The organism is Bradyrhizobium sp. UBA2491 (assembly GCF_002341725.1).
Classification (GTDB): domain Bacteria; phylum Pseudomonadota; class Alphaproteobacteria; order Rhizobiales; family Xanthobacteraceae; genus Bradyrhizobium.
Window position 1 is genome coordinate 1 of record NZ_DDOP01000076.1, and the last position, 94,063, is coordinate 94,063.

General features: G+C 64.1%; 97 protein-coding genes and 1 tRNA gene. 45 read left to right on the forward strand and 53 right to left on the reverse strand.

From position 1 onward, the window contains the following. The 3 genes from B2W55_RS24570 to B2W55_RS24580 all read left to right on the forward strand — a co-directional run. On the forward strand, positions 1-1,510 hold a 1,510-nt coding region (locus B2W55_RS24570), incomplete at its 5' end, for an efflux RND transporter permease subunit (RefSeq protein WP_291532301.1). A gap of 117 nt (positions 1,511-1,627) precedes the next feature. Then, positions 1,628-2,596, forward strand: coding sequence for a glycosyltransferase family 2 protein (locus B2W55_RS24575; RefSeq protein ID WP_024580972.1), 969 nt, complete (start codon positions 1,628-1,630; stop codon positions 2,594-2,596). A gap of 235 nt (positions 2,597-2,831) precedes the next feature. Next, on the forward strand, positions 2,832-2,999 hold the full coding sequence (locus B2W55_RS24580; RefSeq protein WP_157817332.1) for a hypothetical protein: 168 nt from the start codon (positions 2,832-2,834) through the stop codon (positions 2,997-2,999). A 19-nt stretch (positions 3,000-3,018) separates the two neighbouring features. Here B2W55_RS24580 and B2W55_RS24585 read toward each other — a convergent pair whose 3' ends face one another. Further along, entirely contained in the window at positions 3,019-3,318 is a 300-nt protein-coding gene (locus B2W55_RS24585) for a hypothetical protein (RefSeq protein WP_100955784.1), read from the reverse strand. Between the two features lie 225 nt (positions 3,319-3,543). On the opposite strand from B2W55_RS24585, the gene B2W55_RS24590 reads away from it, so the two are divergent. Continuing rightward, positions 3,544-4,065 (forward strand): VanZ family protein, encoded by a 522-nt coding sequence (locus tag B2W55_RS24590; protein ID WP_244442198.1) that lies wholly within the window; start codon positions 3,544-3,546, stop codon positions 4,063-4,065. Positions 4,066-4,070: 5 nt separating this feature from the next. Here B2W55_RS24590 and B2W55_RS24595 read toward each other — a convergent pair whose 3' ends face one another. From B2W55_RS24595 to B2W55_RS24635, 9 genes are all read right to left on the reverse strand, one after another. Further along, on the reverse strand, positions 4,071-4,691 hold the full coding sequence (locus tag B2W55_RS24595; RefSeq protein WP_024580975.1) for a prepilin peptidase: 621 nt from the start codon (positions 4,689-4,691) through the stop codon (positions 4,071-4,073). Beyond that, positions 4,688-5,302, reverse strand: a complete 615-nt coding sequence (locus B2W55_RS24600) for a hypothetical protein (protein WP_024580976.1) — start codon at positions 5,300-5,302, stop codon at positions 4,688-4,690. Before B2W55_RS24600 ends, B2W55_RS24595 begins: the two co-directional genes overlap by 4 nt. A 46-nt stretch (positions 5,303-5,348) precedes the next feature. After that, positions 5,349-5,921, reverse strand: a complete 573-nt coding sequence (gene gspM, locus B2W55_RS24605; RefSeq protein ID WP_024580977.1) for a type II secretion system protein GspM — start codon at positions 5,919-5,921, stop codon at positions 5,349-5,351. Further along, positions 5,918-7,036, reverse strand: a complete 1,119-nt coding sequence (locus B2W55_RS24610) for a PilN domain-containing protein (RefSeq protein WP_024580978.1) — start codon at positions 7,034-7,036, stop codon at positions 5,918-5,920. Before B2W55_RS24610 ends, gspM begins: the two co-directional genes overlap by 4 nt. Before the next feature lie 84 nt (positions 7,037-7,120). Continuing rightward, positions 7,121-7,777 carry a prepilin-type N-terminal cleavage/methylation domain-containing protein gene (locus B2W55_RS24615; RefSeq protein WP_024580979.1) on the reverse strand — a complete coding sequence of 219 codons (657 nt, stop codon included), beginning with the start codon at positions 7,775-7,777 and terminating at the stop codon, positions 7,121-7,123. Beyond that, a complete protein-coding gene (locus tag B2W55_RS24620) occupies positions 7,774-8,235 on the reverse strand; it encodes a type IV pilus modification PilV family protein (RefSeq protein WP_024580980.1) in 462 nt (153 codons plus the stop codon). The genes B2W55_RS24615 and B2W55_RS24620 overlap by 4 nt, the downstream gene beginning before the upstream one ends. Next, on the reverse strand, positions 8,232-8,672 hold the full coding sequence (locus tag B2W55_RS24625; RefSeq protein ID WP_029879072.1) for a GspH/FimT family pseudopilin: 441 nt from the start codon (positions 8,670-8,672) through the stop codon (positions 8,232-8,234). The genes B2W55_RS24620 and B2W55_RS24625 overlap by 4 nt, the downstream gene beginning before the upstream one ends. Continuing rightward, on the reverse strand, positions 8,669-9,931 hold the full coding sequence (locus B2W55_RS24630) for a type II secretion system F family protein (protein WP_024580982.1): 1,263 nt from the start codon (positions 9,929-9,931) through the stop codon (positions 8,669-8,671). The genes B2W55_RS24625 and B2W55_RS24630 overlap by 4 nt, the downstream gene beginning before the upstream one ends. A gap of 11 nt (positions 9,932-9,942) precedes the next feature. Continuing rightward, the gene (locus tag B2W55_RS24635; protein WP_024580983.1) at positions 9,943-11,724 is read right to left on the reverse strand and encodes a GspE/PulE family protein; all 1,782 of its coding nucleotides are present in this window, start codon (positions 11,722-11,724) and stop codon (positions 9,943-9,945) included. Between the two features lie 144 nt (positions 11,725-11,868). Here B2W55_RS24635 and B2W55_RS24640 point away from each other — a divergent pair, with 144 nt between their 5' ends. Then, positions 11,869-12,783: a type II secretion system protein GspK gene (locus B2W55_RS24640; RefSeq protein WP_024580984.1), complete on the forward strand. Its 915-nt coding sequence runs from the start codon at positions 11,869-11,871 to the stop codon at positions 12,781-12,783. Positions 12,784-12,798: 15 nt separating this feature from the next. Here the strand turns inward: B2W55_RS24640 and B2W55_RS24645 are convergent, their stop codons facing one another. The 4 genes from B2W55_RS24645 to B2W55_RS24660 form a co-directional block, all read right to left on the reverse strand. Then, on the reverse strand, positions 12,799-13,197 hold the full coding sequence (locus B2W55_RS24645; protein ID WP_024580985.1) for a hypothetical protein: 399 nt from the start codon (positions 13,195-13,197) through the stop codon (positions 12,799-12,801). Between the two features lie 26 nt (positions 13,198-13,223). Continuing rightward, positions 13,224-15,356, reverse strand: coding sequence for a type II secretion system secretin GspD (gspD, locus tag B2W55_RS24650; protein ID WP_291532302.1), 2,133 nt, complete (start codon positions 15,354-15,356; stop codon positions 13,224-13,226). Positions 15,357-16,115: 759 nt separating this feature from the next. After that, the gene (locus tag B2W55_RS24655) at positions 16,116-16,502 is read right to left on the reverse strand and encodes an H-NS family nucleoid-associated regulatory protein (protein ID WP_029879074.1); all 387 of its coding nucleotides are present in this window, start codon (positions 16,500-16,502) and stop codon (positions 16,116-16,118) included. A 443-nt stretch (positions 16,503-16,945) separates the two neighbouring features. Next, the gene (locus B2W55_RS24660) at positions 16,946-18,409 is read right to left on the reverse strand and encodes an undecaprenyl-phosphate glucose phosphotransferase (RefSeq protein WP_024580989.1); all 1,464 of its coding nucleotides are present in this window, start codon (positions 18,407-18,409) and stop codon (positions 16,946-16,948) included. Between the two features lie 221 nt (positions 18,410-18,630). Between B2W55_RS24660 and B2W55_RS24665 the strand changes: the two genes are divergently transcribed. The 5 genes from B2W55_RS24665 to B2W55_RS24685 all read left to right on the forward strand — a co-directional run bounded on the left by B2W55_RS24665 (position 18,631) and on the right by B2W55_RS24685 (position 24,164). Next, a complete protein-coding gene (locus B2W55_RS24665; RefSeq protein WP_024580990.1) occupies positions 18,631-18,852 on the forward strand; it encodes a hypothetical protein in 222 nt (73 codons plus the stop codon). A gap of 143 nt (positions 18,853-18,995) precedes the next feature. Continuing rightward, on the forward strand, positions 18,996-20,096 hold the full coding sequence (locus tag B2W55_RS24670; protein ID WP_145987241.1) for a hypothetical protein: 1,101 nt from the start codon (positions 18,996-18,998) through the stop codon (positions 20,094-20,096). A gap of 654 nt (positions 20,097-20,750) precedes the next feature. Continuing rightward, positions 20,751-20,954, forward strand: a complete 204-nt coding sequence (locus tag B2W55_RS24675; RefSeq protein WP_100955797.1) for a hypothetical protein — start codon at positions 20,751-20,753, stop codon at positions 20,952-20,954. A gap of 504 nt (positions 20,955-21,458) precedes the next feature. Then, a complete protein-coding gene (gene wecB / locus B2W55_RS24680) occupies positions 21,459-22,646 on the forward strand; it encodes a non-hydrolyzing UDP-N-acetylglucosamine 2-epimerase (RefSeq protein WP_043855144.1) in 1,188 nt (395 codons plus the stop codon). Between the two features lie 3 nt (positions 22,647-22,649). Further along, a complete protein-coding gene (locus B2W55_RS24685) occupies positions 22,650-24,164 on the forward strand; it encodes a glycosyl transferase family protein (protein WP_024580993.1) in 1,515 nt (504 codons plus the stop codon). 16 nt (positions 24,165-24,180) lie between these two features. Here the strand turns inward: B2W55_RS24685 and B2W55_RS24690 are convergent, their stop codons facing one another. Continuing rightward, entirely contained in the window at positions 24,181-24,507 is a 327-nt protein-coding gene (locus tag B2W55_RS24690; protein WP_024580994.1) for a hypothetical protein, read from the reverse strand. Between the two features lie 289 nt (positions 24,508-24,796). Between B2W55_RS24690 and B2W55_RS24695 the strand changes: the two genes are divergently transcribed. Next, complete coding sequence (locus B2W55_RS24695) at positions 24,797-25,060, forward strand: hypothetical protein (RefSeq protein ID WP_024580995.1); 264 nt, start codon at positions 24,797-24,799, stop codon at positions 25,058-25,060. Between the two features lie 633 nt (positions 25,061-25,693). Here the strand turns inward: B2W55_RS24695 and B2W55_RS24700 are convergent. After that, a complete protein-coding gene (locus B2W55_RS24700; protein ID WP_143668662.1) occupies positions 25,694-25,924 on the reverse strand; it encodes a hypothetical protein in 231 nt (76 codons plus the stop codon). Between the two features lie 276 nt (positions 25,925-26,200). Here B2W55_RS24700 and B2W55_RS24705 point away from each other — a divergent pair, with 276 nt between their 5' ends. From B2W55_RS24705 to B2W55_RS24735, 7 genes are all read left to right on the forward strand, one after another. Beyond that, on the forward strand, positions 26,201-26,737 hold the full coding sequence (locus tag B2W55_RS24705; RefSeq protein ID WP_080890855.1) for an NYN domain-containing protein: 537 nt from the start codon (positions 26,201-26,203) through the stop codon (positions 26,735-26,737). Between the two features lie 185 nt (positions 26,738-26,922). Then, complete coding sequence (locus B2W55_RS24710; protein WP_024580997.1) at positions 26,923-27,150, forward strand: hypothetical protein; 228 nt, start codon at positions 26,923-26,925, stop codon at positions 27,148-27,150. A gap of 414 nt (positions 27,151-27,564) precedes the next feature. After that, positions 27,565-28,224: a hypothetical protein gene (locus tag B2W55_RS24715; protein ID WP_024580998.1), complete on the forward strand. Its 660-nt coding sequence runs from the start codon at positions 27,565-27,567 to the stop codon at positions 28,222-28,224. Continuing rightward, complete coding sequence (locus B2W55_RS24720; RefSeq protein WP_024580999.1) at positions 28,221-28,487, forward strand: HGGxSTG domain-containing protein; 267 nt, start codon at positions 28,221-28,223, stop codon at positions 28,485-28,487. Before B2W55_RS24715 ends, B2W55_RS24720 begins: the two co-directional genes overlap by 4 nt. A gap of 174 nt (positions 28,488-28,661) precedes the next feature. Further along, on the forward strand, positions 28,662-28,790 hold the full coding sequence (locus B2W55_RS24725; RefSeq protein WP_256372058.1) for a hypothetical protein: 129 nt from the start codon (positions 28,662-28,664) through the stop codon (positions 28,788-28,790). A gap of 181 nt (positions 28,791-28,971) precedes the next feature. After that, complete coding sequence (locus B2W55_RS24730) at positions 28,972-29,895, forward strand: PEP-CTERM sorting domain-containing protein (RefSeq protein ID WP_024581000.1); 924 nt, start codon at positions 28,972-28,974, stop codon at positions 29,893-29,895. A gap of 144 nt (positions 29,896-30,039) precedes the next feature. Further along, on the forward strand, positions 30,040-30,459 hold the full coding sequence (locus B2W55_RS24735; protein WP_024581001.1) for a hypothetical protein: 420 nt from the start codon (positions 30,040-30,042) through the stop codon (positions 30,457-30,459). A gap of 108 nt (positions 30,460-30,567) precedes the next feature. On the opposite strand, the gene B2W55_RS24740 is transcribed toward B2W55_RS24735, so the two are convergent. Beyond that, positions 30,568-31,647, reverse strand: a complete 1,080-nt coding sequence (locus B2W55_RS24740; protein WP_160306644.1) for a trypsin-like peptidase domain-containing protein — start codon at positions 31,645-31,647, stop codon at positions 30,568-30,570. 755 nt (positions 31,648-32,402) lie between these two features. On the opposite strand from B2W55_RS24740, the gene B2W55_RS24745 reads away from it, so the two are divergent. The 3 genes from B2W55_RS24745 (at position 32,403) to fabF (ending at position 34,975) form a co-directional block, all read left to right on the forward strand. Continuing rightward, positions 32,403-32,762, forward strand: a complete 360-nt coding sequence (locus B2W55_RS24745; RefSeq protein WP_145987240.1) for a hypothetical protein — start codon at positions 32,403-32,405, stop codon at positions 32,760-32,762. A gap of 2 nt (positions 32,763-32,764) precedes the next feature. Further along, complete coding sequence (locus B2W55_RS24750; protein WP_152537195.1) at positions 32,765-33,331, forward strand: hypothetical protein; 567 nt, start codon at positions 32,765-32,767, stop codon at positions 33,329-33,331. Positions 33,332-33,712: 381 nt separating this feature from the next. After that, a complete protein-coding gene (gene fabF / locus B2W55_RS24755; protein WP_024581004.1) occupies positions 33,713-34,975 on the forward strand; it encodes a beta-ketoacyl-ACP synthase II in 1,263 nt (420 codons plus the stop codon). A gap of 126 nt (positions 34,976-35,101) precedes the next feature. On the opposite strand, the gene B2W55_RS24760 is transcribed toward fabF, so the two are convergent. The 4 genes from B2W55_RS24760 to B2W55_RS24775 form a co-directional block, all read right to left on the reverse strand. Then, positions 35,102-35,521: a TspO/MBR family protein gene (locus B2W55_RS24760; protein ID WP_343206178.1), complete on the reverse strand. Its 420-nt coding sequence runs from the start codon at positions 35,519-35,521 to the stop codon at positions 35,102-35,104. 196 nt (positions 35,522-35,717) lie between these two features. Beyond that, entirely contained in the window at positions 35,718-35,954 is a 237-nt protein-coding gene (locus tag B2W55_RS24765; RefSeq protein WP_035635752.1) for a hypothetical protein, read from the reverse strand. A 23-nt stretch (positions 35,955-35,977) separates the two neighbouring features. Beyond that, complete coding sequence (locus tag B2W55_RS24770; protein WP_024581006.1) at positions 35,978-36,967, reverse strand: helix-turn-helix domain-containing protein; 990 nt, start codon at positions 36,965-36,967, stop codon at positions 35,978-35,980. A 94-nt stretch (positions 36,968-37,061) separates the two neighbouring features. Next, a complete protein-coding gene (locus B2W55_RS24775) occupies positions 37,062-37,718 on the reverse strand; it encodes a TetR/AcrR family transcriptional regulator (protein WP_024581007.1) in 657 nt (218 codons plus the stop codon). 93 nt (positions 37,719-37,811) lie between these two features. Here B2W55_RS24775 and B2W55_RS24780 point away from each other — a divergent pair, with 93 nt between their 5' ends. After that, positions 37,812-39,107, forward strand: coding sequence for an MFS transporter (locus B2W55_RS24780; RefSeq protein WP_024581008.1), 1,296 nt, complete (start codon positions 37,812-37,814; stop codon positions 39,105-39,107). A 19-nt stretch (positions 39,108-39,126) separates the two neighbouring features. Here the strand turns inward: B2W55_RS24780 and B2W55_RS24785 are convergent, their stop codons facing one another. From B2W55_RS24785 to B2W55_RS24795, 3 genes are all read right to left on the reverse strand, one after another. Next, positions 39,127-39,840, reverse strand: a complete 714-nt coding sequence (locus B2W55_RS24785) for a pYEATS domain-containing protein (RefSeq protein ID WP_024581009.1) — start codon at positions 39,838-39,840, stop codon at positions 39,127-39,129. Continuing rightward, positions 39,837-40,562 (reverse strand): hypothetical protein, encoded by a 726-nt coding sequence (locus tag B2W55_RS24790; RefSeq protein ID WP_024581010.1) that lies wholly within the window; start codon positions 40,560-40,562, stop codon positions 39,837-39,839. The genes B2W55_RS24785 and B2W55_RS24790 overlap by 4 nt, the downstream gene beginning before the upstream one ends. A gap of 192 nt (positions 40,563-40,754) precedes the next feature. Continuing rightward, a tRNA-Glu gene (locus B2W55_RS24795) sits at positions 40,755-40,829 on the reverse strand. 528 nt (positions 40,830-41,357) lie between these two features. Between B2W55_RS24795 and B2W55_RS24800 the strand changes: the two genes are divergently transcribed. Genes B2W55_RS24800 through B2W55_RS24810 form a run of 3 tightly spaced genes read left to right on the forward strand, consistent with a single transcriptional unit; the run spans position 41,358 to position 44,452 of the window. Beyond that, entirely contained in the window at positions 41,358-41,810 is a 453-nt protein-coding gene (locus B2W55_RS24800) for a (2Fe-2S)-binding protein (RefSeq protein ID WP_024581012.1), read from the forward strand. Between the two features lies 1 nt (position 41,811). Beyond that, positions 41,812-44,127: a xanthine dehydrogenase family protein molybdopterin-binding subunit gene (locus B2W55_RS24805; protein ID WP_024581013.1), complete on the forward strand. Its 2,316-nt coding sequence runs from the start codon at positions 41,812-41,814 to the stop codon at positions 44,125-44,127. A 55-nt stretch (positions 44,128-44,182) separates the two neighbouring features. Then, positions 44,183-44,452 carry a hypothetical protein gene (locus B2W55_RS24810; protein ID WP_024581014.1) on the forward strand — a complete coding sequence of 90 codons (270 nt, stop codon included), beginning with the start codon at positions 44,183-44,185 and terminating at the stop codon, positions 44,450-44,452. A gap of 306 nt (positions 44,453-44,758) precedes the next feature. On the opposite strand, the gene B2W55_RS24815 is transcribed toward B2W55_RS24810, so the two are convergent. The 3 genes from B2W55_RS24815 to B2W55_RS24825 form a co-directional block, all read right to left on the reverse strand. Further along, on the reverse strand, positions 44,759-46,489 hold the full coding sequence (locus tag B2W55_RS24815) for a methanol/ethanol family PQQ-dependent dehydrogenase (protein ID WP_024581015.1): 1,731 nt from the start codon (positions 46,487-46,489) through the stop codon (positions 44,759-44,761). Positions 46,490-46,665: 176 nt separating this feature from the next. Then, positions 46,666-47,313, reverse strand: a complete 648-nt coding sequence (locus B2W55_RS24820) for a ubiquinol-cytochrome c reductase iron-sulfur subunit (RefSeq protein WP_024581016.1) — start codon at positions 47,311-47,313, stop codon at positions 46,666-46,668. A 140-nt stretch (positions 47,314-47,453) separates the two neighbouring features. Continuing rightward, positions 47,454-47,789: a hypothetical protein gene (locus tag B2W55_RS24825; RefSeq protein ID WP_024581017.1), complete on the reverse strand. Its 336-nt coding sequence runs from the start codon at positions 47,787-47,789 to the stop codon at positions 47,454-47,456. 50 nt (positions 47,790-47,839) lie between these two features. Here B2W55_RS24825 and B2W55_RS24830 point away from each other — a divergent pair, with 50 nt between their 5' ends. The 3 genes from B2W55_RS24830 to B2W55_RS24840 all read left to right on the forward strand — a co-directional run bounded on the left by B2W55_RS24830 (position 47,840) and on the right by B2W55_RS24840 (position 50,692). Beyond that, positions 47,840-48,820 carry an RluA family pseudouridine synthase gene (locus B2W55_RS24830; RefSeq protein WP_024581018.1) on the forward strand — a complete coding sequence of 327 codons (981 nt, stop codon included), beginning with the start codon at positions 47,840-47,842 and terminating at the stop codon, positions 48,818-48,820. Between the two features lie 216 nt (positions 48,821-49,036). After that, on the forward strand, positions 49,037-49,933 hold the full coding sequence (rpoH, locus tag B2W55_RS24835) for an RNA polymerase sigma factor RpoH (RefSeq protein WP_024581019.1): 897 nt from the start codon (positions 49,037-49,039) through the stop codon (positions 49,931-49,933). A gap of 411 nt (positions 49,934-50,344) precedes the next feature. Continuing rightward, the gene (locus B2W55_RS24840) at positions 50,345-50,692 is read left to right on the forward strand and encodes a hypothetical protein (RefSeq protein ID WP_244442199.1); all 348 of its coding nucleotides are present in this window, start codon (positions 50,345-50,347) and stop codon (positions 50,690-50,692) included. A gap of 337 nt (positions 50,693-51,029) precedes the next feature. Here B2W55_RS24840 and B2W55_RS24845 read toward each other — a convergent pair whose 3' ends face one another. The 5 genes from B2W55_RS24845 to B2W55_RS24865 all read right to left on the reverse strand — a co-directional run bounded on the left by B2W55_RS24845 (position 51,030) and on the right by B2W55_RS24865 (position 55,741). Beyond that, a complete protein-coding gene (locus tag B2W55_RS24845; RefSeq protein ID WP_024581021.1) occupies positions 51,030-51,650 on the reverse strand; it encodes a peptidoglycan recognition protein family protein in 621 nt (206 codons plus the stop codon). A 119-nt stretch (positions 51,651-51,769) separates the two neighbouring features. After that, the gene (locus tag B2W55_RS24850) at positions 51,770-52,981 is read right to left on the reverse strand and encodes a GGDEF domain-containing protein (protein ID WP_024581022.1); all 1,212 of its coding nucleotides are present in this window, start codon (positions 52,979-52,981) and stop codon (positions 51,770-51,772) included. Between the two features lie 745 nt (positions 52,982-53,726). Next, positions 53,727-54,338 carry a LysE family translocator gene (locus B2W55_RS24855; protein WP_024581023.1) on the reverse strand — a complete coding sequence of 204 codons (612 nt, stop codon included), beginning with the start codon at positions 54,336-54,338 and terminating at the stop codon, positions 53,727-53,729. A 47-nt stretch (positions 54,339-54,385) separates the two neighbouring features. Next, positions 54,386-55,261, reverse strand: coding sequence for a dienelactone hydrolase family protein (locus B2W55_RS24860; RefSeq protein ID WP_024581024.1), 876 nt, complete (start codon positions 55,259-55,261; stop codon positions 54,386-54,388). A gap of 78 nt (positions 55,262-55,339) precedes the next feature. Then, positions 55,340-55,741, reverse strand: coding sequence for a response regulator (locus B2W55_RS24865; protein WP_024581025.1), 402 nt, complete (start codon positions 55,739-55,741; stop codon positions 55,340-55,342). Positions 55,742-55,908: 167 nt separating this feature from the next. On the opposite strand from B2W55_RS24865, the gene B2W55_RS24870 reads away from it, so the two are divergent. After that, positions 55,909-56,766 (forward strand): SDR family NAD(P)-dependent oxidoreductase, encoded by an 858-nt coding sequence (locus B2W55_RS24870; protein ID WP_024581026.1) that lies wholly within the window; start codon positions 55,909-55,911, stop codon positions 56,764-56,766. A gap of 237 nt (positions 56,767-57,003) precedes the next feature. On the opposite strand, the gene B2W55_RS24875 is transcribed toward B2W55_RS24870, so the two are convergent. From B2W55_RS24875 to B2W55_RS24890, 4 genes are all read right to left on the reverse strand, one after another. Beyond that, positions 57,004-57,849: an FRG domain-containing protein gene (locus tag B2W55_RS24875; protein ID WP_024581027.1), complete on the reverse strand. Its 846-nt coding sequence runs from the start codon at positions 57,847-57,849 to the stop codon at positions 57,004-57,006. Positions 57,850-57,992: 143 nt separating this feature from the next. Beyond that, positions 57,993-58,799, reverse strand: a complete 807-nt coding sequence (locus B2W55_RS24880; protein ID WP_024581028.1) for a lytic murein transglycosylase — start codon at positions 58,797-58,799, stop codon at positions 57,993-57,995. 55 nt (positions 58,800-58,854) lie between these two features. Next, positions 58,855-59,814 carry a DUF817 domain-containing protein gene (locus tag B2W55_RS24885; protein WP_244442200.1) on the reverse strand — a complete coding sequence of 320 codons (960 nt, stop codon included), beginning with the start codon at positions 59,812-59,814 and terminating at the stop codon, positions 58,855-58,857. A 58-nt stretch (positions 59,815-59,872) separates the two neighbouring features. Further along, complete coding sequence (locus B2W55_RS24890; protein WP_024581030.1) at positions 59,873-60,283, reverse strand: ester cyclase; 411 nt, start codon at positions 60,281-60,283, stop codon at positions 59,873-59,875. Between the two features lie 438 nt (positions 60,284-60,721). On the opposite strand from B2W55_RS24890, the gene B2W55_RS24895 reads away from it, so the two are divergent. Together B2W55_RS24895 and B2W55_RS24900 are read left to right on the forward strand one after the other, a co-directional pair. After that, positions 60,722-63,517 carry a CHAT domain-containing tetratricopeptide repeat protein gene (locus tag B2W55_RS24895; RefSeq protein ID WP_024581031.1) on the forward strand — a complete coding sequence of 932 codons (2,796 nt, stop codon included), beginning with the start codon at positions 60,722-60,724 and terminating at the stop codon, positions 63,515-63,517. A 156-nt stretch (positions 63,518-63,673) separates the two neighbouring features. Then, a complete protein-coding gene (locus B2W55_RS24900) occupies positions 63,674-63,910 on the forward strand; it encodes a hypothetical protein (RefSeq protein WP_024581032.1) in 237 nt (78 codons plus the stop codon). Positions 63,911-64,128: 218 nt separating this feature from the next. On the opposite strand, the gene rpoD is transcribed toward B2W55_RS24900, so the two are convergent. Continuing rightward, positions 64,129-66,258, reverse strand: a complete 2,130-nt coding sequence (rpoD, locus tag B2W55_RS24905; protein WP_024581033.1) for an RNA polymerase sigma factor RpoD — start codon at positions 66,256-66,258, stop codon at positions 64,129-64,131. Between the two features lie 254 nt (positions 66,259-66,512). Further along, positions 66,513-68,543, reverse strand: a complete 2,031-nt coding sequence (dnaG, locus tag B2W55_RS24910) for a DNA primase (RefSeq protein WP_024581034.1) — start codon at positions 68,541-68,543, stop codon at positions 66,513-66,515. Positions 68,544-68,819: 276 nt separating this feature from the next. On the opposite strand from dnaG, the gene B2W55_RS24915 reads away from it, so the two are divergent. Together B2W55_RS24915 and B2W55_RS24920 are read left to right on the forward strand one after the other, a co-directional pair. Further along, positions 68,820-69,374, forward strand: a complete 555-nt coding sequence (locus tag B2W55_RS24915; protein ID WP_024581035.1) for a chlorite dismutase family protein — start codon at positions 68,820-68,822, stop codon at positions 69,372-69,374. A 73-nt stretch (positions 69,375-69,447) separates the two neighbouring features. Continuing rightward, positions 69,448-69,651, forward strand: a complete 204-nt coding sequence (locus tag B2W55_RS24920) for a hypothetical protein (protein WP_024581036.1) — start codon at positions 69,448-69,450, stop codon at positions 69,649-69,651. Between the two features lie 114 nt (positions 69,652-69,765). Here the strand turns inward: B2W55_RS24920 and B2W55_RS24925 are convergent, their stop codons facing one another. The 3 genes from B2W55_RS24925 to B2W55_RS24935 all read right to left on the reverse strand — a co-directional run bounded on the left by B2W55_RS24925 (position 69,766) and on the right by B2W55_RS24935 (position 72,009). Next, positions 69,766-70,164, reverse strand: a complete 399-nt coding sequence (locus tag B2W55_RS24925; protein WP_024581037.1) for a gamma-glutamylcyclotransferase family protein — start codon at positions 70,162-70,164, stop codon at positions 69,766-69,768. Between the two features lie 130 nt (positions 70,165-70,294). Next, positions 70,295-71,107, reverse strand: a complete 813-nt coding sequence (locus B2W55_RS24930; RefSeq protein WP_024581038.1) for a transglutaminase-like domain-containing protein — start codon at positions 71,105-71,107, stop codon at positions 70,295-70,297. 2 nt (positions 71,108-71,109) lie between these two features. Then, the gene (locus B2W55_RS24935) at positions 71,110-72,009 is read right to left on the reverse strand and encodes a transglutaminase family protein (protein WP_024581039.1); all 900 of its coding nucleotides are present in this window, start codon (positions 72,007-72,009) and stop codon (positions 71,110-71,112) included. A gap of 102 nt (positions 72,010-72,111) precedes the next feature. Here B2W55_RS24935 and B2W55_RS24940 point away from each other — a divergent pair, with 102 nt between their 5' ends. Next, on the forward strand, positions 72,112-72,909 hold the full coding sequence (locus B2W55_RS24940) for an N-formylglutamate amidohydrolase (RefSeq protein ID WP_024581040.1): 798 nt from the start codon (positions 72,112-72,114) through the stop codon (positions 72,907-72,909). 12 nt (positions 72,910-72,921) lie between these two features. Here B2W55_RS24940 and B2W55_RS24945 read toward each other — a convergent pair whose 3' ends face one another. The 4 genes from B2W55_RS24945 to B2W55_RS24960 form a co-directional block, all read right to left on the reverse strand. Next, the gene (locus B2W55_RS24945; RefSeq protein ID WP_024581041.1) at positions 72,922-73,104 is read right to left on the reverse strand and encodes a hypothetical protein; all 183 of its coding nucleotides are present in this window, start codon (positions 73,102-73,104) and stop codon (positions 72,922-72,924) included. Between the two features lie 7 nt (positions 73,105-73,111). Then, positions 73,112-74,200 (reverse strand): PepSY-associated TM helix domain-containing protein, encoded by a 1,089-nt coding sequence (locus B2W55_RS24950; protein WP_024581042.1) that lies wholly within the window; start codon positions 74,198-74,200, stop codon positions 73,112-73,114. 84 nt (positions 74,201-74,284) lie between these two features. Beyond that, the gene (locus B2W55_RS24955; protein WP_029879087.1) at positions 74,285-76,552 is read right to left on the reverse strand and encodes a TonB-dependent siderophore receptor; all 2,268 of its coding nucleotides are present in this window, start codon (positions 76,550-76,552) and stop codon (positions 74,285-74,287) included. A 290-nt stretch (positions 76,553-76,842) separates the two neighbouring features. Then, on the reverse strand, positions 76,843-77,076 hold the full coding sequence (locus tag B2W55_RS24960) for a DUF6894 family protein (RefSeq protein WP_024581044.1): 234 nt from the start codon (positions 77,074-77,076) through the stop codon (positions 76,843-76,845). A 169-nt stretch (positions 77,077-77,245) separates the two neighbouring features. On the opposite strand from B2W55_RS24960, the gene B2W55_RS24965 reads away from it, so the two are divergent. From B2W55_RS24965 to B2W55_RS24975, 3 genes are read left to right on the forward strand one after another with little or no spacing between them, the layout of a single operon-like run. Beyond that, on the forward strand, positions 77,246-77,932 hold the full coding sequence (locus tag B2W55_RS24965; RefSeq protein ID WP_024581045.1) for a TetR/AcrR family transcriptional regulator: 687 nt from the start codon (positions 77,246-77,248) through the stop codon (positions 77,930-77,932). After that, entirely contained in the window at positions 77,929-80,610 is a 2,682-nt protein-coding gene (locus tag B2W55_RS24970) for a molybdopterin-dependent oxidoreductase (protein WP_024581046.1), read from the forward strand. The genes B2W55_RS24965 and B2W55_RS24970 overlap by 4 nt, the downstream gene beginning before the upstream one ends. After that, positions 80,607-81,530 (forward strand): FAD binding domain-containing protein, encoded by a 924-nt coding sequence (locus B2W55_RS24975; RefSeq protein ID WP_024581047.1) that lies wholly within the window; start codon positions 80,607-80,609, stop codon positions 81,528-81,530. The genes B2W55_RS24970 and B2W55_RS24975 overlap by 4 nt, the downstream gene beginning before the upstream one ends. Positions 81,531-81,558: 28 nt before the next feature. On the opposite strand, the gene B2W55_RS24980 is transcribed toward B2W55_RS24975, so the two are convergent. The 3 genes from B2W55_RS24980 to B2W55_RS24990 all read right to left on the reverse strand — a co-directional run bounded on the left by B2W55_RS24980 (position 81,559) and on the right by B2W55_RS24990 (position 84,282). Continuing rightward, entirely contained in the window at positions 81,559-82,176 is a 618-nt protein-coding gene (locus tag B2W55_RS24980) for a LysE family translocator (protein WP_024581048.1), read from the reverse strand. A gap of 122 nt (positions 82,177-82,298) precedes the next feature. Further along, positions 82,299-82,832 carry a hypothetical protein gene (locus B2W55_RS24985; RefSeq protein ID WP_024581049.1) on the reverse strand — a complete coding sequence of 178 codons (534 nt, stop codon included), beginning with the start codon at positions 82,830-82,832 and terminating at the stop codon, positions 82,299-82,301. A 7-nt stretch (positions 82,833-82,839) separates the two neighbouring features. Next, positions 82,840-84,282 carry an LVIVD repeat-containing protein gene (locus tag B2W55_RS24990; RefSeq protein WP_024581050.1) on the reverse strand — a complete coding sequence of 481 codons (1,443 nt, stop codon included), beginning with the start codon at positions 84,280-84,282 and terminating at the stop codon, positions 82,840-82,842. Between the two features lie 121 nt (positions 84,283-84,403). On the opposite strand from B2W55_RS24990, the gene B2W55_RS24995 reads away from it, so the two are divergent. From B2W55_RS24995 to B2W55_RS25010, 4 genes are read left to right on the forward strand one after another with little or no spacing between them, the layout of a single operon-like run. Beyond that, entirely contained in the window at positions 84,404-84,718 is a 315-nt protein-coding gene (locus tag B2W55_RS24995; protein ID WP_024581051.1) for an ArsR/SmtB family transcription factor, read from the forward strand. Further along, positions 84,711-85,175, forward strand: coding sequence for an SRPBCC family protein (locus B2W55_RS25000; protein ID WP_024581052.1), 465 nt, complete (start codon positions 84,711-84,713; stop codon positions 85,173-85,175). Before B2W55_RS24995 ends, B2W55_RS25000 begins: the two co-directional genes overlap by 8 nt. Beyond that, positions 85,168-85,632 carry an SRPBCC family protein gene (locus tag B2W55_RS25005; protein ID WP_024581053.1) on the forward strand — a complete coding sequence of 155 codons (465 nt, stop codon included), beginning with the start codon at positions 85,168-85,170 and terminating at the stop codon, positions 85,630-85,632. The genes B2W55_RS25000 and B2W55_RS25005 overlap by 8 nt, the downstream gene beginning before the upstream one ends. A 36-nt stretch (positions 85,633-85,668) precedes the next feature. Continuing rightward, positions 85,669-86,184, forward strand: a complete 516-nt coding sequence (locus B2W55_RS25010; RefSeq protein ID WP_024581054.1) for an SRPBCC family protein — start codon at positions 85,669-85,671, stop codon at positions 86,182-86,184. 165 nt (positions 86,185-86,349) lie between these two features. On the opposite strand, the gene B2W55_RS25015 is transcribed toward B2W55_RS25010, so the two are convergent. The 4 genes from B2W55_RS25015 to B2W55_RS25030 form a co-directional block, all read right to left on the reverse strand. Next, complete coding sequence (locus B2W55_RS25015) at positions 86,350-87,960, reverse strand: acyl-CoA synthetase (protein WP_024581055.1); 1,611 nt, start codon at positions 87,958-87,960, stop codon at positions 86,350-86,352. A 124-nt stretch (positions 87,961-88,084) separates the two neighbouring features. After that, positions 88,085-88,552 (reverse strand): hypothetical protein, encoded by a 468-nt coding sequence (locus B2W55_RS25020; protein WP_024581056.1) that lies wholly within the window; start codon positions 88,550-88,552, stop codon positions 88,085-88,087. A 15-nt stretch (positions 88,553-88,567) separates the two neighbouring features. Then, positions 88,568-89,023, reverse strand: coding sequence for a GatB/YqeY domain-containing protein (locus B2W55_RS25025; RefSeq protein WP_024581057.1), 456 nt, complete (start codon positions 89,021-89,023; stop codon positions 88,568-88,570). A gap of 58 nt (positions 89,024-89,081) precedes the next feature. Beyond that, complete coding sequence (locus B2W55_RS25030) at positions 89,082-89,783, reverse strand: alpha/beta fold hydrolase (protein ID WP_024581058.1); 702 nt, start codon at positions 89,781-89,783, stop codon at positions 89,082-89,084. Positions 89,784-89,943: 160 nt separating this feature from the next. Between B2W55_RS25030 and carA the strand changes: the two genes are divergently transcribed. The 3 genes from carA to B2W55_RS25045 all read left to right on the forward strand — a co-directional run bounded on the left by carA (position 89,944) and on the right by B2W55_RS25045 (position 92,363). Beyond that, entirely contained in the window at positions 89,944-91,137 is a 1,194-nt protein-coding gene (gene carA / locus B2W55_RS25035) for a glutamine-hydrolyzing carbamoyl-phosphate synthase small subunit (protein WP_024581059.1), read from the forward strand. A gap of 103 nt (positions 91,138-91,240) precedes the next feature. After that, positions 91,241-91,738: a PaaI family thioesterase gene (locus B2W55_RS25040; RefSeq protein ID WP_024581060.1), complete on the forward strand. Its 498-nt coding sequence runs from the start codon at positions 91,241-91,243 to the stop codon at positions 91,736-91,738. A gap of 73 nt (positions 91,739-91,811) precedes the next feature. Then, the gene (locus B2W55_RS25045) at positions 91,812-92,363 is read left to right on the forward strand and encodes a cupin domain-containing protein (protein ID WP_024581061.1); all 552 of its coding nucleotides are present in this window, start codon (positions 91,812-91,814) and stop codon (positions 92,361-92,363) included. A gap of 110 nt (positions 92,364-92,473) precedes the next feature. Here B2W55_RS25045 and B2W55_RS25050 read toward each other — a convergent pair whose 3' ends face one another. Further along, positions 92,474-93,058: a Dps family protein gene (locus B2W55_RS25050; protein ID WP_371412482.1), complete on the reverse strand. Its 585-nt coding sequence runs from the start codon at positions 93,056-93,058 to the stop codon at positions 92,474-92,476. 75 nt (positions 93,059-93,133) lie between these two features. Here B2W55_RS25050 and B2W55_RS25055 point away from each other — a divergent pair, with 75 nt between their 5' ends. Further along, the gene (locus B2W55_RS25055; protein ID WP_024581063.1) at positions 93,134-93,823 is read left to right on the forward strand and encodes a class I SAM-dependent methyltransferase; all 690 of its coding nucleotides are present in this window, start codon (positions 93,134-93,136) and stop codon (positions 93,821-93,823) included. The last annotated feature ends 240 nt before the right edge of the window (positions 93,824-94,063 follow it).

Genomic DNA, 94,063 nt, shown 5'->3' on the forward strand with positions numbered 1-94,063 from the left:
CCTGACGCTGATCGTGTTCTTTGCGACCGTCACGCTGACGGTCGTGCTCTACGTCAAGACGCCGAAGGGCTATTTCCCGACCGACGACAGCGGCCTGATTGTCGGCGCAACCGTGGCATCGGCCGATACATCGTTTGAGGCGATGGTCACCCTCCAGCAACAAGTTGCGGGCATCGTGGGAGCTGATCCGGCGGTTTCCGACGTTGGTTCGATTCTTGGCAGCATGACGGTCAACCGCGGGCTGATGTTCGTAAGCCTGAAGCCGTCGTCGGAGCGGGATTGGTTGTCAACTACGTCGGTTATTGATCGCCTGCGCAATCGTCTGAGTACGGTTGCCGGCATAAGATTCTACATGGTCGCGGCCCAGGATATCCGCGCCGGCGGCCGCCAAAGCAACTCCGACTATCAGTACACGCTGCAAAGCACCGATCTCGAGCTGTTGCAGAAATGGGCGCCGATCGTGGCCAAGCGCATGGAGACGGTGGAGGGCATCACCGATATTTCCTCCGACCGCGATCATGGTGGGTTGCAGCTCAATCTCGTGATCGACCGCAAGATCGCCTCGAGCCTTGGCGTCCGTGTGCAGGACATCGATAACGCGCTCAACAACGCCTTCGCGCAACGGCAGATCTCGATCGTCTACACCCAGCGCAACCAGTACATGGTGGTGCTCGAGACCGATCCTAAATTCCAGAACGACCCGTCGAACCTGGCACATGTCTACGTAGCGGGATCCAATGATGCCCAAGTTCCTCTCTCCGCCGTGGCGCATTACGAACGCAGCCTGCTGTCGCTTCAGGTGACTCATACGCAGTCGATGCCGTCGACCACCGTCTCGTTCAATCTGCTGCCAGACATCCCGCTCGAGGTCGCGACGACCAACATCCAGCAGGCGGTCAACGAGTTGCACATGCCCGAAGGCATTCGCGGCAGCTTCGACGGCAATGCCGGCGACTTCAACAAGACCAGCGGCCGGCAGCCTCTCCTGATCCTCGGCGCGCTGGTCGCGATGTATATCGTGCTCGGCGTGCTCTATGAGAGCCTGGCGCATCCGATCACGATCATCTCGACGCTGCCGTCGGCCGGCCTCGGCGCCTTGCTCGCGCTCCAGATCACCAACACGCCGCTGACGGTGATCGCCTTTGTCGGCATCATCCTGTTGATCGGCATCGTCAAGAAGAACGGCATCATGATGGTCGACTTCGCGCTCGAGGCCGAGCGGCATCAGGGCCTGGCGTCGTGCGATGCGATCTTCGAGGCCTGCCGGGCGCGCTTCCGCCCGATCCTGATGACGACGATGGCGGCCCTGTTCGCCGGCATCCCGCTGGTCATTGCCACCGGCCCCGGCACCGAGCTGCGCCGGCCGCTCGGCATCACCATCATCGGCGGCCTGTTCGTGTCGCAGATCCTCACCCTCTACACCACGCCGGTGATCTATCTCCTGATCGACCGGCTCCGGAAAGCAAGGCTTCGTCCTGGCCGTGGTGCCGCAACCCAAGAGTTAATTTAACTCTCGGTGAGGCCGCATGATTGACGACGGTCCGAAAATAGCCGAATAGGCCGTGAAGTATTTTCGACCAATGCGTTGGATCTGACCTTACTTTTGACCGCGGCGGGAGCCGTTGCATTGCTTGTAGCCATCGTCAACTACCGCGTCGCAGATCTGGTCATCGACTGCCTCCGCTCGGTCGCGCGCGAGATTTCGAGCGTTCCGGGAACGCAAGTCGTCGTTTGTGAGAACGGTACAGGGGACGATTCCGCCACACGAATTCAGCAGGCCATTACCGACAATGGCTGGGGTGACTGGTGCAGCCTGATCCCCCTTGCGGTGAATCTCGGATTTACAGGCGGCAACAACGTGATCATCAAACCGGCGATGAGCCGGTCCGATCCCCCGGAATACGTCCTGCTATTGAACCCGGATACCATCGTGCGACCGAACGCCTTCAAGGCACTGGTCGACTTCATGGACCGGAACCCGAAGGTCGGTATCGCCGGAAGCAGGCTGGAAGATCCGGACGGCACTCCTCAACGCTCCGCATTTCGGTTTCACTCGCCGTTTGGCGAGTTCGAGGCGAACCTGAAGCTTGGTCTGGTGAGCCGCCTCCTCGCTCGCTGGGTGGTGGCCCCGCCGGTACGCGACGACACATTCGAGACCGATTGGGTCTCCGGCGCGAGCATGATCATCCGGCGTCAGGTGATCGAGACGACCGGCTTGCTGGACGAAGGTTACTTCACCTATTTCGACGACATCGACTATTGCTTCAACGCGCGGCGAAAGGGATGGCCGACCTGGTACGTCCCGGCGAGCCGCGTGGTTCACCTCGTTGGCCAATCGACCGGTGTCAACGCACATGCCAAGCGGATTCCACCCTACCTGCTGGAAGCGAGGCGCCGCTATTTCCTGAAGAACCACGGCCCCCTCTACGCCGCCCTGGCGGACATTGGCATGATAGCAGGTCTGTCCTTGTGGCGCCTGCGCGTGCTGCTGACGGGCCGAGAAGACAAATCGCCTCCACACCTCCTCGCGGACTCGCTTCGTCATAGCGTTTTCTCGAAGGGATTCATGGTCTCGGACGTCAAGCTTCGCCCGTGATCCAGGCGCCCCACCCAGGCCGGCGCAGTCTTCGACCTTAACCATACAAGGCAGCATCAAGCTTAACGTCAAGGTTCGCTTGTCGACTTCAAGAAAGCAATTACCCTGACCATCGATCTCTCACGCCCACATTATTGCCGGAGCCGGGAGGATCAGACGGATGCCGTCGCGACAATTCATTCAAACGATATTGCACTCAATCCCTGACTTAATTCATTTCATGCGGAGACCGGGCGTGAACCAGAAGCGCACGAACAAGTCGAAAGCGCAGATCGCCGTCAAGACCGAGAAATCGCTCAACCTTCGCTACGCGGAGGTAATGAAGCTGCGTCGGGCGATCTTGCGAACTCAGGCGGAAATCGATGCAGCATCGAGCGACAATCGCCCGGCCGTGCTGAAATGACGTCTGCGCATCAGCGGATTCACCAGCATCGCCAAGTGGCGTAGTTGCGCCGTCCGGTCGATGTCTGCACCCTGCGTACGACCCGGCGGCATGATGCCCTGGCGGGCTCGGCCCACGGCCCGTACTCCGCGTATTCGCCGTAGCCGAACGGAGGGTCGAAACTGTCGTCCAGCGGATAGCCGAAATATCCGCGTGCGGTGAAGAGACCCGGATACACGATCGGCGGGTAGGGTCTGGCGTATCCCCAATAGCCGGCCTCCGCGACCTCAGGCAGCAGCGTCAAGGCGGCCCCCAGCAGTCCAAGCATTGCCTTGCGCACGATACTCTCCCCGGCTGGTCCCTACGGCAGCCCGGCATCGTCGAAGATACCGGAACTCGAACACGACCCGGGGCAGGTCTCCCTTGCCTCTCGCACAATGATCAACGGTCGCGATCCCTGCGCTAACCCTACGAGGAACTTGTTGGCTTCCGGCTAAGTCAACGCCCTGCAATCTATTGTATGTCTTGGGAGACTGTTTACCGAGTCTTGCCGGCATCAATGGTAATGAACGGCCTCGGCGTTGCCGTCAGCAGATCGTGCATTGCATCAGCAGAAAGCCGGCCGCAACATCGAGGCCGCCTCAACCCGGATCAGAAACTATCGATGATGGCACGTGACACGTCGAACATCGCAAGGCTGGCCGCCGCGTTCGCCTGGATTGTCATCGCGGTGATCGCGTTTGCCACGCTGACGAATATCGGTTTCGTCTATTCGCTCTATTACAAGCTCTCGCCGTGGCTGATGCATCCGGACGTCAAGACCTACGCGCATATCGAGCATGTGGTCGCGTTCGCCGTCCTCGGGGCTCTGTTCGCGCTGGCCTATCCCCGCAGGCCACTGCTGGTTTGCGCGATCGTGACAGGCGCCGCGGCAGTCCTGGAATTCATGCAGACGCTGACACCCGATCGTCACGGCACACTGGTCGATGCGCTGGAGAAGATGGCCGGCGGACTCATGGGAATCGTATTGATCAGATCGATTGTACTGGCCTGCGCCGCGGTGCGGTCCGGACGCTGCAACCAATAGGATCATCAGCCGACGGCAGTGACCCAGGTCCACCAGAGGCCGATCGCAAGATGCGGGCCGAACGAGATCGCCTGCTTGCCGTGAAGTTCGTGCCCCTCCAGCTTCAGGATGATCAGGCTGGTAAAGGCCGACAGCACCGCGACGACAAGAAGTTGCGGAACACTCTCGATTCCGACCCAGAACACGCTTGCGCCGAGGAACTTGACGTCGCCGAGACCGAGACCGTCATGGCCGCGGAGCCTCCGATAGCCGGCTTGCAGCACGTAGACGGTCAAAAGCACCAACGCAGCTCCAGCCCCGCGTTGCCAAAGCAGCTCGAGCGGCTCGATCGCGATGGTCTGAACGACACCTCCAGCGAGCAGCGCGACGACCATGCTGTCCGGGATGATCCCGTAGCGCGCGTCGATCGCGCAGATGGCGGCAAGCAGGCTGACCAGATAGAGGCTCGCAACCAGGATCGCCGCGACCGGGCCGCCTGCTGACCAGAGGCCAACGGCAATCCAGATACTGCCGGCAACGAGCCCCCAGGCGACCAGCGCATACTCGCGGTCTCCCGCCTTCCAGGTCAGGGCTGCTTCCAGGAAGTGCCCGGTACGGCCAGCGGTCTTCCGCAGCGCCTGGATCATCTCCCGGCCGTCATGTTCAATGGCACCGCGAGCCGCTGGTTGGCGCTGTCCAACACCACCTGATCGGGCTGGATGCCGACGACGCGCCAGCCGGCGATCTCGCCATCGGCCTCAACCCAGGTCCCGACCGGGTTCTGCGCGGTGAGAAGGAATGCCTTGGCGACGCCGTCGCTCATGAATACGCCCTTGAGGACGAAGCCGGGATCGACCGCCACCGGTGCGGGAGCTGCGGCAGCGACCGGGGCCGCAACGCTCGGCGCTTGCCGGCTGCGCGAGAACAACGGCCGCTGCACGATATTGTCGTAGCGCGCGATGGCCGCGGTTTGCGCCTTCCCGGCCGCGGTGCCCCGCATGTCGAGCCATGCCGGCGTGCTGAACCGGGAGAATTGCACCCCGCAGGCCGCAACCACGCCGACAACCAGCACGAGCCCGATCCAGGCGGCGAGACCGGCCATCAACACACGCGTCGCCGGCCGCAGCGCAAGGAAGTCCGCCTGCGCGGGCAGATCAGCCCGGCCAAGCAGCGCCGCGACCTTCGTAACCGCCGCCCGCCGCGGCCTCGCAGTGATCGAGTTCAAACGAAACCGAAGATCTTGCGTCAGGACGGTCACCTTACGCCCTCCGTCGCAATGCTGCCGCGGGACTTCTGTTGCGCCGTCATTGAGAATTGGCCTCTTCGCCCGCTCTCGGTCCGTCGCGCATCGCGCCCTGCACGGTGAGTTGGGCCCGGATCGCGCCGTCGTCGCCGTCAGTCACGCTTCTCAGCGTCGCCGAACTAAGCAGCAACATTGGCGTCTGGCTCTCGATGGCACGCATCATGTCGCGAATCGACGCCAGCGGCCCTTCCACCTCGATACCGACTGCAACCAGATGCATCTGTTGTACCCGACCGGCGGGGAGACCGCGTATCGCAAGCAGATTGACCCCCGCATTCTGCGCAAGCGATTTCAAGCTCGCCTGGATGTCGGCGCTGACGACGCGCTCCTCGCCAGCCGGATAGTACGGGTCACCAGTCCCGGAGGTCCTTGCGGAGTCGGCCTTCGCTTGATGCAGGATAGTCTCGAAACGCCGAAGCTGGGCTGAACTCTCCGCTATGTCTTCGCTCCGCTCGGAGAAATGCGTCAACACCGGCGCGACCACGAGCACGACGACGAGCATGACCGCCGCGATATTGAAGGCCACGAACAGTGCAACGTCCGGAATCCTGTTGCGCGTCAAGCCGGCGATCATGACGGGCTCCGAGCTCTTGCCGGCGATTTCGACACCCGAGCTCCTCGCGCCTGGAAGCTGATCGTAAAGCGATCCCTGTGCTCATTGGCGTCTGGCGTGATCGCCGCCATGAGGGCGGCGCCGGAGAATCTCGGCGACTTGTCGATGATCCGGACCAGCCGGGCCGCATCGGCCGAGAAGCCCGTTATGATGGTCTTCCCATTCTCAATGCGCACTTCGCTGAGAAAGGTCTGATCAGGCAAGATCCGCGACAGCTCATCGAGAGTCTCGAGGACGCCGAGCTCGGACCGCATTGCATAAAGCCTGGCTGCGGTGTCGATGTTCTGGCCGCCTTGAACGCCATCGCGAGCTTCGGCAAGTGCGGCTTCAACCGAGGCCGCAACGCTGGCCTGGCTCCACTCGAAGGCCATCAGCGCTAGGCCGACGGCAAGCACCGAGGCGACTGCCAGCAACCGGATCGTTCTGACCGCCCAAGCCGGATCGTCGATCTGTCTCGCCTGGAGCTCTATGACCGGGATGGCCACATCCGCGTCAACGGAACTTGCGGCTGACAGCCCGTCAACGTTATCCGACGTCAGGCCGAGTTGCCCGAGAGCCGACGCGGCGCGATCCCTGCGAATGATCCAGTGCCTGATCGAGGCGACATCGCCCGCGTCGATGCCGGCGACAGTCGCCGCATGCCAGACGTCGGAAGGCAGAAACGGCGTCCGATGCAGCAGTTCCTGATCCAGGATGCTCGGCAAGGCCGGCAGCGCCGCCTTCGGGACATTCATGTCGCGGACGAAGAACAGATCATGCGAAACGACCGCCTGGACGACGACCTGCTCGCGCGTCACATGCTGGTCCGCGAGCCAGGTTTCCAGCACCGCGATGTTGAAGCTTGCGGACAGAAATCGCGCTTCGACCGGCTCAGGCCCGGCCAAACGGCACACGATCGTCTCACCATCCCGCTGGACATTGACATGGCGCAGGGCCTCGCGCTCCGCCCAACTGAGCCACTGCGGAGGTGTGGACTGGCGCAGCCCCGAAAGCCACCAGTGCCCGAAGCGCCTGCCCCAATTCGCGGCGACCGCGAGGCCACCGGTTCGGGAGACCGATAGGTCGGCTACAGACATGGCGCCCCTTGCGCGAGGAGAAAAGCGAATCGGGCGGTAGCGTAATTTACTAAATCTTTACGAAAGGTAACGAAATGCGCCGGGTCAGGCCCCGCCGCCCTGCCGGAGCGCGACGATCATCGGCGGCTCGTTTCGTCGTTCGTCTTCGAACTCGACCTTGATCGACACCAGCTTCGGCAGTTGCTCCGCCCTGGCCCAGTTGTCGTGCCACTGGGACACCCCGCTGAGCGCGGGGCTCCCGAAATAGCTCAAGCGAATGCTCCGAACGCCGCTAAGCACGGCAACCTTGTTTGGCCGGACATCGCGATCCGGCGTGTCCGGCACCGCTGAAGCCCAAGCCAGAAAATCAACGATGAGGTCGTCGCCCTCCTGGCGCAGGCCGACCCGATAGGGGCCACCCGGCAGGCCGCGTCCTTCGCTCAGCCCGACGAACGCCATCGCATCCTGTCGTCCTTCGAACATCGTGAAGCCACTCTGGCTGGCTGTGTTGCCACGCACCGCCAGTGCCGAAGCGATGACGTCCGACAGCGTCTGGATCGCGGCATGAGCCTCACCATCGGCGGCGCTGGTCCGGTCGGCGGCAAAGGCCCGCCTCGCCATCGACAGGCCACCGGCAAGAAAGCCGGTCAAGAGCGCCAGCAAGGCGATCGAGATCAGCAGTTCAATGAGGGTGAGGCCCCGCTCCGTCTGGCGACGCCGCAGCCGGGCGGAACGGCGGGCAAGATCGCCCGGGCGGCTCACGACTTCCGCTCCGGCATCACCTTCAATGCGGCGAGCTCGACCCTCGTGCCATCGTCCGCGTCCACCACCATGGTGACCCAGAACGCCCGCAGCGATGCCGACGACTGCACCGGCTTGGCATCGGGCTTGGCGTCCGATGGCTGCGGCCGCAACGTCGAGGGCAAGACCTCGACCGTGGTCTGTCGCCATCGATATCTCTGGCCGATCATCCCCGTGCGCTGTCCCGGTTCGAGCGTCGCCGACAGGCCGGCCGCTTCGAGCTGCGACTGGGCCACGCGCAACGCGCCCTGGGTGGCGCGGGTCCGTGCGTCGGATCGCATCGCCAAAGCGACGCCCGTCGTCATCGTCCCAAGCGCGAGCGCCAAGACGACGAATGCAACCAGCACCTCGAGCAGGGAAAAGCCCTGGTCTCGGGATTTCCCGGCTGCGCCACGGCGTCTGGAGCGATCGCGCTTCATTTGACGATCCGCGGCTCGCCGGTGAGCCAATTGACGGCAACGTCGGCCGAACTGCCATCGAGCGTCAGCGCGATGACGCCACCCGACGATTGCCCGTCCGGATAGAAGCGGATGCCGCCGGTGTCCCCGGAACGTTCCGTCTCGGCGATCGTCAGCGCGATCTTCATGCCATGCGGCAGCGAATGCATCGACCTTGCCTGACCAAATCGCCCCGACTGGGTATCGATCTGAACCACGGTTTCCCGATTGGTCGCCCTCGCATCGGCCCGGGCCATGTTGAGGCTGGCGGCGACCGTGCGCGCAGCGACCGCGACCCGCGTTGCCACGGCCTTCGGCCGCGCGGCGATCACAGCCGCCAGGACGAGCCCGATAATGCCGATCACGACCAGCATCTCGGCCAGGGAAAAGCCGGCCGACGATTTCGCCAACCTCCTCATCGGAACGCGATATCGTTGATCGAGAGCACGGCGCTCATGACCTGCATGATCAGCGCGCCGATGCTGCCGCCGATGGCAAGCGTCAGCAATGGCGTCAGCAGGCCCACCATCCGCTCGATGTTTCGTTGCAGCTCCGCCTCGATCACGCCCGCCACCTGGAGCAGCATCGGACCAAGCCGGCCGGTCTCCTCACCCACCGCGATCATCCGCAGCGATGCAGGCGGCAGCAGCCCGACATTCTCAAACGCCCGGTGCAGCGGCGTGCCTTCCGGAACCCGCTCGATGGCCTTCTGGTAGAGCGCGTGGAGATGCCGGTTGGTGACGAGCGCACTCGCCGTGCGCATCGCCGACATCAACGGCACCTTCGCGACCAGCAACGTCCCGAGAGCACGCGAGAAACGGCCGGCTTCGCGGGCTTCGACGAGCTTGCCGACCACCGGGATCATCCGCTTGACCCGATCGAGACCGAGCATCAATTCGGAGCTTCGTTTGACGCGGCTCCAGATCAACACGCTTGCCAGCGAACCGACCACCAACGTCAAGAGCACGACCAGCCAATTGTCCTGCAAATCGGACAGACGGCCAAGGATGCCCGGGAGCGGCAGATCGGCATCGACAAAGATCGGTGCGATGCTCGGGATCAGGACGAATACGATGACGACGACGGAGACCATCGACATCAACACCAGCACCGCCGGATAGATCAGGGCGGTCAGGATCCGGTTGCGGATTTCGAGCCGCCGCGCCAGCAGCTCGGCGATTTGAGTGAGGACCTGCCCGGTCGCTCCGCCGGTCTCACCGGCCGCGAGGATCGCGCGATAGTCCGATGGAAAGATATCCGGATGCCGCGCCATCGCCTCGGACAGTTGCAGGCCCGCCATGACATCCTTCAGCAGCCGGTTCGCCAGCCGTGCGGTTCGCGGGCTGGCGCCGGGTCCGCCAAGAATTCGAAACGCCGCATCGAGGGTCAGGCCGGAATTGACCAGTGAACCAAGCTCCGTCGTGAACGCGGCAAGCTCCTTCAAGCCCAGGCGATCGGACTGGCCGAGCTCGCGCTGCCAGATCGATTTCTTCGGCCTGGCGCCGTTGGCCGCAGCCGGCGAGAGTTCGCCGCCGTCGCCGGCGAGCCGCTGGGTCTCGAATGGCGTCAGGCCCGCGCCGTAGAGAGCGTCGATCGCGGCATTGACGTCGTCGGCCGCGATGGTCCCGCTGCTGACCGTCCCGCCCGTCGTGTATGCCTTGTACAGGAAGTTCGCCAAGGTGCTGCTCCTCAAGCCGCGCGTGTGACGCGCAGGACTTCCTCGAGCGAGGTCTCGCCGGCCTCGACCTTGAGCAGGCCGTCCTCGTAGAGCGAGCGGAAACCGGCGTTCCGCGCCAGCTGCTCCATCATGCGTTGGTCGTCGCTGCGACGGCCGACCACGTGGCGCAATTCATCGTCGATGATCAGAAGCTCGGAAATCGTCGTCCGGCCGAGATAGCCGACATTGCCGCAGGCCGAGCAGCCGACGGCCACGCGCCTGTTTGAGAGCGCCGGTTGCAAGCGCTCCGATGGTACAGCCAGTTCGCGCGGATGCTGTGCCCGGTGGGAGTCGTCGAACGGCCGCGAGCAGGACGGACACAGCTTGCGCACGAGCCGTTGCGCCATCACCCCTGCGATGGTCGAAGCGAGAAGATAGCGCTCGAGCCCGATGTCGATCAGCCGGGTGATCGCCGCGATCGCGCTGTTGGTGTGCAGGGTGGAGAACACCAGGTGCCCGGTCAGCGCGGCCTGAATCGCGATCCGTGCCGTTTCCAGGTCGCGGATTTCGCCGATCATTACGATGTCCGGATCCTGCCGCAGGATCGACCGCAGGGCGACCGGAAAGTCGAAGCCGATCTGCGGCTGGACCTGGACCTGGTTGATGCCGGGAAGCTGATATTCGATCGGGTCCTCGACCGTGAAGAGCTTGAGCTCCGGCCGGTTCAGGTTCTTCAGCGCCGTGTAGAGCGTCGTGGTCTTGCCGCTGCCGGTCGGCCCGGTGACCAGCACAATTCCGTTGGGCAGCGACATCAGCCGGCGAAGGCCCGCCTCCGTCGTCCCGCCCAGGCCCAGCTTGGCAAAATCGAGTTCGACCCGGGTACGGTCGAGGATTCTCAGCACGACACTTTCGCCGAACGCGGTCGGTATCGTGGAGACACGGATATCGATCTCGACGCCGCGCACGACGGTCTTGATCCGGCCGTCCTGGGGCAGACGCCGTTCCGCGATGTCGAGCTTGGCCATGATCTTGACGCGGGTCGTCAACGCGGCCCGCGACGTGGTGGGGACGGTCCGCTCCTGCTGAAGGAAACCGTCGACACGGTAGCGGATCGCGACCGCGTCGCGCCCGGGCTCGATATGCACGTCGGAGGCGCCACGCTCGACCGCACGCGCGATGACCTGATTGACCAGCCGAATGATCGGCGCCTCGTTGGCAATGTCGCGCAGCCGCTCGATATCGTATTCGGAGCCGTCGCCGGCGGCCTGCACGGCGACCGCGGCCCCCTCGAGATTCCCCTCGGCAGTGGGATCGTCGTAGAGCGTGCGCAAGGCGCGCTCGATCTCGGCGGGCACGATCAGCGCGAGCTCGACCTCGAGGTCCAGCATGTAGCTGACCGCGCGGACGACATCGTCGATGAACGGATCCGCGCTCGCGATCAGGATCCGGCCATTGCCATGAGCGATCGGCAGGATGCGGTTGGTCCGGAGGAAAGCGTGACGCAAGCGGTCGGCAAGGACGGGGCGCGCCGGGATTTCCGCCTCGCCCATCACGCGGAGGCCGCAATACGCCGCGTAGACCTGGCAAAGATCGGCTTCGGAGATCAGGCCAAGCTTGACGAGAACGAGGTCGAAGCGCTCGCCCGCGACCTCGGCAGCTCGCCGCGCCCGGGCGATGGCGGCACCGTCGAGATACCCTTCGGCGTCCAGCAGACTGGAGAATGCCTCGGTAAAACCGGCATCCTTGGGGCCCAGGAATCCGACACGGCCGGCGCAGGCGACCGGCTGCACAAGTTGCTGAAATTCGATGGACATAAGCGCTCGGACAGGCTCGAGGACCGGTTTCCGCGCGATTCTAGGGCAGGTTGATTAACACAAGCTGTTTGACGGTTTGTTTGCCATTCTCGCTTAAAGGTTTCCGTGAACGGCCATTTAAAACATTCAGCAGGACTTTTCGGCATGGCGGGCGGGCCGCATCCCCAATCCCTGCGCTTGCCCTGGGAGCCGGTCTCCGCCGCCACGCCGCGCGCCCGTTCACGCGCGGGTTTTGCACTGATCGCGGTGGTCTGGAGCCTCGGGCTGATCTCCCTGCTCAGCGTCGCGCTGATCGTCGGCGCACGCTATCGCGCGCGGATCTCGTCGAACGATACGTCGGTCGCGGCAACCGAGCTCGCCGCCGAGAGCGCCGTCCATGTCGCCATCCTGACGCTGCTCGCACCGGGCGCGTCGAAAGCCGAATTTCCGCTGACCTGCCGGATGCCGGGCGGCGAACGCGCGACCATCGCCATGGAAGAGGAGACCGGCAAGGTCGACCTCAACACCGCGTCGCTTGCCGTCCTGACGCGCCTGTTCACTGCGCTGACCGGCGATCAGTCGCTCGGCGCCCGCATCGCCGTGCGGGTGGTCGAATTCCGCGACCAGGCGCGCGCAAAAACCACAAACGCTGCAACGGCGGCCCCCAACACGCCGGCTTTCACCACGATCATGCAACTGGACACCATCGAAGGCGTTTCGCCGTCGATGTTTCGGCGCGCAATCCGCTTCGTCACGGTTCGTTCCGGACGCCCGGAGCCGGATCCCGAGGCCGCCACGCCGGCGATGCTCCGCCTGCTCGGCGCCCAGCCACCGCAATCGCCGGCCGGCCGGGGCGTTCTGCTCGGCGGCAGCGTGACGATCCGCGCCGATGTCAGCGCCCCGAACGGAACGCGCTTCATCCGTGAGGCGCTGGTCTCGATCGGCCCGGACAACGGCCGTTCATACGTGATCCGCGAATGGCGGCACGGGGATATCGCGCCGGGTCAGCCGGAGCAAGTTGACGATCGGATGCTTGCTTCCAGGGACTGCCTGCAATCCGTCAAGCACCTGGGCAGCTGACGGAGCCGGCGGTCGTCAACCGCGCGAGTGCAGCACGACCGGTGGCGCGGCGGGGTGAACCGAACCTTCGAGCCGCAGGCGTTCTTCCACTACGGCAGGGCCCGGCTCCATCACGGTGCAGCCCTTGAAGCGCTGCAAATCGCTCAACGCATCCAGCCGTCGACGCTCGTCGACCAGTTGCTTCGGACCATCCAGCGGGAAGCGCTCGTTGCCGTAACCTTCCAGCGGCCCGCGCGCCAGCCAGTATTCAAGGCGCGCGGCGCGGCGGGCCGAGTAGCGGAATGACGCGGCGATCCCGCTGCACGTCATCGATTCGTCGACCGGCAGGATCGGATAGGGCGGCGGATCGGCGAGCGGATAGGTATCGGTCACGCAGCCGGCCAGCGGGCCCGCCAGGCTCGCCAGCAGCAACAACTTCTGGAGTTCGGCCGTGTACCTTCTCACTGGGAGATCATCCGCTGCACGGTGTTGGCCGTCGTGCGCTCACGCGTCGTCGCATGAGGCATGTAGATGTTCATCTTGCGGCGATATTCTTCCGTCACGAGACGGCTCTCGGCACCATCGCGAACGACACGAGGCGTGATCAGGATGACCAGCTCCGTCTTCTGGACGGTGTCGCTCCGGTTGGCGAACGCCGCGCCGATGCCGGGGATGTCGCCGAGCAGCGGAATCTGACCGCTGGTCTTGTTGCGCTGCTCCTGGATCATGCCGCCAAGCGCCAGCACCTCGCCGTCGTTCACGACCACTGTGGTCTTGACCCTGCGCTGCTGGATGGTCGGTGAATCGATGTTCGACGTGGTCGTCTTGGTGACGGCGCTGACCTCCTGCTCGATCTGGAGCTGGACGCGCCCGCTTTCGTTGATGCGCGGGGTCACCGACAGGATGACGCCGGTGTCCTGCATCGTGATCGAGTTGACGATGGCGGTGTTCGCCGTCACCGTGCTGGTCGCCGTCTGCGTGGTGATCGGCACCTGGTCGCCGATCTGCAGCCGAGCGGTCTTGTTGTCCAGAACCATCAAGGACGGCGTCGATATCACGTTGACATGCGTCAGGGAGTTCAGGGCGCTCAGCGTCGCCGCGATATTGGCGGCGTTGACCGCGTAATTGAACCCCGGGAAGGCCGCCGCCACGCCACCGGTGACGGCGTTGGAGAACGTCGCGGTCGGAGTGCCGCCCTTCGACAGCTGCCATTGCACGCCGTACTGAAGCTGATCGTTCAACGTGACCTCGGCGATGACGGCCTCGATCAAGACCTGGCTTGGCACCACGTCCAGGCCCTGGATGACCCGGACCACGCGCTGGTAGTCGCGGTCATTGGCCATGATGAGAAGCGAGTTCTTGGTCTCATCGGCGACGATCTTCAACTGCGGTTCGCCCGACGACGATCCGTTGCCCGACGACGCATTCGAGGAGGACTCGAGCGTCGGGGTGTCCGGCTCGTTGTTCAGCGCGCGCGCCAGACTGTTGAGATCGCCGCCCGCGTCGGCGCCGCGAATTGCGCCGGCCGGCGGGTTCTGGTTCGGATCGGCCGATGCACCGCCCGGTCCCGGCGCCGCAGGCGTGGTGTTGCTGAAGCTGGTTTCCTTCGCCTTCGGCGAGACGCTTCGGGTCGGCGGACGGATCACCTTCATCTCGTTCGCGAACATCGACTGCAGGACGCTGGCGAGTTCGCCGACCGGCCGGTTCTGCACCTGATAGACGTGGAGCTGCGGCTCGGTGCCGGCGGCTCGGGCATCGAGACGGCGGATCCAGGTCTGGGCACGAGGCAGATAGCTCGGCTGCGACGTCACGACGAGGATGGCGCCAAGGCGGCTGTTGGCGATGAACCTGACCCGCCCCTTCATCGGGCCTTCCTTGTCGGACGAGAACACGGCCTTCAGCTCGTCGACCATCTTGTCGGGCTGCGCCGTCTTGACGGGGACGACGGCGAACGACATCCCGCGCATCACATCGACGTCGAACACCGAGATGGTGTCGAGCATCGAGTCGATCTCGGACGGCGTGCCCTTGAGCGCGACGATATTGCGGGTGTCGTCGGACTGCACGATCGCACCCTTCGGCACCATCGGTTCGAGCACGCGCGCAAGCTCGCTGGCGGAAACGTATTTCAGCGACACCACGCGAACGCCGTTGCCCGTGGTGGCGCTCTCCACCGAATTGGTGCCGGTCGTGATGGCGCCGGTCGCGGCCTGGTCGGCCGGCGCGATCCGGTAGATGCCGCGGTTCTGGACCAGGACGGCGCCGATGGGCGCCAGTGCCGACTGGAAGAGCTCGAGGGCCTCGGCCTTGCCGACCGGCTGGGTGGTCTGCACCGAAATCACCCCGTCAACGCGGGGATCGACCACATAGTTGACCCCGATCATGTCGGCGAGGACGGTCTTGGCGGCCTGCTGCAACGGGACGTTGACGAGATTGAGAACGACGTTGCCGTTGCCGTCGCCGGACTTGCCCTTGGGAGCCGCGCCGCCAATCATGCTGCCGCTGCCGCCGTCGACCACCGCCACCGCGCGCGACGAAGGCGACGGCAGGGGCAGCGCGGAGGAGGCACCGCCCTCGTAGGCATATGCGTCCAACGATGCAGGCTGTCCGCTCGCCAGCTTCGGCTGCACGTTGGGCGTCGGCGCAACGGCGAGCGGAGTGCTGCATCCCGAAACGGCGACAAGGACCAGCCCGCAGGCTGAGACCCTCATCGCAAAGCTTCGAAAAAGCAACAAGGCCGGGCCCCCAACGACAACGCGCGCCACATCCCCGCGCGTAAACATTTGGTAAAACCATATGGTTAATCGACCGTAAATAAGTTCCCTGGCCGGGCCTGGAATTAAATGGACATAAATGTTCGGCTGAACGGCTTGGATGGATCGTGCACGGAATGACCGCGTGGTCGTGCCGTCTCGCGGCCGGCAGCGGCCCACGGGCGGGCGTCTGCCTGGCAACCGGATAGCACCGCGATCTCGTCGGCCTGCGAGTTCGTCCCTATGGGACGTCTAAAATGGTCCGGGATAAATATGCGGTGCAAGAAGCGCCTGCACCTCGCGCCAAACAGAGGCGCTATCTACTCTGGCTTTGGCAAGCTTGCCTGCAAGTCTGCGCCTGGCTCTCACAAGCGCTGACGCAGGGGCTCCGGAGCGTCGTTGGGCAGATGCGCTGGCAGGACGCGTCCTGGGTGGCGCAATTGGCGAGGCAAGCGTCCGAGGTCGCATCCGCGACCCGCAGCCTGGCGCGGCTGAAATTCTCACTGGCCAGGGCGGGAGCAAAGGCCATCGAGACGAGCAGAACGATACCGAGCGTCTGTTTCATCGTCGCCTCTGAAAATCGGTTATTCGTCCTGGTTCTCAAGCCCGGCGCCGGTGGGATGGCGTGCGATCGGCTTCGACATTGCGAATAACGAACTCATCGATCGTGTGTCCGGTCTTCAGCGCCGCCGTCAGCCAGCGTGGCTGCTTGCCGCGACCCGACCAGGTTTCCGACGGCTCGTTCGGATTCTGATATTTCGGAAAGACACGTGGATACTTGCGGCGCTCACGCGGCGCCGCATTAATGTCGGCGCTTTCCGAGACCCGCAGTTCCTTTTCACGGCGCAACTGCGCCAACCGCTTTTCCAGTTCACGTTTCTCCGACGTCAGGCGGATCGACAGAACCTGACTGAGCTTCTCGTAAAGCTGCCAAAGGTCGTCGACGCTCATCGCGTCAAAGTCAAACGTTCGGTTGGTCCCCACCATTACCCATCCTCGACGATTCGCGTCGATTATATAATCGTAACACGAAGCTACCAGCGCAAATTTAGCAATTTTGGATTGCGTAGCGTGTGCTCGCCCATTGCACTGACCAGCGAGACGCACCCCATAAGTCATTGAAAGAAGACGCCAATACACGCTCAGATAGCAGTATTGATCCGTCACTCCGCCCAACGTCCCCGGATCGCTTCCACTTCAACAATCCGACATTTTGATGGTGCGCTACAAGAGAAGTCTGTTGCGACGAATAGCCTCCGCTGGGTCACTGATTCGTTAGACGAATGCCGTTCCGAAACATACGCCCGCTAGCGTGCACAGCCTGTCACCACCGACATGGAGTACGTCGCATAATCAAGTATGTCGCATAATCAACCGCGGCGGCGTCAACGCGGCCGCGCCGATCGTAACGTCCGACCGGTTACGTGCATTCAATACGCGTTGCGCTTCCGCAGAACCTCGAAGAATGTCTTGATCAAGATCTGAACGTCCAGCCAAAGGCTCCAATTGTTGATGTACCAGAGGTCAAGCTTCACACGCTCGGCGATATGTTCGACCGTCGGCGTGGCTCCGCGCGCGCCGTTGATCTGAGCCCATCCGGTCATTCCGGGTTTCACGTGGTGGCGGTAGGCGTAGTCGCCCAGAACCTTCTCGAAGTAATTGTCGTGGGCCAGCGCGTGAGGGCGCGGTCCGATCAGGGACATCTCCCCCATCAGCACGTTCACCAGCTGAGGCAGTTCGTCGATGCTGGCCGCCCGCAGCAGGCTGCCGATCGAGGTGACCCTCGGATCGTCGCGCGTTGCCTGAACGACCGTGTCGCCGTTCTCCTGGACCGTCATGGTCCTGAACTTGAACATCACGAACTGCTTGCCGTTGAAGCCCTTGCGCTTCTGCTTGAAGATGATCGGCCCCGGGCTGTCGAGCTTGATCGCGATCGCCGTCAGCAACATGATCGATGCGAAGAAGATCAACGAGAGCGACGCGAACACGATGTCCATCGCGCGCTTGATGAAGCGTTCAAGACCGCTCAACGGCGCTCGCTGGATTTCGATCGCAAGGACCCGTTGCCGCCCGGACGAGGTGTAATTGGTCAATGAGCGGACCCTCGCATCGGGCAGCAACCGCGCGGCGACGGGCAGTGTCTTGATCTGGTCTCGCAAGAAGTCGAGCCGGGCCGTATCCGTCCACGGCACCGCCAGCACGACTTCCCTGCAATCATTGCGGCGGACAAAGCTGGTGATCGCGTTGAATACGCCGGCGTCGGAAACCGCACGGGCCGGCATATCCCGCTCGCCGCTCAGCGGAAAACACTTGATCTCGGTGGCACCGAAGAACGCGACGAGGTCCCGCGTCTCCAGCGCCTCGATCTCATCGACGTCGCCGACCAGCACGATGTCATTGCGGCCGACGGCGCCGCGCGAGACCGCCCTGGCCAGCACGACCTTCGTCACCTTGCGAACGCTGAGCAGGCCTATCGGGGTCACGAAGTAGAACAGCACGAACGCGCCGCGCGAATAGTCGACGCCGATCTTGAGCAGGAAGGCGAAGAAGGCGAGCATCAGGCCGGTCGAGAACCAGCAGATCAGGATCTCGCTGAACTCAACATTGGGCTTGGCGCTGGCGGGAAAATCGTAATACCCGCCGCCGCTCATCCGCAGGATATGGATAAAGCTCGCGAGCAGCCCGACCGCGCAGTGCGGAATCAGCTTCGGCGAGGGATTACCGACCACGCTCTGATAGACGATCCCGGCCACGACGCTGGCGAGCATGATGACAAAGGCATCGCTGGTCGACAGCACGTAGGGCACGACATTGCTTGAGAAGCGCGCCCGTTGTCCGACGGGCGACGTGTCGAGTTCATCCAGTTTTCCGCGAATATCCGATCCGATCGACATTCAATCCATCCCGCTTCGCGGATGCATCAGCTAATTATCTGATATCCCGGTAGAAACACGGATCGTGCCAATTCATCTGGATTAAAATAACTCATTTTTAACGGCCGGACGATATGCTGCTCTACGGCGCGGCGCAACATTAATTGCGGTGCACGTCGACCACCTGAGCCGGAGCCTCGATGTTAACCTTACTTGCCTGCGCTGCCGGCCTTTATGTGGGGTTGCATTTCAATATCCTGGCCCTGCTGCCGTTCTCGGTGTTTGGCGCGGGCGCGCTGATCGTCTCCTCGTGGTCGGCCGGTCAACCGGTGCTGGACAGCATCGGCCTGGTCATCCTGCCGCTGCTCGCCGTTCAGGTCGGATACTTCCTTGGCCTGACCGCACGCGAACCATACGCGAATCTCGTCGCCCGCCTGAAGGTCGGACTGTCCAAACAGGCTTGAGCGAGCTGGCGCCCAAACCGGCCCCGGCCAGCGACGAGCCTACCGGCGGTGCCACGATCTTTTGAAAAATACACCTCAATCCAGCCCCTTAGCCCGGCCAATATCGACAATAGTCGGCCCTCCTGATCGTGCCCGGACGTTGCGTGGATGGGCCGGCAGGCTATAAGTCGTCGGCGGCGGCACCGCCTTTTTTTGTTCATTTCCTGTCCGATTCGAGTGGGGACGATCACGTGGTTCATCGGGAAGCTCCGTCTTCAGCGCTTGTGCGCATCCTTTTCGCGATCCGGAGACTTCTCGGTCTTGGCACCCTCGCCCTGATCGTGCTGCTGCTGGGTTCGAAGGCGTTCGTTCTCTTCGACCACCCCAAGCAGGCGACGCTTCCCACCCTGCTCTCCGAGGGGAGAGAGTACATCCTGAAGAAGGCCTCGCCGCTTCTGGGCCATTACATCCCGACCAATATCGCCGGCAGCGACCGCTCCGACTTCATCCTCATCGCGCTCGCCATCCTCATCACCATCCTCTCCGGATCCCTCGCGCAGCGCGTGCAGACCGCGGAAAACAGGCGCGCGTTGAGAAAGGCCGCGATGGCCTGGCGCAAGAGGCAGGGCGTCCAGCCCGGTTCCAAACTCGATACCGATCTGGAAGCGACGTTGCGGATGGCCGAAAGCAGCAAGTCGGTCAATCGACAGGAACTGCTGCGGGTCTTCGCCGAGACCAAGAAGAAGCTCGATACTTTCGGCAAGGAAGTGGCCTTCCTCGCAGTCGATGTGGTTGAATCAGCCAAGATGAAAGCGGGCGAAGATCACGCGACCGTCCAGTACGATTTCGAAGAGTATCGAAAGCTGGTCGAACGCATCTTCCGCGCGAGAGGCGTGCTCAAGACCGCATGGACTCCGGATGGCGTGATGGCGTGCTTCGCGCATGTCGAAGACGCCTGTCAGGCCGGCAAGGATGTCATCAAGAGCCTCAGGGTTTTCAACCGGGACGTAAAGGTCTCGAAGATGGACTTTGCGGTACGTTGCGGCGTCAACGCCGGCCTCGTCTATTTCGACGACGCCACTCCGCTTGAAACGATCTCGGATCGGGTCATCGACGTTGCCGGACACATGCAGAAGCACGCCGATCCAAATACCGTCCTCGTCGCGCGCAAGATCATCGAGCCGCTGCGCCAGCTGGAAGAGTTTACCCACACCTCGCGCGTGATCGATGGCTACGAGGCGAGCGTCTGGAAAGAAACTGCCTGACGGGTTCCCGTGCCGAGAGCGGCGAGACAGTTGGTCGCAGCTTTCGAACCAGCCTTCCAAGCCTGCGTCGTTGTTCAGATTTGCACGCGCATTTCCTGCTGCAATGTTTCGAACCATCAGGGTCGTTCGCGCGACGAATGATCGATCGAGACAATCCAGCCACCCTTGAAATTAATGTCGTGATTTAAAACAAGGCGCACGCTGCTCCTATAAATAAACAGGATTCGGACGCATGGCGGCGAGAAATTCGCAATCCGCGCACCATCGCAAGTCGAAGCATTGCTGTTCATCGCCGCGCCGGCAGCAACGCGTTCATCTCTGCTTCATTTGGTTCAGCCGATCATCGAAACGCGCAAAATAATCGGCGCAAAAAAGGTTGATCGTAGCTCACTTGACGAAACGGCTTCAGGCCGTTTACGACCTGCGCATTAGCCTTTAATTGTTGATTGGGTTGGGGCGAACATGCGGTTTAGATTGAGATCATACCAACACGCCTCGGCAGCCAAACCGCGTTCATGGGTGGCAGAGAGACGGACGATAATTCATTCCGAATGTCGGGGCGATTTCTCAAGTTCCATCGTGACGTGCTCACAGAGATTAGTAGCGTAGTCAGATCGGCCGATCCTTTTTCAAAAATTCAATCGCGAGATTGCCATGCCCCTCGACATTGCTAAGAGCTACTTTGAGGTAAAGCGCCTTCGTCAACTGGTTCGCGATGCCGAACGCGAATCCATGCGCACATCACATGAGGTTGCCGCTTGGCAGCCCACGACACGAGATCGGCAAACCTTGCTGGCAACCCGTGCCGCGCTGGCCGATGCGTGGAACACCTCGCTGCAAAAGATCAGACCGAACTAGATCGCACGGCATCGAGCGAAGGAACCGGAACGGCCCCGCTCCGACGGCAATGGAAACGGGCGAAGCCTTGCGGCATATTTTCAGTACCGTCGTGCAGGACACGGCCTGGACGCAACCTCGAGACAAAGCCCGGAGCGCCGGTTCAATCGTTTCGGCCGGGGCCGGCACACCAGGTTTCACCCCATCGGTTCGGATATTTTCCGACCAGCTGCTGGTGGCGGATGGCGGCGGGGCTTTGATCGGTTCCGAGCCACTTCGTGCTCATCAAATAGCTGACCGGACTGGATAACCCGGAAAAATACGGGCCAGATCCAATTCAACTGATTCACCATTAAGGCAAAATCAGATGATTTCCCCGCCGATATCCGGGAAAATCAAGGACATTCAATTGTCTATTTTCGCTTGAAAACCTATTATATCGAAAAATTATCATCGAGTTCAAATCGAATACTACGCCGACAGGGGCGTCCGCATCGCCGCAAGTGATGCGCTTTGGAGCATTGAATGCATCACCAGGGTAAAAGGCATTTTGCACACGCCGTTGCCGTGCGTCGCTTTGTATTCGTTATTGGAACCCGTCCCGAGGTTATCAAGGTCGCGCCAATTATTCGACGGCTGTCCGAAACCAACTGGGCGAGCGTACGCATTGTCACCACCGGCCAGCAAAGCGATCTGCTGGAGCAGACACTGAGCGAGTTTGGCCTGCGGGCCGACCTTGCCATCCGCCATCGGCGCAGCTGCCACACGCCTGCGGGCCTCGTCAGCCATCTCCTGCCCCGGCTCGACAGGTTTCTGGAGCTGGCGAACCCGGACTGTGTTCTTGCCCAGGGTGACACCACGACCGCCTATGTCGCCTCGATCGCAGCCTTCTACCGCAAGATTGCCTTCGTCCACATCGAAGCAGGCCTGAGGACCGCGAGCCTCGACGCGCCGTTTCCCGAGGAGTTTCACCGCCGGTCGATCGCGGTGTCGACGACGCTGCACTGTGCGCCGACGTCGGCCGCCGCCGCGAACCTCGCCCGGGAAAACATCGACAAGGACAAGATCATCGTCTCCGGCAATACCGTCATCGACTCCCTGCTCGAGACTGCGGCCAGCAGGCCGGTCCCACCCGCCGATTATCCCAAGCTGAAGACCATTCTGCTGACAGCCCATCGGCGCGAGAATTTCGGCAGCCCGCTGCGGGATGCCTTTACCGCGATCAGGGCTTTCGTCGACCTGACGCCGGACGTTGCGGTCTATTTTCCGGTCCATCCAAATCCCAGCGCGCGCGAGGCGGCCATGGAGGTGCTCTCCAGCCATCCCCGCATCAAGCTGGTCGACCCACTCGGCTACCGCGACATCGTCGCCGCCATCCAGAACGCCTGGTGCGTGGTGACTGACAGTGGCGGCCTGCAGGAAGAGGCACCGGCCCTCGGCAAGCCCGTGCTCGTGCTTCGGGAGGTGACCGAACGGCCGGAAGCGGTGGCCTCAGGCGTCGTCGACCTGGTCGGAACGTCCCGGCAGCGGGTATTCGGCGCGTTGCACGAACTCTACAGCAATACAGCGAAATACACCCGGATGGCGCGTCCCGTATTTCCCTACGGCGACGGGCATGCCAGTAAGAGGATTGTCGAGGCGCTGCATCGCCACTTCATGGTGCGCGGAAGATCGCACTCGGCTGAGATCATCCAACTTCACATTGCATCATAGCCCATGACCGAGGCTCACTCGTTTCTCAGCAGCTACATCTACTTCGTCGAGATTGTGATGTTGATCGCGGCGGTCATCATCGCGATCTCCAGCTTCGATGATCTCTTCGTCGATCTGGCCTATTGGACCAGCCGCCTGCTCGGAACGGCGGACAGCAAGTCGAAGGAGTTGCCGGCCGTCGACGTCCTCGAGCAATTGCCGGAGCGCCCGATGGCGATCATGGTCCCGTGCTGGAAAGAGCACGAGGTGATCTTCTCGATGCTGTCGTCGAACTCCAGGCTGTTGCGCTACGAACAGGCCCACTACTTCGTCGGCGTCTACCTGAACGATCCGCTGACCCAGGACGAGGTGCGCAAGGCGCAGGCGCTCTACAAGAACATCCACATGGTGCTGGTCCCACATGACGGGCCGACCAGCAAGGCGGATTGCCTCAATCAGACGCTGTCGGAAATCTTCCTGTTCGAAGCCGAGCAAAAGCTGCAGTTCGCCGGGATCGTGATGCACGATTCGGAAGACCTGATTCATCCGCTCGAACTGAAGCTCTTCAACAAGCTGGTCGATCTGTACGAATTCATCCAGCTCCCGGTCTATTCGTTTTCCCGTTCGCTCACCTCGCTGATCTCCGGGCTGTACATGGACGAGTTTGCGGAGATGCACACCAAGGATCTGGAGGTCCGCCAGCGCCTCAGCGGTGTCATCCCATGCGCGGGCGTGTCGGCCTGTTTCAGCCGAGAGGCGATCCAGCACCTGATGGACAAGAACCAGGGCGAGGCCTTTCGTACCTCGTCGTTCACGGAAGACTACGACATCGCGTTCCGCGTGTCGGAGCTCGGCTTCAAGTCGGCGTTTATCGCCTATCCGGCGAACTACGCGATCGACATCAACATCACCAGCGGCGCACCCGGCATCCTCTACCGCTCGCTGCCGGTGGCGACGCGCGAATTCTTCCCGTCCGGCCTGGAAGCGGCCTATCGCCAGCGCGCGCGATGGCTGCTCGGCATCGTGTTCCAGGGTGCGCATGAGCACGGCTGGCGCGGCTCGCTCGGTACCAAATACTTCCTGGTGCGCGATCGAAAGGGCGTCATCACCAGCCCCGCGGTGATGCTCGGCTATTTTGCGCTGGCCAACCTGACGGCCTTCGAGCTTTACCGGCTGTTCTTCAATCCGGAGCAGCAGTTCACCTACCAGCTGCTATCGAAGGACTGGGCCGTCTGGCTGTTCTTCGTGAACTTCATCTTCCTGATCTGGCGCCTGGGCAACCGGATGATCTTCACCGGCATGATCTACAATCTCAGCCATGCCCTGATGTCCGCGCCTCGCCTCGTGGTCGGGAATTTCGTCAACTTCTTCGCGACCTGGCGCGCCGTGCGGGTCTATCTCGGCCACCGGATATCCGGTACGCCGCTGGTCTGGGACAAGACCTCGCACTCGTATCCGGTTCACATGGGCGAACTGACGCTGCCCCAGGCGCCTGGACCGGTCGGCGCCGGCTCGCGCAGCGAGGTCGCCGAGCGGTAGGGCCTGCCGCGCCGGATCAAGCTGCTCGCATGAAGTTGCTGCTGACTGGCGCGAACACCGCGAGCTCCCGCCCGCGGCGTGGCGATCCGAGTACGAGGCGGGCGAACGAGCGCATCGAGAAGAACGCGATGCCCACCACGATCGCGAGAAGCTGCAGGCCGGGGTAGAAGATCGCGGCCGCCAGCACACCCCAACCGAGCCCGATCGCCAGCACGTCGCTCAGTCGCGTGCCGCCGCAGGCGTCGAGCTCGACCCCCTGGTCAAGTGCGGCGGCGATGGCATCGAACCCGTCGATGGCATCCGCCCGCGCATCCCGTCCAAACCGGTCATCGTTGGAAAACATTCCGCGCTCCCACTGGGGCCGTTCTCGGCCTCTCCGTGGGGCATTTGATCGTTGAGCCGTTTCATGCGGCTCAAACGCCTCGCTACAATTTTAGCTACCGCCGCACTTGGTCCGGCATTGGGAATTCCGCGCTCGGCCACGCATAACGACGCCCTAACAACCCGGCTAAGATTTTAGGCATTTCCGGACCAGGGGCCGGCGATGGCTGGCACGCCGATTGCGATGGGGTCGATGCTTCCTGGTTGAACCTCTCAACCTTAACCATGCTTGTGCAAGAACAGGACACGACATGCGCTACCAGCCTCATTTCGGGAACGAAGTCGCCACCCTCAGCAAACTGATCACCGACCTCAACAATTCGGTCTCGATCATCACCGCCGACATCGAAGCCGAGGAAGCGAGGGCCAATATCGGCGACATCGCGGACCCGGCCTATCCGATGCTCGCGCGCCACCTGCGCACCCGCCGCAACAATCTTCAGGCCACCATCAACAACCTCGTCGATCGTCTTGGCGCGGCTTACCCGCGCGCAGCGGAGCCGGTGGCCGCCTGAGCTCCGCCCGCCAATCCGGACCGGCTGGATCGCCATTTTAGCGAGACGACGCGCCTGACCTCGTCGCCCGTTGTTCCCGGCGGGGCGTCTTGGGCGCGGAGCCAACCGGACAGGCAGTTCATCGGACGTCGCAGCATTCTCGTCGAATAACGGTATCCAATAACCATTAATCCGACCGACCCGCACCGTTCAAATCACCGAACCCATGACCAAAGACACATTGGAATGGGGACCGAAGGCTTGTTCGGGTCGGTTAAATCAAATTGTCCAGAGCCAGCGAAATTACCATGACAAATGACCCGTCCGAATTGTCCAAGCAACAGGACCACGACCGACGCAAACTGAATCGGGATTATCTGGAAGTGCAACGATTGCGAAAGCTGGTGGCTCGCCTCGAGCAGGCGCTTTCCTCGACCGAGACCGCAAGGACCGACCGACCATCATGACGGACGCCGCGGCTATTGCCGGTCGGTGCGCACTGCAACGGGCTTAGCGCGGCGTTGAGGACGGCGGCGCCGGCCTCGATGGCGTGCGCGGGATGAGATTTTCCCAGCCGAGCACCCGAGATCCCGCTCCGGCGCGCGCATGACAACGCCCCCGAAATCCGCAGCACTGGGACCGTTCGGTCGATTATCACCCCGCCTCCATTGTTTCATTCGCGGCGAAAGATAATATTGTGGGCGGGCCGCACCAGCCGGTGCAGACCACGACCATGACGATACATTCGACCATGACGATACATTCCAAGAGACCATTGAAGCCTTCGTCGAAACGATAATGAGCATCCATTGCCAGAGAACAGAAAAGCAGTTGCTGTGGTGAATTGACGTGCGCGACCTTGCGGCGATGCCTGGATTTTTTCACTGACCGAACGCCAAGATCGAAGGATTTGACGCAACGCGCGCCGCGCCATTCACCGCAATCGGGTGAGCCTTTCCGTCGATTTCAGATCAGCCCGGTGAAGGCCGTCGCCCCGATCAGTACACATTGCCGCGTCATCGTTGCGATGCGACCAGTGATCCTCCAGTCAGCGCCGCAACTGCGCGCGCATCGATAGATATCGATCGAACGAGCCCCGGACACACAGGCTGGAACGATCCATGCGGCAGCGGTTGACGAAGTGGACCAGGAATTTTTGAGATGACCGATCGAATTGCCCTTTTCATCGATGGCGCGAATAATCACACCGCGGCGAAGGCCCTGGGCTTCGAGGTCGACTACAGGCGCCTGCTGACCGAATTTCAGAAGCACGGCATCCTGCTACGCGCCTTCTACTACACCGCGATCAATGCGGATGAGGACTTCAGCGTCATCCGGCCATTGGTCGACTGGCTCGATTACAACGGCTTCACCGTGCGAACCAAGCTCGCCAAGGCGTTCGACGATGGCGAGGGCCGCAGGCGATTCAAGCGCAGCATGAGCGTCGAGCTTGCCGTCGATGCGCTGGAGGTCGCACGGCATGTCGATCACATGTTCTTGTTCTCCGGCGATGGCGACCTCAGGCGGCTTGTCGAGTCGGTGCAGCGGCTTGGTTGCCGCATCACCGTGGTATCGAGCATGCGCATGAAGCCGCCGATCGTCGCCGACGAGTTGCGCCGGCAGGCCGACACCTTCATGGAGCTCGACACGCTGCGGGCCTCGATCGAACGGCCGCCATTCCCGACCGCGCCGGAATAGCGGCGCGGCGCTCGAGATGCGGGAGCCGCCCTCCCGCGCATCAAGCTTAACGGAGGAGTTGAGTTGCGCATGTCGGGCGAGGGCTCATAGAGTCCCCTCGCCGGCACGGCATCGTCCGTGCCCGGCGGAACAAGCACGCCGCACATTGCGCGGCGGGTCGGGATTGGATTGCGGGTCTTTCTCAGATGGCGAAGCAAATTGAGCGCATTGATTTTCAGCTTGTCTGCCGCCGCTGCGATGGCTTCGGCATCGTGTTCGAGGGCGTCGAGGATGCATCGCCGTCGACCGTGATCCAGTGCCGCAAATGCGGCTCGCCCCGCGGCACGCTCGGGCAGCTGCGCGCGCTGTCGCTCTCGAGCAGTGTCGATCAGGCCAAGCCTGAAGGCAGCGACCACAGACCGCTGCGACCGTAACGGTGGTCCGCCGAGGCGGCGGACCGGCACCGCGTCCGTGACCCGGCCGACCGCGAGGTTGCCGTCATAGGCGATCACGACGCTGGTGGTCTTGCCATAGGCGTCGGGCGCCTGCGCGGAGATGTGGAACCAGGCGTGCCCCGCCGCCGCGCCGGCAAAACATCGAAAACAACCCCATGCAAGGCAACAGGCCGCCGCCCGCATGCGAAATGCAACTTGACTCGTCGGGCAAATCAGCGGCACACTTCCACTATTCCGAATTCGCGCCAACGCCCTCGCCCCGCCGCAGCGGGCGCCGCGTTTGCGATCGCAACTCCCACCCATCGTCCATTGCACCGGCGCACCGCAGCGAACGATCGCCGGCGCGTGGCCGGATCGCGCGGGCCTGCGGCGCGCCAGCCAGGAACTCCCGACATGAGCAACACCTCCGACCTCACGATGCCGACGCCAACCTGCGCGGCCGACACCGCCAAAGCCGCCGCGGTGCCGCGCATCAAGCTCTCAAAGCAAGGCTTCGCCATCGACCATCCCGATCGGGAACGCGGCGAGCAGCTGATGGCGAACGCATTGGGCGTCGCCGATCGCGACGCGATGCAAGGCATCTTGCGGCAATTGGTCCGCGCCAGCGCCAGCGGCGGCCGTCCCGACCAGGCCAACCTCGCCTTCATGATCGCGATGGTGAAGAGCATCGGCCCGCGGGATTCCGTCGAGGCCATGCTGGTGGCGCAGATGGTTTCGGTCCATGTGATGGCGATGCGATCTGCCAAGCACCTCGCGAACGCCGACGACCTCGCCCAGCATGACAGCGCCGCACGCGCGCTCGGTCGCCTCGCCCGCACCTTCCCCGCGCAGATCGAGGCGCTGAACCGCTACCGCAGCCATCGCGAGCCCGCCATCACGGTGCAGAACGTCAAGGTGGAGGACGGCGGCAACGCCATCGTCGGCAACGTCACCCAGCATGCGCGCATGATCGTCGCCGATACCGCGCCGGCCGCCGCGCCGCGGGCGCGGAAGGCCGCGCGTGCCGGGCCCGCGCCCGATGCCGCCGATGTCGCGCAGGCCGCACCGGCATGAGCGGCCACGACGGCACCACCGGCCCGATGCTGGCGAGCCCGCGTTGCGGCGCCCGGACCCGCAGCAGCAGTGCGTGCCGCGCGCCGGCGGTGCGCGGCAAGACGCGCTGCCGCATGCATGGCGGCGCAGCCGGATCCGGCGCGCCGCGGGCCAACCGAAACGCGCGCAAGCACGGCCTGTTCACCGCGGAGGCGATCGCGGAGCGACGGGAGATTCGCGCGTTGCTCGACGCGGCGCGGAAGCTGCTGGACGAGATGAGCTGATCGGTCGCAGCGACGATGCGCCAATTGCGCGTTTGCAAATCGAGCTGTACGAAAAGTTCCGAAACATATCCAAATGGGAACGGCGATGCTGGCGCGATCCCTTGTCGTGATTGTGACAGGCTTGCACCAAGTTCCGTAGAGCCGCCATCCGCGCGGCAGGCTATAGCGTGCCGAATGACGGACTTCATCGTTCTTGCCTCGCTGTTTGCTCTCACCTTTTTCGGCGGCGTGATCGTCGGCTACGCGCTGCGCGCCATCGTCTCGATCAGACGCCGCGAACGCGCCGCAGGCCGGCTGCGCTAGCGCTTGCGCGATCGTCTCCGCGGCGGCGACGCATCCGCAGGCCCGGCGCCGCGCACTGCACGCGAGCAACACAATTCAATCGTCAGCCACACTTCCTGACTTTTGATCTCGACCATCCCTCATTACCCTGACCGGGCGGTGGGTGAGCACGGACTGCATCTCGAGGCCAACGGAGGTCGTGATGGTGAAGGCTCTCGCAGCGATCGGCCTTGCATGCGCGGCAATAGCTTCGCTTGTCGCGGTACCCGCGGCGGCCAGCACGGTGCTGCCGAACTTGCCGGCGGCAGCCTATTCGCTGCTGGTGACCGCCAGCAACCCGGCCAATTTCTTGCAAACCAACACATCGACAACGCCCGGCACGCTGGGCACGTCGGTTGCCGGCGCCAGTGCCGGCGCGGAGGCGGTCGGCGCGGTGGACCAGATCCCGGCCTATGCGAGCAACGTGACGCCAGGGCTTGCCTTCGTCGGCGCGTCGGTCGGCGTCAACAATGGCAGCGGCAATGCGGTCGGCTACGCCACTTACTACATGGAGGTGCTTGGTCCGGTCGGGATGGTCAACGTGACGATGAACTACCACGGCGGCATCGTCGCCACCGGCAACGTCAACCCCGGCAACACCGTGGGATTTTTCCTGGCCGTCAATCCGGCGTCGCCGGGAGGCGCGCGCCCCGGAGACGACATCGACAATTCCGGCAACGCCATCTGGGCCGCGCAGCAGGTCAACCGGACCAGCACCGGACTTCAGCTTCTGAACGGATCGACCAGCGCGACGACGACCAGCACGATCAGCTCGCTCGGACAGATCTCCGCCGCCCCGACCTCGGAAAGCGCGGAGCTCGACACCAACACCATCTATCAGATCACGATGGAAGCCTATGTAAACGCCTTCAGCACCGGCGCCGGCACGCTGGACGCCTACCTCGATCCGACCTTCGTGATCGCCGCCGGCGTGTCCGACCCGCAGGACTACTCATTCGCATTCAGCCAGGGCATTGCCAATGGTGTGCCTGAGCCGGCGTCGTGGGCGATGATGATGATCGGGTTCTGTGGTCTGGGGGTGATGTCGTATCGGCGGAAACGGCGGATAGTGGCGGGCGTCGGCTAGCAGGCTCGACCGAATACCCGGATCGAGCCGAGCCGCAATTAGCCGGGCAGAGACTGTGACCGGGGCCTTCCCCCTGCTCGACGGACCACTACTACTGTGGCGCGATCTTGCGTGCGTATCGCGAGGGGGCTGCGGCGACTCGACGTGCTTGGCACCGAGGCCGACGCTGTCCACGCTGATGGTCGGCGCAGCCTCAGCCAGCCCGCAGACTGGCGGGAGAAGTACGCCACATCCAGCGCAACGACGTTGTTGCGCTTCGCCTGCTCAAAAACGCAGCCTTTGAGCGGCATCCGCGCGGTTGGCGGGGCGGCGCCGGCGGATTACCCGATCACGACCGGCCGCGCGGAGATTGCCGACACAAGCTTCAACCGAAGCACGAGGCGCGAAAATGACGGGCCGATCACCGAGAGACGATTGCTCGACGCGATCGCGCTCGCTTTCGAAGTGATCATCCTGCATCGTAGTGTGTGCCCCTGCTCGACCGGCTTGAGCAAGAACATGAGGCACTCAGATGCTATGACGATCCAACAAGTCGGGCGCGAAGCTACCTGTCATGGTAGGTAATCGACTCGCGGAATGTTGCAACCTAAGACGTATAGTGCTCGACCTTGGCGACGAAGACGCCGCAACGATGATAGCTCTCTAATCGTTCCGATTTTTAGTTTGGAACTGTTACGGCGTACTTTTCACGCTCGGCGCCGGCGTTGGAGTCACTTGAGGCGAAGAGCTTGCGGCCGGGGGTGTTACTTGAGGTGAAGGTGTCGCCTGTGGTGGAGGCATGGCCGGCGGCTCTTTCGGAGGATGCATTTTCTTGTCGAGCACGATTGCCGCGACAACGTAATCTGTCGGCAAAACAGTTGCGAGACCGGAGTTTTCTTCAAAGGTCACTCTTGGGCGCTGCGTCTGCTGGCTCACAGCAGTATCAGTATAGGGCTGATAGGAGACTACCATGCCTATCAAATAGCTCCTGGTCTGCGGAGGTGTGCCCTGAATCGAAGCGAGTTCGGGACGAAGCACGACCGGACCTCCGCTATTCCCTGGGAAAACCAGCGCATCTATCAGGAACGCATCTGACCGAGAGATCAGCAGGTCCTCAATTCTCGCGATCGTCCCGCCTTTCACGATAACGACATTGCGCCACTCCTCGATCAAACTCATTGGGAATCCGAGGACGAAAACTCCGTCTCCAGCTTCGACTTTTAATTGGCTCAACCTAGCTATGTCGGCAGCCATTTCGTCTCCCGCGAAGAAATTCACGCCAAAGGCCCTCTTACGCAGAATTTCGAAGTCGCATGAGATGACAGCAACGTCCTTTCCGTTTGGATTGGCAGTCCAGTCCGTGTCCTTATCCGCGAACTCTCGCACGGCAATGTCGGTAGCTGGCGTGGTTACATCGATGGGATTCACGCGAACCATCAGATCACTGACTAACATCCCATTAGCGGCGGCCGCGACGCGCTGCGCCTTCCAGCCGTCAAGGACGTGCTTCGCAGTAACCAAATAAACGTCGTAGAGCCTCTTGGTGAGGTCGGGATCAGGTTTCGAAAGATGGCCATAGAAGAAGCCAGTCCCTATTGCCACCCATTTGGAGTTACTGGGCTTGCCGTCACGAAACTCGGTGACCTGTACGCCGATTGCCACGACGCAGTACGTGAAGTGTGGCGGAATTAGCGAAGCCAGCGCGGGAGCGGCGCATGCTGCGGCGAGTGAAGCCCCATAGAAAGAAAGCTTGATAAAGTCGCGACGATCCATGGCATCTCCCATGGCGAAGGAGGGCATTGCCGATCGCAATAGCCAACTGCCGCCGGCAATTGACTCACGTTAAGGGAGAAGACATCGAAACAAGTTACCAGAAAATGGAATCGTCTTACGGTAGTTTAATACCGCAAAGCCATGTATACCTGACGTATCGAGAATCTAACCCTTCTTTGGTAGCACGTCACAGGGCACTGCCTTAATCTTGTCCCCCGATGCTTAGGGACAATATGTCCCGAGGACTCTTGTCGCGGGAATCCGACTGTGCGTAGTGTCTACTGAGAAATCGGTAGCTTTACCGGAACGATTCGGAGAGGTGCCGAAAGCACAAAGACCGCCCGGAGTGGAAACCGGACGGCCTTTGCTCAGATGGTCCCCTAGGTTCAGGGATCGCCAGCGGAGAGAGCCGGGTCGACTTGGCGGAAGAACGGCTCGCCTCCACGTTGCGAATCAGTGGAACGACTCGCACCCAGTTTTTACTGGGTGTTCGATCACGGAGTCTATGCGGATAAAGCGTCGTTCCCCACGCTTTCATGGTTTGAAGCGGTTTACCCATCCGATTGACAATTAGGGGCGCGGTCCGTGACCGAAGAGACGTAACCAAGGCCGGGACCGTTGACCCGTGATAAGGTCTTGAAGCGCGTGCTCAAGTGAAACCCAAGCCCCCTCGATAAAAAGACCAAGGAGCGATGATACTCGCTTCTATCGAGGTGCAACTGGTGGTATGCGTCGGGCGCTAGTGGGGGGCGATAATGGAAGTACAGATTGCCAAGGCTTCTGGCGAGATTGAATTTCATTTCGAAAAGTCTAGATATTTCAGAGTCATTCACGTCGATGGAGCAGCCGGAGGGTTTTCTCCAGGAAATCGGAATGTGCATCTGGCAATCTTCAGTGAACGCTCGCCGCTTCCACGTACCGTAGTCCACAACGTAGCTGACGGCGTATTAGGCGCCGAGATTGAATCACGCCGCGAGAGCAAAAAGGGGGTCTTTAGAGAGATCGAAGCTGATCTCGTAATGAGTATTGAAACGGCAATCGCCCTTCGTGAATGGCTCAACGAGCGCATCACTGAGAGCGAGCTCATCTCCTCAATGATCTCAGAGAAGAAGTAATGTTGGCCCGAGAGATCGCATTTTCACAAACTACGCAGATTTCCGTTCTGACTGAGCTGCCTTCGACCCAGATATCCAGTTCGACGAGCAAGTCGATATATCTTACACCGAAAGCTGAACTAACGCCTGTTGCGGCTCCTGCAACCAGCGTCGCAAGCCCATCTCATGATGTAGTGGCGACCACGGAAGAGGCCGAGTTTCTTGCCGCTAGACCATTAGATAGGTGGAAGCTGATTGCTAGAACCAGAACAACAGATTTCATGTTTGCTTTGATCAGTCTATTCGCGGCATTCGGTTCTCTAGTATTTTCGCTCAAGGATGTGATGCCTCATGTAAGAGCCGCTCTTGCAACGAGCGCGTTTGCGGCCACAGAAAGGGCGTCGGTAATTGACATGGCTGCGCCAGTGAGCGTCGACACGGCGTTCGTTGCTCTGTTTGCGATGATGCTGGTTTGGTCGGTTGCGGCAATGACGTTCTCGAAAACTCCGAGAGTCTACAAGGCTGCAACAGATACGAATAAGACCCTTCTTGGCGTGTTGCTTGGTTATTTCGGCGGAAAGGCTCGCTGAGACTTCCGCCGGCGCAAGAACTCTCGCGCCATCTGCTTAGCTGATGTGGGCTTTGATAGGTCTGCATTACATTAGGCGCCTGCCGCAATACCCGGCATCGCCTTCGCAGCGCGCACGCTGTCGTCCCAGCCGAGTGAAACGCGGGTGTTGTAGCGGAGATCAAACTCGCAAGGTAATCGCGCAATGGCGCTCTAGCAGAATCGAACCCAGCCTTAGCAGACCGCCCCATAACCGCCAGACGAGGGGCGTCGAGACGAGAGGCACACCTTGACGTTCTGCCGAACAATACAATAGATGACGATTATCATACAACCTGTCTCGGTGCGCGTACAGCTTCCAGCCCATCCCCGCCGGATCGCGAGAAAACCCAACAGGAGCACCATGCGTCGAATTGTCGTAACGGGCCTCGGGACAGTGTCCCCGCTGGGCTGTGGCACCGAGTTGGTCTGGTCACGGCTGCTGTCGGGGCAATCCGGGCTAAGGACATTGCCGGACTGGGCGATGAGCCTTCCGGCTCGCGTTGCCGGGATGGTGTCTGACAAGGCCGACGACGCTGAAGGCGGGTTCGATCCTGATCTGGCGGCGCCGCGCAAGGACCACAAGAAGATGGACCGTTTCATCCTGTTCGCGCTGCTGGCCGCGGCGGAGGCTGTCGCGCAGGCAGGCTGGACGCCGGCCGAGGCGCGGGCGCAGGAGCGTACCGCGACGGTGATCGCAACCGGGATCGGCGGGTTTCCCGCGATCGCGGATGCCGTGCGCACGGTGGAGACAAGCGGCACGCGCCGGCTGTCGCCGTTCACGGTGCCGGCCTTCCTGGCCAATCTCGCGGCCGGGCACATCAGCATCCGCTATGGCACCAAGGGCGCGATCGGCGCGCCGGTGACCGCGTGTGCTGCGAGCGTTCAGGCGATCGGCGATGCCGCGCGGCTGATCAGGTCCGATGAGGCCGATGTTGCGATCTGCGGCGGTGCGGAGGCCTGCATCGATCCGGTGAGCCTCGGCGGCTTTGCCGCGGCGCGGGCGCTGTCGACGTCGTTCAACGCGGAGCCCGCCCGCGCGTCGCGGCCGTTCGACTGCGACCGGGACGGGTTCGTGATGGGCGAAGGCGCGGGCGTGCTGGTGATCGAGGAGCTCGACCATGCGTTGCGGCGCGGCGCGCAGCCGATCGCCGAGATCATCGGCTATGGCACGACGGCGGACGCCTATCACATCACCGCAGGTCCCGAGGACGGCGACGGCGCCCGCCGCGCGATGGAGATCGCGCTGGCACAGGCCGGCTTGCGCGCGGGCGAGATCCAGCATCTCAACGCCCATTCGACATCGACGCCGCTCGGCGATCTCGGCGAGATCGCGGCGATCAAGCGCGTGTTCGGGCGCGATGGCGGGATTGCCGTCAGCGCGACCAAGTCGGCGACCGGGCATCTGCTGGGCGCCGCCGGCGGCATCGAGGCGATTTTCACGATCCTGGCGCTGCGCGACCAGGTTGCGCCGCCGACGCTCAACCTGGAGAACGCCGATCCGGCCGCCGAGGGCATCGATCTCGTCGCAAAGGCCGCGCGGCGGATGACGATCGAGCACGCGATCTCGAACGGCTTCGGATTTGGCGGCGTCAACGCCAGCCTGGTGTTTCGGCGTTGGGCCTGAAACGGCTGGCTGCGCCGACATCCGGCAGAGCCTTTCCCGTTCCGATGGAATCGGAACGGAGCTCCAGGTTCTCGTCTTGACGCGTTTTCTTCACGCGAACCGGTATCCACTTCGCGCGAAAGCGCGCTAGTTCAAGCGAACAATCTCGAAGTTCAGCAGCGCGGCAAACGCCACCCACACGGCGTAAGGCGCGAACAGGATGGCGCTGATCCTGTCGGCCTTCCAGATCGCGATTTGGAAGGCGACGATCGCCAACAGCAGCGCAACGATGACGGCAAGCGCAACGCCGGGCTGACGCAAGCCGAAGAATATCGGCGACCATGCGAAGTTCAGGGCCATTTGCGCCAACCAAAGGCGCCAGCCGGAAGACGAGCCCTGCTCCCGAACACGCCAGCCTGCAACGGCGACCAACAGATAGACGATCGACCAGACCGGAGCGAACACCCAGTTCGGCGGGTTGAACGCGGGCTTGCTCAAGGCTGCGTACCAGGCACCGGGCCTGTTCAGATATCCGATCGCAAATCCGGCGCCGAGCACCGCGATCACGAACAGGACCAGTCGACCATACCTCATCATCGCTCCATTGCGCTGCCGCCGGCAGCGCGGATGTCGATGCAGAAATCGCGCAAGCTTCCTGGCAGTTCCAATGCAATGAAACGACGCGTCGAAGGGCCTGGATCACCAGTCCGGATCTTATCCGGAATGGCCGATGCGGCGGGGCAAGGTGGACCTTCGCTCGATGTCAGGACTTCGCCACGCTCGCATCAATCAGCAGCTTCGCCACCGTCGCTGCCGACTGCGCCGGGCTGTCTTCGGACTGCTGGCCTGTGCCGTAGATGCCTTCGATCAGGAGCAACGGGCGCGTCGCCGGGCACAACGGAGTAGCGCCCATGCTGCTTGCGAGCTCGTGCAGGCGCTTGCGGAAGACGTTCTTGTGAGCTTCGGCGACCAGCCGGGCAGGATTGTCGCGCGCTTCCATGGTGGCGCTGCTGAGACCGCGGCCTACGGACGCCGAACCTCGCGCCGTGCCGCAGCGCGTATCTCCGAGGGCGTGGCGCCGAAGTGCCTGCGGAAGGTGCGGTTGAAGTAGGACAGATCGCCGAACCCGGCTTCAAACGCAACGGCACTGATGCTGCGATCGCTGCGGCGCGGATCGGTCAGCAGGCGATGGCTGTGCGCCAGCCGTTGGCCAAGTACGAAATGCGAAAACGTCGACTGCTCGCCCGCGAACAGCCGCTGGATGCGCCGCGGCGTGATCTCCAGACGCTTTGCCACAGCGGTCAGGCTGAGGCCCGGCTCCCCAATCCTGCGACGGATGTCGGCCTTGACGGCGTCGAGCCGCGCCGCTGCCAGTCCACCGTGTTCCGCCACAACCATCCCGTCTCCGGTCGCGCCGATCACCAGCGCCACGAGATCGACCACATGGGCAACGACGAGATGTCGCAATCCGGGGCTCGCCAATCGACAGGAGCAATCGAGTCCCCTGGCATAGTGCATGAGCAGCCGCAGTGTCTCGCTGGCGCGCGGCAGCGGGCGCATCAGCAAGTCTTCGGGATTGCGCACCAACGCCGCGAGCGCCTTGCGCGGCACCCGCAACGTGATGATGCGCGTCAGTTCGGGATAGGTGATGCTCCCCACCTCCGCGCTCGAGGTCAGAAGCGCATCACCGGCGCCGAGCGCAATCTCTCGACCCACTTGCGACACCCGAAGATTGCCGCTGATACCGAGCACCAGTCCGAGATCATCGACCCCATCCAGCAGTTCGAGCGGTCTGCCGATGCGCAGCCCGGCGAACGCTGAGTGCCCGATCGAGAGTCCGGGCCACGCGCGCAAGGTCGTCTCGCAGTGATACGAATCCTCGGTGAGCGGCTCCGGATCAAGCTTCACCAGTTGGCGCCCGAACTCCTCCCGGAATATCGCCAGCCGATCCCGCTCCGGCAAATCCGCCGTCGAGAATCGGAAGATGGTGGGCTCTCGGTGCTGCGATGTCATGGATCAACCCTGCCGCAACGGTTACGGTGATCGCCATTTGCGGCTGATTTCTGGCCGCTCTGCAACGCCCGGTTCGAAGCGCTGGTCGACTCCCTCACCCCTTCGCCAGGCTCGCATCGATCAACAGCTTCGCCACCGTCACCGCCGACTGCGCCGGGCCGTCTTCGGACTGCTGGCCGGTGCTGTAGATGCCTTCGATCAGGAGCAACAGCGCGTCGCCGAGCACGGCGGGCTGGCGCGCGCCCATGCCGGCGGCGAGCTCGCGCAGGCGCCTGCGGAATACTTTCTTGTGGGCTTCAGCGACCTGCCGCGCGGGGTTGTCCCGCGCCGGATATTCGATCGTGGCGTTGCTCAGCCCGCAGCCGCGATAGCCCTCGCGCACCGCGCGCGTCGACAGCACGCGGATATAGGCCAGCACGTGCTCGCGCGGGTCGCTGTATGATTTGCCGCCGGGGTTCTCGAACTTCTCCCAGAAATCCAGATCGTAGTCGCGCATATAGGCAGCCGCGAGATCGTCCTTGGAGGCGAAGCTGCGATAGAGGCTCGGCTTGGTGACGCCGGCCCGCTCCACCACCTCGTCGACGCCGACGGCGCGGATGCCTTCGCGATAGAACAGCTCGCTGGCGGAGGCGCGAATCCGGTCGGCGGCCCTGGGGCCGTTCGCGTTGCGATGGGACCGCGAACCGGTCGCCACTTCGCTCGAAAGCGCTTTGGCCGGGCGCTTCGCGGATGCTTCAACGGTTTTCTTCATGACGGTCCTCCGGACCCTCCCCCACGGCGCTCTTGACAATGTTACTGACCGGTACGTATATGCGCCGGACATCAACACGTACCGGTAAGTAACATGCCCCCTGCCTCGCTTCAAGCTGCCGCCGTGTCGCGGCGCCCGTTCGGCCAGAATTACGCCTTCGTCGTCGTCGCCGTGATCTTCCTGGCGCTGCTCGCCTCCGCCGGATTGCGCGCGACGCCGGGCGTGCTGATGCTGCCGCTGCAAGCGGCGTTCGGCTGGGATGTCGGCGTGATCTCGTCATCGGCCGCGGTCGGCATCTTCCTCTACGGCCTCGCGGGGCCGTTCGCCGCCGCCGTGATGCAGCGCTTCGGCATCCGCCGCACCGTGCTCGGCGCGCTGGCGCTGATGTCGGTCTCGACCGGCATGAGCTACTTCATGACCGCGCCGTGGCAATTGTTCATGAGCTGGGGGCTGTTGTCCGGCATCGGCTCGGGCGCGGTCGCCAACGTGCTCGGCGCCACCATCGTCAACCGCTGGTTCACCACCAATCGCGGCCTCGTCATGGGGCTGCTGACCGCGTCGACCGCGACCGGCACCCTGATCTTCATGCCCGGCCTCGCGGCGCTGGTGGCATGGGGCGGCTGGAAGCCCGTGGTGCTGACGGTCGCCGCGTGCTGCGCGGCGCTGATCCCGCTGGTGTATGTCCTGATGCCGGAGCGGCCGGCATCGATCGGCCTGCGCTCGTTCGGCAGCACGCATGACGATCAGCCGGCACCGCCGGCCGCGGGCAATCCGTTCACCGCCGCGATCGGCAATCTGGTGCGCGCCGCGCAGACGCGGGCGTTCTGGTTCCTGTTCGCCACCTTCTTCATCTGCGGCTTCACCACCAACGGCCTGGTCGGCACCCATCTGATCGCATTCTGCGGCGACCACGGCATCGTCGAGGTGCAGGCCGCGAGCCTGCTCGCGCTGATGGGATTCTTCGACCTGTTCGGCACCACGCTGTCGGGCTGGCTCACCGACCGGTTCGATCCGCGTAAGCTGCTGTTCCTGTATTACGGGCTGCGCGGCCTGTCGCTGATCTATCTGCCGTATTCGGATTTCTCGCTGGTAAGCCTTTCCGTGTTTGCGGTGTTCTATGGCCTCGACTGGATCGCGACCGTGCCGCCGACGGTGCGGATCGCCAACGAGGCGTTCGGCGACAAGAACGCGCCTCTGGTGTTCGGCTGGGTGGTCGCCGGCCATCAGTTGGGCGCCGCCTGCGCCGCGTTCTTCGCCGGCTTCATGCGCTCGGCGCAGGGCGACTATTTGCAGGCCTTCATGATCGCGGGCCTGACCGGCATCGTTGCCGCCGTGCTGTCGCTGCTGATCACGCGGCGCCCGGCACAACCGGTGCTCGCCGCAGCGTGAGAGCGCGCGGGGCCTGCCGCTATGCTCGCGAGCTCTTGAACGAGCCCAAGTCAGCGGCGATCGCCTCGAAATCCAGTCTATTCACATCGATGTGACGCATTTGAACGTCCTTCGGAAGCCCCGCGATCGACGTGTCACCGGAGACCAAAACGAGCGTGGGTTTCGCAGAGGCAGCGGCGGCCTGGATTTCGGTATTCACCCAGGGGGAGACCTCACCTTCTGATACGAGCCCAACGACACCATCGGACTGCTCTATCATGCGCCGGAGCGTATCGCTCCAAGGGGCGCCGGGCTCCAGTCGTGTTTGGTCCAAAATCTTGACACCTGCATCTTCCAGCCCGGCGCGGAGTTTGGCCGCCACCCGCGAATCCTGCGCGCTGTAGGACAGAAAAACGGTGGGTGGCTGCTCCTTCAGATCAGACGCTTTCGACTGTCCAGCAGGCACGTCGGAATCCGGGTATTCCAGCTCGACGTTGTGCTTGAGCAGTACCTTCTTTGCGTCGGACAGCATAACCTCCGCTCTCAGTACAAAGGTACCCCAACCAGCGGTGCTCAGCCGAAACTTGTCGGCCCGATCCTTGCTGACGACGCGCGGCTGACGAAAACTCGGATGGAGAATCCAGACGACCTCCTTGACCTTGTCGAGTTCGGTATTGCCGCTCTCGATCCAGGCGTGCCAGCGCCAATAGTCTTTGCCGACATATTCGAAATCTTGCGCAATTCGATAGCTCATGCCCGCTGTTCCTCCAGGCGAACTCCGCCTACGAACGGGTCAATGGCGTGCCGCGATTGCCACGTCTTGTTGCCTTGACGCAAACGCAAGCGAACCCTGTCTCCGACACGCAGCTTCGGAAGCACCGCATAGGCTGCGCCCGGCTCTGGAAGGAAGCTTGCTCGTTGAAAGTCACGAAATCCACCATCCAGCGAAATCACCTGAAAGTCGCAGCGGTCTCCTTGTGCCTCGTCGTACTGTGCCGTGATCTCGTCCGGTTCGATCCGCACGCGCGCGACCTGACCGTACTCACGCTTCCACAAGGCAATGGTGGCCAACAGTTTGAGGATCACGTCGACGTCTTTGCCGGGAGTGTCGGGATTGTAGGGCGTATACTCGTTGTCGCGGCCGATCCCGCCGTGCATCGGCAGCTTGTAATGCCACACTCGCATCGTTGGCTTCGCTTGCCCCTCGGCATACAGGAACTCGCTGAGGACGTATGCCGGCTCAATCAGGGCGTTGGTGTCATCGGCCTGCGGTGTCACCAGGGCGATGAGCGCATCGGCTTCTTCGATCCTCTTGCGTAGCGCGTTGTCCAGCGGGCGTCCGCCCACCTCCACACCATCTACAACACGCAAGCCCATGGCTTCGATGGCCCGAATGACGTGCCGGCGCAGCCGCTCGAGATTAGCTTCATGATCCGGATGCGGACGGAACGTGTAGGAGAGAAAGACCTTTTCCATAAAGGCTGCCTCAATCCAAAATCAATTGCGGCCGATCAATCAGTGCCGCCAATTCGTATGGAGCTTCGCGGTAAGGTAGTTGAAGTCAATAGTGTCAACTACACCAATTTAGCATCAAGTCAGCAAGGGGATTCTTGAAAGAATGCCACCACGGCCTGCCCCGGGGCAGAAAATAAGGCTGAAAATATGAAATGGCGCTCCCTAGGGGAATCGAACCCCTGTTTCAGCCTTGAGAGGGCCGCGTCCTAACCGCTAGACGAAGGGAGCGTTGAAGGGAAGGCAATAGCCTTGAAATCCCCCCGCCGCAAGATGGCTTGTGCATTGCGGCGGGGATTTTGTCATCCATGCTTACCGCGCCGGGCCGGCGGTTTCGCCGCGAATGGGTCCCAACGGGCCCGGCATGAGGCCCCCGCACGGTACGACGATGCGGTTGTCGCGCGCATCGCCACCTGCGGATGTCGTCTGCGCATCGTGCACGGCCCTGCTTTCGACAAACCGCGGCTGCAGAATCGCTTGCTCTGAAACACCTGCCTGTGAAGTCACACCGCGCCCTGCTCTGCTAACATCGCAGTCCTTCACCATGCTGCGCCCGGCACGGCGCCCGAGAAGCGAGAGGAGTGCTTGGAACAAAGCGCAAGCCCTCGGCGTCAAGTGGTTGACGTCAAGCCTTTGGCGCACGGCAATTTGGCTCACCAACATCTTGGCACACAACAATCAGCGCGGCCGCGGGCAATGGAAGATGTTCCCTGCCTCACGTCGCACCGGTCAATAGCTTAAGCAGAGCGAGGACAGACCATGATCAAGCTAAAAATCAACGGCCAGGAACAGAATTGGGATGGCGACCCGGATCTTTCGCTGCTCTGGTTTCTGCGTGACGAAGCCGGCCTCACCGGCACCAAGTTCGGCTGCGGCCAGGCGCTGTGCGGCGCCTGCACCGTGATCGTCGACAAGCAGGCGGTGCGCGCCTGCATCACCTCGGTCTCCGACGTCGTCGGCCGCGAGGTCACCACCATCGAGGGGCTGCATCCGACCGGCGACCATCCGGTGCAGAAGGCCTGGCGCCAGGTCAATGTTCCGCAATGCGGCTACTGTCAGGCCGGCCAGATCATGCAGGCGGCGGCGCTGCTGAACGAGAACCCGAAGCCGAACCACGACCAGATCCGCGAAGCCATGTCGGGCAATATCTGCCGCTGCGGCTGCTACCAGCGGATCGAGAACGCCGTCCACCTCGCATCGACGGGGGTGTGACATGAACATCCGCACCAATCCGAACCGGCTTCGCGGCTTCGAGAAGCATGTGAAGGTCGAGAACCTGTCGCGCCGCAGCATCCTCAAGGGGCTCGGCATCGCAGGCTCTTTCGTACTCGCCGCGCCGGTGATGACACGGCAGGCGTTCGCCTATGAGACCGGCGCCGGCAAGATGCCGCACGGCGTCGTGGTCGATCCGCGCGTGTTCGTCGCGATCGCACCCGACGGCGTCGTCACCATCCTGGCGCACCGTTCCGAGATGGGCACTGGCGTCCGCACCAGCCTGCCCTTGATCGTCGCCGAGGAGATGGAGGCCGACTGGTCGCGCGTCCATGTCCAGCAGGCGCATGGCGACGAGGTCAAGTTCGGCAACCAGGACACCGACGGCTCGCGCTCGACGCGGCACTACCTGATCCCGATGCGCCAGATCGGCGCCTCGGCGCGCGCGATGCTGGAAGCCGCCGCCGCCAAGAAATGGGGCGTGCCGATCGGCGAGGTGAAGGCGCAGAACCACGAAGTCGTGCACAGCGCGAGCGGCCGCAAGATCGGCTTCGGCGATCTCGCCGCCGATGCCGCCAAGGAACCGGTGCCGGATATCAAGAGCCTCAAGCTGAAGGATCCGAAGGACTTCCGCTATCTCGGCAAGGGCCAGGTCTCGATCGTCGATCTGCACGACATCACCACCGGCAAGGCACATTACGGCGCCGATACCCGCCTGCCCGGCATGAAATACGCGGTCATCGCCCGCCCGCCGGTCACCGGCGGCAAGGTCAAGTCGTTCGACGACGCTGCGGCGATGAAGGTGCCGGGCGTCGAGAAGGTGATGGAGGTCAAGGGCTGGCCGTGGCCGTCCAAGTTCCAGCCGCTCGGCGGCGTGGCCGTGATCGCACGCAATACGGGTGCCGCGATCAAGGGCCGCGACGCGCTGAAGATCGTCTGGGACGACGGCGCCAACGCCAAATACGACTCGGTGACCTATCGTGCCTCGCTCGAGGAGGCCGCGCGAAAGCCCGGCCTCGTGGTGCGCAAGGAAGGCGATGTCGACGCGGCGCTGAAGAGCGCCGACAAGGTCGTCACCGGCGAATATTACCTGCCGCATCTCGCCCATGTCAGCATGGAGCCGCCGGTCGCGGTCGCCAATGTGACCGGCGACAAGGCCGAGATCTGGGCGCCGGTGCAGAGCCCCGGCGGCACCCGCGAGGATGTCGCCAAGACGCTCGGCATCCCCGAGGACAATGTCACCGTCAACGTGACGCTGCTCGGCGGCGGCTTCGGCCGCAAGTCGAAATGCGATTTCGCGCTGGAGGCGGCCTTGCTGTCCAAGGCACTCGGCGCGCCGGTCAAGGTGCAATGGACCCGTGAGGACGACGTCCATCACGACTTCCTGCACACGGTCTCGGTGGAACGGATCGAGGTCGGTCTCGACAAGAGCGGCAAGGTGATCGCATGGCGGCACCGCAGCGTGGCGCCGACCATCGCCTCGACCTTCGCCGCCGGCGCCAACCACGAAGCGCCGTTCGAGCTCGGCATGGGCCTGATCGACAACCCGTTCGAGATCGCCAATCTGCAATGCGAGAATCCGGAGGCCGCGGCGTTCACGCGGATCGGCTGGTTCCGCTCGGTGTCCAACATCCCGCGCGCCTTCGCGGTGCAATCGATGGTGGGCGAGATCGCGCATGCGACCGGGCGCGACCAGAAGGAGATGCTGCTGGAGCTGATCGGATCGCCGCGGATCGTCAATCTGTCCTCGGTGAAGGATCCCTGGAACTACGGCGAGCCCTATGACAGCTACCCGATCGACACTGCGCGGCTGCGCAAGGTGGTCGAACTGGTCGCCGAAAAGGGCGAGTGGGGCCGGTCGTTACCGAAAGGCCATGGTCTCGGCATCGCCGCGCACCGGTCGTTCGTCAGCTACATCGCGACCATCGTCGAGGTGGCGATCGACGACAAGGGCAAGCTGACGGTGCCGCGGGTCGACACCGCGATCGATTGCGGCGCCTACGTCAATCCGGAGCGGATCGCCTCGCAGATCGAGGGTGCCGCGATCATGGGGCTCAGCCTCGCCAAATACGGCGAGATCAGCTTCAAGGACGGCAAGGTGCAGCAGAGCAATTTCGACGACTTCCCGGTGATCCGGATCGACGAATCGCCTGCAATCACCAACGTCCACATCGTGCCGCCCGGCGCCGACACGCCGCCGAGCGGCGTCGGCGAGCCCGGCGTGCCGCCGTTCGCGCCCGCGCTGATCAACGCGATCTTCGCCGCCACCGGAAAACGCATCCGCGCGCTTCCGATCGGCAAGCAGCTCGAGACCTGAGTAGGAACGTTCGGCGAAGCCGGCGGTTCTCATCGACACTCTCCGGAGCAGATCGATGAGAACCCCGCCTCAAACATTCGGAACGCTCGCGGCAACCCTGTCCGCGGGCGTTCTGCTTTTTGCCGCGCAGGCATCCGCCCAGACCGCCTCGCCGCCAAGCGCGACCGCTACGCGGCCGGCAAAGGTGCTGCCCGACCAGACCTCGGCCCCGAACAACGCGCCGCCGGCAACGGCCGGCCAGACCACCGGTGAGGCGGCCAAGGATCCCACGATCAAGCAGATGAACGACGACGAGAAGCGGAAGGTCGACAGCAAGGGCAAATAGCCCGTTGCAAGGACAGGCAAGCAGCCGGAGACCTGAAGGAGAAGGTTCCCCGCCTCTGGAATTTTGCGAGCTGGCATCACTCTGGTCATTCGTCATTCCCCGGTGCGCAATTGCGCGCCTGATGGCTCGCGAAGCGAGAACCCGGAATCCATCAGGCCGCAAGGTGTGCGGCGAAATGGATTCCGGGCTCATGCTTCGCATGCCCCGGAATGACGGTGATGGTGAGCGGACCGGGAAGCGGCGGTCTCCCCAACCGCCGCCTCCCGATCGCATCGCCCCCTGTCCGATCACGCTCCGGATCGCGCGCTACTTCTTGTTGAGCGCGAACACCCAGATCACGCCGCCTTGCGGCACGTTGTTCTCGAAGCCCGCGACCTTGCCGGCCAGCGCGTCCTGGATGCGCTGCGCGTCGACGCCCCAACCCGACTGCACCGCGATGTATTGCGTGCCGTCGACCTCATAGGACATCGGCATCGCCATGATGCCGGAGTTGGTCTTCTGCTCCCACAACAGCTCGCCGGTCTTGGCATTGAAGATGCGGAAGGCGCGGTCGTTGGTGCCGCCGGCGAGCACCAGATCGCCCGCGGTCGCGGTCACCGAGCCGAACAACTGCGAGGTCTTGTAGTCGTGCTGCCAGACCTTCTTGCCGGTCGCCGGATCCCACGCCTGCAACTCGCCGAAATGATCGGCGTTCGGCGCCGGGAATAGTCCGATGTCCTCCGGCTTGGTGCCGAGCCAGAGCTGACCGGGAACCAGCGGCTGCTTCTCGCCGGTGAAGCCGCCGCAGAAGTTCTCATTGGCGGGAACGTAGACCAGCTTGGTGTTCGGACTGTAGGCCGCCGACGGCCAGTCCTTGCCGCCCCACAGCGACGGACAGAACTCGACCCGTTTGCCGAGCACCGGCTTGTGGTCGGGATCGAGGATCGGCCGGCCGGTCTCGGCCTCGATGCCCTTCCAGACATTGGTCTTCACGAACGGCCAGCCGGCGACATAGTTGATCTTGTCCGGCTTGCGCTCCAGCACCCAGAAGATCGCATCGCGGCCGGGGTGGATCAGGCTCTTGAACGAGCGGCCCTCGCGTTGCAGATCGATCAGCATCGGCGCATCGACCTCGTCCCAGTCCCAGGAATCGTTCTGGTGATACTGGAAGTGGGTCTTGATCTTGCCGCTGTCGGGATCGAGCGCCAGCACCGAGCTGGTGTAGAGGTTGTCGCCGGGATGCATCGAGCCCGGCCATGGCGAGGCGTTGCCGATGCCCCAATAGACCGTCTTGGTGTCCTTGTCGTAGGTGCCTGTCATCCAGGCCGCACCGCCGCCCGACTTCCAGTCGTCGCCGCTCCAGGTCTCGTGACCGGGCTCGCCTTCACCGGGAATCGTGAAGGTGCGCCAGAGCTCCTTGCCGCTGCCGGCGTCGAAGGCGACGACATAGCCGCGCACGCCGAACTCACCGCCGGAGCCGCCGACGATCACCTTGCCGTCGACCACCAGCGGCATCAGGGTCATGTACTGACCCTTCTTGTAGTCCTGCACCTTGGTGTCCCACAGCACCTTGCCGGTCTTGGCATCGAGCGCGACGACGTGATCATCCGTGGTGGCGAGATAGAGCTTGTCCTCCCACAGGCCGACGCCGCGGCTGGTCGGATGCAATTGGAACAGGTCGTCGGGAAGTTGCCGCTTGTAACGCCAGTATTCCTCGCCGGTCTTGGCGTTGAGCGCGATCACCTGCCCCATCGGGGTCGCGACGAACATCACGCCGTTGTTGACGATCGGCGGCGCCTCATGACCCTCGAGCACGCCGGTGGAGAAGGTCCAGACCGGCTTGAGGTCCTTGACGTTGGAGGTGTTGATCTGGTCGAGCGGACTGAAACCCTGTCCGTCATAGGTCCGGCGATACAGCATCCAGTTGCCGGGTTCGGGATTTTCGAGACGGGCTGACGTCACCGGACTGTAATTGTCGATCGGTCCTGCGACTGCAAAGGTCGAGATGAGGCACGTGAACGCGACACAACTCGACAGCAACAACTGCTTCCTGGTCATGAGATGCTACCTCCCTGCTCTGTTTTGTTTTTCAGTTATTATTTTGAGCACGATCTCTTCGGAAAACCGCTTCACACTTTTCCGGATCATGCTTTGTCTTGAGCATGATCTCTTCGGAAAACCGCTTCACACTTTTCCGGATCATGCTTGGATCATGCAGAAATCCCGATGCGGCCTCATCCTCCCTGCTGGGCACCCACCTTTCCGACGAATGGCGCTGCGACCGTGATCGCTCCGTCGGCGACCATCAGCGGCAAGGCCGCGAGGCGACGTGGCGCCGGCCCGAACACGACCTGCGCACTCTGCCGCGGATCGTATTCAGAGTTGTGACACATGCATTTCAGGACGGTCTTGTCGCCCTGCTCCTGCTTGACCCAGGCGGTGACCGGACATCCAGCATGCGAGCAGATCACGGAGTAACAGACGATGCCGTCCGGCGCGCGGGCGCGCGTGGCGTCGTCGAACTCGTTGGGATCGAGCTTGACCAGCACGACCTCGTTGAGCCGCGAGCCCTTGCGGATGACGGAGGTTTTCGGGTCCTGCGGCCAGGCGCGAACCGGCGGTCCGCCCAATGTCAGATCGTCCGACTTGATGACCTGGCCGGCCTTGTCGCCCTCGGCACGCACCAGCAGATCGGCTTTTTGCGGCCGCTCACGCGCGCCGGGTTGCTCGTCATCGTCGGCGGAGGCGGGCTCGATCGCCGCGAGGCAGGCGCAACCCGCCAATGCGGTCAGCAGCGCGCGGCGCGTCGGGTCCGCGCAGCCATCCGCCGGATCGGATTCACCGATCGGTCCGACGGAAGCGCTGGGGTTGGACTCCGACATGACGCAAGCTGAGCGTGCAACTCGGCCGAAAAGATGGCGGCACGCATTCACCACGCAGCAACGCAGGCGCAAAAACGACTTTGCAGCTTTTGGTTGATCGACGGCGCGGCTACGCGACTGCCGAGGTCAGGATCGTTGGATCAGGGCTCGTTGACGAAGGTCAACCTGCCCGCAGGTTTCAGCGTCTTTGCATCAAATGTGCGGATCTCGGTTGCACCGCCTATATCGAGCGTGAGCACCAGCCGGTCGCCGGCCGTGCCGGTTGCGACGATGCGGGCGCCCTTCGGCAGCGCAGCAGTGACGTCGGACACCGAAACGGGGCTTCCCTCGCTGCGATAAAGGCGGTAGCCGATGGCGATCAACACGACCGCCACGGCCAATGCCGAGGTCAGGCCCGCGATCAGCATCATGCGCCGCACCCGCGCGATCAGCGCGGCCTGGTCGGGGGTCGGTTCGGTCACGGCAGTGTCGGTCATCACGAGGCTCTATATCTTTGCAACAGGTTTCTTCGAATGGCGGTCAGAAGCTGGAGGTCATCGTCGCCGGCGACGAGGGCTCGGCCCGGCTTGACCGCGTGCTCGCGCAGCGTTCGCCCGAACTGTCGCGGTCCCGGCTGAAGGCGCTGATCCTCGCCGGTTCCGTGACCGTCAAGGACGCCGTCGTCCGCGACCCCGCTTATCATGTCGCCCAGGGCGATACGATCATAATCGACGTGCCGGAGGCCGTGCCCGCCGAGCCGAAGGGCGAGGACATCGCGCTCGATATCGTGTTCGAGGACGACGATATCATCCTGATCAACAAGCCCAGGGGCCTGGTGGTGCATCCCGCGGCGGGCCACGCCACGGGAACACTGGTCAACGCGCTGATCTCCCATTGCGGCACCAGTCTTTCGGGCATCGGCGGGGTCAAGCGGCCGGGCATCGTGCACCGCCTCGACAAGGACACCACCGGGCTGATGGTGGTCGCCAAGAACGACCAGGCCCACCAGTCGCTGACCGCGCAGTTCGCGGACCACGGCCGCACCGGCCCGATGGAGCGCGGCTACATGGCGTTCGTCTGGGGCGTGCCGAACCGGCCGCACGGCACCATCGACGCGCCGATCGACCGGCATCCCCATGCCCGCGAGAAGATGGCGGTCCGCCAGGGCGGCCGCGAGGCGATCACCCATTTCGAGGTGCTGTCGAGCTTCGCCGGCCGCGACGGCAAGCCGGTCGCCTCGCTCCTGGCCTGCCGGCTGGAGACCGGGCGGACCCATCAGATCCGGGTCCACCTCGCCCATCTCGGCCACCCCCTGCTTGGCGATGCCGTCTATGGCCCCCATTTCAAGACCAAGGCCGGGCACCTCAACGCGGAAGGTAAGGACGCACTTACCGCCCTCGACCGGCAGGCCCTGCATGCCTATCTGCTGGCCCTGGAACACCCCCGCACCGGGGAACTTTTGCACTGGGAAGCCCCCTTGCCGGAGGATTTGCTTCTCCTGCAACGGGCGCTGGCAGCGGCGGTATGACGCACCCCTCCCGGAAAAGCCACGCTATGACAACAGGTTATAGCTGGCACACGGGGACGTGACGTCAGCAATCCTTCCCTATCACGGACAGTTTGGTGTATGTTGCACCTGCGTTGAATATCCAACGCGGAACATCGCAGCATGGCCGGCTTTAACCCAGCGGCCACCTGCCGGGCCCGCCGCTATCGGGGGTCTGAACCACTGGAGGGCGCTCGAATGGCCCGTACAGCTACGTTGCCGGTTCTCAATGGAGAATCTGGCCTTTCACGTTACCTCGCCGAGATCCGCAAGTTCCCCATGCTGGAGCCCCAGCAGGAGTACATGCTCGCCAAGCGTTGGCGCGAGCATGACGATCGGGACGCGGCGCATAAGCTCGTCACCAGCCACCTCAGGCTCGTGGCCAAGATTGCCATGGGCTATCGCGGCTACGGCTTGCCGATATCCGAAGTCGTCTCGGAAGGCAATGTCGGCCTGATGCAGGCGGTGAAGCGATTCGAACCCGAGAAGGGCTTCCGTCTCGCCACTTACGCCATGTGGTGGATCAAGGCGTCAATACAAGAGTACATTCTGCGTTCCTGGTCGCTCGTGAAGATGGGCACCACCGCGAACCAGAAGAAGCTGTTCTTCAACCTGCGCAAGGCGAAGAGCAAGATCTCCGCGCTGGAAGAGGGTGATCTCCACCCCGACCAGGTGAAGCTGATCGCCAAGCGCCTCGGCGTGACCGATCAGGACGTGATCGACATGAACCGCCGCCTCGGCGGTGACGCGTCGCTCAACGCCCCGATCCGCGACGACGGCGAAGCCGGCGAATGGCAGGACTGGCTGGTCGACAACTCGCCCAACGCCGAAGCCTTGATGGCCGAGAGCGAGGAGTTCGATCATCGCCGTCAGGCCCTGAACGGTGCAATCGGCGTGCTCAACCCGCGCGAACGCCGCATCTTCGAGGCGCGGCGTCTGGCGGATGAGCCGATGACGCTGGAAGACCTCGCCGCCGAGTTCGGCGTGTCGCGCGAGCGCGTGCGGCAGATCGAGGTCCGCGCGTTCGAGAAGGTGCAGTCGGCCGTCAAGGGCACGATTGCCCGCCAGGAAGCGGCTCTCGAAGCCGCGCACTAAATCGCGCGGCGACGAGCAAGCCAACAGACACGAAAGCCGGCGGCAACGCCGGCTTTTTTGTTTTTGGGCAGGCTCCGCCGTCGTCCTCCGCGAAAGCGGGGGACCCAGTACGCCGCGGCGGTCGAGAGAGGGCTCTGAGCTTGCCGCAAGATGCTGGCGGGTGTATGTGCTGCCGCCCGGCACGACATCGTGCCCTCAATTCAACGCTCACGAAGGAGGCGGCATGAAACGTAGATCGAACATCCTGACCGCCCCGATCGGCTGATCGGCGATCGGTCATGAGCTGAACGCCGCTTCGCGGCCGTTCTCCATTCATCATATCTCGCTACGAGGGGCGTAACGCACACGGCGTTGCGCCGTGTCGTGATGTATTTGCGGTTCGTTACACCGCTCATCCACCCGCATAGCCGCGTGGAGAGCGGCTTCTTTCGCGCGTCCTGGTATCTCTATCGCAACGACTGTCCGGACTGGATCCGGCAGGCATTGTCGGACGAGTTCGACTGGTTCAGCCGGCATCTGCCGATCCCCGGGCGTATCGCGCGGCACTTCAAGCGGCGCGATTCGATCCATGGCATCTGCTGGTTCGATCCCGACGCCCGCGAGGCGATCAGCCGCGCGCGCTATTGCGCCTGGCTGCTCGAAGAGGGCGGCCTGCCGGTGCGGACAATCACCACCTCGCGGCAGCGCGAGGTGATCTGGCGGGATGCGCACCAGATCGTCACCAAGCCGACCGCTGATCTGCCCAGGGCGTTCGCCTAACCGCGGAGCCACGGATCAGATGGAGGTCGAAGGCCATCGCTCACGGCTGCGATCGGGCACCGGCGGTTTCGGCCGCCGGTTTGCCAGCGCGCGTCTCGCCAAGAGCAAAGACAATGAGATCCCCTGCTCACGCCAGAGACGATCGCATGCGGAGACAACCTGGCGGGCATTGTCCTCGGGGCCATCCTTCGAGACGCCCGCCTCTGGCGAGCTCCTCAGGATGAGGTGTTGTCGTGCGGCACCATTTTAGACCCTCATGGTGAGGAGCGCCGCTTGCGGCGCTCTCGAACCACGAGACCGAGCACCTCGCCGAGACCCAACGGAGACGATAGCCCCGCTACTCGCCCCACTCGCGCGCCATGGTCGCGAGCGCGCAGCCTTCGCAGTAGCGGGCGTCCTTGAAGTCGATCCAGTTGTGCGCGTAGACGTGATCCAGCGGGATGCCGTAGCGCGCACGCAGCAGCTTCACCAGCACGCGCCAGGCCGCGATCTGCGCGTCGGTCGGGCCCTTGGTGACATCGGGATAGTTGCCGGCGAACTCGACGCCGATCGAGGTGTCCTTGTTGACCTGACGATAGGTCTTGCTGTTGTCGATGTATTTGTTGTCGTTGCGATCGGCGCCGTCGGTGTGGGTCGGCACCAGATTGTCGGCAACCGCCCAATAGACCGTGCCGTCGGTCTCGACCCAGACCATGACGCCGCGCCGGGTCGGGTGCTTGTGCTGTTCGGCCGCGCCGTAGCGCGCCGAACCGGCCGGCCCTTCGGTTTGATGCACGATGATGTTGCGCCAGGGATGAGCCTTGGCGACATCGCCCCAGGGCGACAGCCAGACCATCTTCAAGCCGGGAATCTCCGGCGTGCCCTGCGACCGGGCGATCGCAGCGAGATCGGGCGCCTCGGCGAATGCCGGCACGGACAGTACCAGCGCGAGAAGTACGGTGAGCAGGCGAGGCGTCATGACGGCAGGATCCAGTGTCACGCTTGAGTTCAGCAACGGCTTCTTCTCACCTCTCCCAAGGGAGAGGCGGAGCCTGCCGCCGCTCCAGCTCAACATGGTCTCACCGCACTCCAGCACGGTCAGGCGCGGCGCAGGCTCGCCTGCATCGGTTCGAGCATCTCGGGCGGCAGCTTCGGTTGATAGGTCGCATATCCGTTCTTGCCGCCCTTCTTGGCGTCGTAGAGTGCGTGGTCGGCTGCGGCGATCAGGCGGTCGGGATGCAGCCCGATCTCGCGGGTCCATTGCGCGACGCCGATCGAGACCGCGATCGGGATGTCAGCGCCGGCGCACTGCTCGGCATCGGCGCGGCAGACCTCCAGCACGCGGCGGGCGATCATCGCACCCTCGCGCAAGGTCGAGGACGGCAGCACGATGCAGAACTCGTCGCCGCCGGTGCGGGCCAGCATGTCGCCCGGCCGCAGCCTGGTCTGCGCCATCAGCGTGAAATGTTGCAGGCAGGCGTCGCCGGCGGCGTGGCCGTGGGTGTCGTTGATGCCCTTGAAGCCGTCGAGGTCGATCACCAGCAGCGCGAATGCCTCGCCATTGCGGTCGGAGCGCGCGCATTCCTCGGTCAGGCGTTGCAGCAGATGGCGGCGGTTGCCGACGCCGGTAAGATCGTCGAGCAGCGCGAGGTCGGCGACCTCGGTGCGCAGCCGGTCGATCGCCATCAGCAGGAAGCCGAAATTGAGCGCCATCGACAGGAACACCATCAGCAGGATCGCCAGCGACTGGCCCGCATTGAAGCGGACGAAGGAGAACTCGCCGGGATGCAGCAGGGCGCCGACGAGGCGCAGCGCATAGATGCCGATCAGCACGGAGGCGACGACGCCGGCAAGCCGCGCGCCGGGATTGACCCGGCCGTTCTCGCGCGACAGCAAGAGCTTCAGCGTCAACGCGAACGGCATGACCTGCGCGACGGTATAGACCAGGATGCGCATCGGCATGCTGTCATAGGCAAAGATGAAGACGCCGAGGCCGACGAAGGCGAACGCGCTGGCCAGCGCGGTGCTGCGCCAGCGCACCGGTTTGCCGTAGAACCGCTCGATGCCCATCGCGGCAAGGCCGGCGGCGAACACCATCAGCGTGCCCGCCGCGATCAGCGGCAAGAGCGAGCCCGTGATCATGACGCGGAACATCGCGCTGGAGGCACCGGCGGATGCGACGAAGGCCGACGCGGTCCAGAACCGCGCCGCGCCGAAAGCTGGATAGCTGTGCGCGACATAGGCCCAGATCAGGCCGAGCGCGAGAAAATTGATAACGAAAACCGTCCAAAGCGTCGGAACGCTCAACATCGCCCCTGTTCGAGACCGTACCGGCCTCGCCTCTCCTGAAATGACTTGCCGCCCCCAGAGCATGATCTTTCGGAAAACCGCTGCGCGCTTTTCCGGATCATGCCCAGGGCGTTCCCTCCCAATGACAATCCCCGTTGCCTTACGGGAGAGGATGCGGCCGCGCCGCTTAACGGACTCTCACCCGCGACCCGTCAATCCGCGCCGTGGTTTTGAATTGATGAAGATACGCGCATCCGGCATTTGCGCGCCGTTAAGCATGGCGACGCGATGGCGTGACGACGCGCGGCAGCAGCAGCGCCACGAGAAAATTGGCGAAAACACGTAACAACTGTGGATAACACGATGACAGCGCCGTGACAGCGCGCGGCAGCAGCCTCCGAATCTGCTCAGTTTGATACTGAGGATGTTGCGAGGCTGGCCCTCCGCCAAGCATGCCTCGGAGTCGCGTTCAATCCATGAAACCCTGAGAGGATACTATGGCTAAGAAAGCGAAGAAGGCGAAGGCGAAGAAGGCCCCCAAGAAGAAGAAGGCCGCCAAGAAGAAGTAACCCGTTTCTCGCCCGGGTAGCGGCTCAGCCCTGCCCGGGCACCCAGACCGGAGCGACCGGCCCAAGACCTCAGCTCCGGATACACCATTCGAACAACTCGGCCCCTGACAGAGCGGGCAACATGGCAGGCGCAAGGCCTGCTTTTTTATTGCCCGCACCGCTTTTGTTGCCGGTGGCAGGCGCGGACGAAGACGCCGTCAGCGCTCCGCGAAGGCGAGCTTGGCGCCGAGCACCGCAAAGCCTGCGGCAAAGCTCCGCCTGAGCCAGGCCATCACCTTCGGCCGGGTGATGACGCGATCGCGCACCGACGCCGCGAACAGCCCGTAGATCGCGAACACCGCGAAGGTCATCGCCATGAACACGCCGCTGAGCTCAACCATCCGCGCCAGCGGATGGGCCTCGTCGACCGCGATGAATTGCGGCAGGAAGGCCAGGAAGAAGATCGACAGTTTCGGGTTGAGGATGTTGATCAGGATCGCGGTCACGATCACGCGGCCGTTCGAGCGCGGCTTGATCTCGGTGTCGACGGCCAGCGCGCCGCGCTCACGCAGCGCCTGCCAGGCCATGTAGAGCAGATAGACCACGCCGCCCCATTTCAGCGCCGCGAACGCCATGGCGCTGGTGTGCAGGATGGCGGCCAGGCCCAGCATCGCGGCGATCATCTGCGGCACGATCCCGAGCGTGCAGCCGAACGCCGCCGCCAGGCTCGCCCGCGAACCGCGGGTCAGCGCCACCGCCAGGGTGTAGAGCACGCCGGTGCCGGGCGAGGCGACCACGATCAGGGTGGTCAGCAGGAAGGACCAGGTCATTGCAGTTCCTCGATTTCAAATTCTTGAGTCAAACCCTTGGGGGCACGTCATTCCAGATCTCGCTTCAGATAGTCCAGCACGCGCGGGAAGGCATCCTTGCGCGCCTCGGGATCGGTCCCGATCACGGGGATCGAGCCATCCCGCATCGTATAGGCCGGCAGCTCGGTGCGCGGCAGGTTCGGCGCATCGAACGCATGCACCGCGCCGGGATAGCTCTTCAGCTCGACCGGATTGCCGCGCGCCTTGGCCGCCGCGATGAAGGCGTCACAGGGCTTGTACGGCGTCCAGACGTCGGCCTCGCCGATCAGCACCAGCAGCGGCACCCGGCTGGTCCAGCCGTTCGGCTCGACATTCGTGAAGGGCCTCGATTGATAGATGTCGGCGCAGGCGCCGGGATAGAACGCCACCGCGGCCCTGAAATCCTGCGCCAACTCGGCCGGCCGGCCGATGCTCCTGTCGTTGATCGAGAGCAGCACCACGCCGCCGCCCTGCGACCAGCCCATCAGCGCGATGCGGTCCGGCTTCACGAAGGGCTGCGCCTGCAAATAACGCAGCGCGCCATAGGCATCCTTCGGCCGCTCGCGCCACATCCTGCGGCTGTCGGGCCCGCGCGAGCAGGTCTGGCCGAGCCCGCGCGGCGTCGCGCTGTCGACGATCAGGGTGACATAGCCCTGCACCGCGAGCGCCCGCGCCCAGGCGCGATAGAGGCCGAACACGCGGCCCTTCTTGTCATTGAGGCCGGAACAGCCATGCATCAGCACCACCGCGGGCCGCGGCGTGTCGTTCTCGCGGCGGTCGAGGTGACCGATCAAGTCGGTGGTGCCGTCGAGTGAGGGGAAATTGACGATCGTCTCCGCCGCGGCGGGCGCCGCGGTCGCGAGCACGAACCAGACCAGTCCGATGATCGGCCACAGGCGGCGCATCAGCCGCCAATATCACGCTGCCCGGGCGGGCGGAAGCGACCAGCGCCCGCCCGCCACACGTCGGCGCTGACAAACGCGTTATGAAGGCCTCGACCGGCCGCCCGGCAGCGTCGACGCCTTGGTCTCGGCGAGCCGGATCACGTCAAGCGGCGCCCACGGCTTGGCCCAGAACAGGGCGCCGTCCGGCAGGCGCTGACGCAGCGGCTTGCCCGAAGTCACGATCACGTCGAGGTCGGGCTTGTGTTTCTTCGCCGCATGGGCAAGCTCGACGCCGGTCATGTTTCCGGCGAGTTCGACGTCGGTCATCATCAGCACGACGTTGTCGCCATTGCCGAGCAGCACCAATTCCGCAGCCTCCGCGCTCTCGCAGGCGATGACGTCGAAATCGCTTTCCTCCAGCAGCAAGCCGATCATCTCGCGCTGCATCGGGTCGTCTTCGACGACCAACGCCTTCGCACGATCGGGCCTCGACTGTCCCATGGTGTGCCTCCTCTGTTCTGATCGCCTGGATTGATCGCCGCGTGAAAACGAACACTGACTAAATGCCTAAAATCGCTGGATGGTTCAGTTCCAATTTGAGAAAAGCGGGGAACCGCCGTGTTCCCGCATGGCCACCACCACCCTCGTCGAGATGGAGCCGACCCGACATGACCGCGATCTCTGGATCCGCCGCCGCCGTGACCGGAGCCGCCAGCGGCATCGGCCGCGCACTGGCGTTTGAACTCGCACAGCGCGGCTGCGACCTGGCGCTCGCCGACCGCGACGAGGCCGGTCTACAAGCAACGGCCGCCGAGATCGCGAAAGCGAGCCCGCGCAAGGTCACCGTGCATCGCCTCGACGTCGGCGAGCCCGACCAGATCGCGGCATTCGCGGCCACCGCCAGCGCCGCGCATCCCGCGCTCAACATCGTCGTCAACAATGCCGGCGTCGCCCTGCTCGGCCAGTTCGGCGAGATCGAGCAGGCGCAGATGGAGTGGCTGTTCAACATCAATTTCTGGGGCGTGGTGCACGGCACCCGCGCCTTCCTGCCGTATCTCGCGCGGCAGCGCGAGGCGCATATCGTCAACGTCTCCTCGATCTTCGGCATCGTGGCGCCACCCGGCCAGAGCGCCTATTGCGCGGCCAAGTTCGCGGTCCGCGGCTTCTCCGAAAGCCTGCGCCACGAGCTCGCGGTGGCGAACAGTCCGGTACGGCTCTCGGTGGTGCATCCCGGCGGCGTCGCCACCAACATCGCGCGCAATTCGCGCACCGGAGCCGGCGTCACCGACAATGCCCGCCGCGTGCAGTCGATCGAGCGCTTCGACGCGTTGGCCCGGACCACGCCGACCGCGGCCGCGCAGCGCATCATCGCCGGCATCGAGAAGAACCAGCCGCGCATCCTGATCGGCAACGACGCCCGCTTCATGGACCTGCTGCAACGCTTCCGCCCCGGCACCTACTGGAAGGTGCTGCAACGGCAGATCGAGAAGGCGACCGCGAAGGTGGCGGGGGCCGGTGCCAAGTAATCGGTGTCACCACCCGCGCATGCGAAGCGGCAGCCGGCGCAGATAACTCTGTCGTCGTCCCTGCGAAGGCAGGGACCCATAACCACAGGGTTGGGTTGGCGAAACACGCTGGGGCCGCAGCGTCAGACATCATGAGCAGTCGTGGTTATGGGTCCCGGGTCGCGCTGCGCTTGCCCGGGACGACACTGAATCTGTTGCGCGATTGTCGGGTCACGCATCCACGGCGAACAAGAGAGCTCAACCCAGCTGCTTCTTCACCCCAAGCGCCAGCCGGAACAGCGGGTCGCTCTTCTCCGACGGATACAGCGCGCTTCGCGTCACCTGCGGAAAATTGTCGTTCTTCCAGAACGACACCGGCGCGAAGGAGAATTTCGCGACCAGCCGCCGACCGAAATCCATCTCGTAGGGAAAATAATTGTCCTTCTGCTCGGTGCCGGACATTTCAGGATATTCGCCGAGCAGATAGCCCTCCTGGATATGCGGCCGCACGGCCGATGGCGGGCAGACGCTGGAGAGGCGGACGATCTGGAGGCCGGCCTCCGCGCTCGCGGTGATCGCGCCAGAGAGGTTCGGCACGCCGAGCACATAGAGGAAGGCGGTGCCGGTCTCGGCCAGCGAGGCGAACGACGCCGCGATCCGGATCGAATGGGTGACGTCGAGCAGCGGCGTGGTGCAGACCTCATAGTGTTGCAGGATCGACCAGCGCAGGATGCGATGCCGCTTCAGCCGCTCCAGCCCGAGCAGCTTTGCCTTGGCATATTCCGCGACCAGGACCTGCTCGGCGCGGCGCAGGGCCTCGAAGCGTTGAACCAGCGTCGCCTGATCAGGGTTGCCGCGGCCGCCGCGAAACAGCGTCGGCTTCAGCGACGAGTTGTTCTTGACGTTGCGGTGATCCGCGCCCTGGCCGCGAAACAGCAGCACGTGGTCGCGGTTGAGGAATTGCAGCTCGGCGATCTTGGTGGCGAGCTCGAGATAGGAGCCGACGCGATGGCCCGGCCCCTCGCGCACCGCCGAGTTCTTCGCGATCTGGCATCCGCGGCGGTCGAAGAACGACCAGATCTTCTGGCTGCCGATGGTTTCCATGGGCCTCGAACTCTCAACCCGTCATTCCGGGGCTCGCGCAGCGAGAGCCCGGAATCCATTCTTCAACACGTGATGCGGCTCGATGGATTCCGGGCTCGCGCCAAGAGGCGCGCCCCGGAATGACGGGGATGACCGCAGCGCCCTCACCGCCCGACGAGCTGATCGGCAAAATACCCGATCGTCTTGCGATAGATCACCGCCCTGTTCCATTCGCGCATCGCCTCGAAATTGGCGCTACCTTCGCCATAGGGCGCGCCCATCTTGAAGCCGTTCGAGTGCAACAGGTTCGCGGTCGAAGCCAGCACGTCGGGCACCGAGTGGCGCAGGTCGACATGGCCGTCGCCGTCGAAATCGACGCCGTATTTGATGTAGGACGACGGCAGGAACTGGGTCTGGCCGATCTCGCCGGCATATGCGCCGATCATGTCGTTCAGACGAAGATCGCCGCGTTGCAGGATCTTGAGCGCGGCGAGCAGCTCGCCCTGGAACAGGTCGGTGCGGCGGCAATCGTGCGCCAGCGTGGTGAGCACGCGAAACACCGGCAGCTTGCCCATGTCGCCCTTGCCGAAATCGGTCTCCAGCCCCCAGATCGCGACCAGGATCTGGCGCGGCACGCCGTATTGCTGCTCGATCTTGGAGAGCAGCGCGGCGTGACGCTGCAACATCGCGCGGCCGCCATTGATGCGCCCCGGCCCGACGCGGGTCGCGACATACTGCTCGAAGGTCTTGTTGAAGGTGTAGCGCTGCCGCCGGTCGAAGGCGAGCACCCCGCCATCCTGCTGCACCCCGCCGAGCGCCTGCGAGATCACATCCTGCTGGATGCCGGCCGCCGCCGCCTCCTGCGAGAACGACTGTACGAAGGCTGGAAAACTGCCGCCGCAGCGGGCGGCATAGGAAGGGGTGGCAAGCAGCAAGGCGCCGAACACAACCGCCAAACGACACCTGAGCATGCAACAATCCCTCCTGCTTCGAATGGCCGATCATGCCATGGAGCAAACGAGGCCGTCAAAGCGTCGGCACCGACATTCCACCCACGCGCTCGTCCCGCCGGCGCGCACCAGTACCCGCACCCTCGCCCTTCCACTTCCGCGGCGCGTTCACCATGCTCACCAGCGTGTAGCTGACGATCACGAGCAGGAACCAGGACCCGAGCTTCTCGATTCCGACCATCGACCAGCCGAGCCGCTGCGAGGGATAGAGCCAGGTCTTGGTGAAGGTGCCGATGTTCTCGGTGAACCAGATGAACAGCGACACCAGCACGAGACCGAGCAGCAGCGGCATCGAACGATGGCTGGTCCAGACCTTGAAGTGGACGCTGGTGCGGCCGAACAGCCAGATCGCCCAGGCGAACAGCCCCCAGCGCAGGTCGATGACGTAGTGATGGCTGAAGAAGTTGACATAGATCGCCACACTGAGGGCGATCAGGCCGAGGCGGCGCGGATGCTGCGAGAAGCGGAAATCGAACAACCGCCAGCAGCGGCAGATGTAGCTGCCGATGCAGGAATACATGAAGCCCGAGAACAGCGGCACGCCGCCGATATGGAAGATGCTGGGCTCCGGATAGATCCAGGAGCCGACCCGCGTCTTGAACAGCTCCATCGCCGTGCCGACGACATGGTAGATCAGGATGACCCTGGCCTCCTCCCACGTCTCCAGCCGGCCGGCGAGCAGCACGAGCTGAACGGCGAGCATCGAGAGGAACAGGAAGTCGTAGCGCGCCAGCGCCGCATCCGGCGGATAGAAGCGCCAGGTGCCGATCATCAGCGCGACGGCGATGCCGCCGAACAGGCAGGCCCAGGCCTGCTTGATGCCGAAGCGCAGGAATTCGTAAAGAGCCGCGGTCCAGCGGCGCTGTGCCATGACCAGGCCGAGGCGATGCTCGCCGGCGATGAAGCGACGCAGCGCCGGCCAGTTGGCCGCGGCGCTGGCGATGGGTTTGCCTTGACGTGTCAGCCTGTGATGCACGCCGCGCAAGGTCGCGACGGATCACGGTCGCAGCGCGGCGGAGATGTGCAGATTTCCCTCAATCCCTGAGCTGCCGCTCCAGCCCGTCGAAATCGATCTCGGCCCAGCATTCCGAGAGCTTGCCGTCCCGGATGCGCCAGAACGTCATGCCGCGGAATTCGACGTGGCGGCCGGTCGGCTGGATGCCGCGCCACGGGCTGCGGTGACGGCCGCGCCAGACGAAGCGGCCGGCGACCATGTCGCGCTCGGCCACCAGGCATTCGGCCACCGCCGACAGCTCGGCGAAGGTCTCATGCATCGCCGCCGCCTGCGCGAGCACCTCCTCGGCACTCAGCCGCTTGCCCACGGCATGGTCGAAGAAGTCGGACGCCAACTGCGCGCGGATCGCACCGGCATCGAGCCGGTTGGTCACGGCGTCATGATGCGCGAGCACCAGCGCCTTGTTGGCCTCGAGGGTGGCGTGGGACATCGGAGGAGGCTTCTCGAAAAGGGAGAGTTGTAAAAAAGGAAGATGCGCCTCATACGCGAATCGCATGGTGCAATGCAAGTGACGATGGTCAGAAAAGCCCGGGCTTTCGCCCGCCCTTCGTTTGAACGGCGATCCGAAAGACGGCTGTCATGAGTTGGCTCGATGGCCGCCCCCGAGCGGTAACATCATCCGACGCCGGCCATGCACGCGGCGGCAACGATCCGCATGCGGCGGGAACCGGCGGGTGCACGATGCATGAACGCCGCCGGTGTCGGCTGCGACGAAGCAAGACAGATTCGCCATGCCGGTTCCCCCCGCGCGGCTGCCGTCGCGTCTTGTTGATGCAATGCCGGGCCGTTAAAGCCGAGCAGGCTGGCTACACCGACGCCGTCATTCGTGGGGACGAAGGGCGCGCTCCATGATGAGGTACCATTGCTGATGAAGTCCGCCGACGCTTTCGCCCGCACGCGCAAGGCCGCTGCATCGCTTGCCATCATCTTCACGCTCGGCGCGCCCCTGACCGCAACGATCGCCCCCGCGGCAGCGCAGGACAAGCGTGCGCCGGCGCAACGCCCTGCCGCCACGCAGGCCGTCGCCGCGCAGATGAAGAACGCCATCGCGCTGACGCGCAGCGGCAAGATCGAGGCCGGCGCCGCGCAGCTCACTGCCGCGCTCGATGCCGCGGACAAGCTCGACGATGCGCAGTTCGTCATGGAGCGATATTACGACGCCACCGCCACGCTGCGTGCGGTCAAGCGCGACGACCTCGCTGAAAAGCTGTTCGTGCGCGCGTTCCAGAGCAAGGCGGCCGCACAATCGCCGCCCGGCAATGCCGATGTGCTGCTGGAATACGCCATCCTGCTGTCCGACCACGCCAGGATCGCGGAAGCGGTCCCGCTCTACATGAAGGGGATCGCGGCCTTCAACGCCTATTGGGGCGAAGGCTCCGAGGAATCGCTGATCGCCAGCGACAAGCTCGCGGTGGCGCTGTCGGCCAACGGCTCGGCCGCGTCGGCGACCAATCTGGGCCGGCACAATTTCGAGCGCTCGGAGAAGGCACTGGGGCCCGACCATCGCACCACCGCGAAGCTCGCCAACAATTATGCCGACATGCTGCGCGAGATCGGCGCGCCGGCCAAGGCGCTCGAGCTCGATTTGTTCGCGATCGAGAAGCGCGTCAAGCGTTACGGCGAGAACCATCTCAACACGCTGGTGACGGTCAACAATGCCGGCCAGGATTTCCTCAATCTCGGCCGCTTCGACGACGCGCGGCGCTATTTCCGCCGCCACCGCACGATCGCGGTCGCGATGGCGCCGAAGGATCCGAGCTTCGCCGGCCAGGCCGATGCCTGGCTGTTCTACACCGACATGCTCGCAACAGGCGATGCCGCGATCTCGCCAGCCGACCTGACCCGGCTGGAGGCGATCGTCGCCAATGAGGAGAATTTCGCCGACTTCCTGCGCATCAAGGCCGCGGTGCTGGCCGCCGGCAAGCGCGAACAGCGCGGCGAGCCGGATGCCGGCATGCGGCTGCGCGAGACCGCGCTTGCGATCTCGACCCGCGCCTTCACCGCGCAGCATCCGATCTCCTTCGAGATCAAGCTCGGCATCGCGGTTGCCCTGATCGCGACCGATCCGAGCCGCGCGGTGCAGAGCTTCACCGCGCTCGACCGCGAGATGTTCGCGTGGATGAAGCGCGAGGTCGGCACCGCGGGCGATCGCGCCGTCGCCGAGGCGATCCGCGCCCATGCCGACCATCTGCTGTTCGCGTTCGGCCGCTTCGCCACCGGGGCCGGATCATCGGTGGCGCAGCCGGCCTTTGCCGCCGCGGTGCTGCGCTGGAAGACGCTCGGCGGCGGCGACGCCACGGCGCTGCGCCGGCTCGAGACCCAAATGGCGGGCAAGGACGAGGAGACCGCGACGCTGCTGCGTGCGGCGCTGCGGCTGAATGGCGAGAAGCAGGAGCTGTTCTCGTCGGGCAATATCGACGACTGGGCGCGATCGGTGTGGGGGCGGCAGGACGCCGCCGAGAAGGCTTTGAACAAGCGACTCGATGCGATCGGCGTGACGCTGCCGCAGGACCCGATCCGCCCGTCGCAACTGCTGGCGGGCAATGAAGCCGTCATCAACTACTTCATCACCCGGCAATGGAAGGCGGACCGTCAGTCGAAGCAGCCGCTCGCCGCCAGCGTGCTCTACGCCATCGTCGAGACCGCGCAGGGCGAGCCGCGCGTGATCGATCTCGGCGATCCCGGCAAGATGGTCGACACCGCCGTGCGGACCGAGATCGCGCGGCTGCGCGCGACGCGGGCGACCATGCCCGATCTCGACGCCAGGGGGCTCGACGGCAAGGGCCGCTTCCAGAACCTCCGCGAGCGGCTGTTCGCGCCGCTGGAGCCGGTCCTGAAGGACAAGACCACGCTCTACGTGGTGCCGGACGGCTTCCTGTTCGCGGTGCCGTTCTCGCTCTTGCCCGGCGCCGATGGCGGGCTGCTGGAAGACAGGTTCACGATCCGGATGCTGACCAGCCCCGATGCGCTGATCGCGATCCATGCGCGCGAGACGCTCGAGAAGACGGGCGCGATGCTGCTTGCCGGCGGCATCGAATATGGCGTTCCCGGCCCGATGCCGCTGCCCGGCACCAAGACCGAGATCGAGGCGATCGCAAAGCTCGCCCGCGCACGTGGCGCGCCGGTCGAGATGCTGAGCGGCAGCGGCGTCAGCGAAAGCACGCTGCGCGACAAGATCGGCAAGGCGCGCATCGCGCATCTGGCGACCCACGGCTTCTATCACGACAGCACGGCGTCCGGCCTCGATACGCTGTGGCAGAGCGGCATCGTGCTGTCCGGCGCCGGCGACAGCCGCTGGCCGCTGCGCGACGACAAGGACGGCTATCTCTATGCCTTCGAGCTGATGGACTGGGACCTGTCCGGACTCGATCTGCTGGTGCTGTCGGCCTGCGAGACCGGCCGCGGCGACGAGAGCTTCGTCAGCGGGCTGCGCGGCCTGCCGACCGCGCTCGGCATCGCCGGCGCCCGCCGCGCGCTGCTGACGCTGTGGCCGGTCGCCGACGAAGGCACCGCCAACTTCGCCGTGCGCTACTACGAGCACCTCGCCGACGGCATGACCTATTCGGATGCGCTGCGCCAGACCCGGCGCGATGCACGCGACGGCAAGGTCGCCGGCGCCAACGACCCCAGCGTGTGGGCTGCCTTCGTGCTGTTCGAGGGCTGAGGCGGATATGTCGGCGATGTGACCGGTCGGGCGCCGAGCGCCTGCCGGCCGAATTGCACACCGCTCTCCACAAGGGCCCTGCACCGCAGGGCAGACCGGCGGGAGGGTGCGGCGATTTGCTTTGACAGCGGCGTCCTGATCGAGGACAAGCCACCCATGCCGAAAAAACCCGGGACCAATCCCAAAGGCGAATTCGCCTTCTTCAACGTGTTCTATGAAGACGGCTCGCAGCGCTCCAACCGCCGTGTGCCGTCGGAACTGCTGGGCGGGCTCGACGGCGACGAGCCGGTGCGCGCCTTCCTGCGCGAGCAGGACCGCGAGATCGCCGAAAAGGGCGGCCGCCCGCCGCTCGAGATCAAGACCATCGAGCGGGTCGGCGCGAAGAAGAAGTAGCGAGCGGCGACCTCGCGTACTCCGTTATCTCCTCATTCGTCATTCCGGGGCGGCGCGCAGCGCCGAGCCCGGAATCCATTCTACCGCAAAATGCGTGGCCCGATGGATTCCGGGTTCGCGCTTCGCGCGCCCCGGAATGACGATGGGATAGCGATTACTCGACAGACAAAAACGGCGGGCACCAGCCCGCCGTTTTCATTGAATGAATGCCCGTAGGCCTAGTTATCGAGGAACGAGCGCAGCTTGCGCGACCGTGACGGGTGCTTGAGCTTGCGCAGCGCCTTGGCTTCGATCTGGCGGATGCGCTCTCTCGTCACCGAGAACTGCTGGCCGACTTCTTCCAGCGTGTGGTCGGTGTTCATGCCGATGCCGAAGCGCATGCGCAGCACGCGTTCCTCGCGCGGCGTGAGCGAAGCCAGCACGCGCGTGGTGGTCTCGCGCAGGTTGGACTGGATCGCAGCATCGATCGGCAGGATCGCGTTCTTGTCCTCGATGAAATCGCCGAGATGCGAATCTTCCTCGTCACCGACCGGGGTCTCCAGCGACAGCGGCTCCTTGGCGATCTTGAGGACCTTGCGGACCTTCTCGAGCGGCATGCCGAGCTTCTCGGCGAGTTCTTCCGGGGTCGGCTCGCGGCCGATCTCGTTGAGCATCTGGCGCGAGGTACGGACGATCTTGTTGATCGTCTCGATCATGTGCACGGGGATACGGATGGTGCGGGCCTGGTCGGCGATCGAGCGGGTGATCGCCTGCCGGATCCACCAGGTGGCGTAGGTCGAGAACTTGTAGCCGCGGCGATACTCGAACTTATCGACCGCCTTCATCAGGCCGATATTGCCTTCCTGGATCAGGTCGAGGAATTGCAGGCCGCGGTTGGTGTACTTCTTGGCGATCGAGATCACGAGACGGAGGTTGGCTTCCACCATCTCCTTCTTGGCCTGACGGGCCTCGCGCTCGCCCTTCTGCACGCCGTGCACGATCTTGCGGAATTCGCCGATCTCGAGCCCGGTGAGCGCCGCCAGCGACTGGATCTCGTGGCGCAGGTCCTTGATGCGGTCCTTCTCGTGATGGACGAAGTTCTTCCAGCCCTTGGCGGAGAGCTTCGAGACGCGGTTGAGCCAGCGCGGGTCGAGCTCCGAGCCCTGGTAGTTGCGCAGGAAGTCCTCGCGCGCGACGCCGTGGCTGTCGCCGAGGCGCAGCAGGCGGCCCTCGAACGAGACCAGCTTCTTGTTGATGTCGTAGAGCTGCTCGACCAGCGAATCGATGCGGGCCTGGTTGAGGCGCAGCGACTTCACCTCGACGATGATCTCGTCCTTCAGCTTCTTGTACTTGCGCTCCTGCGACGGCGACAGCGACTCGCTCTGCAACTGGTTGGCGATGTCCTGCTCTTGAAGACGCCGCAGCTTCTTGTACTCGGACGCGATCTTGTCGAAGGTCTCGACCACCTTCGGCTTCAGCTCGGCCTCGATGGCGGCGAGCGACATCTGGTTCTCGAACTCGTCGTCGTCCATGTCGCCTTCGGCGGCGGCCTCGGCGGGATCCTTCTCCTCGGTGCCGGCTTCGCCACCGGCGGGCGCGGCACGGAACGGGGTCGGCGACGGCGGCGCAGCAGGCGGCGCGACATGGGCCGGCGCGGCCGCGTCGGCGCCATTGCCATTGGCTTCAGCCGCAGCGCCTTCGGGATTGTTGCCGATCAGGTTCGGATTGATGCCGCCCTTGGATTCCGGGCCCGCGTAGGTCGCTTCGAGATCGATGATGTCGCGGAGGAAGATCTTGCCTTCGTTGAGCTCGTCGCGCCAGATGATGATGGCCTGGAAGGTCAGCGGGCTTTCGCAGAGGCCCGCGATCATCGCCTCGCGGCCGGCCTCGATGCGCTTGGCGATCGCGATTTCGCCCTCGCGCGACAGCAGCTCGACGGTGCCCATCTCGCGCAGATACATGCGCACGGGATCGTCGGTACGCTCGCCGGGCTCCGACTTCTTGACCTCGGTGACGGCCTTCTGCGTGACCTCGACGAGTTCGTTGTCGGTCTCGTCCTCGCCGTCGTCCTTCTCGTCCTCGCCTTCAGAGTCGTCGGCCTCGGTGACATTGATGCCCATGTCCGAGAGCATCGACATGATGTCTTCGATCTGTTCGGGCGACGTCGTGTCGGAAGGCAAGACTTCGTTGAGCTGATCGAAGGTCACGAAGCCGCGCTTCTTGGCCTGCTTGATCATCTTCTTCACCGCGGCATCCGACAGGTCGAGCAACGGCGACGGCGCGTCAGCGGAATCCTTCTCAGGAGCATCCGCCGCCTTGTCGTCTTTTTCCTTGTCCTTAACCTGCAGCGTCTTTGCCTTGGTGGCCATTCACTAAGCTCCCGAAACGCGGTCATGCAAAATGGTGCCACGCACGCACGTTTGCACGCTATCTAGCTAGAATTACTCTCGACGCACAAAGGGCGGCGCAAGATTTCGCCACCCCTGTCATCCGTCTCGATGGTTTCCATCTGCAATAGCCGTGAGGCTATTAAGTTTCGCTTAACCCTGTTTTTGCAGCCAAACCATGGATTTGGCGAGTCTTTTTGCGGGTGCGACAAGCGCCGTCCGCAGCATTTTTGTTATCAGACATTACGTTGGAACCGGCCCGACAATTCGCCGAACCCTTCGATCAGGGCTTCGGTCCCATCGGCTTCTGCCATCCGGGCCTGGATATCCTGCAACCATGCCAGATTGGCTTCGCTGGAGTCTTCAGCCAAAGCCGCCTCTGCATCTTTTCTTTCCCTAAGTAAGGCGTGGGTTTTCTGATGCAAGGCAACCAGTTGACGCCAGGTCGATAAAACATCCTCACGCGCGGCGCCAACCTGCGCGCCCCACACCGCCTGGGTCGTGATCGCCCGCTCAACCCTTTGAAGAATCGGCGTTAATTCCCGCATCTCCAGATCAGACCGCATCTTCTCGGCCTGCTCCTCGGCATCGGGGGAATGGTGATGATCATGGGCAAAGGCTGCGATAATGGCGGCCCTGAGCTTGTTGGCCTCGGGATGCGCAAGCTCCAGCGCCGCCACCTCCTCGAGATGGTCGTGCAGCAGCCAGGGGTGATTGATCAGGCATTGCAGGATCAGCGCCTCGCGGCGCGAGATCGCGCTGCGCTGGCCGCGCATGATCGGGCTGTTGGCGAGCTGTGGGCTCGCCGCCTGATAGGGACCCCGTAGAATCCCGGGGGTGGCGCCGCCCTTGCTGCCGCCCTTGGCGCCGAACCGGCCGGCCTGGCCACCTTGGGCCGGTCCGCGGGGAGCAAACTGGCGAGGTGATTCGCCGCCGCGGCCGCCGCCGAAACTGCCCCTCGCATAGCCGCCGCGGCCATAACCGCCGCGCCCGCCCTCGGGAGCGAAGTTGCGTTGCAGCCGCTCCTGCAAATCCTGCCGATAATAGCGCCGCACCACCTCGTCGCGGATGCCGTTGGTGAGCTCGCCGATCCTGGCCTCCAGCGCGGCGCGGCGCTCCGGCGTGTCGAAATTGCCGCCTTCGATCTCGCGCGTCCAGACCATGTCGGCAAGCGGACGCGCCGCCGAGATCACGTCCTCGATCGCACCGCGGCCGCCGGAGCGGGCGAGGTCGTCGGGGTCCTGGCCTTCCGGCAGCAGTGCGATGCGCAGGCTCTTGCCCGGCTTGAGTTGCGGCAACGCCAGGTCCGCTGCACGGTACGCCGCCTTCTGCCCGGCGCGGTCGCCGTCGAAGCACAGGATCGGCTCGTCGACCATCTTCCAGAGCAGCGCGAGCTGGTTCTCGGTCAGCGCGGTGCCGAGCGGTGCGACCGCGCCGGGAAAGCCCGAGGTAACCATCGCGATGACGTCGACATAGCCTTCGACCACGATCAGCTGCGCGCCGTCATGCGCCGCCTGCCGCGCGGTGAACAGATTGTAGAGATTGTCGCCCTTGTGAAACAGCGTGGTTTCCGGCGAGTTCAGGTATTTTGCCGGAACGTCCTTCTCCAGCGCACGGCCGCCGAAGGCGATGACGCGGCCGCGGCCATCGGTGATCGGGAACATGACGCGGTCGCGGAAGCGATCGAACGGCACCGGCTTGTCCTCGCCGGACACCAGAAGCCCGGCCTCCACCATGTCCTCGGTGGAGATGCCCTGCGCACCGAGATGCTCCTTCAGCGCAAAGCGATCCGGCGGCGCGTAGCCCATCCGGAACTGGAGCTGGGTTGCCGGCGAGATGGCACGGTCGGCGAGATAGCCGCGTGCCTTGGCGCCGTGGCGCGAGGCCAGCGTGTCGGCGAAGAACTTGGTCGCCAGTTCCATCACGTCGTGCAGGGTGCGCCGGCGCTGCTCGTTGCGTGCCGCATCGGGCGTCGCGGCGGGCAGCGGGACGCCCGCCATCGCGGCAAGACGCTCCACCGCCTCGGGAAACGTCACGCCCTCGGTCTTCATCAGGAAGTCGAAGATGTTGCCGTTCAGCCCGGACGAGAAGTCGAACCAGGCCTGCTTCTGATCATTGACGAAGAACGAGGGCGTCTTCTCCTGCTGGAATGGCGACAGCCCCTTCCACTCTCGCCCCGCCTTCTTGAGCTTGACGCGCCGACCCACGACTTCCGAAACCGGAAGCCGGGCGCGCAGCTCTTCGAGGAATTCGGGCGTGAAACGCATCTGGCTCCAGTCCGGAATCAACCGGCGGTCGGTAACTCAACTACGTGGTGATATAGTGAGGAAGCATTCGGAGGAGCAAGCTCGTCCGCCTTCTCCCGGCTATCCACACCCTCCTCGATCCGGGCGGATGCGAAGCATCGAGCCTGGAATCCCATGCATCCGCATTGCCGATCTATGGATTCCGGGCTCAGCCCCGACGGGCTGCCCGGAATGACGCTGGGGATGACTTCAACCGCCGCGCTTGCCCCCTCCCCGCTTCCGGGATTGGATAGCGCCATGTTCACGACATTCAGAGGCGGGCAAAGCGGGGGCTGGCAGGTCACGTCCATCACGCGGGTGACGGGCGAGACGCTGCCGAAGGTCGCGGCGGTCTCGGTGGTTGCGAGTGAGACCATCGCGCTGCCGCTGCTGCCGTCGCAGACCTCCTGGCGACTCGCCGGTGTCGCGAGCCATCTGCGCTACACCGAGAAGGAGGAGCGCGAGAAGCTCGCCGCCGTGCAGGCCGGGCTCGGCCGCAGCGAGGCGACCCATGCGGCATTGATCCCGATCCGGAAATCCGCGGCGTGGTGGGAGCTGACCCAGGATGAGCGCCGCAAGATCTTCGAGGACAAGTCGCACCACATTTCAGGCACCTTGAAATTCCTCCCCGCGATCGCCCGCCAGCTGTTTCACGCCCGCGATCTCGGCATGCCGTTCGACTTCCTGACCTGGTTCGAATTCGCCCCCGAGCACGACAGTCTGTTCGACGAACTGGTCGGCATGCTGCGCGCCACCGAGGAATGGAGCTTTGTCGAGCGCGAGGTCGACGTTCGCGTGATCAGGGAAAGCTGACGCGGGACGTCGTCACGCCCAGCGTCGCCGTCCGAGCCTGTTGAGCACTTCGGCAACCGCGGGAGTTGGTCCGATGAGAGCGTTCTTGCGCATCACGATCATGGTGGTGATCTCGATCGTGGTGCTCACGATCTGCTTCGGCGGCCTCAGTGACTGGCATTCCTTCGAGGTGATCGGCGGCCTGCTCGCCGTATTCTGGGGCATTCCGCTCTTCATCCTCTTCGCGATATGCCATCTCATCTACAAGGCAATGCGGCGTCCGAGCGCGGACAGCTAGAGCATGATCCGGAAAAGTGGAAACCGGTTTTCCGAGAAGATCATGCTCAAACGAAGATCATGCTCAAACAAAGAGATGAGATCATGATGCGATTCCGTGGAAACGCATCATGATCTAATGCTCGAGGAATTTTCCTGACGCGATCCGCGGCAGCTCGGCGACCGGCCAGTTGTAGAGATAGGTCCACGCCTCGCTCACCCGGCCGTCGGCGCGCGTGACGGCAAGCATCTCGCGGACGTATTCGGTTGGCGGCGGAAAGCCCTCGCCGCAGGCCTCGTACATGTCGAACTCGCGCAGCATGGCCTCGCGCTCGCGCAGGCGGAACAATTCGCCGTGCACGATGTCGGCGGCATCGTCCGAGGCGACCAGCCCCGGATAATGCTTCACCAGATAAAGCCGGCCGCGGCACTGCGCCGGCCCGAGGAACTCGGCATTGCCCGCGAGCAGCTTCGCCATCGGATGGTCGAAGCCGCGCATCAGCGTGCCGTAGACGAAGAGGAGATCGGAGATCATGGTTGCTCGGTCATTCCGGGGCGCGTCGCAGACGCGAGCCCGGAAGCCATCGCGCCAGACGAATGCTTTGAAACATGGATTCCGGGTTCGCCCTGCGGGCGCCCCGGAATGACGGAATGGCCGCGAAGAATCAAGCCGTCACCACCTCGTCGGTCACGACGACGAACTTGGTCAGCGTCATGCGGCCGAAGCTCGTGGTGAGCGCGACGTCGGCGGCGTCGCGACCGGTGGCCATCAGGATGCGGCCGATCCGCGGCACGTTGTGGCGGGCATCGAAGGTGTACCATTGGCCGGACAGATAGACCTCGAACCAGCCGGAGAAATCCATCGGCGCGGGATCAGGCGGCACGCCGATGTCACCGAGATAGCCGGTGCAGTAGCGCGCCGGGATGCCCATGCAGCGGCAGAAGGTCAGCGCCAGATGCGCGAAGTCGCGGCAGACGCCGGTGCGGCTTTCATAGACGTCGTGCGCCGACTTCATGTGATGGGCGTGCTGATAGCCGAAGGTGACATGATGGTGCACGAACTCGGTGATCGCCTGCACCCTTGCCCAGCCAGGCTGTGTGTTGCCGAACAGCGACCAGGCGATATCGGTCAGCTTGTCGGTCTCGCAGTAGCGGCTCGGCATCAGATAGAGCAGCATGTCGTCGGGCAATTGCTCGATCGCAACCTGCTGCGCCGCCGGATTGACCAGGTCAGGCTGCCCGGAATCGCGCACCAGTGCATCGCCGCGGAAGGTGAGGCCACCGCCGGGGGCGACCAGCCGCCCGCAGACATTGCCGAAGCCGTCGCGATAGAGGCCGATCGGAACGGCAGGCTCGGTCGAGATGCTTTCGGTGCCGACGATGTCGGCATAGCGCGATGGATGAATCGACAGCATGATCACCATCGGTGTCGGCTGCGTGGCCGCATAGGTGATCTCGAAGCCGACCTTGATCTGCATCGTCAGGCTGTCTCCCGTTCCGCTTCCTCGCCGACCGACACCACCTTGATGTCGACGTCCATGCCGAGATAGGCGTCCGCCGCGCCGAGATAGACGCCGTGCAGCGGGATCGCCTGGCGCGGATCGCGCGCCACCGCGACGCGGATCAGATCGCGGGTGCCGACGATGCCGTTGGTCGGATCGAACTCGATCCAGCCCGCGCTCGGCAGATAGACCTGCACCCAGGCGTGGGTCGAGCCGCCGCCGACATAGCCATGCGCGCTGCCGGGAGGCATCGCGAGATAGCCGGAGACGAAGCGCGCGGCGATGCCGAGCCGGCGCAGCGCCTCGATCATGAACAGCGCATAGTCGCGGCAGGTGCCGGACCGCGTCCGCAGCGTGTCGAGCGGATGCTGGGTGCCCTGCTCGTAGCGCTTGCGATAGCTGAACGCCTCGCGGATGCCATGGGTCATGTCGCTGAGGATCTTGAACGTCAGTGTCGGCGGCTCGCCGTCGAGGAAGCGCCGCGCCCAGGCCGACAGCTCACCGTTCGGGTCGCCATATTGCGGCGTGATGAACTGCTGTAGATCGGGGAATTCCTCATCGTCGTAGAGAAACGGATAGAAATAGGCCGGGTCGTCGGGCGTCAGCGCGAACCTGTCGGCCGGATTGTGCTCGACGGTCGCCGTCGAGACGAACGACAGCGTGTCGGCGCGTTCGTCGAAGGTCGCGATCGCGACGCTGTTGCCGAACACGTCATGGATCCAGCGCAGCGACATCGGCATCGGGTCGATGACCAGCGCGCTGTCGAGCACGCATAGGTCATGGCCGTCGCGCGGGCGCAGCATGAGGCGGTGTTCGCCGAACGCCACCGGACGGGCGTAGCGATAAACGGTCTTGTGATTGATGGTCAGCAGCGGCATCGTCAAATAATCATGGTGATTTGGGCCGCCAAATCTATAGAGAATGCTGCCCGATTCCAAACCAGCATGCCGCTCGAATAGGCAAAGTTGAGGAAAAAGCCCGTGAATCACGCCGGTGGTCCCTCCGTTCTGCTCGCGAACACCGACGTTTCACCGGTTCTTGAACACAATCCCGGCGGCCGGTCGCCGTTCCTATTCACCTGCGATCATTTTGGCAGGCTGATTCCCTCCCCGCTCGGCGACCTCGGCCTGCCCGAAAGCGAGCTCGTGCGCCACATCGCCTGGGACATCGGCATCGCCGGCGTCGCCAAACAGCTCTCCGACCGGCTCGACGTGCACCTGATCGCGCAGCGCTACTCGCGCCTCGTGATCGACTGCAACCGCCCACCGCATGTCGCAAGCTCGATCCCGCTGATCAGCGAAGCCACCACGGTGCCGGGCAATGAGGGCCTGTCGCGCGACGCCGCCGAGTTGCGCCGCGCCCAGATCTTCGATCCCTATCACGCCCGCATCGACGAGATCATCGAGACGCGCGCGCGTCAGGGCATGCCGACCGTGCTGGTGTCGCTGCACAGCTTCACGCCGATCTACGCCGGCATCGCTCGTCCCTGGCACATCGGCACGCTCTACCATCGCGACACGATGTTGCCGCCGCTGCTGCTGAAGCAGCTGCGCGCGGAGGGCGATCTCGTGGTCGGCGACAACGAGCCCTATGCGGTCAGCGACGAGACCGACTACACGATCCCGGTGCACGGCGAGAAGCGCGGCCTGATGAATTCCGGCATCGAGATCCGGCAGGACCTGATCTCCGACCAGGCCGGCGAGACGGCATGGGCCGAACGGCTGGCGCGCATCCTCGGCGAGATCGAGACGACGCTGCGCGCCGAAGCTCTGATCTAGGACGTCGTCCGTTCAGTTCGGCCGGCGTCGCCAGATGTACAGCAAATAAAGCAGCACGGGCAGGCCGAGCGCCACCCAGGAGACGGCATCCCACCAGCCGTCGCCGACCAGCGCACTGATCAAGCCCACCGTGCTCACGATTGCGATCACGAGCGGGACGGCGAAGATCTGGTTCAATGAGCGATGTGCGACCATGCTGACGTCACGAGGTGAGTGCGGGATTTTCGATCGACGCGGCGTTGGCGATGGCGCGCTCCTGGCTCACCCCCGCCTTGCGGCGGCGCAGCCACAGATACACGCCGGTGACCAGGATGAAGATGGTCAGGATGTCGAGCAGCGCCCAGATGATCTTGAGCGGCATGCCGCCATAGTCGCCGAAATGCAGCGGCTGCGAGACGAACAACGTCGTCACATACCACGGCATATCCCTCGTGTCGGTCAGCTTGCCGGTCTCGGCATCGATCAGCGCCGGCTTGAGCAGCCGCGAGGTCAGCGGCGTATCGCCACGCAGGAACACCGCGTAGTGGCTCTTGCTGCTGAACAGGGTTCCCGGGAAGGCGACGAAGCTCGGCGTCATTCCGGGTACGGCGTGCGTCGCCACCTCGACGGCGGAGTTCAGCGAGGTCAGCTTGGCGGGCACCGGCCGATCCTTGTACTGCGCGGTCATTTCCGCGAGTTGGCCGAACTGCCACATCTTGACCACGAGATCGGCCCAGGTGTTGATCACGCCGGTGAAACCCACGACCAGCGTCCAGGCGACGAGCAGAATACCCGCGAGATTGTGCACGTCGAGCCAGCGCACGACCCGGGTCCGCTGCGCGCGGTAGGCGCCAAACCGCAGCTTCCGCATCGACGGCGCATAGACGACGATCCCGGAGATGATCGCGACGCAGAACAGGATCCCCATCAATCCGAGGAACAGCTTGCCGGGCAGACCCGCGAACATGTCGGTGTGCAGCTTCAGCATGATGTAAGTGAAGCGGCCGGTAACGTCGGGCGCGTCGAGGTAGGCTCCGGTATGGCTATCCATGCGGATCAGGCGATTGTTGCTCGGATCGGCGTCGATCGTCGGACCGACGCTGACGAACATGGCGTTGGGATCGTCGCGATCCCAGATCAGGAAGTGCGGTACCTGACCCGGCGTCTGCGCCAACGCGTTGGCGAGCAGATGGTCCAGATTGGCCGGCGGCGTGCCGGGAGGCACGTCGGCGGCCTTGACCTGGCTGTGCAGGAGGTCGTCGATCTCGTCGTGGAAGATCAACGGCAGGCCCGTGACGCACAGGAGCAGCATGAACAAGGTGCAGATCAGGCTGGTCCATTTGTGGACCGCGCCCCATCGCCGCAGTGATTTGGTCGTCGCAGTCAATTTCGTTACCTAGTTCCAAGTGTACTTCATCGTGCCCAGCACCGTCCGGCCGTTGCCGAGACCGCAATAGGGCAGGCCGGTCAAGCAGGACGCCACATAGAAATGGTCGGTCAAATTGGTCACGTTGACCTGGGCCTTCCAACCCTTCCAGTCTGGCCTGAGATAGGCGAAGTCGTAGCTGACCGCCGCGTCGAGCAACGCATAGGAGGGTATGACGAAGGTGTTGAAGTTGTCGCCGTAGGTCTCACCGACATAGCGCACGCCGAGGCCGAGTCCAAGGCCCGCAAGCGCGCCGTCGTACCAGGTATACTTGCCCCAGATCGAACCCTGATCCCTCGCCGTGTTCATCATGTACTTGCCGGCATAGCCGGCGATGCTCGTGGTCACGCGCGGATCGAGATGGGTGTAACCCGCCGTGATTTCGAGCTCCCGGGTCAGATTGCCCTTCAACTCGAGCTCGAAGCCGCGTACGCGCACGGCATCGGTCTGTACGTTGAAGATCGGATTTGCCGGATCCGCGGTCAGCACGTCCTGCTGACGGATGTCGAACACCGCCGCCGTCACCATGAAGTTCGAGCCGTTCGGCTTGAACTTGACGCCGACCTCGCCCCCCTCGCCCGTCGTCGGCCTGAAAGAGCGGCCGGCGCTATCGGCGCCGAGATTCGGGGTGAATGATGTCGAATAACTGATGTAGGGCGACAGGCCGACATCGAACAGGTAGTTCAGGCCGACGCGACCGGTTTGTGCCGAGTCATCGCGCAAATAGTGGCCGGGCGGCGGATAGAACGCCAGACTGTTGAAGCCGGAACTCACCCAGTCCTGGCGACCGCTCATCGTCAACGTCCAGCGATCGAGCTTGACCTGGTCCTGTATGTAGGCCCCCACCTGCGACTGCTTGTCGTCGCGCAGGATGAACGAAGGTAGCGCGTTGAAGGACGGCACAGCGGCGCCATAGACCGGATTATAGGCGTCGATCGGCGCGATCGGCGTGGTGCGATAGTCCGTGCGAGCCCACAGATCGAAGTAGTCGACGCCGGCCAGCACCTTGTGGACCAGCGGCCCGGTGGCAAAGTCCGCCTGCAACTGATTGTCGAGCGCAACGTTGGCGGCATTGGCCTTGACGTAATTGTAGGTGCGCGCGACCAGTCGGTCCGTCACCATGCCTTCGGTCCGCACCGACGCCAGGTCATTGCTGACCTCTGTGTAGCGGAGATTCTGCCGGAACTGGAAAATGTTGTCGAAGCGGTGCTCGAACGCGTAGCCGACCGCGAACTGCTCGAGATGGTAGCCATCCAATCCGGGCTCGCCGAGGTACCGGCCATAGGGAATATGGCCGTTGGGGTTGGGCAGGAACGACACCTGTCCGGGCACATATTGCTGATAACCCTTGTTGTCGACCTTCTGATACTGCGAGAGGATCGTGAAGCTGGTGTCGGAGGTCGGGCGCCAGGTCAAGCTCGGCGCAATGAACAGCTTGTTGTCCTGGACGTAGTTGGTCTGACTGTTGCTGTCACGGCCAAGGCCGACGATGCGGTAGAGGACCTGGCCGTTCTTGTCGACCGGACCACCGATATCGAAGGCGCCCTGGAAGCGATCGAACGAACCGAAGCTGCCCTCGACTTCATAGTGCGGGGTATCGGTCGGCCGCTTGCTGACCATGTTGAGCAGGCCGCCGGGATCCGACTGCCCGTAAAGACCGGACGATGGGCCCTTCAAGACCTCGACCCGCTCGAGCCCGTAGGTCTCGATCCGTGGCACCGCGAATGTCGTCGCATCCGTGGGGAGCCGCAAGCCGTCCAGATAGCGCGGCGCAGTGAAGCCGCGCAGCTTGAACTCGTCGAAAAAGGCGTTGGCGCCAAAGCTCTCGATCGTAACGCCGGGTGTGTAGCGCAGCGCTTCGGTGATGTTCTGCGCGCCCTGCGCCTCGATCTGGTCCTTGGTGACGATCGAGATCGACTGCGGCGTAGTAAGGACCGGGCTGTCGGTCTTGGTTGCGGTGACGCTCTGGCTTGCGAGATAGCCGGTGACCGGCCCATTGCCGCGCTCTCCGATGGAGCCGGCACCGCGTAGCGGAGCGCTCTGCGCCTGCGCGGGTGCCCGGTTCGCGGTGGCGCGCGAACCGGTCCGCGCAGCCCGTGCCGATCGGCGCGCCGGCTGCGTACGCCGCGCCTGCTGCTGTTGCTTCGGCGCCTCCACCGTCACCGGAGGCAAGGCCGACTGCGCCACGCCTTCACGCGGCATCACGACACTCAACACAAACAAACCGCTGCACGCCATATATCCGGCCGCCGCCGTCATTCCGCGACGAAACATCTGACCCCCGTCAACTTACATCGCCCTCATCTTTCGCCGTCACTAGCATGACCAACGAAGAGCGCTGCCGATCGGCGGTTAGAACACGTCCAGTATTGGTCCAATCGTTGCGGGTGTTGCGGGCAGGCAACGCGCGCGCCCTATCGGCTTGCGACAACACGCCTCAGCTTTCGAACGGTTCTAAGGATTGCTCCAGTGTATTTTCTGCGCCGTGGCATTTGGCGCATCTGCGCGAAGCAACGACATGGCGCGCTTCAGTGCGGCTTGCCGAGTACCGATGCGAAGGACAGGAGCACGATCTCCTCGCCGGCCTCGTCGCTGACATGCACGGCCCAGTCGCGCCAGTCTTCCATGCTGGCCGATGCGACCAGCGCTCGCATCATGCCGGTCGCCGCCTCGCAGGCCTCCGCAAGGCTGGTCACCGCGGTGCCGCGGCGGTCCATCAACACGCCGCGTGTGTTCGAGCAATGGAAGTAGACCTGAGCCATCTGCGTATCCTCGCAAGCCGCGGGCGAGCAGGCTCGCCTGCATGACGAAGCTTTACGCAACTGGGGCGCAAGCATCCGTGATGCATTTCACACAGGCCTCGGCGGACCCGGCCGGCCGCTTCACCAAATCGCGATTTGACAGTTCGTCTATTATTGTCAAAATCGTCAAATGGGACCGAAAGACCGTATTCTCGATGCCACCATGCTGGTGTTCCGCCGGCACGGCTTCCGCCGCTCCTCGATCGAGCAGGTCGCCGAAGCGGCCGGGCTGACGCGGCAGGCGCTCTATCATCATTTCGAATCCAAGGAAGCGCTGTTCCGCGCCGTGATCGAGCGCGTGCATGAGGCCGCGATCGCGGCCGAGGACGCGGCCGTTACCGAGGCTGAGACGGCCGGCGGCGATCTCGGCGATATCCTGGCCGCGGGCATGACCGCGCGGATGTCGACCATGATCGGATCGCTGGACGGCTCGCCGCATCTCGAGGAGCTGTATTCCGAGCACCTCGTGCACGCGCGCGACCTCTACCAGACCTATGCCGCGCGCTATGCGGAGCGCATGGTCGCGACCATCTCGCGGATCGTGCGTACGCAGCAGCTCGCGCTGCCGCAGCAGCTTTCGCCGGCCGAATTCGCCCGGCTGGTCGAAATGGCGATGTACGCCGCGAAGTCGCAATACCCGGCGATGCAGCCGGCCGAGGCGTTCCTGAAGGACATGGCGGTGATGGTGCGGACGCTCTGCGCGGGCGCCAAACCGAAATCGGAATCAAAATCCGCGCCGAAATCGCACAAGCCGCCCGTCACGAAGGCGGCGCTCCGGAAAAAGCCGACACGCAGGACGACTGGAGGACATCCATGACCACGACGACCATCAACGGCCGCGCGGCTTCCCTGCCCGACGATCCCGACGCGCTGCTGATCGAGGTGGTGCGCGACCAGCTCAAGCTCACCGGCACCAAGCTCGTGTGCGGTGGCGGCGTCTGCGGCGCCTGCACCGTGCTGGTCGATGGCGCGCCGGTCGCAAGCTGCCTGATGCCGGCGCATGCCGCCTCCGGAAAATCGGTGACGACGGTGGAGGGCATCGGCGCGGCCCAGCTGCATCCGGTGCAGAAGGCATTCATGGCGCATGACGCCCTGCAATGCGGCTTCTGCACACCGGGCTTCATCGTGGAAGCCACCGCGTTCTGCGACCGCTGGCGCGCGACCAGGGGAACGGCGGTGCCGACGCGCGAGGAGATCGGCGCGGCGCTGTCGGGCCATCTCTGCCGCTGTGGCGCCTATGACGGGATTTTCCGCGCGGTCGCCGATGCATGCGCCGGCCGGTTCGACGGCGACAATATCGCAGCGCCCCGCATCGAGGCGCGCGACAAGGTGACGGGCGCGGCGAAATACACCGTCGACATCAATCACGACGGCCAGCTCGAAGGCCTGATCCTGCGCTCGCGCGAGGCCCATGCGCGGATCGCCACGCTCGATCTTGCGCCGGCGCGCGCGCTGGCCGGCGTCACCGCGGTGTCGTTGATCGGCGACGACCGGATCGTGCGCTATGTCGGCGAGCCGATCGCGGCGGTCGCCGCGAAAGACCGCAAGACGGCGCTTGCCGCGCTGGCCGCAATCAAGCTGACCAGCGAACGCCTGCCCGCGGTGATCGGGCTCGACGCGGGCCGCAGGGACGACGCGCCCGTGGTGTTCGACCGCGCGAGCCGGAAGCGGGCCGGCAACGTTTCGGAGGCCGCCGGCGGACCGGCGCCATGGAAGCAGAACATCCGCGGACCGACCGCGGTGTTCTCGACCCGCGCCAAGAAGGCCCGCAACTGGGTCGATGAGGCGCGCCAGGCGAGCAACAAGCTGCTAGTCGAAGCCACCTTCCGCACCGCCACGCAGCAACATGCCTGTCTCGAGCCGCACGCCGCAGTGGCGCGCTTCGACGGCGACCGGCTGACCCTGCACGCCTCGACCCAGCAGGTGTTTCACCTCAAGGAGCAGATCGCCAAGCGCTACAAGCTCGAGCACGACAAGGTCCGCGTGATTGCCGATCACGTCGGCGGCGGCTTCGGATCGAAGGCAAGCCTCGGCGTGGAGACGATTGCCGCGATCGAGCTGGCGCGCGAGGCGAAAGCCCCGGTGCGCGTGGTCTACGACCGGCATGAAGAGCTCTCGGTCGCCGGCTATCGACCGGCCGCGGAATTGAAGGTCGCGCTGCTGCCCTCCGAGCGGGGCGCGCTGAAGGCGCTCTCCGTCACCGCCCATGCCGATACGGGCGCTGCCACCAACTCGACGATCGCGGGCCTCGCGCGGCTGATCTATCCGGCGGAGGCGAAGGACCTGTCGGATTTCGACGTCATCAGCAATCTGCCGCCCGGCGCCGCCTTCCGCGGCCCCGGCGGCCCGCCGATGGCCTTCGCGGTCGAGCAGTCGATCGACGAGGCCGCGCTGCGGCTCAAGGTCGACCCGATCGCGCTGCGCAAGCGCTGGGATCCCGATCCCAACCGACAGCGGCTGTACGATTGGGCCTCCGGGCTCGAGGTGTGGCGCAACCGCAAGCCACAGCAGGACGGGCGCTATCGCCGCGGCATCGGGATGGCGACCGGCTACTGGCTGTATCTCTGGCAGCCCAATGTGAAGGTCGAGGTCGCGGTCAAGGGCGGCCGCATCGTCGCCAGCACCGCGACGCAGGACATCGGCACCGGCACCCGCAGCGTGCTCGCCGACACCATCGCGCGCGAGTTCGATCTCGAACCTGCCGACATCGACGTCCGGATCGGCGATTCCGCGCTGCCCGAAGGGCCGGGCTCCGGCGGCAGCCGCGTGACCGCCTCGGTGCTGCCGCCGACGATCCTTGCCGTCCGGAAACTCAAGGCCGCGATGCTCGAACAGGCGACGCGAAAGCCCGCGCCCGGCTCCAACGCGCCGTGGCGCGAGCTGATCGCGCGCTCGCCCGACATCGCGGTGACCGAGACGCGTGGCGAGGACAGCAAGAACACCGCGCCCGGCATCCGCTCGCCGCTGCGCGAGGTCGGCCTGCTCGGCATGGTGTTCGGCTGGATGATGCGCCGCTTCTCCAACATCGCGGTCGGCGCCGGCGTGCCGAGCTCGGTGCAGGTGATCGAGGTCGAGGTCGACACCTGGCTCGGCCATGTCCGCGTGCTCAACGTGCATACCGGCATCGCGGTCGGAAAGATCGCGGCACCCGCGCTGGCACGCAGCCAAGCCTGCGGCGCCGTGATCCAGGGCCTCGGCTATGCGCTCTACGAGGCGCGCGAGCTCGATCCGACCAATGGCGACGTGCTGACCGCGGGAATGGAGGATTATCGCATCCCCGGCATCGCCGACACGCCGGAGATCGACGTCCATTTCGACGAAGCCGGCTTCGACCACGTGCTCGGCAACAGCGTCGGCATCGGCGAGGCGTCGACGGTGCCGACCTCGGCCGCGGTCGCCAACGCGATCCACGACGCGATCGGGATCCGCCTCACCGAAATTCCGATCCGGCCGGACCGCATCGTCGCCGCGCTGAAGGGGAGGACCGCCGCATGAGCGCCGCAACCGCATTCGCAATGTCCGCGCCCGAATTCCGTGCCGCCGGCACCGACCTGTCGGAGCGCCGCCGCAGCGGCCTGTCGTGCGGGTCGATCATCGACCTCACCGCCAGCCCCGATACCATCGGCATCACCTGGGATGGCAACGGCTCGGCACGCATCGGCGCGCTGACCGCGATCGCCGCGATCGCATCCGACCCGCGGCTCGCCCAGGCCTATCCCGGAATCAGTGCTGCCGCACAGGGCCTGGCTACACCGCAGATCCGGCACATGGCGACGCTCGGCGGCAACCTCGTCCAGCGCTCGCGCTGCTGGTACTACCGCAATCCGCAGATCGCCTGTCTCAAGAAGGGCGGCGCCGACTGTCCGGCACGATCGGGCAACCATCTCTATCACGTCGCGTTCGATCTCGGCCCCTGCGTGGCGCCGCATCCGTCGACGATGGCGATGGCGCTGCTGGCCTATGACGCGAAGCTCACCACGGACCAGCGCAGCGGCCTGTCGATCTCCGACCTGCTCGGCGACGGCAGCAACGGCACCGCCGACAATCTGCTCGCGCCGGGCGAACGGATCGAGCGGATCGAGCTCCCTGCACCGCTCGCCGGCGAGCGCGCGCTCTACCGGCGCGCCATCAGCCGCTCCTATGCGGAATGGCCGCTGGTCGAGATCTGCGTGCGCGCGGTGATCTCGGACGGCACGTTCCAGCAAGTCGACATCGCCGCGGGCGGCATCGCTCCGGTGCCGCTGCGTCTCGCAACGTCCGCGGCGGCGCTCGAAGGCAAGCCGGCCAATGCGGCCAGCGCGGCGCAAGCCGCCGAGCTTGCGACATCGGGAGCCAGGCCGCTGCCGATGACCGGATACAAGCTCGAACTATTGACGGGCCTGGTGCGCGACGTGGTGGAACGGATCGCGGTGTAACGCGCAGGCGACTGTTTCGGCGCCGGGCTCACCGCGCCCGGGTCAGCGCCAGCCAGATGCCGCCGCCGATCATGAAGCCGCCCGAGATGCGCGACATCAGCCGCGTCCGCTCCCTGGAGAAGAATTTTCGGGCGCGGCCGGCGGCCAGCGCGTAGGCGGCGTCGGTCAGCACGGCGGTCACCATGAAGGTGATGCCGAGCAGCGCGACCTGCGGAATGTGCGGCTTGTCCATGTCCATGAACTGCGGAATGAAGGCGCCGAAGAACACCAAGACCTTCGGGTTTGAGAGCAGCACCAGAAAACCCTGGAGGAAGAAGCCGCCGCGCGGCGGCGGCGGTGTCTCATCGGTGCCGACGCCCTCGACCGGCGAACGGATCAGTTTGAAGCCGAGCCAGACCAGGTAGGCGGCACCGGCGAAGCGCACCCAGTCGAACCAGTAGCCCATGGTCGCCATCAGCGAGGTCAGGCCGACCGCGACGGTGCCGATCACGATCGCGAGCCCGACCTGCGCGCCCAGCACATTGGTCAGCGCCGCGCGCGTGCCGTAGCGCAGGCCATTGGCGATCACCATCGTGACGATCGGACCGGGCAGCAGCGCCAGCGCAATGCAGGCGGCGACGAAGGCGAAATAGGCTTGCAGGGACATCATCGAATTCCGGTTTGAGCGCTCGCCATGGCCGGGCTCGTCCCGGCTATCCACGTCTTATGGTGGCGCAACCGGGATCATAGAGGCGTAGATGCCCGGGACAAGCCCGGGCATGACGGATTCTATCGACCGTTCATCGCAGCAACCATCCATGTCGTGATCGCCCGCGAACCCAGGAACGCCAATACTTCGCGCTGGACGTCTGCAACGTCGCCCCTGCCCTGCGCCGCCACCGCCATCAGATCGCAGCGATGCGACACCGCGATGCCGATCGCGGTGCGGTGGCCATCGAGATCATAGGCCCTGATCCGTCCCGGCATCTCGGCGACATCGACGACGTCGCCCGCCTTCCGCGGCACGAAGCGCGGGCTGATCATGTCGACATCGGCGACGCGGTCGACCTCGTCGTCATCGGCAACCCCGCTGTCGCAATTGCAGAAGCCGAGCTTCGGCCGGGCATAGACCTCGACGTCGGCACCGCAATCGCTCGCGTTGCAACGAAAGGCGCGGCCGACGGGCCAGCCGTCGCGCGGAAACGGCCAGGCGATCTCGCGCCACTGCGCCGCGCGCGGCGGCGCCATCTCGTAGCCGGCGACGGCCGAAAGCCCGCCGAGCGCCAGGAACATCGCTGCGATGATCGGCCAGGAGCGCATCATCGTGCACTCACGGCGTGCCGGCGATGGCGCGCGCGGCGCCGGTCAGTTCGAGAATGTGCAGGCCGGTGTTGGCGCGATCGACCGCATAGATGTAGCCGCGATCATCGGTCTCGACATTGTTGGTCTGGATCGCGACCTTGCACCGATAGAAGCCGTCGACGGTGTTGCAGCGCTTGTCGGTCGCCGATGTGATGGACGGAATGAAGTACCCGACTTCCTTGGGGTGATAGGGATCGCGGATGTCGAGTGCACGGACGCCGGCATTGAAGAAGGCGATGAAGGCCAGCTTCTTGTAATAAACCGGCGCCATGCTCTCGTTCGACGAATGCGAGCCGAACCGGCCGCCGCGCTCGCAGAACGCGCCGGAGGCCTCGGGCACCGTATAGCTCGAAATCATCATCGGCCGGGCTTCGGTGGTGACGTCGGCGAACCACACCATCTGCCGCGCCTCGCCGCATTCGTTAAGGATCGCCTCGTCGACGATCATCACGATGTCCCGCGTCTTGCCGTCCTTGTCGCGGGCGAATTCCGCGATCGGCATGCCGGGCATCGGAAACACCGTGTGCGCGCCGTTGAACGCCGACATCGGCATCCGCGCGATCTCCGGGAATTTCAGATTATCCGGGGTCGGCGCCTTCGGTCCGTTCAGGAGCTTGTCGCGATCGACGATCTGCAGGAAGCCGCCCTTGTCAGTGCCATAGCCGAAATAAACCCGATTGCCTTTCGGCCCGGTCGAGATCGGCCCGTGCAATTCGGTCGGCACCGCGCCTGTGGCGCCCGGCTCCTGCCCCGGCAGGCCGAAATCCCTGATCTTCACGGGATGCGCGGGATCGGAGAGATCGTAGACCTGGGTCATGCGCCTTGTGCGCCAGTCCGGCGCGCCCGACACCAGATAGGCGATCCCGGTGTCGCACTCCCAAAAGTTCTTGTGCGTGTCCTTCAAGCCTTCGCCAATGTGGGTCACAAGAACCGGATTGGCGGGATCGGCGACGTTCCAGATCTCATGCCCTTCGGTGCCGACCGCGCGCAGCATGTAGACCGCGTTGCGATCGGCTTTCGGCAGGGTCTTGCCGTCGCAGACCCGCACCATCTGCGCGCCACCGGCTTCGTATCTGCCCTCCTGGCCTGGAATGTGCCGCAAATACTTTGGATGCGCGGGATCGGTGACGTCGACGATCGAGGTGCCGTTTGGCTCAGCCTTGCCGGTCATCGGATTGACGGGATCGGGAATGTCGTCGGTGCCACCGTGATGGCCGATATAGGCGATCCACCTGTTGCCCTGATGATGGATGGTCGGTTGATAGGCACTGCGCGCCTGCAAGTCATCCCACCCGACCAGTCTCATGTTGGAGGCTTCGGGCGGGTCGCCGATTTTCTGCTGGGCACTCGCACCATGCGCGAGCAGGACGAGGAAAAACGTGCAGCAAATTGTCGTAACGCGACCGCCCATGCGCACCACCCCGTAGTTCCCTGCCAATCTGTGCTGGCTGCGGCCAACGCTAGCACGGTGATCCCGGCGCCCAAACACACGCTCTTGACATGCAACCATTTGGTTGCCTATTATCCAACCCATGGATGAAGTCTTCAAAGCCCTCGCGGATGCCTCACGGCGCACGCTGCTTGACCGGCTTCACGATCAGAACGGACAGACGCTCGGTGAACTCTGCGACGGCCTCGACATGACGCGTCAGGCCGTCACCAAGCACCTTGGGATTTTGGAGGAAGCCAACCTCGTCACCACGATCAAGCATGGCCGCGAGAAGCTGCACTACCTCAACCCGGTTCCGATCCATCAGATCGGCGAGCGGTGGATCAGGAAATTCGAGCGCGGCAAGCTCGCCGCGCTCAGCGAATTGAAGCGACAATTGGAGAAGCGTGATGAGTAAGCCGGACTATGTCTACGTCACCTATATCGAGACCACGGCGGAGAAGCTGTGGCACGCGCTGACATCGAGCGAGTTCACCGAGCGCTTCTGGTTCGGCTATCGCGCGACCTCCGACTGGAAGGTCGGTTCGCCCTATCATTTCGCCAAGGACGGCCGCCGCGCCATGCAGGGCGAGGTGCTGATCGCCGATCCGCCGCGAAAACTCGCCTATAGCTGGGACGTCGTGAAGGAAGGCGTCGAGCGCGAACAAATCTCGCGCGTCACTTTCGATATCGAACCGCGTGGCCGGATCGTCAAGCTCACCGTAACGCACGACGATCTCGGCCCGAAGACGCTGCGCGACATCTCCGGTGGCTGGCCGATGGTGATTGCGAGCCTGAAGAGCTTCCTGGAGACCGGCCGCGAACTGCCGGCCGACCTGCCCACCAGCGGCGCGAAGGAGACCAGCAATGTCTAAGCCCGTCTTCGTCTACGTCACCTACATCGAGACCACGCCGGAGAAGCTGTGGGACGCGCTGACATCGAGCGAGTTCACGCAGCAATACTGGTTCGACACCGAGCTCAGGTCGAACTGGACGATCGGCGCGCCGGTGGCGCTGGTGATGAACGGCAAGGTCACCGACACCGGCGAGATCCTCGAGTTCGACCGGCCGCGCCGCCTCGCCTACACCTTCAAGCACGAAGCCGATCCCGAACTGCGCAAGGAACCGGCGACCAAGGTCGTGTTCACGCTGGAGCCGTTCGGCAACGTCGTGAAGCTGACCGTCACGCATGACGGCTTCGGCATCGGCAGCAAGCTGTTCGAGGGCATCGCCAACGGCTGGCCGGTGATCCTGTCGGGGCTGAAGAGCCTGCTCGAGACCGGCAAGGTGTTCAGGATTCCGCCCGAGAGCCTCGGGCTCGACTGCGCCTGACCTGCCATGAAGATCTATCGAAGGATACGCGCGGACATGAACATCGAGAAATTCAACCCAGCGATCGTCTACGCCATCTACATCGCATCGACGTCCGAGAAGGTGTGGCAGGCGCTGACGCAAGCCGAATTCAGCCGGCAGTATTTCTCCGGCCACGCGATCGAGGTCGACCAGAGGGTCGGCGGCGCGTACATCGTGCGCACGCCCGACGGCGCGCTGCATATTTCCGGCGAAGTGATCGAGTGCGTGCCGCAGCGGCGGCTGACCGTCACCTTCAACGTCAACTGGCCGCAGCTCGTCGAGAAGCTCGGGCCGACGCTCGTCACCTGGGAGATCGAGCCGGCCGGCGACGGCGTCAAGCTGACCTTGCTGCAATCGCACGATCGCCCGATCAGCGACGACATCCTGTCCGGCGGCCGCGCCGGCTGGCCGGCGATCCTCTCCAGCCTGAAGAGCCTGCTGGAGACCGGCAAGGCCATGGTGATCCCGATGCAGCCCCCGCAGCGCATGCTGGCAGCGCTGAAGGAGCTGGGGATTGCGATGCCGACGTGAGGCACACGGCGATCTCCCCACATCAGCGCTGTCGTCCCGGCGAAAGCCGGGACCCATAACCACCGAACCTCGTTGTGTAGTCGCGCTGGGGCCACAGCGTCGCGCAACAACCGCGTCCTGTGGTTATGGGTCCCGGGTCGCGCTACGCTTGCCCGGGACGACGGTTTAGCCCAACGCCCTCAACTCTCGCCGCAGCACCTTCCCTGTCGCCGTCATCGGCAAGGTGTCCGCGAACTGCACGAAGCGCGGATATTCGTGGGCGGCGAGCTGGACCTTGACGAACTCCTGAATCTCGCGCGCCAACGTATCGCTCGGCGCATGGCCCGGCCGCAGCACGATCCAGGCCTTGATGGATTCGGTGCGGATCGGATCGGGAATGCCGACCACCGCCGACATCGCGACCGCCGGGTGCTTCATCAGCGTGTGCTCGATCTCCGACGGCCCGACACGATAGCCGGCCGTGGTGATGACGTCGTCCTCGCGGCTGACGTACCAGAAATAGCCGTCCTCATCCTGCACACCGAGATCGCCGGTCAAGAGAAACTCGCCGGCAAATTTCTTCGCGGTCGCCTCGGGATTGCGCCAGTATTCGATCATGGTGCAGGGGCACGGCTGGCGCACCCCGATGATGCCGCGCTGTCCGCGCGGCAATTCCTCGCCCTTGTCGTTGACGATGCGGACGTCGAAGCCCGGCGTGGCGCGGCCCATCGAGCCCGGCCGGATCGGAAACAGATTGGAGTTGCTGCCGATCACGAGATTGCATTCGGTCTGCCCGAACACCTCGTGGGCGTCGACGCCGAAGGTCTTGCGCACCCAGCCGAGCAGCTCGCCGCCGAGCGATTCGCCGCCGGTGAAGATGCTGCGCAGCCTGACGCCGGAATTCCTGACATCGGCCTGCCGCATCAGCTTCAGCGCGGTCGGCGGCAGGAACACGTTGCGGATGCCGAGATCGGCCATCATCTGCATCGCCGCCTGCGGCTCGAACTTGCGGGCGCGGTGACCGACCATCGGGATGCCGTGGTACCAGAACGCGAACAGGCCGTTGATCAACCCGCCGATCCACGCCCAATCGGCCGGCGTCCACATCAGGTCGCCCGGCCGCGGCAGGAAGTTGTGGCACATCTCGACGTTGGGCAGATGGCCGAGCACGACGCGATGCGCATGCAGCGCGCCCTTCGGATTGCCCGTGGTGCCCGAGGTGTAGATGATCAGCGCCGGATCGTCGGCCGAGGTGTCGACCGTGGTGAATTGCGGTGACGCCGATCGGATCGCGCCCCAGAACGATTTTGTCCCCGCCGGCGTCTTGTCGCCGACGATGTAGACACTCTTCAAATCGGGCAGGCGATCGCGGATCCTTGCAATCTTCTCCCAGCCGGCCTCATCGGTGACAAGGGCCTTGGCCGCGGAGTTCGACAGGCGGAATTCGAGCGCATCCTCGCCGAACAGCGCAAACAGCGGGATCGAGATCAGCGCCGCGCGGAATGCCGCGAGATGCGCGACCGGCAGTTCGAGCGATTGCGACAGGAACACCGCGACGCGGTCACCGCGCACCAGGCCATCGGCGGTCAGCACATTGGCGAAGCGGCGCGAGGCGTCCGCGACATCGTCGAACGAGGTGCGCGTGGTGCCGCCATCCTCGTCGACATAGATCAGCGCGAGCCGGCCGGTGCCGTCAGCATGACGATCGCAGCACGCGGTCGCCATGTTGAAGCGCGCGGGGACGTCCCAGCGGAAATTGCGGGTCAGCTCGTCGTAGGTCGCGGCTTCCTTGAGCATGGTGCGCGTCGCTTCCGTCCCTTGTCGTGGCCGAGCTTCACCCGGCGATCTTGCCGAGGGGGATTGTAAAGACGTGGATGCCCGGGACAAGCCCGGGCATGACGATGCATGGCCGGGATGGAGCTCAGTCGCCCTGCATGTAGCGGACCGGATTTTCCTGATCCGCCTTGAAGATGTCGGCGGCCTCGGCCAACAACGCAGCGACCGTCGGCGCATTCAGATCGCCGAACGCGACGAAGCTGAAATTGTTGCCGCCGGCGCGCAATTCGCCGAGCTTGCCGGCATAGCAGGACACCAGCGGCTTGCCGTCGCGGGTCACCGCGACATAGACGCTGATGTAATTTTTCTGGAGCGCCACCCCGATCACCGGCCAGGCCGCCGACTTGCCGGACTTGATCGCGTAACGAAACTGGCCGTAGCCGATCATGTTCATGCGCATGCCGGCCTCGCCGGCCGGCGTGCCGGCATGAAAATGCCGCTTCAGCGCAGGCGCGGCCTTTCGCATCACGTCATGAAGTTGTTCGATATCCGCAGCCCGCGCGGGATCAAAGGCAAGATAGGCTTCCAGACTGTCCGCGGCGACACGAAACATCGGAAGCCTCCGCCGCTATCCCGCGAGCGCCGCCTTCACCAGGCCGCTGGCCTTGCCGAAATCCATCTGGCCGGCGTACTTCGCCTTCAGGGCGCCGATCACCTTGCCCATGTCCTTGATCCCGGCAGCACCAGTCTCGGCGATGATCGCCGAGATCGCGGCCTTCACGTCGTCGTCGGACATCTGCTTCGGCAGGTAGGCCGAGATCACGGCAATCTCCGCCCGCTCCTGGTCGGCGAGTTCGGCGCGGCCGCCCTTGTCGTAGAGCTCGACCGATTCCTGGCGCTGCTTGATCATCTTCTGTAGGAGGCCGAGCAAATCAGCGTCCGAGAGTGGCGGCTTGCCCTGCCCGCGCGCGTCGATGTCGGCGTTCTTGATGGTCGAATTGACCATGCGCAGCGTGGAGAGCTTGCGCTCGTCCTTCGCCTTCATCGCTTCCTTGACCGCAGTGTTGATATCGTCGCGCAGCATCCTGGTATCCTTAAGCCGGTAATCCCTTCATGTAGGCAGTTTGCTGCACGAGAACAACCTAGTTTCGCAACCACTGAACCAGCGCATCGGCGCACGCCTGCGGCTGCTCCAGCTGCGGCAGGTGACCGCAATTGGCGAGCACCACGAGCTTTGCCCCAGGAATGCCGTTGGCCATCTCGTCGGACAGCGAATTCGGCACGGTGTTGTCGGTATCCGTGGTCAGCACCAGGGTCGGGCACTTGATCCAGGCCATGCTCGGCCGCGAATCCGGCCGGCTGAGCACCGCGTTTTGCTGGCGGATGAAGGCCTCGGCGCCGACGTCCTCGCTCATGTCATCAACGATCTGCCGCAGGCCCGCATCGCCCTGCCGCGACGGATGCACGAAGCCCGGAAACAGCTCGTCGACCACGTCGCGATATTGCCCGGTTTTGGCGCGTTCGATCATGCCGCGACGGCGCGCGGTCGCCTCGGGCGTATCGGGGCGCGCCTGGGTGCTCATCAGCGCCAGCTTGGCTACCCGCTCGGGCGCCTGCCGCATGATCTCGAAGGCGATGTAGCCGCCCATCGAGTGCCCGGCGAGGGCAAAGCGCGGCGGCGCCTCGGCCAGGATCCGGCGGGCGATCGCCCCCATATTGTCGTCCCTGACATGGTTGGCGACCGTGACCGGGCCGCACCGCCACAGCGCCGGGATGACCGGGGCAAAGATCCGCGGCGAGCAGATGAGGCCCGGGACGAGCAGGATCGGCATCGTGTTGTCCATGCGAGGCTCCGAACCGGGTCATTTTCGGCAAGCAAACGGCCGATTCAGGGAACTTTAGATTAAAAGGCCATTCCGGCCTGTCAAATCGACCGGCATTGCCGTGTGAATCCGTGTCCTTTCGCTTTGACGCCACAGGGTGCGGCGTCTATTTAAAGCGCTCATGACAACATCCGAAAACGCTCCCGCCTGGCCGGACCATAAACCGACCGCGCTCCTTGTGCTCGCCGATGGCACCGTGCTGGAAGGCTTCGGTCTCGGCGCGGAAGGCCATGCCGTCGGCGAGGTCTGCTTCAACACGGCGATGACCGGATATGAGGAAATCCTCACCGATCCGTCCTATGCCGGTCAGCTCATCACCTTCACCTTCCCGCATATCGGCAATGTCGGTACCAACGAGGAAGACATCGAGACGGTGAACATGGCCGCGACGCCCGGCGCGCGTGGCGTGATCCTGCGCTCGGCGATCACCGATCCGTCGAATTACCGCGCCACCCGCCACCTCGACCAATGGCTGAAGGCGCGCGGCATCATCGGCCTGTCCGGCATCGACACCCGGGCGCTGACCGCGCTGATCCGCTCCAAGGGCATGCCGAATGCGGTGATTGCGCATTCGAAGACCGGCGAATTCGACCTGCACGGACTGAAGGAAGAGGCCCGTGAATGGCCGGGCCTCGAGGGCATGGACTTGGTGCCGATGGTCACCTCCGGTCAGCGCTTCACCTGGGATGAAACGCCCTGGGTGTGGGGCAAGGGGTTCGGCCAGCAGGCCGCACCGGAATTCAACGTGGTCGCGATCGACTACGGCATCAAGCGCAACATCCTGCGGCTGCTCGCCGGGGTCGGCGCCAAGGTGACCGTGGTGCCGGCGACGACAGCGGCCGAGGACATCCTGGCGATGAAGCCGGACGGCGTATTCCTGTCGAACGGCCCCGGCGATCCGGCGGCGACCGGCAAATATGCCGTGCCCGTGATCCAGAAGGTCATCGAGTCCGGCACGCCGACCTTCGGCATCTGCCTCGGCCACCAGATGCTCGGCCTCGCCGTCGGCGCCCGGACCATGAAGATGCATCAGGGCCACCACGGCGCCAACCATCCGGTCAAGGACGAGACCACCGGCAAGGTCGAGATCACCTCGATGAACCACGGCTTCGCGGTGGATCAGGCAACGCTGCCGAAGGGCGCCACCCAGACCCATATCTCGCTGTTCGACGGCTCCAATTGCGGCATCGCGCTCGAGGGCAAGCCGGTGTTCTCGGTGCAGTATCACCCCGAAGCCTCGCCCGGCCCGCGCGACTCGCACTACCTGTTCCAGCGCTTCGCCGACCTGATGCGGAAGAAGAAGCAGGCGGCCTAACAACATCCGTCATTGCGAGGAGCGCAGCGACGAAGCAATCCATTTATCCCGTGCGGAACGATGGATTGCTTCGCTCCGCTCGCAATGACGGAGATCTTTCCCGATGACCGACAGCGCCACCCCGAAGCCCACCTACGGCGTCTCTTCGCTGGAGCTGATGGCATCGATGCCGGGGCTCGACTTCGTGCGCGGCATCTTCGCCCGCACCCTGCCGGAGCCGCCGATCATGGAGACGGTCGAGCCGTTCGACTGCACGGCCGAGACGGGCCATGTCGTGATCCATAGCGTGCCGGGCCTGCGGCACTACAACCCGATCGGCTCGGTGCATGGCGGCTACATCGCGATCCTGCTGGATTCCGCGATGGCGCTTGCGGTGCAGACCACCCTGCCGAAGGGCTCCGGCTACACCACGCTGGAATTCAAGATCTCCTTCGTCCGCGGCATGAGCAAGGATACCGGCAAGATCCGCACCGAAGGCCGGGTGCTCAACGCCGGGCGTCGCGCCGCGACCGCCGAAGGCCGCATCACCGACGAAAAGGGCAAGCTGATCGCGCACGCGACCACGACCTGCATGGTGTTCGAACTGCCGAAGACGGCGTGATCCGGCGGAACGCGGAGCCCTGACAGCGGGTTGATCCGCTTGTAGTCTTCAGCCGATGCGCCGGAGGATCGCCATGTCCGCAGTGAAAGCCGGGGCCGAGCCGCTTGCGATCGTCTTCAGGGACGACGGGCTCGTGCCGAACAATCCGATGCCGTTCCTGGTCTACCGGAGCGCGGTCGACGTCGGCAAGAATCCCGAGACTACGATCGAGCGGCTGTTCGGCAGCAATGGCTGGGGCGCGATGTGGCGCAACGGCGTCTACGACTTCGCGCATTACCATGCCACCGTGCATGAGGTGCTGGGCGTTGCCCGCGGCCGTGCACGGGTGCAGTTCGGCGGCGAGCACGGGCAGGCACTCGAGATCGCGGCCGGCGACGTCGCCATCCTGCCGGCCGGCACCGGGCATCAATGCCTGTCGGCGAGCGACGATTTCAGCGTGGTCGGCGCCTATCCGCCGGGGCCGGCAATGGATTTGCAACGGCCGACAGCCGAGGCCCACGCCAAGGCGCTGAAGACGATCCCGCTGGTCACGATCCCCGCGACCGATCCGGTGATGGGGAAGGATGGGCCGCTGGTGCGGCTGTGGAAGCCTGTCGGTCGTCCCGGCGAAGGCCGGGACCCATAACCACAGGATGGCGTTGTCGCATCGCGCTGGGCCTCCAGCGCCGCGTAACAAATGCCATTGGTTGTTATGGGTCCCGGCCTTCGCCGGGACGACGTGCGTGCGTGTGCAAGTCAGGCCGCGTTGCTGCCTTCCTGACGGCTGGCCTCGAACAGGAACCAGGTGCGGCGCTCGGTTTCGTCGATGAAGGTTTCGAGCAGACCGGCGGTGCCGGAGTCGTCGTGGTCGTCGCAGAGCTTGCGCGCCTTGCGCATCGCGGCGGCCATTTGCTTGTTGTCTTCCATCAACTCGCGCAGCATTTCGTGCGGCGGCACATAGTTCTCGTCATTGTCCTTGATGGTCTGATGCCTGGCGACGTCGCCGATCGACTTCAGCGTCACGCCGCCGAGCTTGCGCACCCGTTCGGCGAGCTGGTCGGTGGTCGCGAAGATCGCGTCCGACTGCTCGTCGAGTAACAAATGATAGTCGTGAAAGTGCCGGCCGCTGACGTGCCAGTGAAAATTCTTCGTCTTCAGGTAGAGCGCGAAGGCATCCGCCAGAAGCGTGTTGAGCGAGGCTGAGATCTTGTCCACCGCCGCCTGCGGCAGGTCGCTCGGCGTATCGAGATCCGGCGAGATCTTGTCGGACTTGGTGTCACTCTTGGCTTTGCTCACGTTGGACCTTCCTGTTAGGAACCCGTCATTCGGCGCATTGAACATTCGCCGCCGGACCGCTAACGCATCGCCAGCCCACCCGTTCCTAGCCAGGAACCGTTCTGCCGGATACCCAACGCGATGGATGAATGGATCGACTATTACGATTCCACGCATACGATCTATGCGAGCCGACTGCACCGCGACCTGCATTTCCAGGTCATCGCCAACGACATCATCGGCTACATCGCATCGCCCGACGCCGTGGTGCTGGATTATGCCTGCGGCGAGGCGCTGTCGGCGACGAAGGTCGCCGGTGCCTGCGCCCAGCTCTATCTGGCGGAGCCTGCGCCGGGCGTCCGTGGCCGGCTGGTCGCGCGCTTCGCGCCCGACACCCGGATCCGTGTCCGCTCGCTCGACGAGTTGAAGAACATGCAGGCGGACTCGATCGATCTCGTGGTGATGAATTCGGTGGCGCAATACATGACGCCGCAAGAACTCGACTCCGCGTTCGACGTGATCCATCGCCTGCTGAAGCCGTCGGGCCGATTCGTGGTCGGCGATATCCTGCGGCCGGAAGTCGGCATGTTCAGGGACGTAGTGGCGCTGCTGCGGTTTGCGGCGACCCACGGCTTCCTGCGCGATGCGCTGATCGGGCTGGCCTCGACCGCCTTGTCCGATTACCGGCAGCTGCGCACCAGGATCGGGCTGCAACGCTACGGCGAGGACGAGATGATCGCCAAGCTCGGCGCCGCGGGATTCAGCGCCACGCGGGCGCCGCGCAACATCGGGCACAATCCGTGGCGAATGACGTTCGTGGCGCACCACTGAGCAAGGGCGCGGATCAAGGGTTGTGAAAAAAGTTAGGGTTAACCAAAAGTAAACGTGGCGGCTGCCGAAATAATCAGCAATGATCCGCTCGGCCCGGTGGCGGAAGCGTCGACGCGGCAGTGGTGCAACACTGTTTATCCTGGTTCAAACCCAGGCCGGGCCTCCACGCTTCGCCCTGACGGGCTACGCGTGGCGCAGTCACGCGGGACCGGCGGGGCAAAGCGTGTCCGGCGTAGCTTG

What these genes read in the sequence shown, in the direction of transcription:
- B2W55_RS24590 (WP_244442198.1), top strand. Translation starts at nt 3,544, where the DNA reads ATGAACGGCCTCGGCGTTGCCGTCAGCAGATCGTGCATTGCATCAGCA.
- B2W55_RS24595 (WP_024580975.1), bottom strand. Translation starts at nt 4,691, where the DNA reads ATGATCCAGGCGCTGCGGAAGACCGCTGGCCGTACCGGGCACTTCCTG.
- gspM (WP_024580977.1), bottom strand. Translation starts at nt 5,921, where the DNA reads ATGATCGCCGGCTTGACGCGCAACAGGATTCCGGACGTTGCACTGTTC.
- B2W55_RS24610 (WP_024580978.1), bottom strand. Translation starts at nt 7,036, where the DNA reads ATGTCTGTAGCCGACCTATCGGTCTCCCGAACCGGTGGCCTCGCGGTC.
- B2W55_RS24620 (WP_024580980.1), bottom strand. Translation starts at nt 8,235, where the DNA reads ATGAAGCGCGATCGCTCCAGACGCCGTGGCGCAGCCGGGAAATCCCGA.
- B2W55_RS24625 (WP_029879072.1), bottom strand. Translation starts at nt 8,672, where the DNA reads ATGAGGAGGTTGGCGAAATCGTCGGCCGGCTTTTCCCTGGCCGAGATG.
- B2W55_RS24635 (WP_024580983.1), bottom strand. Translation starts at nt 11,724, where the DNA reads ATGTCCATCGAATTTCAGCAACTTGTGCAGCCGGTCGCCTGCGCCGGC.
- B2W55_RS24640 (WP_024580984.1), top strand. Translation starts at nt 11,869, where the DNA reads ATGGCGGGCGGGCCGCATCCCCAATCCCTGCGCTTGCCCTGGGAGCCG.
- B2W55_RS24655 (WP_029879074.1), bottom strand. Translation starts at nt 16,502, where the DNA reads ATGGTGGGGACCAACCGAACGTTTGACTTTGACGCGATGAGCGTCGAC.
- B2W55_RS24660 (WP_024580989.1), bottom strand. Translation starts at nt 18,409, where the DNA reads ATGTCGATCGGATCGGATATTCGCGGAAAACTGGATGAACTCGACACG.
- B2W55_RS24675 (WP_100955797.1), top strand. Translation starts at nt 20,751, where the DNA reads ATGCCCCTCGACATTGCTAAGAGCTACTTTGAGGTAAAGCGCCTTCGT.
- wecB (WP_043855144.1), top strand. Translation starts at nt 21,459, where the DNA reads ATGCATCACCAGGGTAAAAGGCATTTTGCACACGCCGTTGCCGTGCGT.
- B2W55_RS24685 (WP_024580993.1), top strand. Translation starts at nt 22,650, where the DNA reads ATGACCGAGGCTCACTCGTTTCTCAGCAGCTACATCTACTTCGTCGAG.
- B2W55_RS24690 (WP_024580994.1), bottom strand. Translation starts at nt 24,507, where the DNA reads ATGTTTTCCAACGATGACCGGTTTGGACGGGATGCGCGGGCGGATGCC.
- B2W55_RS24695 (WP_024580995.1), top strand. Translation starts at nt 24,797, where the DNA reads ATGCGCTACCAGCCTCATTTCGGGAACGAAGTCGCCACCCTCAGCAAA.
- B2W55_RS24705 (WP_080890855.1), top strand. Translation starts at nt 26,201, where the DNA reads ATGACCGATCGAATTGCCCTTTTCATCGATGGCGCGAATAATCACACC.
- B2W55_RS24710 (WP_024580997.1), top strand. Translation starts at nt 26,923, where the DNA reads ATGGCGAAGCAAATTGAGCGCATTGATTTTCAGCTTGTCTGCCGCCGC.
- B2W55_RS24715 (WP_024580998.1), top strand. Translation starts at nt 27,565, where the DNA reads ATGAGCAACACCTCCGACCTCACGATGCCGACGCCAACCTGCGCGGCC.
- B2W55_RS24720 (WP_024580999.1), top strand. Translation starts at nt 28,221, where the DNA reads ATGAGCGGCCACGACGGCACCACCGGCCCGATGCTGGCGAGCCCGCGT.
- B2W55_RS24725 (WP_256372058.1), top strand. Translation starts at nt 28,662, where the DNA reads ATGACGGACTTCATCGTTCTTGCCTCGCTGTTTGCTCTCACCTTTTTC.
- B2W55_RS24730 (WP_024581000.1), top strand. Translation starts at nt 28,972, where the DNA reads ATGGTGAAGGCTCTCGCAGCGATCGGCCTTGCATGCGCGGCAATAGCT.
- B2W55_RS24740 (WP_160306644.1), bottom strand. Translation starts at nt 31,647, where the DNA reads ATGGATCGTCGCGACTTTATCAAGCTTTCTTTCTATGGGGCTTCACTC.
- B2W55_RS24745 (WP_145987240.1), top strand. Translation starts at nt 32,403, where the DNA reads ATGGAAGTACAGATTGCCAAGGCTTCTGGCGAGATTGAATTTCATTTC.
- fabF (WP_024581004.1), top strand. Translation starts at nt 33,713, where the DNA reads ATGCGTCGAATTGTCGTAACGGGCCTCGGGACAGTGTCCCCGCTGGGC.
- B2W55_RS24765 (WP_035635752.1), bottom strand. Translation starts at nt 35,954, where the DNA reads ATGGAAGCGCGCGACAATCCTGCCCGGCTGGTCGCCGAAGCTCACAAG.
- B2W55_RS24770 (WP_024581006.1), bottom strand. Translation starts at nt 36,967, where the DNA reads ATGACATCGCAGCACCGAGAGCCCACCATCTTCCGATTCTCGACGGCG.
- B2W55_RS24775 (WP_024581007.1), bottom strand. Translation starts at nt 37,718, where the DNA reads ATGAAGAAAACCGTTGAAGCATCCGCGAAGCGCCCGGCCAAAGCGCTT.
- B2W55_RS24780 (WP_024581008.1), top strand. Translation starts at nt 37,812, where the DNA reads ATGCCCCCTGCCTCGCTTCAAGCTGCCGCCGTGTCGCGGCGCCCGTTC.
- B2W55_RS24785 (WP_024581009.1), bottom strand. Translation starts at nt 39,840, where the DNA reads ATGAGCTATCGAATTGCGCAAGATTTCGAATATGTCGGCAAAGACTAT.
- B2W55_RS24790 (WP_024581010.1), bottom strand. Translation starts at nt 40,562, where the DNA reads ATGGAAAAGGTCTTTCTCTCCTACACGTTCCGTCCGCATCCGGATCAT.
- B2W55_RS24800 (WP_024581012.1), top strand. Translation starts at nt 41,358, where the DNA reads ATGATCAAGCTAAAAATCAACGGCCAGGAACAGAATTGGGATGGCGAC.
- B2W55_RS24805 (WP_024581013.1), top strand. Translation starts at nt 41,812, where the DNA reads ATGAACATCCGCACCAATCCGAACCGGCTTCGCGGCTTCGAGAAGCAT.
- B2W55_RS24810 (WP_024581014.1), top strand. Translation starts at nt 44,183, where the DNA reads ATGAGAACCCCGCCTCAAACATTCGGAACGCTCGCGGCAACCCTGTCC.
- B2W55_RS24815 (WP_024581015.1), bottom strand. Translation starts at nt 46,489, where the DNA reads ATGACCAGGAAGCAGTTGTTGCTGTCGAGTTGTGTCGCGTTCACGTGC.
- B2W55_RS24820 (WP_024581016.1), bottom strand. Translation starts at nt 47,313, where the DNA reads ATGTCGGAGTCCAACCCCAGCGCTTCCGTCGGACCGATCGGTGAATCC.
- B2W55_RS24825 (WP_024581017.1), bottom strand. Translation starts at nt 47,789, where the DNA reads ATGACCGACACTGCCGTGACCGAACCGACCCCCGACCAGGCCGCGCTG.
- rpoH (WP_024581019.1), top strand. Translation starts at nt 49,037, where the DNA reads ATGGCCCGTACAGCTACGTTGCCGGTTCTCAATGGAGAATCTGGCCTT.
- B2W55_RS24845 (WP_024581021.1), bottom strand. Translation starts at nt 51,650, where the DNA reads ATGACGCCTCGCCTGCTCACCGTACTTCTCGCGCTGGTACTGTCCGTG.
- B2W55_RS24850 (WP_024581022.1), bottom strand. Translation starts at nt 52,981, where the DNA reads ATGTTGAGCGTTCCGACGCTTTGGACGGTTTTCGTTATCAATTTTCTC.
- B2W55_RS24855 (WP_024581023.1), bottom strand. Translation starts at nt 54,338, where the DNA reads ATGACCTGGTCCTTCCTGCTGACCACCCTGATCGTGGTCGCCTCGCCC.
- B2W55_RS24860 (WP_024581024.1), bottom strand. Translation starts at nt 55,261, where the DNA reads ATGCGCCGCCTGTGGCCGATCATCGGACTGGTCTGGTTCGTGCTCGCG.
- B2W55_RS24865 (WP_024581025.1), bottom strand. Translation starts at nt 55,741, where the DNA reads ATGGGACAGTCGAGGCCCGATCGTGCGAAGGCGTTGGTCGTCGAAGAC.
- B2W55_RS24870 (WP_024581026.1), top strand. Translation starts at nt 55,909, where the DNA reads ATGACCGCGATCTCTGGATCCGCCGCCGCCGTGACCGGAGCCGCCAGC.
- B2W55_RS24875 (WP_024581027.1), bottom strand. Translation starts at nt 57,849, where the DNA reads ATGGAAACCATCGGCAGCCAGAAGATCTGGTCGTTCTTCGACCGCCGC.
- B2W55_RS24880 (WP_024581028.1), bottom strand. Translation starts at nt 58,799, where the DNA reads ATGCTCAGGTGTCGTTTGGCGGTTGTGTTCGGCGCCTTGCTGCTTGCC.
- B2W55_RS24890 (WP_024581030.1), bottom strand. Translation starts at nt 60,283, where the DNA reads ATGTCCCACGCCACCCTCGAGGCCAACAAGGCGCTGGTGCTCGCGCAT.
- B2W55_RS24895 (WP_024581031.1), top strand. Translation starts at nt 60,722, where the DNA reads ATGAAGTCCGCCGACGCTTTCGCCCGCACGCGCAAGGCCGCTGCATCG.
- B2W55_RS24900 (WP_024581032.1), top strand. Translation starts at nt 63,674, where the DNA reads ATGCCGAAAAAACCCGGGACCAATCCCAAAGGCGAATTCGCCTTCTTC.
- rpoD (WP_024581033.1), bottom strand. Translation starts at nt 66,258, where the DNA reads ATGGCCACCAAGGCAAAGACGCTGCAGGTTAAGGACAAGGAAAAAGAC.
- dnaG (WP_024581034.1), bottom strand. Translation starts at nt 68,543, where the DNA reads ATGCGTTTCACGCCCGAATTCCTCGAAGAGCTGCGCGCCCGGCTTCCG.
- B2W55_RS24915 (WP_024581035.1), top strand. Translation starts at nt 68,820, where the DNA reads ATGTTCACGACATTCAGAGGCGGGCAAAGCGGGGGCTGGCAGGTCACG.
- B2W55_RS24920 (WP_024581036.1), top strand. Translation starts at nt 69,448, where the DNA reads ATGAGAGCGTTCTTGCGCATCACGATCATGGTGGTGATCTCGATCGTG.
- B2W55_RS24925 (WP_024581037.1), bottom strand. Translation starts at nt 70,164, where the DNA reads ATGATCTCCGATCTCCTCTTCGTCTACGGCACGCTGATGCGCGGCTTC.
- B2W55_RS24930 (WP_024581038.1), bottom strand. Translation starts at nt 71,107, where the DNA reads ATGCAGATCAAGGTCGGCTTCGAGATCACCTATGCGGCCACGCAGCCG.
- B2W55_RS24935 (WP_024581039.1), bottom strand. Translation starts at nt 72,009, where the DNA reads ATGCCGCTGCTGACCATCAATCACAAGACCGTTTATCGCTACGCCCGT.
- B2W55_RS24945 (WP_024581041.1), bottom strand. Translation starts at nt 73,104, where the DNA reads ATGGTCGCACATCGCTCATTGAACCAGATCTTCGCCGTCCCGCTCGTG.
- B2W55_RS24950 (WP_024581042.1), bottom strand. Translation starts at nt 74,200, where the DNA reads ATGCTGCTCCTGTGCGTCACGGGCCTGCCGTTGATCTTCCACGACGAG.
- B2W55_RS24955 (WP_029879087.1), bottom strand. Translation starts at nt 76,552, where the DNA reads ATGGCGTGCAGCGGTTTGTTTGTGTTGAGTGTCGTGATGCCGCGTGAA.
- B2W55_RS24960 (WP_024581044.1), bottom strand. Translation starts at nt 77,076, where the DNA reads ATGGCTCAGGTCTACTTCCATTGCTCGAACACACGCGGCGTGTTGATG.
- B2W55_RS24965 (WP_024581045.1), top strand. Translation starts at nt 77,246, where the DNA reads ATGGGACCGAAAGACCGTATTCTCGATGCCACCATGCTGGTGTTCCGC.
- B2W55_RS24970 (WP_024581046.1), top strand. Translation starts at nt 77,929, where the DNA reads ATGACCACGACGACCATCAACGGCCGCGCGGCTTCCCTGCCCGACGAT.
- B2W55_RS24975 (WP_024581047.1), top strand. Translation starts at nt 80,607, where the DNA reads ATGAGCGCCGCAACCGCATTCGCAATGTCCGCGCCCGAATTCCGTGCC.
- B2W55_RS24980 (WP_024581048.1), bottom strand. Translation starts at nt 82,176, where the DNA reads ATGTCCCTGCAAGCCTATTTCGCCTTCGTCGCCGCCTGCATTGCGCTG.
- B2W55_RS24985 (WP_024581049.1), bottom strand. Translation starts at nt 82,832, where the DNA reads ATGATGCGCTCCTGGCCGATCATCGCAGCGATGTTCCTGGCGCTCGGC.
- B2W55_RS24990 (WP_024581050.1), bottom strand. Translation starts at nt 84,282, where the DNA reads ATGGGCGGTCGCGTTACGACAATTTGCTGCACGTTTTTCCTCGTCCTG.
- B2W55_RS24995 (WP_024581051.1), top strand. Translation starts at nt 84,404, where the DNA reads ATGGATGAAGTCTTCAAAGCCCTCGCGGATGCCTCACGGCGCACGCTG.
- B2W55_RS25000 (WP_024581052.1), top strand. Translation starts at nt 84,711, where the DNA reads ATGAGTAAGCCGGACTATGTCTACGTCACCTATATCGAGACCACGGCG.
- B2W55_RS25005 (WP_024581053.1), top strand. Translation starts at nt 85,168, where the DNA reads ATGTCTAAGCCCGTCTTCGTCTACGTCACCTACATCGAGACCACGCCG.
- B2W55_RS25010 (WP_024581054.1), top strand. Translation starts at nt 85,669, where the DNA reads ATGAACATCGAGAAATTCAACCCAGCGATCGTCTACGCCATCTACATC.
- B2W55_RS25015 (WP_024581055.1), bottom strand. Translation starts at nt 87,960, where the DNA reads ATGCTCAAGGAAGCCGCGACCTACGACGAGCTGACCCGCAATTTCCGC.
- B2W55_RS25020 (WP_024581056.1), bottom strand. Translation starts at nt 88,552, where the DNA reads ATGTTTCGTGTCGCCGCGGACAGTCTGGAAGCCTATCTTGCCTTTGAT.
- B2W55_RS25025 (WP_024581057.1), bottom strand. Translation starts at nt 89,023, where the DNA reads ATGCTGCGCGACGATATCAACACTGCGGTCAAGGAAGCGATGAAGGCG.
- B2W55_RS25030 (WP_024581058.1), bottom strand. Translation starts at nt 89,783, where the DNA reads ATGGACAACACGATGCCGATCCTGCTCGTCCCGGGCCTCATCTGCTCG.
- carA (WP_024581059.1), top strand. Translation starts at nt 89,944, where the DNA reads ATGACAACATCCGAAAACGCTCCCGCCTGGCCGGACCATAAACCGACC.
- B2W55_RS25040 (WP_024581060.1), top strand. Translation starts at nt 91,241, where the DNA reads ATGACCGACAGCGCCACCCCGAAGCCCACCTACGGCGTCTCTTCGCTG.
- B2W55_RS25045 (WP_024581061.1), top strand. Translation starts at nt 91,812, where the DNA reads ATGTCCGCAGTGAAAGCCGGGGCCGAGCCGCTTGCGATCGTCTTCAGG.
- B2W55_RS25050 (WP_371412482.1), bottom strand. Translation starts at nt 93,058, where the DNA reads ATGTTCAATGCGCCGAATGACGGGTTCCTAACAGGAAGGTCCAACGTG.
- B2W55_RS25055 (WP_024581063.1), top strand. Translation starts at nt 93,134, where the DNA reads ATGGATGAATGGATCGACTATTACGATTCCACGCATACGATCTATGCG.